Below are 115343 nucleotides of genomic sequence, written 5' to 3' on the forward strand. Positions count from 1 at the left end.
ACTATTAGAACGGAAACGGTTTCGGAAGGAAAAAGCGGTAAAAATTTAACTTTAACAATAGATATGGAATTGCAAAAAAAAGTAGAGGAGAGCATAGAAAAAATATTAAAACAATATAAAGGATCAGAATCAATGTTAGACCGTGCTTTCGTAGTGATGATGAATCCTAAAAATGGCCAAGTATTATCAATGGCTGGGAAAAGGCTTGTAGAAAAAGATGGGAAAATGGAAGTAGAAGATTATGCTTTAGGCACGCTGACAAGTTCATATGAGCTTGGATCAACGGTTAAAGGTGCGACAGTGTTAACAGGGTTTGAAACAAATGCAATAACTCCTGGGACACATTTTTATGATGCACCTATGAAGTTTAAAGGAACTAAGGAAAAGAAGTCTTGGAAAAATTTTGGTGATATAGACGATCTAAGAGCGTTACAAGTTTCTTCAAACGTTTATATGTTTAATATAGCATTAAAAATTGCTGGTGTGGATTATGTGAAAAATAGTTCACTAGATATTAAACAAGAATATTTTGATAAAATGAGATATTATTTCAGGCAATTTGGACTAGGCGTACAAACTGGTATTGATTTACCGAATGAAACTGCAGGACAAATTGGAAGAAAAGATAATCAGCCTGGTTTCTTATTAGATTATTCTATTGGACAATATGATACATATACACCACTTCAGCTTGCACAATATATTTCGACTATCGCAAATGGAGGGTATCGAATGAAACCACAAATTGTTCAAGAGATTAGAGAACAAACCGTTCAAAAAGATGAGGTTGGTAAAGTAGTACAATCAATAGAACCCATTGTTTTAAATAGAATCGATATGAAACAAGAATATATTAATCAAGTAAAAGAAGGATTTAGAAAAGTATTTCAAGAAGGAGATGGAACGGGAGTAAGAGCGTTCCAAAAAGCGCCATATAAACCAGCTGGTAAAACAGGGACCGCACAAACTGTATATGGTGGAGAAAATGATATTGGGCGAAATGCGAAAGGCGACCGTAGAGAATGTTATAACTTAACATTAGCTGGATATGCGCCATATGATGATCCAGAAGTAGCATTTTCTGTTGTAGTACCGTGGGTTGAAAATGATAAATCGGGCATTAACTCCGATATTGGAAAAGAAGTTTTAGATGCTTATTTTGATTTGAAAAATAAGCGATTAACTGGTGAAGCGCCAAAAACAGATAACTCTAAAGAGAATTAAAATGGACGAAACGTCTCTAGCATTCATGTGAACTAGAGGCGTTTTTATCTGGGAATAGATTAGAAATGAGGTATATATGAAGCTGTTTATTCTAAAATATTGGAGGAACATATGTAGCTACATCTTAATTATAATAGGGGTTATTTTTATTAATAAGTCATTTTTATTTTGTATGGTAGAAGGAATTTCGATGCAACCTACTTTAAATGAAAAAGATTATATACTTGTTAATAAGGTAAACGTCTGTTTATCGTCTTTTCAGCATGGGGATGTTGTCATCATAAAAAAAGAAGACGAGCCTACTTACTATGTGAAACGAATTATTGGATTATCGGGGGATAATATACAATTAAAAGAGGATGAGGTATATATTAACGGTAAAAAGCGTGATGAGTCGTATATACATTTAGATATGTTACAAGTATCCAATCGTTTTTCAAATTTTAGAGAAATAAAAGTTCCTACGCATAAATTATTTGTGTTAGGTGATAATCGTAATCATAGTAAAGATAGTAGGAATACACTTGGACTTATTGATGAGTCAAATATAATAGGTAAGGTAGAAATGGTATTTTATCCATTTGATCATATAAAATGGATAAAATAATTCTATTAACGATTCACATTTTATAAAATAAATCATATATTGATAGCATAGGACAAGCAGAAAAGCTTGTTCTAACCTCACAGAACACTCCTTATCACGGTTAGGCATCTACATAGGTAGATGCTTTTTTTATGTTGATGACTGAAAATTATTTATCAACATAATGTAACAAGCATATTAGGGCTATTAGGGGAAGATTACTTGTACAAATAACAGTATGCTTAATTAAAACAATGAAATGTAAGGAGTGAGAAATAAGTGCTAAATATTTTAGTAGTTAATTTTCCAGCAGAGGGGCATGTAAACCCTACATTAAATTTAGTAAAAGCCTTTACTGAACGAGGGGATAATGTACATTATATTACAACGGCAAACTTTAAGGATAGAATTGAAGATTTAGGAGCTACTGTACATACTCATCCGGATCTATTAAAAGAGATTTCTATTGATGCTGAAACCTCATCTGGGTTAAATGCTTTCTTTCATGTGCATGTTCAAACTTCTTTATATATATTAGAAATTACGAAACAATTATGTGAAAGTATAAATTTTGATTTCGTAATTTATGATATATTTGGCGCAGGAGAGTTAGTAAAGGAGTATTTACAAGTTCCAGGTGTAGTGTCCTCACCTATATTTTTAATTCCGCCAGAATTTTTGAAGACATTACCTTTTCATCCAAATGCAGATATGCCATTCCAACCAGAGGAAATCTCTGAAAAATTACTAAATCAGATGGAACATAAATTTGGAGTAAAACCAAAGAATAATCTTCAATTTATGAATAATAAGGGTGATGTTTGTCTCGTATACACAAGTTGTTATTTCCAACCTAATAGCGAATCGTTCGGGGAAAATAACATTTTTATTGGACCGAGTATTTCAAAGCGTAAAACAAATATAAAGTTTCCACTGGAATCACTTAAAGAAAAGAAAGTTATTTATATTTCAATGGGAACACTGCTTGAAGGACTCGAACCATTCTTTAATACTTGTATTGATACTTTTTCAGATTTTGATGGGATAGTTGTAATGGCAATTGGTGATAGAAATGATATTTCTAAAATTAAGAAAGCACCAGATAATTTTATAATTGCTCCATACGTACCTCAATCAGAAATATTAAATGAAGCAGATGTTTTTATTACACATGGCGGTATGAATAGCGTACACGATGCCATTCATTATAATGTCCCATTTGTAATAATACCGCATGATAAAGACCAGCCTATGATAGCGCAAAGACTAACTGAGCTTGAAGCGGCACATAGACTATTGAAAGAACATGTTAATGTGCACACTTTAAAAGAGGCCGTAACAGATGTTCTTTCAAATGAAAAGTATAAACATGGTATAAGAAAACTTAATGATAGCTTTTTAGAATGTGGTGGTTCAAAAGAAGCAATTGCAGTTATTGAATCTCTTTTAAATAAAGTAAAACTTTAATCGGTAGGGATTTTACTACCCATAAATAGCGGGATAAATAGTCGTAACTGTATACAAGCATAGAGGTTCTCACCTTTATGCTTGTATATTCTTATCCAGCAAATTGCACAGCAGTATTTGCATGTAAAAAAGCAGTATCAAAAACGGGAACAGTAAGATCATTTTGGGAGATGAGTAAAGGTATTTCAGTACAGCCTAATAATATACCTTCAGCGCCGTTTTGAATTAATGATTTTGTAATTTGCAATAACTTTTCTTTAGATGTTTCTGAAATGATCCCTCTACTTAATTCATCTAATATGACATGGTGGATAAAGGTTCTTTCCTCTTCATTTGGGATAATTGTCTTAATGTTATATTTCGCTAATCGTGATTTATAGAAATCTTGCTCCATCGTTTGTTTTGTTCCTAATAGTCCGATACGTTTTATATTCTGTTCTACCATTTCTTTAGCACTTACATCACCAATGTGAAGAAGCGGGATAGATATTGCTTGTTCTACCTCCTCGGCAAATAGATGTACAGTATTTGAACACATTAATAAACATTCAGCCCCAGATTTTTCAACTTTCTTTGCAACTGTAACTAGTTCATTTTTCACTTCTTCATATTGATGGTTTTGTAATAAAGTAGTTACTTCACCAAAATCCATACTATATAAAACTAACTTTGCATTTTGATCGTATTGAGAGAGTGTAAGTGTATTAATATGTTTATAGTATAATGATGTAGATTCCCAACTTAATCCTCCAATCAAACCAATAACTTTCATAATGCATTCCTCCCGAAACGATTTTGAATTTATTATTTAATAATTCCGATAAGAATACAATGATTTAAATGATCTATTTAACAAAAAATAAAAATAGTAAGAAAAGTGTTGAAATTTACATTCTTTAGTGCCATAATACGAATTACAAATTAATACTTATCCAGAGAGGTGGAGGGAACGGCCCTAAGAAACCTCAGCAACCCCTATGTAATTTTATAGGAAGGTGCTAATTCCGCAGAGGACACGATGTGTTTTTTGAAAGATAAGAGGATTCTTGAACGTGAAAGAAAATGACCTCTTATGTAAGAGGTCATTTTTTGGTTGTATAGAAAGGGAGTGTCGATGCATAATTCATTTTTAAATTAAATATAGAGTAATAAAAGTTGACTAATATGAGAGGGGAATTGTCATGAACAAATTATCAACAAAGTTAGTAGTAGCAATCGGTATTGGAGCAGCATTATACGGGATATTAGGACTTTGGGGATTTTCTATTGCACCGAATACATTTATTAAACCAGCATTAGCTATATTAACTGTTTTTGGAGCATTATTTGGTCCAGTGGCAGGACTCTTAATCGGACTTATCGGTCATACCGTAACAGATACGATTGCTGGATGGGGGATTTGGTGGGGCTGGGTTATTAGTTCAGGGATTATTGGTTTTTCGATGGGTCTTATTCAAAAAAGAGTTGGTTTTAGTGTGAAAAACGGGTCGTTTAACAAGGGGCATATTTCTTATTTAGCAATTACTGGATTAGTTGGTATTGTCATTGCTATTATATTTGCTGGGGCATTCGATATTATTGTGATGGGAGAACCATTTGACAAAATTGTTATACAAGTATTAGGAGCAACAATTTCCGATGTTATCGTTTTCTTAGTAGTTGGATTGCCACTTACAATTGGCTTGGCAAAATCTAATAAGAAACATACACATTTAAAAATTGAAAAGTAGGGATGTTAACATGAAACCAATTATTTCTTTTGAACAATTCACCTTTCAATATGGGCATGCTGCGCAGCCTACTTTAAGTGATATTACCTTTCATATATACCCTGGGGAAAAGGTGCTAATTGCTGGACGAAGTGGTTCAGGAAAGTCGACATTAGCTCATTGTATCAATGGGCTAATCCCATTTTCTTACGAAGGGACTAGTACAGGTAACGTTTTAATTGCCGGTAAAGACCCGAGGGAAGGAAGTATTTTTGAACAAAGTAAACAGGTAGGAACAATTTTGCAAGATCAAGATGCTCAGTTTATTGGTCTGACAGTAGAAGAAGATGTAGCTTTTTATTTAGAAAATGAATGTGTAAAGCAAGATGACATGAAAAAGATTGTTTCGGACTCATTAAGAAAGGTGAAGATGCATACGTTTCATAAACAAAGTCCACATGAATTATCAGGAGGTCAAAAGCAAACAGTTTCTCTAGCGGGTTTATTAACAACAAATGCGGATATATTATTGTTCGATGAACCGTTAGCTAATTTAGATCCACTAAGTGCCTTACATACGATAAAACTTATGAAAGATATACATGAACAATATAATAAAACGATTGTTATTATTGAACATAGAATAGAAGAAATTTTAAACCTGGATTTAGACAAAGTTATATTAATTGATGAAGGTAAAGTCATTGCGATAGGAACACCAAAAGAAATCTTAGCGTCAAATATATTACCACGTATCGGCTTAAGAGAGCCTATTTACATCGAAGCATTAAAGAGATTACATTTTGATAGTAATAATGACGTAATATATCCAATGGAAAACCTTCAAAAAGAAAAGGTAGGCAACGTTCTAAAAGAGTGGATGGAGAAACAAGTCATATTAAAAGGTAATACTAAAAACAAGGAATTACTTAAAGTGGCGAATTTATCATTTTCATACCCTAATAAACAAAAAGTATTAGAAAATGTAAACCTTTCAATATATGAAGGAGAAATTGTGGCACTGTTAGGGCATAATGGAGCAGGGAAATCAACATTAGCTCATAGTCTTATAGGCATAAACAAAATGAAAAATGGGAAAATCTTGTTAAAAGGTGAAGATATTAGTTCTTGGTCTATTCGTAAACGTGGGGAAATCATATCTTACGTGATGCAAAATCCAAATCATATGATTACACAGCCTACTGTTTTTGAAGAAGTTTCATTTACATTAACATTACATAATTTTTCTAAGGAAGAAATTAAGAATAGAGTAGAAGGAACTTTAAAAATTTGTGGTTTATATCCATTTCGTAATTGGCCAATTCAAGCACTAAGCTATGGGCAAAAAAAGAGATTAACAATCGCATCTGTATTAACAACAAATCCTAAACTTATCATATTAGATGAACCAACAGCGGGACAAGATTATTATCACTATAAACAATTTATGTCTTTTATTAAAAACCTAGCTAAAAAGGGAATTTCATTTGTTTTTATCACTCACGATATGAATCTCGCGCTAGAATATACAGACCGTGCAGTAGTTCTACATGAAGGGAAAATTATTGCGGATAATACAGTGTTTGATGTATTAGGCGATCAAGAAACGTTACAAAGAGCCAACTTAAGAGAGAGTTCTTTAACCAAGCTTGTTAAATTTAGTGGGATTGCATGTCCAGAAAAATTTATGGAGCTTTATTTAGATAGTAATAGGAGGGAGGAAGGTGCATAGTACATATTTTCATCGTATGGATGGGGTAGTGAAATTGTTTTTATTTATTTTTTGTATGACGCTTACTTTTTTGTTTTTTGATTTTCGGGTGTTGCTAATATTATTTATTATTGGGTGTATCGGGCTCAGCATTGCTAAAATTCCATTTCCTAAAATTTTAATTGTTTTTAGTGTCATATTTACATTTAGTTTATTAAACTCTGTCATGATTTTATTGATTACACCAACTCATGGATCTGAATTAACTGAATCATATACCGCGTTTTTACATGTTGGATATGTAACGATTACATATGAAACATTATTTTATGCAGCTACACTTTCATTAAAGTATTTTACGTTGTTACCATTTACACTTCTTTTTATTTACACGACAGATCCAAGTGAATTTGTAAGTAACTTAAGTAAACTTGGTATTCATTATAAGATTACTTATGCAATAAATATTGCACTACGTTATATTCCTGACATCCAGTCTGAGTATAAAATTATTAAACACGCGCAAGAAGCGAGAGGAGTGGCTTTTGAAAAAGGAGAAGCAAGGTTATGGGTTCGTATGAAGAACCGTGTTTTAATTTTCTGGCCGCTAATCATTCATTCTCTAGAAAGAATAGATACGGTTTCAAATGCAATGGATTTAAGAGGATTTGGAAAGAAGGATAAACGTACATGGTTTTATACAAGTAAGGCGAAACGTGAAGATTTCATCGCTTTATTTGCCGGTATTTTCATATTTATTGTTGCGGTATATTTAAAATTAAACGTATTTCAAAACTTTTGGTATCCATTTTAAAGCACTCTTTAAACGAGTGCTTTTACTTATTTTTATGTAGACATGCTCAAAAAAGGGATATACACATAATGTATAATACGAACCAGTTAAAATGATCAACTACCTATTAGTTTTCAAACCAAAAGGAGGAGAAAATATGAGTTACGGTGGTTCTTGTGGTTTTGGTGGAGGTTTCGCTTTATTAGTTGTGTTATTCATTCTATTAATAATTGTAGGATGCAGCTGCTGGGGCGGAGGATACTAATTTTTAATTAGTCTTCACAAATGTAAACTAAAAAAACATTGAAGATACTTATGTATCGAAACAAATAAAAAAGGAGCAACTATGCTCCTTTTTTATTTGTTTAAATGCGTATTCTTACTATATTTCGGGAACGTAATTGTTAAAGTCGTTCCTTTACTAATGATACTTCGGATATTTAAACTTCCATGCATCGTCTCAATAATCTTAACAGCAACCATCGTACCTAAACCAGTTCCTTTTGTTTTTGTACTAAAATACGGTTCACCGAATCGATGTATTTGCTCCTGTGACATTCCAACTCCGCTATCTTCAATTCGTATTTCAACTTTACTATTATTGATAGATGAGGAAATATTTAAGGTACCACCATTAGGCATTGCTTCAATACTGTTTTTTATTAAGTTTAAAAAACATTGTTGAAAGTGCTGTTTATTACCAACAATGGTTGCCTCAGAAAAATCCTGTGTAATATGTATCGTATTCATATTACACAATGGCAATATCATATTAATAACTCGATTTAACTCTTGCTTTACTGAAATTTGATCTAATTTTTCTGGAGCAGGTTTGGCAAACGTTAAGTAATCATCGATAATTTCTTGGGCACGATTTAACTCTTCAAGTATATGTTTAATATATTCGTCTCTTGATTCAGGAGTTAAATTTGGTGTTTTTAAAAGCTGTGTAAATCCTTTTACAACCGTTAAAGGATTCCTTACTTCGTGCGATATACTTGCAGCGAGTTGGCTAACAATCTCCATTTTTTCCATTTTAATTAATTTTGAGCGCATTAATACAGCATCTTTTATAACTTCATTTATATAAACAATAAATAACATTAAAGTAGTCGGTAATACCATGAAATAAATAATATACAAATTATTCACTTCAAAATCTGATAAAGTTAATACAATTACAGTTGTAAATATTGCTAGGAAAAAGGTTAAAAACATGGAAAAAGCTACTTTAAGCTTTCTATTATATGTATTAAATTTTGAAGATGCGAGTGCTGTAACGATGAACATTATTCCGTAAACAACGACTGTCAGCATATTAAAGCCATAAAATATAAATCTTGTAATTAATAAAATTGTAAACAATATGATACCGACAGGGAATCCACCATAAAGCGTACCTATTATGACCGGAATTTGTCTTAAATCATGAATACAACTTTCATCCATATAGATAGGGTATCGCATACATAAAATAAGCGGGATACTAGAACAAAGGGTAATCAGTAATATTTTGTATTTTTTCAAATAATGCCTGCTATCATATATGAAATAAAAAACAAATATGCTACACAAAATGTATAGAAGATTATTTAATACGTTTTGATTAATATAAACAAAGTCCATAATATTTGCCTCGTTATTCTGAATTTACTTAACATATGTATTATACATGATAACATATGTTAAAGTGAATAAACCTTGTTAATACAAGATTTGTTTGGCTTTTTGTTATAAAATACAAACAGTTTGCAAACGTTAACTATCCAATGATACTTTTACCAAAATTTTTTACTCCTTCTTCCTGTATGTTCGGTAAAACATGAGAATAAATACTAAGAGTTAATGAAATGTCAGTATGACCTAATCTCTCACTGATAATTTTAGGGTTAACTCCTTGTTTCAATAGTATAGTTGCGTGTGTATGTCTTAAATTATGAGTTTTAATTTTTTTCACTGCTGCATTTTTTATTTCTTTATAAAAATTTCCCTGAAAGCATTTCTGTATAAACCCCCAACCGATTTATTACAATTAATTAAATTTAAATCTTGATAAGCAGAAACCATTCGTAATTAGAAACGTTTGGATGAGATTCTAAATAAATATAAAAATACTAAAGGAGAGTAAGCTATGAAAAAACAGGTGTTGCAAGAAAAGTGGACGAGCTAGGTCGTGTAGTAATTCCAGTAAGGGTTTATTTGGGAAGTGGCTTTAAAACTGATGTTGTCGAGTACATGCGGTAGTAAAAGGGAGATGGATATTTGAAAAAAGTAGAAATTGATGTTGGTAGCAACAAACTTTTAATAGTGAAGGGCGGAAATGTAACAGTAGTCAATCCACCAATGAGTGGATTTGGTGAGCAAGTCGCGGTTTGGATAAACGGTAAAGTTGATCGTGTAGATGTGAAGTGAAAATCGTAATAAAAAAGAGCCATGAGTGGAAAGGCTCATAGCTCTTTGTATAAGGGTAATGATTTTATAGGTAAATATTATCATGTAATTCCAAAAAAAAATCAATTTCAGTAAATTGATTGGTATTTGATTTGGATTTTATAGAAAGAGAGCAGCTAACAACAGCTAGCGGCTCGCAGGTTCTGTAAGACAAAACAGAAAAGAATATTAACAGAATATAGAGGTTTATCCTGGTTGTTTGAACGTAGTTAAAGAAAGAATATCACATACTATCAATGTTAATAAAAACTATCTGTGGCTTTCATTTCTTTATTTTATTCACAAATAGTTCCAGTAGCTATTCCGGTTGGAGCGACACCTACTGGGATATTAGTGATAACAGTATTCGTAGCAATATCAATAACGGAAACAGTATTACTAGCTTGATTTGTAACATATGCTCGAGTGCCATCAGGTATGATAGTTACTTGATCAGGGGATAAACCAACAGAAATTGTATCAATCACAGTATTTGTCGCCACATTTATTACAGATACATTATTGCTAACTTTATTTACAACGTAAATAAGATTTCCACCCGGTGTAATATCTATACCAACAGGTTCGGTACCTACGTTAATTGTATTAATAACTGCATTGGTAGCGGTGTTAATAACAGAAACAGTATTGCTGTTTTGATTTGTGACATAAGCACGAGTACCATCTAGTGTGAAGACGATTATTCTAGGACGAATACCGACAGGAATGGTAGCGATAACTGCATTGGTAGCAGTATTAATAACAGAAATTGTGTTGCTTAATTCGTTTGCAACATATGCAAAGGTCCCATTTGGTGAAACAGTGATTCCTTGTGGAGCGAGGCCAACAGGAATGGTAGTGATAACTGCATTGGTAGCTGCATTAATAACAGAAACAGTATTATTACCATGATTTCCAACATAAACAGTTGTGTTATCTGGAGAAACAGCTACACCGATTGGATCAGTTCCAACGGGAATGGTAGCGATAACAGTATTCGTAGCAGTATCAATAACGGAAACGGTATCAGAAAAAATATTAGTAACATAGGCACGAGCTCCATTTGGTGAAACCGTTACTTCAAGTGGTGCATTACCTACAGTAATTGTATCAACTACTATATTTGTTCCGGTGTTAATTACAGATACTGTATCATTTGTAGGGTCATCTATGAGTCCTGCATTTGTAGCATATACTAGGAAATTACATGCAGGTCCGGTTGGCCCAGTAGGTCCGGTCGGTCCAGTAGGTCCCGGTGGACAATCACAATCTCCGGTAGGTCCCGGTGGTCCTTCAGGCCCTTGGATTCCTTGCACACCTTGAGGTCCAGTGGCTCCTGGTGGTCCTTCAGGCCCTTGAATTCCTTGCACACCCTGAAGTCCAGTGGCTCCTGGTGGTCCTTCCGGCCCTTGAATTCCTTGTACACCCTGAGGTCCAGTGGGCCCTTCCGGTCCTTCCGGTCCTTGAATCCCTTGGATACCCTGAGGCCCAGTAGGTCCCGGTGGTCCAGGAATTCCCATTCCGGTCCCTGAACCAGTAGGCCCAGGTGGTCCTGGTGGTCCTTGAATCCCTTGTACACCTTGAGGTCCTTCCGGTCCTTCTGGTCCTTCAGGCCCCTGAATTCCTTCTACACCTTGAGGTCCTTGAGGCCCTTCAGGCCCTTCCGGTCCCTGAATCCCTTGCACACCTTGAGGTCCTTCCGGTCCTTCTGGTCCTTCCGGCCCCTGAATTCCTTGCACACCTTGAGAACCCTGAGCGCCTCTAGGTCCAGGAAATCCTCTAGGTCCAGTGGCTCCAGTCGGCCCCGGTGTTCCGATGTTACTTAATAGCGAACTATTTAAGATTCCTTGTAAAATTAAGTTGAATGTTTGCTGTAATAAGGGGTCCGATATATTTGAACAACTTATAAGTGAAGACAAGCTTTGGAATAGAAATTGGAATAATGCTGAGATTTGAGTGAGAGATGCGGTAGGTAAAGAATTAATTAATTGATTTATAGTTCTTATAACTAAATTTCTATTTGGTGTATTTGGTTGTACTGCTATTAATAAATCATTTAATGCCTGTAATGCTGATTGGAGTATTTGTATAGTTGTTGGATTTGGTGTTGTGAAAAAAGAAAGGATGGCTTGATTTAATTGATTTATTATTTGCAATAATTCTTGTTGTTGAGCATTCGAGAAAAAAACAGGTGTACAGCAATTACTTTGATCACAAGGGGATATAGAAACAAAGCAGGGTTGCTGAAATTTATCACACGAATTTGATTTTCGATTATATCTCATAAATACCTCCTTTAAAAAATTAAATGTTAAGTAATTTTTGGTAAATTATTAGCAACTGAATTTGTAGGTATATGTTTAATTGAAATGTTTTTTCCTTCAAAGTATATGCCAATAAAATTGAGGTGTTCATATGGGGGGGATAGCCAATACTTGGTTGCTAGTAGGAAATTGTAATCATAGGAAAGGAAATGAAGGTTACAAAGTTTATAGAAAAACGATTGTATTTTAAAAAAGCGTTATTGTAATAAAAGTTGAAGTTTATTAAAAAGAAGGAATGAAGGAAGATGTAAAAGATTTTAAAAGATCCATAAAAAAAGAATTCAGTGAAACTCTGAATTCTTCTACACGTATTTTTATTTGTTAATCCATTTAGAAATAATAGGATAATGAAAGTCTTTTTCTTGTAGCACATATAAAATTCCTTTTATAGGTCCAAAAATTAACAAGAGAAACAGTATTAGATATAAAGAAGCTACCCCGAAAATAATCAAAGCGTTATTTGAAGCCAAGTCTAAATTAGACCAAAATAGCATTAAGATTCTTATTATGAAAAGATTCCAAATCACTGTAATTATCCAAATGAATAGTTGAAAAAAAACAGCTTCAAGAATATTTTTCCGAATGTTTTGTGATTTATATACAAAATAGAAAACCAAAGGTATATAAAAAATTGTGACACTAAAGAAAATAAGAATAAAAAAGATAATAATGTAAGAAAATGCATAATTAATTTTATGTTCTTTTCTTGAGTTAGGATCATTAAGGTCCTCCTATATTTATGAGATTTGTTGTGCCTATTAAAATATGTACTGTTGGTAATTATAACATGAAAATGAATTGTAATAGAATAATGCATTAAAAAGAACAAGTAATAAATTAAACAAATGCTTTATTTTGTTATAGATAAATAGGTGACTCAGCAATTGTGCTAGCCGAGTCACCTAGTACTATCGAACCAAATAATGTACTTTTTCTATATGTAGTTATGGGGAGTTCTTAGAGGCTAGCCCAATAGACAGTTAAGGGACAAATAAAATCATTTTAGAGAGTTTTACATTTTATTATGTTAATGCTACAACAGCAAGAGTTAAGCCCAACGTATTCAATGTATTAGAATATGGTCCTACATTAACAGTAAGAGTACTTGTTATACCTGGAGGTGTAGTGAAAATTGCGGGTGCTGATACAGAAGTGAATCCTGCAGTATATCCTAGAGAAGTACCTGAGCCAATGATAGGATTATTATTCAGATACATAGTTATACCTGCCGAATTACCTCCTGGTTGAATAATAACTTGCACTTCATAGATTGCCAAATAGGTTCTTCCACCTTCAAGTAAAACAGTTGTTGGTGGTGTGAATGAGATTGCCGTACCATTAGAATTTACCACGGTATCTAGTGGAATCGCAGAGTTTACAGAAACTATTGATGGGGTAGTTTGAACAACATTTAAACTGTTAGCCGTGGGAGATGGACAAGAACAAGGTTTGTGAATGTTAGAGTTGTTATCATTTTGATAATTCACAAATAATCAAGCTCCTTTACTTAAAATAATTTTTTATCCTATATAAAACGTAGCTTTTTTGTATCTAAGTTATTTTTAATAAGTTTTTAAAGATAATTCGAATATTATTGGTCAGTCAACTCTTAAAAGTATTTGATACTCTGGGATTTAAAAGTGCATCTGATAAATATATATGAATGTTTTTTAAGGACATTACTGTAAGTTAGGAAACATAATAAAATCGTTATTTTAATAAAAAACGGGAAAATGAGGGGAGTAAAAGGAAAAGAACCCTTTATATAAAGGGTTTTTCTGGTGATTTAATCTATCAATTACATTCTTGGTAATATTCATCACATGAATCGTTATTATCGTTACAGCATATACAAAATGTTTTTTGAACAAATAAACTAACTACACTAGTAGAGCCTTCCTGCTTTGTAAGAGTAAGACTTTGAAAATCTTCAACTTGAAATATTTTTGTTTGAACAGGTTGTAATGTAGTAGTAATTGGTACGCTAGATCTTCTTGTTAGAATAGTTACTTGAACGGGTGCACTCATACCGACAACGAATAACTGAATTAATGTTTTGTTATGATTGTTTGTAAAATCCTCAAATACAGTTTGTGGAGCGGTGGTTTCAAGAAAAACTGAAACAGGTATATTTCCATTTTCATTTTCTGCAGAACCAGCTATCGTATGAGTTTCAATAAAACAGTTATTTTTTTGATTGTTGGAATGTGATTGGTTTTTATAATATTTTTTACCATCTTTATAAAAGTAATCAGCCATATGAATTTAAAGCTCCCTTCTTTTAAATATCTATATAGTCTATTTAATAAAGTGAAGTAGTGCTTGTACAACATAATAAAATCCGCTCTCGTAATTATCTAAAAATGTTATTTGGAAATTAAAGAGCGCCATTCAAGGCGCTCTCGGATAAACATTAATATTGAAAAAGAATACCACATTATATTTTATGCATGTTCTTAATAAATGTGTAGTTTTTTAGCAAAATCCTTATTTGAAAACAAGAAGCCCTAGAGTTAGGGCTCTAGGGCTTCTTATTTTGGTATTCTCACATGGTTTTTCAAAAAGAATAGAACATATTGAAGATAACATGTGAATGTTTCATAAATGTATCAAAAAAGTGAACAAAATTGCTAGTGGAGAAGAAGCAGAAATGAAGTTTCTAATACGTAAGTACGTGAAAGGTATTATTTCCAGTGGATAAAATGCGCGTGGGACACCTAATCATTATTTTATCGGGGGAAAAGAATATTTTATGAACTTGATTGAATGAAAAAATGAAAATTTTACTTTTAGAGTGAAACTAAACAAAAACGCTATTTTATTAGAAAAGGGGACTTAGAAATGAACTTAAAGGAGTACGTCGTTTATAAACGTGAATCATTGTTATGTATCGGAACTATACAGAAATGCGCTAATTATATGGGCGTACTTCCTGCGACAGTTCGTTTTTATACAAGACCAGCGTATCAAAGGAGAATAGCAAACCGAAAGAATGCTAGAAATTATATAACTGTCACGGTATTGGAGGATGAAGTAGAATGAAACGCTGCAGTAACTGTTTAGAGGAAACGGATTGGATCGATGAAGTTAGTGAGTTATGTATGGCATGTATACATGAATTAGAAGAAACTGAATAAAAATTTCATTTTGTCATAAATAAAAAGGCGGTAGTTTCCGCAACCACCTTTTTATAAAGCAGAGCCACTTTTTCAGATATAACATATGGATGATTCCTGAAAAAAGTTATAGGACATAACCCTACTTTTATAACGAAAGTGACGAGCTCAAATTATAAGAAAGGACTGGATATATTGTATGAAATCTTGTCTAAAGTGTTCGCAAATAAAAGAGCAGCTAGCAAAAGCTAACTACTCAAATAAGGAAATCGGAGAAAGATAATCATGTGTTTGCATTATTGACAGAATATTGGGTTTTATTCAAGGGATAGATATTCATAATTTTAAAATAAACGATAATATCTTTGTAATACACGGAATATTTAAAGTTTATAAGGGCGAAAGGAGGTATAGGTGGTATGAAAAAAAGAATACCAGGGTAGTTAGGGTATTTATAGCAGGTCCATTTTTTAATGATGAACAAATTAACAGGATAAAGAGACTAGAAAATGCGCTTGGTAACAATCCTTTTGTTGCAGATATTTTTTCAGCTAGGTTTTATCAACATGAACATTTAACTTTTGGATCTACGGAGTGGAGAACTGTAGTTTTTCATAATGATTTAAAATATTTAAGAAGAGCGGATGTAGTAGTGGCAATTCATGATTTTGTGAATGGATGTGTAGATAGTGGCACGGCTTTTGAACTTGGTTACGCATATGCATTCCAAAAGCCTATTATTTTGATAAAAGAAAAAGAAAGTATACCTAATCTTATGTTAATTGAAAGCTTACATGCCTATCTGGCAAATATAGAAGATATTGTGACGTATGATTTCATTAATATGCCACGTATTCCATATAAAGGGCCGCTAGTGTGAATTTTTTCAGTTTCTTAGATGTATTAAGAGACTGGTTTATTTAATAAAACCCAAAAAAATAATCCTTTGAATAGAAAGTGAACGCAAGTAGAATACAGTCCGGCTAGAAAACTAGAGGACGCCAATTCATTAAGGCAGCAGTTAAAGTTGTTTTAGGAATAGGTGTCCTTTTTATTTTGAAAAGGGAGATGGGGAAATATGAAGGCACTAAAAGCCCAATTATGCGAATGGAAAAAGCAATCCAAGCAAGGAAAGAAGAAAAATAAAACAAAACCAAAAGAGAAATTAAGTACTCGTGAAATTAAAGAGTTAATGGGAATGCATAGACCTTGTTATGAACGAAGACGCGGAGCGATAAGACAAAAGTAATCTAAAAATAAAAAGGAGTGGTTTTACATGACTAAACAATTATCTTTCTTACCAAAAATTGATAGAACAGCGACACAAGAAGAATTAGAAGGTGTGTTGGAAAGCGTACGTATACAAAGACAATTTGGGACAATACGTAAAGAAATGAAAGTCACTCCTTCTTATGAAATACGTGAGCATGGTCCTACACTTACAGTTGGAAAATCATTAGAAGATGTTGCTATAGCAAATATTCAATAAAACGAACGAGAAGAGTGGCTTGAAAGAATTTTAGTACGTATTGATCAGTTTCTAAATCGATTAGAAAACGGGCGTGCAGGAAGCATTCAAAGAGATATTATTTATAAACGTTATTTAGAAGAAGAGGACGTATGTAATTACATGGTTTATAACGAAATAGGGATGTCAAAGCGCACTTATCGACGCTGGAAGTCTAAAGCGTTTTATAAACTTGCTTTTGCACTTGGATTAGAAGTTTACGAGACAGAAGAAAAGGGAGGCAATGAATAATGAATTTTGTTCAACCAATACGTGATCCAGAGCAAATACAGCAGTTAAAAGAGTATTGTATGTATATTTCTAATGTATGTGAAGTCTTTATATACAATCAAAAAGAGCACGCATATAAGCGTGCTCTTGGACAAGAAAGGTAGATTTCTATGAGTGGATGACTCCATACAATAATATATGCTTGTCCAGTTAAAAGGTGAAATGTTTTAATAAAATAGTTATTTGATAGAATTTTGATAAAAAGCGATGATCATTAACTCACTCCTTGATTAATGACAATCGCTTATGTATTGAAAAGTCATTCAGCTATTTGAAATATAGTTTCATTAGGTCTGGAGAATCCATATAGTTTCCTTGCGAACTTTAAAATACCTTCTTCGCTCTCTGTTAAAGTTTTAACATCGTTTTCAAAATAACGTCCTATTAGTTCTAATTCAGACAATTTTTTCTTTTCTGTATTAAGTGTAATTTGTTTTTCTTGAATCATATCTTCTTGTTTATAAATGTAGATTTGAATGGAAATAACCATAGGTAGCATAAAAGCAAGTGCTAATAACAGACGACGTTTTAGCTTTTTATTCGTTTGTTGATTCTTATTAGGGTCAATTTGTTTTTTTGAGATTGATTGTTGTGGTGTTAAATTTTGGACACTCCCCATTTTAAAGCCTCCATTGTTTATGTATAGAATTTAAATTGTTTAAAAGTATTATATATGCTAAATAGCTAAATTTGAATCTATTTGGATAAAGGGAGGTTTTATTAAATTTAAATAAAAATGTTATTTGAATAGAGAAGCCCTAGATTTAGGGGGGCTAGGGCTTCAAATCTGAGTATATCTCACACGGCATTATAAAGAGAAAAGAACGTACTGAAGATAACATATGAATGTTTCATAAATGTATCAAAAAAGCGAACAAATTCTTTATTTCAAAACTAAAGAGCGCCTTTTAAAGCGCCCTATGACTAAGATGTATATTGAAAAAACGGTTCACATCATATTGTATGTATGTTTTTAATGATGGTGCAATTTTCAAACAAAATCGTTATTTGAATTATCAATGCGAGTTTTATCTTACTAAAGGAGGGAGAAGGGGGGAAATAGAAGTACAATTCTACTTTTCCCTAAGGATAAATAAATTTGATTACGGTTGAGTTATATTCGTTGTGACGCAACTTGCTTCGAAATTATTGTTAAATACAAGTGTACCTTCACCAGTAAATGGCACTCTAATAACTAGATTCTTACTATCATAATCAAATTCTGTTGATAGTGAACATGATCCGTACTCAACGGAGGAGGATACAAGTTTACCGTTAGAAATATTATAAATAAGAGTTAAACAAAGTGGCTGAGTTAACCCTGTGATAATGCAAGACATTCTATTTACACCTCCTATCTTCTTACTTATTAATAGCGTATGCAAATAGTACAAGCTTTGGCGCAGTAGAAGCGGATAGGGAATGATAAAGATAGAAACTTTTAATAAAAGCGCTATTTTAATCAAAAGGGAGAATGAACATTGAACCTAAAGGAGTACGTCGTTTATAAAAGTGAATCATTTCTATGGATTAGAACTATACAGGAGTGCGCTGAGTATATGATCGTACTTCATGCAACAGTTCGTTTTTATACAAGACCAGTGAATCAAAGTAGAATAGCAAGTCGGAAGAATGCTAGGAATTATATAACTGTTACGGAGATGAGGAAGATTAATAAAAATTTCATTTTGTAGAGAAATGGTGTGATTAAGTATGGGCATTGAATACGGAATGTTTGTATTAAAAAAGAGCAGACTTTAACCTACACATAAAAGTGCTGGAATTGTTCTAAAGGAAGGAATATCTGAAATATAAATATAATTGAGGGGAGTGAAATAATAATGGAAACTAGTACTTTTTTAGGGCTGTTCTGGGGATGGATGACGGTTATCGTATCGGGAATACTTTTCGTCCGTCCATCGGTGCTACGTGACTTAAAAAAATTAGTGGTTGAAGACAGAGGGTTTGGTATTATGTATGGTTTTCTATCAATTTTCCTAGGATTAGGTACTGTAATTCTACATAATGTATGGGTATTCAACTGGCAGGGATTCCTAACGGTTATTGCATGGCTTGCATTATTAAAGGGAATTTACATAATTGCATATCCTGAACCCTCCAAGAAAACAGACTTTGAAGTAAGGATACTATCTACACGTATAGTACTCGCTATCATTGGTGCTTTGGCTTTATGGATGCTTATAGTAATCTATATAAAATAATCTTTTTTTAATAAATAAAAGAGCCTAATGTGAGAGAAAAGGCCTTTTCAAAAATTGCATATGAGGAAAATCAATGTCAATAGTTTAATGCCAATAAATTAGAATTAATTCTAGGTATTAAGTATTGAGAAATAAAAAATATTTAAGGCAACAAATTGGTTAACTTTATGAGCTAACCAATTGTTACACAAAAGAAAATTAGGCCCTACAAGTAATAGATGTGTAACTTAAATTTACAGTTATAGTGTAAGCGAGATTGAAAATGTTATACGAAAGTAATTCTGTTTAAAAGTTTTATTTTGTCATAAATAAGAGAGCATTTAGCCCAGCCTAACTGCTCGATACAGAGGTAATAGTCTAGCTACATAGATATTATATGCTGAGTTATTGATTTTATTTGTGTAAAACACAAAAGAGCAGCTAACAAAACCTAGCCGCTCTAAACAGTGATGTGTCTCTAGATGTAGTTGTAGTATAAACAGAACGTTGAGTTTTATTCATGGGGAGATAGAAATGGGCTTGAAAATAGAATATAGTCCGGCTAGAAAACTAGAGGACACCAATTTTTAGAACTGCGATAAAATTGTTTTAAGAAATGGTTAATAAACGCATAGATTGATAAAAAGTAAAGGGCAAATCCCTTATGAGAATAAGGAATATTATCATTTTTGTTACTATTTTCTTCTATCTTTATATATAATTAATTTGTATTTTATATATAAATTAGGAGGGAATTTATGACTACAAATAAGGACTACATTCGTTATATCCGGGGAAAAGTAGGACATGATTTAATATTTCTTAATTTTGCTGGAGGTATTGTTTATAACGAACGAAATGAAATTCTTTTACAAAAACGGGGAGATAGAAATGAATGGGGTCTTCCAGGTGGTGGCTATGGAACTTGGAGAATCTCTTGAAGAAACCGCTAAACGAGAAATATTTGAGGAGACAGGATTAAATGTTGAAGTTGAACATCTTATAGGTGTCTACTCTAAATATTCTGGTGAGTTTCCGAACGGAGATAAAGCTCAGACTATCACTCATTGTTTTCAATGTAAGCCAATTGGTGGAGAACTTACTGTAGATGGTATTGAGACTTTGGATTTAAAATACTTCCCAATAGACCAAATACCAAAATTATTCACAAAACTACACGAAGATGCCTTAGAAGATTGGCCTTCCAAAAGAAAAGGTGTATTTAGATAAAAAACTTTCAAATTAATTATCCATAATCTTTAACTAACAGGTGCTTTAATTGAGCAAGAAAATAAAAACCTTTAACTTCCGCTAAAGATAATTATGTTAATGATCTAGTGATGGCAGTTCTCGTAAGGACAAAAAGAGGAACGTATATAAATAGAGTTGTAGAAATAGAAAGAGTGGATTCCTTGTGAGAGAGTAGGAATCCACTCTTTTCTTACCACTGATAAAGAGACACTATATCTGACTTACATGAATATCCTATTTATTCAAATTTGTCCTTGCTAATGGTACAATTAGATTCATGGAGGGATATTATGGTAAGTTTTTATGTAACACTGTTTCTTATATTTGGTACTGCGATATTTTTATTTTTCTTGTCTGGTTCATCAAAAATTAAGGCTAAAAACCTATCATGGATAATGATCTGTTTAGGGATAAATCTACTCACAAGTCCAATGGCTTTATTTATAGGTGTGATGGCAACAGACTCTCCATATAGCACTACGCTTGATTTTTTTGGAGGATTTCTCTTTATTCAGGGAATACCGCTCCTCCTCCTACTTGCAGCTTTTTTGAAGTTTGCAATAGCAAAGAAAACAAGTATAGTATAAACTCTATATTTCTTTTAATAATTTAGGGTTATATCTTTTCTGCGTTAGCTGCTTTTAACCACGCTTCGTAGAATTCTGTAACTGATGCATACCGTTCTGCGCGATCTTTATTTACAGCACGATACGCTACCTCATATAATTCCTTACTTGCTTCCCATTTTATAAAAGAACGATCTTTTTCACCGCCTAAAAGTGAGAAAGCCATTGCTCCCATATTAAATACATTTGTTCTTTCATCGATTGTTGCGTTTAGTTCAAATTCCTCTGGTGACATAAAACGGGAGGAACCCCATAGCCGGCCCATTTTATTTATGTAAGGTTTCTTACTGTATAAATCTATATCACAAATTTTTGTTTCGTTTGTATTAAAATTATATAAAATACTACCGTCATAAAAATCTATTGCTACATAGTTTTTCTTTTCTACATAAGTATGGAAAGAAAAAATGGAATATAAGGAATGAATTCGTTCTATAGCAGATAAATGCCTAAATTTATAAAATGGTGAGTTTGGATTTTTATATTTTTCAGGAGGTGGGAAACTCCAATGCGAATGAAGACATTCACCATCAAACCAATCGAAAATTAATACATATCCAGATTGGACTGGAAAATGATCAATTAGTCTTATGAGCGATTCATGCTTTAAATCTTCATAGATAGTAACTGAATTTTTTAGCCTTTTAATAGCGTGACCCGTTGTTCCTTCAAATGCAATTGTTTGTGCTCCTGCGTATTTGATAAATTTCTTATGCCCATCTTTTTCTACACCAAAACTTATATTACCTGAGTCTTGCTGGTCAAAAACTGCAAATACGGTCCCTAATTTAATAAGCCAATCAAAATTATGATATTCTTTTAATTGGAATGTTACGTTATTTAACTGAATTTCCACGGAATTATCTTTCATAGATTACCTCACATTTAATATAATTATGTTGTATATTCCACTATTCGACATATTTTATGGAAATCCTATGCTAATAATATAAAATTTTATAAATATAATGATAAACACTTATAAAGAGGTGAATACAATGGATCAACAAATTGTTATTAAAGCATATCAAAAAGACTGGGTTGAAGAGTATATAAAAGAAAAAGAGAAATTCTGTTCCTTGTTAGGACAAGAAATAATTGCTGTTGAACATATAGGAAGCACAGCAGTAGAAGGATTAGGAGCTAAACCTCTTATTGATATGATGATTGGCGTAACAGACTTACAAATTACTGAAAACTGGATTGAAGTTCTATCGGAAATTGGATATGAGTATGTTCCAAAAGATGCAACCAATTGGCGTTTTTTTAGAAAGGGAAAATGGAGAGCGGGTACTCATCATTTGCATATTTATATTTATAATAGTGATGAGTGGAGAAACAATATTTTATTTCGTGACTTTCTAATAAGCCATGAATGGGCACGTAAAGAATATAGAGAATTAAAAGAGAGGCTTGCTATTACATATGCTTTTGATCGTGTTTCATATACAAAGGCAAAAGCGCCATTTATTCGAAAAATATTAGAATTGGCTAGAATTCAATAAATTTATAGATTCTTATCTAACTAGTTTTGAAACCTCTTCCTATACTTTTTATAGGGAGAGGATTTTTTGTTTTTTTCATGACAAAATATATAATTTCTAATTATTGGAGGCAAACTATTTTATTTATTTTGATATTTCTAGTACATTGGAAATATTAAGGGGGAATTAAGCAATGAAAGCTATTGTACATCAATATGAAAAAGGATTAGAGGGGTTAGAATATAAATTTTCACCTGAGATAAGTCCTAATGCAGGTGAAGTGAAAATAAAGTTAAAAGCTGCAGGGTTAAATCATAGGGATTTATTTATTATAAACAATAGAAAAGAAATGAATCTACCATTAGTAATAGGGTCAGATGGCTCAGGAATTGTTACAGAAATAGGAGAAGGAGTTTCAAATATTACACTACATACAGAAGTTATTATTAATCCTAGTATTGGATGGGAACATGCTACTGAAGTACCAGAGTTACCGGAAGTGCTAGGTGGACCGAAAGGTGGAACGTTTGCTGAATATGTAATTGTACCGGCTGAAAATGTAGTAGAAAAGCCGGCATATCTTACTTGGGAAGAATCAGGTGTTTTATCTTTATCCGCATTAACAGCATATAGAGCACTTTTTACAAAGGGTAGATTGAAGTGCGGTGAACATGTTTTAATTCCGGGAATAGGCGGTGGTGTAGCTACATTTGCCATGTTATTCGCGAAAGCAATCGGCGCAAATGTGAGTGTTACTTCAAGGGTAGAGAATAAAAGGGAACTTGCTGAAAAATATGGTGCAGATATTTCTTTTAATAGTACCGGAAATTGGGAAGAGAGCTTACAAGGTGAAAAAGTAGATTTAATAATAGATAGTATAGGCCCGGCAACTTTCTTGAAATATTTTGATGTATTAAAACCAAATGGAAGAATCGTGAATTTTGGTGCAAGCTCAGGAGATAAAATTGAATTACCATTACGCGCATTATTTTATAATCAAATTGATATTATGGGAACATCCATGGGTAGCCGTGAGGAATTTAATGAGATGATAAAGTTTATTGAAAAATATCAAATTAAACCAATTATTGATAAGGTTTACTCGTTAGAAGAAGCAATTCGAGCACTAAGCCGTATGGAACATGGGGAACAATTCGGAAATATTGTACTTCAAATGAATTAAAAAATATGATTTTGCAATTAGTATATTTAAATGAATATGTTATGTATTTCAAACATGAAAAAAATACGAACCGCTTTATTATAAAGGCTTACCGGCTTTATACATAAATAGCGTATAAAATTTGTTTAATAATTGTCACATGAGTAATAGTAAAATGAGAATTAGATGAAAAAAGTTTAAGCCTATTTTCATAATGGTATTGTATACTGTGTAAATCAAGAACACTTGTATGTAAGGAGAGAGTTTAATGAATTACACAGTATTTCAGTGGTTTAATAATTTTGCTGATTCATCCAAACTATTAGATACGTTAATGATTGCTATTACAAATAGCGCTGCATACGTAGCCGTTCTATTTATGTTTATCTTATGGTTTAATAATGGAAAGAAAGAAAAGGCAATTAGAAAACAATATACAGTTTTATATACGACGCTTTCGGTTATTATTGCATTATTAGTAAATGTTCTTATACACGCGGTATATTACCATCCGCGTCCGTTCGTATCACATGATGTACATCAATTAGTACCACATGCAGCAGATTCATCATTCGTTAGTGATCATTCTGTACTTGTATTTTCAATCGCCTTCGTATTTATTCTTAGAGGAGAAAAACTGAAATATATCGCGCTATTATGGGCAGTAATAGTCGGTATATCACGTATGTACGTAGGTGTTCATTATCCTTTAGATATACTTGGTGCAGCATTCTTAACACTTATTACGAGCGCTTTAGTAATGCAAAGTACACGTATGTTTGAACCAATAGCGAAACTTGTATTCAAAATGTATGCATTAGTAGCGAGACGAATTCCTTTCTTAGCGAAATATAACCATATCGCATAATTTTCCTATAAAAATTCCCCTTTGGACATCCAGAGGGGAATTTTTATAGGAAATACGAAAAGAGTTTAGAGTGCTCTGTAATCAAGTTGTACTAATTAATATTCTGAAATTTCACGCACCGTATTTAAAATATATAAAATAATGACACAAAATAACAACAGTTAGTTTTGCATTGTTTTAAAGGAATTAAAAAGAAAACTTCGAAACATATAGTATCGCAAACAAAAACTACAAATTTTAAAACGGATCTTCGTACGAATCCATTCCAAAAGAGAGGAGATAAGTATGCAAAAACTCCAAACGAATAAAGGCGCTCGATATATGATGATTGCTTTTATTGTTTTGTTTCTTATTATGATTTTGCGTATATTCTATATTCAGGCAGTAGGAGTCGTGCATAATGTGAATGTAAAGGATCTCGCGAATGAACAACATAATAAAAAAGGTGTTTTAGAAGCGAATCGTGGCACTATCTATGATCAAAGCGGAAAGGTGTTAGTACAAGATTCTACAACGTATCGAGTTGTTGTGAATTTAAAAGGAAAAGATAAAGTGAAAAATAAAGATGAAACCGCACAACAATTAGCCGATGCGCTTGAAATTGATAAAGAAAAAGTATTAAAAAACTTTCATGAAGGGCGTACGCAAGTTGAAATTGGGAAAATTGGTCGGAACTTATCTAGGGAAAAGAAGGAAAAAATTAATGATTTAAAAATACCAGGTGTATCTTTTATGTCGGAAAAAGCAAGAGTATATCCGAATGAAGACTTTGCATCCTATATACTTGGTTTTGCTAGACCAGATGATAAAGGGAATACGGAAGGGAAGTTTGGGCTTGAAAAGAGTTTGGATAAATATTTGCGCTCTACAAACGGGAATATAGAATATGTGGGTACACGAAGGGGGATTCCGCTTACGAATGATATAGGTAAAGTAGAACCAGCTAAAAATGGGAATAACGTATATTTAACGCTTGATAAACAAATTAATAGCTTTTTAGAAGAAGCGATGAACAAAGCGCAAGAACATTATGATCCTTCTATGTTAATTGGCATTATTGCTGATCCAAAAACAGGAAAGGTTTTAGCAATGTCTAGTAAACCTAGTTACAATCCTAATGTAGGTGATATCGAATACTTTTTAAATGACCCGATTGCAAATGCATATGAACCAGGTTCAACAATGAAAGTTTTTACGTTAGCAGCTGCCATTAATGAAGGTGTATATAACGGAAAAGAATATTTTCAATCTGGAAAATATTCCGTTGGTTCATCTGATATAAAAGACCATAATGGTGGATTTGGATGGGGATCAATTACATTTGATGAAGGATTTGAAAGGTCATCAAACGTAGCTTTTTCTATTTTAGAAGATCAGTTACTGAAACCAAATAAATTTAAGCAATATATGAATAAATTTGGATTCAATCAAAAAACAGGGATAGATTTACCTGGAGAAAGGAAAAATACTTTATTATTAAATACACAAATTCAACAGGTTACAACTTCTTTTGGTCAAGGTTCTACAGTAACTCCGATTCAATTAATCCAAGCGGCTACTGCTATAGCAAATGACGGGAAAATGATGCAACCATATATCGTTGATAAAGTTGTAAATCCAACAAACAAAGAAGTTATTATGGAAAATCAACCGAAAGAAATTGGGAATCCGATAAAAAAAGAAACAGCGGACAAGGTTAGAAGCTTAATGGAGCGTGTTATAACATCTTCAAAAGGAACTGGTACAATGTATAAAGTAGATGGTTATCCAATTGGAGGTAAGACAGGAACAGCACAAATCCCGAATCCTGAAAACGGCCGATATATGGAAGGGAAAGAGAATTACATTTTCTCCTTTTTAGGAATGGCTCCAATTGATGATCCGGAGTTAATCGTATACTTAGCTATTAAGCAGCCAAAGTTAAAAGGAGATGAGTATGGAGCTCAGCCTCTTGCTGAAATATTTAAACCTGTTATAAAAAACAGCCTTGAATATTTAAAGGTGAAACCGTATACAGAAAAACAAATAGCTGATGCAGCAAAACAATCTCAATTAAAAGTACAAAATTATGTAAATCAATCGATGGATACAATAGAGAAAAGTGTAGAAAAAGAGAAGCTACAGCCGGTAATTTTAGGAGAAGGAAAAATAATAAAACAATATCCACAGTCTGGCGAGGTAATGAGTGAAGGTGATCGTATATTTTTATTAGGGAATAACGCACAAATGCCAAATGTAAAAGGGTGGTCCATGCGTGATGTTATGTATTTCTCTAAACTTTTGAAATTAGATTTGAAAACTTCTGGTACGGGTTATGTAACGAGTCAAAGTATTGAAAAAGGACAAGATTTACAAGAAGGAGATACACTAGAACTAGAATTAGAACCGCCGTTACAACCGTTAACAGAGGCGAATACGAATTAATCCAGGCATTTGGAAAGAGCTATATGCAAATAGCTCTTTCGTTAGAGTTGCGAGTAATTTCACGCACCGTAATTTTTAGAAAAAATAATAAATAAAAGAACTAAAAGTGACATGTTGTTAAATATCTGATTATTGTTTATTTACAGTTAAATGAATATGTGATAATATGGAAAAAATAAATGCAGTGAAGAGAAGAGTAAATAAAATGAATTTTTCACAGAGAGCTCCATGTAGCTGAAAAGGAGTAAAAATTCTTTATTGAACCAAGCCTCTGAGCAGCATATCGGAACCTATTATTAGGGGATGGTGTGACGGGAGCTCCCGTTATAGAGCTATGGTATAAGCATGAATTAGAATGCAGTACCTGATAAGGTTAGTATGGTGACATATTAACAAACTAGGGTGGCACCGCGATGATAAATCTCGTCCCTAAGATTAAAAGTCTTGGGGGTGGGATTTTTTTATTGTTGTAAAACAATTTTGAAAGCGGGGGCCAAAAATGAAAAATTTACTTAAAGATTGGAAATATCCTTTGTTACTATTGTCCGGAGTTGGTATTGCGAATTTAGGGGCATGGATTTACTTAATAGCACTGAATGTACTTGTCTATAATATGGGTGGCTCAGCCTTAGCTGTTGCTACTTTATATGTAATAAAACCATTAGCCACTTTATTTACAAACGCTTGGTCTGGGAGTATGATTGATCGTTTAAATAAACGGAAATTAATGATTCACCTCGATATATATCGTGCGTTATTTATCGCTATTTTACCTTTACTTCCGTCACTTTGGATTGTTTATGTATTCGTATTCTTTATAAGTATGGCCAGTGCAATTTATGAGCCAACTGCTATGACGTATATGACGAAATTAATTCCAGTAGAGCAAAGACAACGTTTCAACTCATTACGCAGTTTAATAGGATCTGGTGCATTTTTAATTGGTCCAGCGATAGCAGGGGTTTTATTAATTGCGAGTACACCTGAGTTTGCTATATATATGAATGCTATAGCATTTCTCTTATCAGGATTAATTACATTACTTTTACCTAATCTTGATAAGAAAGAAGCTTCGGATACAACAAGTAATACATTATCTCTTACAGTATTAAAAAAAGATTGGAACACTGTTATAAATTTTAGTAGAAAACATGTGTATGTCGTATGTGTGTATTTCTTATTTCAAAGTATGTTCGTATTAGCAACTGCTACTGATTCACTTGAACTATCGTTTGCGAAAGAGGTATTACTACTAACAGATAGTGAATATGGTTTTCTAGTTAGTATAGCTGGTGCAGGATTTATTTTAGGTGCCATAACAAATACAATTTTGTCAAAGAAATTAGCACATTCATTTCTAATTGGAATAGGATCATTATTCATCGCAATTGGTTATTTAATTTATGCTTTTTCAAATATATTTTTAATAGCTGCTATTGGATTCTTTATTTTATCTTTCTCTATGGCATATGCAAATACAGGATTTTATACGTTTTACCAAAATAACGTTCCCGTTCATATAATGGGACGGATCGGAAGTATATATGGACTTGTTATTGCGTTAGTAACAATCTTTATTACAATATTATCTGGTGTTGCGACTCAGTTCATTTCTATACAACTTGTAGTTATTGTAGGTTCATTGATCATGTTATTTATTACTATCGTCTTGTGTGTGTTTACTTTATTCCCATCACAATCTAAGTTGTATTCTACTGAATCAATAAAGTGAAACTTTAATCAGGGGGCATCCCCCACTGATTATCAGCCCTCACCAATCGGGCTTTTACGGGCAGCAGGGTCCCCACTTAACTTCTTTGCTTTCGCTGAATTTTGAGATGGGGGTCCTACTGCCCACAAATAGCGGAATACATTCGAAATGAACTTTGTGTTCTCATTAACAATTTATCGTATTTAATAAGGGGAAAGAACAATACCGAAAGATAAGGGTGGTTGTTGTGATAAAAACAAAAGATGAAATTAATAAAATTGTAAAAGAAATACAAAAGAAAATAGATTTCTCTGGGGTAGTTTTAGTAAAAAAAGAAAAAGACATAATCTATGAAAAAGCAATGGGTTACGCAAACCAAAGTGAATGTATAAACAATACGATACAAACAAGATTTGGCATTGCCTCAGGATGTAAAATTTTCACTGCAATTGGAATCTGTCAACTTGTTGAAAAAGGTGTTATTTCTTTTCATACAAAATTAAAGGATTGTCTAGAGATAAAACTTCCAAACTTCGATGAAGATATTACAATACATCAACTACTAACGCATAGCTCTGGTATACCAGATTATTTTGATGAAAGTATTATGGATAACTTCGAGGATCTTTGGAAACAAACACCTATGTATCTATTAAAGAGCTTAAAAGACTTTTTACCATTATTCCAAAACAGTAATATGATGTTTGCACCTGGGAGTAAGTTTCACTACAACAACGCAGGTTTTATCATACTTGGATTAATAATAGAAGAACAGACGGGACTTAAATTTACGGAGTATATAGAAACAAACATTTTTAATTCGATTGGCATGAATGATTCTGGCTATTTTTCGTTAGATAAATTACCAAGACATACAGCTCTAGGATATATAAAGGACGAAACCAACCAAAATTGGAGAACAAACGCTTACTCTATACCAATAAAAGGAGGGGCTGATGGAGGTGCATATGTTACTGCACCAGACATGTTGAAATTTTGGGCGGCACTATTTAATAATGAAATTTTAGGAAAGGAATATACAAAGTTACTTTTAACTCCCCACATTCATGTAAATGATAAACAGTCTTACGGATATGGAATATGGATTGAAACACGAGAAAACAAGGTATTCAAATATCATGTAATGGGATATGATCCAGGCGTCAGTTTTCGCTCGGCCATATATCCAGAATTAGGAATCACTTTAGTTATTCCATCGAATAAAGGGGCAGGACCTGAAAAATTAATGACAGAAATAGAAAGAGCTTTTTAATTATATGGATATAAAAGAAGAGATACGAAAATAATTTAAACGGGTTTATGATTGTTTCTGTTCTGAAAAATATTTTAGTTAACGAGGAACCCTTTATTTATTAAATAAGGGGTTTTTGTAATTCTGCACAATTACATATGTTTATATGGATTTTTAAATTAAAAAACATTACTATATAATTGTAAATTTAAATTATTAATTCATATGAAAGGATGTGTTAACAATTTGTATATGATCAACGGTAGTTTGTTTATTATTTTAGGGGTTATTTGTTATTTAATTGTACGTGGAATATTAATTGGTACAAAAAATAAAAAACATATGATTTGGTGGAAAGAAATAATAAGTTTTTTATTCGTGGTCTACATTTGTATGGTTGTTGCAGTAACTTTATTCCCTTTACCAATCGGTTTTCCTTCTAATATTGAAAATCTGAATCGCTCGGTCAATATAATTCCATTTGCATCAATTATTAAAGACATCAATCAAATTGGTAGTGCTTATGATGGGGATGCCCTATTTATGATTGGTCTAATTGTAAGAAATGTAGGCGGGAATATTTTATTATTAATGCCTTTAGGATTTTTAGCACCAATTTTATGGGATAAATATAAAAAGTTCAAAAATACTATTTTATTGGGATTTACTATATCAGTTAGTATTGAATTGCTACAATTAATTCAGTCTTTATTTAGTGGAGTGGGACGTATTACTGATATTGATGATGTGATCTGTAATGTTATAGGTTCTATTATTGGATATTCTATTTATAATATCTTTTTAAAAGCCATTAATAAATTTAACATTCGAGTGTTGGGTAAAACTAATTCTAAAGGTGTGGAATTAGTTGATAAATAGGAGTTTAAACGAGTTATTAAAGGCGTACGAGTAAAAAGTACGTCTTTTTATTTTTATAAATAATGCTTAAGGCTGATGAGAAATCACATTTTCCATCTTACACTTGAAAGTAGCTATCGTATTTCAAGTATGGAATGAAAAGAGGAGAATATAATTTTTAAAGATAAACAAGTTTATAGGAGGATTCTAAATGGATATTTTACTTGTTGTTCTTATTATTGTTTTGATGCAAAGTAAAGAACGAAAAGTGAAAATAAACCGTATTTGGCTCATTCCGGCTTTGTTGTGCTTTGTAACAATCCAGTCCATTATTCATATGGGACAAATAACTTTGCTGCAAGGACTACTGTTTGTTGTAATGCTTGGAATCGGCTTAGGTCTTGGAATTATACGAGGAAGAGCTTTAACATTTCGAGTAGATAGTGAAACAGGTCATGTACTACGAAAAGGAAATTGGGTAAGTACAATAATCCTTCTTATTATTTTAGGAGCAAAAATTATAATTAAACAAAGTATGTTTTCTGGTAGTACACACCAGACATTAATGGTTGTAACAAACGCCTTTTTATGTATTACATTAGGCACCGTGATTAGTAGACGTTATTATATTTGGAAAAAATATAATGAATTAACACAAAAAGCGTAAATACATTCATCCCTTGTTTAACATTGCTAAGAACGGTAATACTAATTAACATTGAACTTTTACAACAAGGGATGATAATATGATATACATTTACACAGACTTCGGCGGTACTCATACAACTTCACTTGCTGCAGCGTATCATTTAAATAAATTACCAACGGATCGTAAGTTAACGAAAGAAGAAATTTTGAATGTAGATTACTTTAATAAATTGAAAACAGAAGATATGGGAAAAATTATTTTTCATGGAATTGATGAACATGGTCATCCTGTATATACGATTGGATGTGGCGCATCAAAAGTTGTTGTACCTGCGATGAAGCATTTAGGAGAAATCTTGCAAAAACATTATCAAAGTCATGAAAAAATTATTTTTTCTAATACATCACCAACTGTACCTTTACCAATGACTTTTGGTGGTCTGTTTTCTAGAAGGTTCCATATCGATTTTATTGGCGTACCGTTACTCGTATGGGGAGCAAAAATTTGCTGTGATAATATACAAAGGCTTGTTAGTTATACAAAAGAAGCTGGAAGATTAACGAATGATTATGTTGTAATTTTAGATAATGAAACTTTTAAATAGTATATGATAAGAAGAAAATCGAGCAAATTCCTTGATTTTCTTTTTTATTTGTGAAATAGACAAGAAATAGTCACATTTAATATACATCTACTATAGCCAAAACAATAAAGTCCTGTTACTATTACAGGGATATTCTCTTTTTATAACATAAATATATAGAAAAATTAGAAAAGAGGAATTGAATTAAGGGAGGAACAACATGAAGCGTGTTGCTTGGATTACTGATAGTACAACTGCGAGTTTTAAAACAGAAGGAGATAACTTTGTTATCCCAATTGAAGTTATTATTGATGGTGTGTCGTACAAAGATTGTGAAGAAGGTGTGCGTGAGCGCGTTTATAATGCTTTGAATGAAGGTAAAACTGTCACTACATCACAGCCTAACATAGGGGAAATGGTAGATTTATTTTCGAAATGCAAAGAAGAATATGAAGAGGGATTTGCAGTTGCTATTAGCGGAAAAGTAAGTGGAACTTATCAAAACATGAAGTTAGCTGCAGAAATGGCAGGTTTCCCATTAACGGTATTGGATAGTGAAACAACAAGTTATCCAATGGATGAACTAATTAGAAAAGCGAAATCGTTATACAATGATGGTATGACGTTACAAGATATACACAAAACATTAGTAGATGAAAAAAGAAAACCTTTCCACGTATTCCCGAAAAGTTTAAAAGGCCTTTACGCAAGTGGGCGTGTAAAAGGAGTTCAATTTTTACTTGGAAGTTTATTAAGTGTTAACTTAATATTAGAAGTAAAAGGTGGAGAGCTTTTACTTGAAAAGAAAGTTCGTAAAATCCAAAAATGTCGAGAATATATTAAAAATGAACTTGAAAAAGAATTACCAAAAGTACTTCATATGTTCCATGCTAATGATAAAGATGGAGCCGAAGAATGGATTGCAGATATTAGACAAGCATTCCCTGAAATGGATTTCAAATTATATCCATTACCAATTTCATTTGCGGTTCATGCAGGTGAAGGTACAATAGCAATTAGTTATTAAAGTAAAACCCGTGAATTATTCACGGGTTTTTTATTTAATTAAAATGAAATGTGATCTCGACATATCTCCATCGAGGTTAGAAATCGATGGTCGAGTTACCTTCTCATATATAACTGTGGAATGCCTTTTTTATGACTTATCCAATTATTTCTTACAAGATTTAAGGAGGATTGAGTTGAAAATGAATTGATTAAAGTGTAAAATTACACTAAATAACACATTAGTTACTTTTGAGGGGGAAGTAAAGTGAATAAGGAGCATGCAATTGAACTTATTTCAATGAAAATAAAGTTAATACGCACTGAAAAAAGATATACACAAGATAAAATGGCTGAAGTTCTCGGCATATCAAAAAAAACGCTTGTTCAAATTGAGAAAGGGAGAACGAATGCAGGTTGGACCAACACTGTTGCTATTTGTGCATTGTTTAGAGATAGTGAAGTTTTACAGAATACTCTTGGGGATGATCCATTAGTAGTAATCGAAACAATGGCCCACAATAGCACTAACAACTTCAAAGAAAAAACATTGGGAGGAAAAGTCTGGTGGAAGCAGATTCAAGAAAAAGGGAACTTTCGCTTACAACAAAATCTAATTAGTCAGCATTATCGTATTCTAGACAGACAGGATTACCGCTGGTTTAATTCGTTTGATTTAGAAGAAACGCTAAATCAACTTAATAAATTAGCAACGAATTCAGAACATCAAATAACCAGAACTACAATGAGCGAAAATAAATAGGAGGAAATTACATATGATCATCTTGCATTTTCTTTGGATTTACTTTATGCCAATTTACTGGTTATGTGGATTTATAGGTGGAATCTATTTAATTATTGCAGGTATCAAATATCTTAAATTACTTGTAAGTGTAATGGGATTACTTTGTCTTACCCTTGTCGTGTTACCTATTGTTTGTTGGGGGACAGGGATTAATGCGGAATTTCTTCTTACACCCGTTTCCAACTTTTCACTATTCTCTTTAAGTGGGTTAATAGCAGGATTTATTGGATTGTGGTCAAAAATTAAAGGCATAAGAAATATGGGATTTACTATTTTTACTTGTGGAGTAATAGGTGCCCTATTCTATTATTTAATGTCTATACCCGATTCATACTATATAGGATAGTTTTTCAAAACTCAGTTCATTTACAAACAAAAGGATAGTGAAACAGGAAAAACATTATTTCTATTCTTTCTGTCTAACTTATTAAATAAAAAGGAGGTGCTATAGAACTGGTAGCGTTTCCTTTTTCACATGAATCATTCACCTATCAGATAGGTTGCGCTCCAGTACGTAGTAGGTAGCATATCAATAGCTAGCTATAATTTCTACATTCTCTGACTTTAAATGATAAAGGAGATGTTATCACAGTTGTTCCTGCAAAGAAAAAATGAATAGTTGTAGTAAAAACATTCTAGAATACAGAAGCTTAGGAATATTGGATATAAAATATGATAAATACGAGGCATAAGCCAGTTTACAATTTTTATGTCAACACTACAAACTTGACATGTGTGTATTTCGTTTTGCACTGTAAATCATTCATATTGAGTAATAGAATTGTAGAAATATATAATAGAATATTCGCACTAATATTTATACAGCTACAATCTATTTACATATAAGGTTATTAGGATTATATTGAAAATGAAAGAGAAAACAATAGATGGAAGGGGATGTTTTTTATGTTTAAAAAAGCAGCACTAGGGATTTCATCGTTAGCAATTACAGCGTTCGTCGGATTAGGAATGGCAACAGAAGCTTCAGCTGGACCAGCAGCACCACTTACTTCACTAAACGTCGTACAAGTAGAGTCTGAGCTAGGCGGGGTAGAAACAATTAATCAGAACAGCTTCAGCACATCGCGTAACCACGGGGGAAAATATTTATATATTACAACGAAAGAAATGGGCTATGGCCAAAACCCATTTGCTAAAATGAATGGTTCTAATGTAAAAAGTATTGATTCCACTATAATTGGCGGAAGACCAATCGTTGGCTGGTATTATAAATGGGATGCTTCTGGACACCAACAAGGAACGTTTGAGTACCAAAAGACATCTATAAATTCACCATTTAATACAATGCGTACATCAATTTATATCCAATAATCTTGAAAGCGTTCGCACATATAGAATAGTAAAAAAGGTACTTCTAGGAGTACCTTTTTTTGATTTGAATCACGTTCATCTATATTTACAATCCTGATTTCACAGCAAAAATACTTACCATAAAACAAAATCCTTAAACGTCTATAAAATTAATATGAACGCGTAGTACAAGTCCGCTACAGTTAAAGTACGTAACTTTACATATTTCAACTCTATGAAGAAGGAAGAAACTGTAGTACTTACGCCGCAGTTTTTAATTTATCCATGAACTCATAGTTTAATTTTAAGTTTTTTAGATATATAGACATAACCGTACTACCTGCTACTCTTTTTTAAAATTCAAGATTAAAAAGAGTAGCTAAACTTAAATAAGCTTAGCTTGATGGATATGTGGCGGAACTCTAAAATTAATTACATCTTTTTCATAATATAAACAATTTTATATAGGGAGATGAAAGGATTTTTTAAAATAATAAAGAAGTATGTATAAACAAATATATAAATGGTAGTGATTAGGATGAAAATCAGTAAGTTTGCAGAAGTAAATAATGTAAGTGTAGATACGATTAGACATTATATGGATCTCGGACTCGTTATTCCTGAGAAAAAAGGAAGTCACTATTTTTTGACGAGTATTGTCAAAAGGATATAGAACTTATATTAGAGTACAAATGGATAGGGTTTAGCTTGAATGAAATTAAAGAACTGTTTCTTTATAAAAATTTAGGGAAATCCTTAGACTATGAAAAGGATATTTTTTATCAATCTTTATTTAAAGTAAAATATGAAAAGATTGAACAAGAGATAAAAACCTTAAAGGAACGAAAAGATAAATTAAAGAAAACGTTAAATAATTTATCTATAGAAACTGAAATTTCGAGTTCAATTTTAGGGGTAGATTTAAAAGTACTTCATTTATTTAAATGTGTTAAGTGTAACGGAAATTTAATTCTTGAAGATGGCATTATTAATAAAAATCAAATTGTTGAGGGGAAATTAATTTGTAATTGTGGTGAAGAATACGCGATTACTTCCGGAGTTTTAACAGCTGGAAAATTATTTGAGGTGTATAAGAGGAAATCACTTGAAGATTCTATTTCAGATTATATCCATGAAACGGATACTGCTTTTTTGGAAAATGTTCAAAGAGGAGGAGAATGGGCGAAAAAGAAACTAATGCAATTAGATTTAAATGAAAAAATACTACTTGATTTAGGGTCTGGTATTGGGTTCTTTTTACGAAATATTTATGAAGAACTACCGGAAGAGTGTTTATATATTGCTGTTGATCGAGATTTGAATAAACTTTTACTTTTAAAAGATGTAATTGAGAGAAGAAATGTGAAAAGAAATATTGTATTTATCTGTGCCGACTTTCTAAACATACCTATTCAGAATAATTCTGTTGATATTGTAATCGATCAATCAGGTACAAGTAATTATAGTTTTGAATATGAGGAGTTCTTATTGTGTGAATTAAATTCCCTTTTTAAACACAATTGTTATTTATTAAGTTCATTTATTTTATTTAATAAATTCAGCATAAATAGCCAAATTGCACCTAGACTCAGAGAGAATTTTACATCTGCAAAAGTAACAAAAGAAATCGAAAATTTACAGTTTCAATCTATTGATGAAAGTACTTCAAATTATTTGATACGAGGGGGAAGGTACGAGGATTTCTTTGTTCAAGGAGAAGAAATTTATACATATTCATTTTTCGGAAAAAGATGGGGTTAACCCCATCTTTTATTTATTTCCCATTAAAACTTTTCAAATAGTACATATTGCTATTGGGTTGACCCAAGAACTTACAATGTACGTAACACAAAGTTAGGTAGGGGGAAAGTGATGGGAAGTTTACGATTACATATAGAAAATAAAAAAAGAAACCAAGAACTAAGAAATATGTGTCTCTATTCATTCGGGAAAACAGTATCAATATTTGGTAGCTCTATTTATAGTTTTGCATTAGGATTATATGTTTTACATATAACCGGATCAGCATTAAATTTTGCCATTACGCTTATTTTAGGAACTATTCCGATGATTGTTATGAATCCATTTGCTGGTGTAATTGCAGATAAAGTTGATAAAAAGAAATTGGTCATTTGTATGGATTTACTAAGTGGAAGCTTATTAATTACTGTTTATATATTTAGCAGTAATTATGGATTAGACTTATTCACCATTTATGCTACTACCTTTCTTATAACGGTATTTACAACATTTTTTGGAATAGGATTAGAAGCTGCAAAACCAAATATCGTCTCCAAAGAGAGGCTAATGAGTATTAACTCTATAAGTAAAATTATCGATTCTATATCTTTAATTCTAGGTCCTATGTTAGGTGGTATTGTTTTTGCAGTCTTTGATATTAAAATTTTTATAATTATAAACGGTATTTCATTTATCCTTTCGGCTATTTCCATATTATTTATTAACTTTAAATTGTTTGAGCAAAACATAAATGAGGAATGTTCAATTAGAAAAATTAATTTTATTGAAGTTATAAAGGAGGGATACTCTTACTTAATGGAGCGGAAAAGCTTAAAAAATACGTTCAGTATTTTAATTTCACTTAATTTCTTCTTAGGGTTTGCTGTAACTGTTCCATTGCCATACATTATTAATACAGTTCTCGATCTTGGTTCTAAACAATTTGGTATGATTCAAGGGACTTTTCCAGTAGGCATGATAATTGGTGCGATTTTAGTAAAAAAGATAACCGATCGTTTTTCTTACGCTTATCTTTTGAAAAAGTTAAGCTTTATGTTGGCGGTTTTTATGATTATTTCAGGAATTCCAGTTTTATTCAAAAGTTTTGAGGTAAATGATTTTGTATACGTTATTACCTATTGTGTTGTTATGTTTTTTTTAGGACTAATTATAGTGCTTATTGATATACCTATAGCTTATTTCATGCAAAAAGAGATTCCTGATGAATATAGAGGGAGGGTTCTCAGCATTGGATTAAGTATAAGTAAAATGATGCTTCCTATAGCAATGGCGCTATCCGGTCTATTATTAAATTATATTCCAGCCTACATGATTACAATTGTAGGGGGAATCTTATATTTAATAGTAATTAAAGTTTCATCGAATTGTTTCATATTAGAAGTTCATTCGAAAGATTATAGCGCTTAGTAGATCTTAGATTATTTATATAATGGATACTGCTACATTTTTCAAGATAAGAAATGCAAATACTATAAAATGAAAAATCGGCTGATTTCCCATGAACAATTTTGAAAAGATTACATATTCGTTTTGGAGACTACTTTAAAATTGTAGGTTGAGGGGGATGAATATCGTTCTAAATACAATAAGAAAATTTAACTTTGTTGATTGACCTTCCCCTTACAGGAAGCAGTATATTTAAAATAATTAATTACAGGAGGTGAGTGTTATGCTTTCAATTGGAGAGTTTTCAAAAATATCTCATCTTACAATGAAGACGCTGCGCTATTATGATGAAATTGGGCTTTTAAAACCAGCTTTCATAGACCCTAAGAATGGATATCGCTACTATGATATTTTCCAATTAGAAATAGCTTTATTGATTACACGATTAAAAACTTATTTATTTTCGCTGGAAGAAATTAAGGATATTTTAGAAAATCGGGAGAAAACTGAATTGCTTAACTCTAAAATGAAAACCAAACAAGAAAATCTAACACAGCAGATAACATATTATTCTTCTTTATTAAAAAAATTAAAGCGTGATATTCAACAATTAGATGAAGAGGAAAGTATCATAGGTTACTTAAATCATATTGAGATTAATCTTGTAAATCACTTAACCTATAATATATCATCTCAGCGAAAACAAATTAATACCGTTGATTTCCTAACACACTTTAATGAGTTGTTTAGTAAAATTTCATTTGAAAATTTATTACCTATTGCAAAACCACTTGCTATTTTCCATAGTTCAGAATATGTACCTGAAAATTATGATGTGGAAATTGCGATTCCCCTTGCAGAAGCCACAAATAAAACAAAGGTGTTTAATCCCGGTCTTTGCGCAATGGCTAAGCTTATTGGTTCTTACGAAGAATTACCTTTTATTCATACAAAGCTACACGTTTGGATTGAAGAAAATAACTATAAACTGAATGGAGCTCCGTTTGAAGTTTATAAAACGAATCCTTATAGCACACAGGAGGAGAATAATATCATAGAAGTTTATTTTCCTATAAAATGAATAAAGGAAGGAGCGTATCACAATGTATGGTATAAACCGGCCAACAATAAAAGAAAAAATATTAATTTTAGTTACTGAGATTATCTATCTAATCATTGCGTATTACTTACTTTTCATTACTTATTTCAAACCAGGCATTTCAATAGGGCTGTTTATAGCTTTAATTATCACCGCTTTACGATTAACGGCTATGATGTTTATATGGTTGTCTAGAGGGATTTCATGGCAAGAAGCCATTATGAACAGTATTGCTTTTGGAATTTATTATTTAGGTTTTCCAATCTTAATGATTACTAGTAATCAGGATCCTAATTTAATATTACTTACAATAGGTTGGATATTGTTTTTAGGAGGAAGTATGTTAAACACAGTTTCAGAGCTACTTAGAAAATCCTTTAAAGACAATCCTGTAAATCAAGGTAAGCTATATACAGGTGGTTTATTTAAATATGCGATTCATATTAATTATCTGGGGGATTGCCTTTGGGTGTTAGGTTTAGCATTTATCGCTAGCAATATTTATAGTTTATTTATACCTCTAGGCCTGTTCTTTGTATTCGTTTTTGAATATATTCCAAAATCTGATGGTTACTTACAGAAAAAGTATGAAGAACAATTTACAGTCTATAAACAGAAAACAAAAAAATTAATACCGTTTATTTGGTAAATCAGTTTCATAAATTATAAAAAGCGCAGGATCAGCATCCTGCGCTTTTCTATCGTAATTCAGCGGTTTTTCTAATGACAATCTTATCAATATCATCTTCTTCATCACCAATAAATAATCCGCGTTCTTTTAAATATGCTTCAAAATATAAATCTGCTTCAGCGCGTTCGTCATATGGCTTTACAGAGAGAACGAAACCTAATTTGTTTTGTTCTTCTAAGTGAGAAGTGGAGATGTAAGCCGGTACATTATGGCGTAAAAAGAGTTCTTTAACCGGAATAATCATATCTTTCATTAATTTCGTTAGCATACCCATTTCAAACTCGAAATTAAAGCGATCTATACTAGATAAATCAGCGAATACTACACCGATAAAACCTGTATTAAATACTTCTTGATATTCTACATCTTCATCATGGCCGCCATAAAAATTCTTTTCGATTAAATAATTTACAAAATAAGCAACGCCATCACTTTGTTCAAATGGTTTCGTTGAAAGAACAAAACCAATTTTCTTTTGTTTATGTAAATACACACATGACATGTATGCTGAAATGTTATGTTCTTTAAATAAAGCACTTGTTGCTCCAGAGAGACCATCTAGTACGTGATGAACAATTTGAAGTTTTTTACGAGCGAAATAATAGGATTTCTTTTGTAACTCCAATGTATCAATAAAGACAGAGCCGATAAAGCCTGTATTTGAAATAATAGGTGCTTGCTTTTTTCTTCCTCTGCGCTTTAATGGAGCCATTGTTAAAATCATCCCTTCATGTACGTTTAAAATAAAAAGAACGTTTGTTCGTATATTTACATTTTACTATTAAAACGCTATAAAGTAAAGGGTTTTTGATGAAAATATAACAAAAAAGACACCTTATAAAAGGTGCCTTAAACGCTGTAAGGGATAGGGTTTACCCTAACTATTTATATTATGATACAGAAACAATCTCTTCTGTATCTTCTACATCTAAATGACAGTCCATAGTACGAACATCTTGATCTTCATGACTTCCGAAATAAATAGTAATTTTCATATGTATCGCTCCTTTATTCTAGGAATACCTAAAATAATTACTAGTAATGTTAATATTTATTATATACCACTTTTTTCATTCCGACAACGTTATATCATTTTTAATTATTTTAAACTATAGAGCACAATTTAAAGAGATACTTTTTATAGAAAATGGTAAATTTCTAATATGTTATATTTAATATAGAAAAATTCGAGTGTTACTTTTTATGAAAAGGAGAACTATTGATGAATTATAAACAACTACTACTAGAAAACTTTGCATTTAAAACTTCATATGTTGCACAATTTGTGCCCGGAATGAGTATAAAAAAAACGAAAGATTATATTGCTGTTGATTGTGGATTACCTGCCGATACATTTAATATCATCACTCTACTAAACAATAATTTAACGGAAGGGATCGAGAAATTATATAAAGAGGTAGAATACTATTATCAAAGAAATTTTCCAATGAGTGTTTGGTTATGGGATGAGGAGCAAGAGCGGGATATAAAAAGTGAGTTAATTAAAATCGGTTTAAAAGAAGTAGAACAGAATATTGCGATGGTAGCAGACTTAAAAACAATTTCCCCAACAATAAACATGCCAGTAAGTTTTACTATTCAACAAGCATCTTCACCTGGACAAATAAATAAATTTGGAGAAACGTTAGCTGATCTATTCGGTACATCAGAAGAAGGTATACATGTACAAGCATTCTATAATCAAATTTCTAATCTTGATATATGTAACAGTGAGAATCTGAAATTATTTTTAGGGTTATATGAAGGTGAAGTCGTAACTGTTGGTTCATTGATATGTTCAAAAGATAGTATTGGTATTTATGACATAGCAACGAAAGAAGGAATGAGAGGACGAGGGTTCGGATCTGCTATGTTCAATTTCCTGCTGCAAGAAGCACATAAATTTAAAAATACGTATTGTGTATTACAAGCTTCACCCGATGGAATCAATATTTATAAAAAATCGGGATTTCAAGCTATCGGCAAAATGACTGTATTGGAAAATCGACATTTAATTGAGTAAATCATTCAAGTTAAATCGTCTTTATATAGGAGCTTATAAATCGTTATGAAAAAGATATATCTCGTTACAATAATTTGTGCATTTATAGTAATAAGTATCTTTGTTTTTCAGAAAATAAATGAACATAAGTATACTAAAGCTATTAATCAATCAAATCATATAAAAAATATCGCACATAGAGGTGCTTCTGCATATGCGCCTGAACATACAATAGCAGCATATAAATTAGGACAAAAAATGAATGGAGATTATATAGAAATTGATCTCCAAATGACAAAAGATGGGCATTTAGTGGCAATGCATGACGAAACCTTAAACCGTACAACAAATGGTACTGGGCTAGTGAAAGAGCATACATTAGAAGAAATAAAGCAACTAAATGCAGATTCTTTTTTCAACGAAAAATATCCGAACTTAGCAAAGAAAGAATTTGAAAATGCTAAAGTCCCAACATTAACAGAAATTATTGAAACGTTTGGGCATAACGCAAACTATTATATTGAAACAAAATCACCTAATGAATATCCAGGAATGGAAGAAAAATCATTAGAAATTATTAATCACTATGAAATACAGGATAAAGTTATTATTCAATCGTTTAGTGAAGAAAGTCTGCAAAAGATTCATAGCTTAAATAGTAATATATCTTTAGTACAATTATTACCTAATAAAAAAGCAGTTCAATTAACAGAATTAGAGATAGAAAAGTATAAAACGTACTGCATAGGTCTTGGTATGAATTACAAATATATTGATTCAGATTATGTAAATAAAATAAAGAAAAACGGATTAGAAGTTCATCCATTTACAGTAGATAATGAAAAAGATATGAAAAAGTTACTTTCATGGGGAGTCGACGGGATGTTTACTAATTATCCGGATCGTTTACATTCAATATTGGATTTGAAAAGTCATGAATAAGAAGTGTTATTCATAAAGGGAAAATTTACACAACCTATATATTAGGATTAATAATGCAAGGTGGCATGTTGCATATAAAAAGAAAATACCAAAAACCGCAACTTGAAGACTTAGGTTGTGGTTTTTTTATTGCTTCGATTTCAACTTACAAAGTTTGAAGCTAGAAGTGAAAACCTTTTTAGCTGAATTGGCTTCCTATGTATTTGTACTTCGTATCGTTCTAGGTATATGTACAACCCGTGAGACGAGTTTTGCATAGGATAATAGAAAAGGAGATGTTGCATATTGAAATACCACAATAGAAATGTAAGTAATCTGAATAAATTAGCGGATAATACGAAAGCTGCAGCTTTTAAGTGGTATCAGTACTGTATCGACAATGGAATTGAAGTATTAATTTATGAAACAATCCGTACGGTTGAGCAACAACGTGAATATGTTCGTAAAGGAGCATCACAAACGATGCGCTCATATCACTTAGTAGGACAGGCATTAGATTTTGTTCCAATCCAGTCGAATGGTACAGAAGATTGGATTGGCTATAATAAAGAACCGTGGGCATCAGCAATTCGTTATGCTAAACAAATTGGCTTTGAATGGGGCGGCGACTGGAAAGGATTTGTGGATAGCCCGCATTTGCAATATAACTACAAAGGATATGGAACGGATACTTTTGGAAAAGGTGCTCAAAACGTAGTGACTCCTCCCCCGTCGAATGATAGTGTAGGGATTGCTTATATTAACGGTAGTAATGTAAATTTACGAAAAGGACCTGGTACTGGATATGGCGTTATTCGTCAATTAGGGAAAGGAGAGTCCTACAAAGTATTTGGACAATCAAATGGTTGGTTAAATCTCGGTGGCGATCAGTGGATTTATAACGATCCATCATATATTCGTTATACGGGAGGAAATGTACCAACACCTTCACAATCATCAAACGAGGGTGTTGGTGTAGTTACTATAATCGCTGATGTATTGCGTGTTCGTACCGGCCCAGGAACAAATTACGGCATTGTGAAAAACGTGTATCAAGGTGAAAAATATCAATCATTTGGATATAAAGATGGTTGGTATAATGTTGGTGGAAATCAATGGGTTTCTGGTGAATATGTTACGTTTGTAAAGTAAAAATAAGAGCCGTCCTGTTGGGCGGCATTTTATTTTAAATATTCATAGGACGAGCATTCATAATATTATTTGTAATACATAGAGTATAATTTTTCATTCTAATAATCAGAAAGTAATCAAAATGTAATTAATTTCAACTACGCTTTTTATATTTTTTTGATACACTGGCTACGAGGGGGATACCAATTAAGGTGGGTAAAAACCAAAACCATATTGGCGGAAGTAAATTTAAAATGGGAATATGGATGCCGATATTTACTAAAAGTGCGGTGACTGCACCAATATAAGAACCTAGCATACCTCTAATGTGGTGATGGAGCCAATTTTTCCAACGTTTTTTTCGTGCAAGGTATCCATAAATCGCAAATGAATAAGAGAAGATTGCTACATAAAATAAATATGCGATTTTATCCCAGTTGATAATGGATAATATTATTGCCGTAAGGGTAATGACAACATAGGATGCATGATATATTTCGCCCCATTCGGTATGTTTTCCTTTCTTCTTTTGGGCAACCATCGCTACAATACCAGTGATTAAGCATATTGTTCCAAATAGGATGTGTATGGTTAAAAGAATGTTAAAAATGCTCATAATAATTCCTCCTTTTTTATTTTTATAGTATTGCAGTATAGGAGAAAAGTTGAAAAATATAGTTAGTTCGGCTTAATATATTGAAATAAAGGTACTCCTAGAACAAAACCCAATGATTTAAATATTTAGTGAGATGATTATTATGTTAAATGAAGGAGAGACTTCTATGTTTACATCTATTACATATTTACAATCGGGCAATGAGAAACAACAAAAAATATATGATGTTTTGAATAGCCTAAACATAATGGAGGATTTAGCTTTATATAATCCCGTTCTTTGCGGGACAATCCCTATAAGAATTGATACTCCTCAATCTGACTTAGATATTGTAATGGAAGTATATAACTTTGATGTTTTTGAGCAGGAAATGAGATCTTTATATGGTTCTTATGGAGGGTTCAACATAAAAAAGAAAAAAATTAAAGGTACTGAATCGATAAAGGTGAATTTTGAATTCGAAGGTTTTGAATTTGAATTATTTGCTCAACCGAAGCCAGTGCGTAATCAAAATGCATATAGACACATGATAGTGGAACACATGCTATTAATGCAGCATCCCCATATAAGGGAAGAAGTTATTCGCTTAAAGGAACAAGGTTTAAAAACAGAACCTGCTTTTGCTCAAGTATTAAATATTGACGGAGATCCTTATGAAGAACTTATTTTATTAGGGCAGGAAATGAAATTGTGGTAAATAAGATACATAAAAAAAATCCTCCAAAAACAAAAGAGGATTTTTTTTATGCCGTTAACTTCCGAATTAATTCACTGAGCAATTTAATTCCGTTAGTCATTTGTTCTGGAGTAGCATATCCATATGATAAACGAATGTACTGATCTGATTCTTCTTCATAAATACGTCCCGGATTTAAAAGAATTCCTTTTGATAGTGCCTCTGAAAATAGTTTTTTCATCGGAATGTTATGTACAACCTTTAGCCATATAAAAAATCCACCACTAGGAATATCCCATGATGCAATATCTGCACAATATTTATTTAAAGCTCGTATCATTATTTGTCTTCGTTCTTTCAGGTGCTTTCTTACGTTTGCTACATGTTCTTCATAAAAACCTTCATTTATCCATTCAGCAGCTACTCTTTGAGATAAAGAGCTGGATCCATAGTCTGTTTGCATTTTTATATCTGACAATCTATCAATAACAGGTTCTGGTCCGATTATCCATCCAATTCTAAGTCCTGGGCTAAGTGTTTTAGAGAGACTACCAATATATAATACATGTCCATGTTTATCCATCGACTTTAAAGGAGCTGGAGGTGATTCATCAAGCCATAACTCTCGGTAAATATCATCCTCGATGATAGGCAATTGCTCTTTTTCACATATTTTTAATATTTCTTTTCTTCGCTCTTTGGACATCAATATCCCCGTTGGATTTTGAAAACAAGGGATTGAATATAAAATATTATTCTTTTGACTATATTTAATTCGTTTTAATAAGTCGTTAGGTAAAATACCGTGATGATCCATTGATATACCGGATAAATTTATATTTGCTGATTGAAAAACATGAAGTGAATATAAGTAAGAAGGTTGTTCAAGTAAAACAGTTGATTTTCTATGTAAAAGACCAATCGATATTAATTGTAATGCTTGGAGTGCACCAGAGACTATTAATATAGAATCCGGTGATGCATGTATTCCAAATGATTTTACATATTTGCTTATTGCTTCACGTAACGGATAAAAACCTTTTTGTTCTTCGTATCCGAAATAATCTAATTCCTCACTGACGTTTTTTATTATAGATTGCATAGTTTCGAGCGGGAAAAGATGAGGTGCAAGTTCACCTTTACTAAGATGGATAAGCGTTTTATTTGCTTCTGCTTCATTTATTTCTCGCACCATTAACTTACTTGGTTTATGAATACCGGCCTTTACATATTCACTCCAATCGGGCGGGGGATTAGTTGCTAATAATGACCATGTATTATTTGTTACAATTGTTCCTGCTCCGATTTGTCCTTGAATTAAACCATCTGCCATAAGTTCATCTAGCGCATTTATTACAGTACTTCGATTTACATGAAATAATTGTGCTAACTGCCGCTGACTAGGGATTTTACTTCCAATTGGCCATTCTCCGTTTTCAATTTTTTCTTTCATATAGTCTATTATCTGCCGATATTTGGGCACTTTTTTATCGGTTGTCATATAAAAAACTCCTTCGTTAATTTAAAAGATTCAAAGTGGTTGGTTTTTCCGATAAATAACTGGTTGAAGACATTGTATCAACTATTAAATATGATGAAAAGAAATAATTGGTAATTTAAAAATGGTTGGTTTATTAAGGAGGGAGAGAAAACATGCATAATAAAAAATGGGATTTACGCATTATATGTGCTCATGCTTTTACAATTCTTATATGGGGAACTGCTTTTCCAGCAATTCGTCTGGGGCTTGAATCTTATACGCCTGAACACCTTACTTTACTACGCTTATTAATCGCCTCATTTATACTTTTGTTATTTTCATTTATATACAAACTACGACTACCGGATTTAAAGGATATCCCAGCAATTTTTATATTTGGTGCTTTAGGGTTTACTATTTATCACATCGCATTAAATTACGGCGAAAAAACAGTAAATGCTGGATCTGCAAGTTTAATTATTTCAGTCACCCCAATAGTGACGGCAATTCTTGCTTCTGTTTTTTTGAATGACAAAATGAAATTAAATGGTTGGCTTGGTGGTGTAATTAGTTTTGCAGGAATTGCCTTAATTTCATTTAGCCAGGGCGATGCTATTCAATTGAATAGCGGGGGATTATTTATATTATTAGCGGCGATTTCAGAAAGTCTATTTTTCGTTTTCCAAACATCTTACTTAAAAAAATACGGCTTCTTACCATTTACCATATATACAATTTTGTCTAGTACTGTATGTATGCTTATTTTCTTACCCGGAGTTTATCAAGAAATACTAGCAGCTCCTCTTGAAGTTAACTTGAGCGTTATATATTTAGGTGTCTTTCCAACAGTACTCCCGTATATTGCATTGGCCTATATTATATCTCGTGCTGGTGCTTCTGAAGCAACAAGTTCTCTATATTTAACGCCAATAACTGCGTGTTTCATTGCTTGGATATGGTTAGGAGAAGTGCCAACTTTAGTTTCGATAATTGGCGGAGGAATTACTATACTTGGAATTGTGATTGCTCATATACCGGTATTAAGAAAAGAAAAACATAGGAATTTAGCAAATAATCAATCCGTATAATGTAATTCAATAATAATTTTATGATACTTTTTTATATAGTTTCTTTCTTATGTTGATAAATATAATATTTTGTATTTCAGTTAAATATTGTATGTTACATTTTATGTAGTAAGCATTTTAAAAGGAGCTGACAACATAATGAATGGAAAAAGAAAAATTTTCACATGTATTTCTATTGTAGGAATCGGACTAGCTAGTTTTTCTAATTCTAGTTTCGCAGCAAGTGTAACGGACAATTCAATACAAAATTCTATTCCCGTAGTTAATCAACAAGTAGCTGCTGCAAAGGAAATGAAACCATTTCCCCAGCAAGTTAATTATGCAGGTGTTATAAAACCGAATCATGTTACACAGGAAAGTTTAAATGCTTCTGTAAGAAGTTACTACGATAATTGGAAAAAGAAATATTTGAAAAATGATTTATCTTCTTTACCTGGTGGTTATTACGTAAAAGGAGAGATTACAGGTGATGCGGATGGGTTTAAGCCACTTGGAACTTCAGAAGGTCAAGGGTATGGGATGATAATTACAGTATTAATGGCTGGTTATGATTCGAATGCTCAAAAAATCTATGACGGTTTATTTAAAACAGCAAGAACTTTTAAAAGCTCTCAAAATCCTAATTTAATGGGATGGGTTGTCGCAGATAGTAAAAAAGCACAAGGTCATTTTGATTCTGCTACTGATGGGGATTTAGATATTGCGTATTCTCTTCTTCTTGCTCATAAGCAGTGGGGATCTAATGGAACAGTTAATTATTTGAAAGAAGCACAAGACATGATTACAAAAGGTATTAAAGCTAGTAATGTTACAAATAATAACCGACTAAATTTAGGAGATTGGGATTCTAAAAGTTCACTTGATACGAGACCATCTGATTGGATGATGTCACACCTTAGAGCATTTTATGAATTTACAGGTGATAAAACTTGGCTTACTGTTATTAATAATTTGTACGATGTTTATACGCAATTTAGTAATAAGTACTCTCCAAATACAGGACTTATTTCAGATTTCGTTGTAAAAAACCCACCACAACCCGCACCTAAAGACTTCTTAGATGAGTCAGAATATACAAATGCATATTATTATAATGCTAGTCGAGTACCTTTAAGAATTGTAATGGACTATGCGATGTACGGCGAGAAGCGAAGTAAAGTTATTTCTGATAAAGTCTCTTCATGGATTCAAAATAAAACGAATGGAAATCCTTCTAAAATTGTGGATGGTTATCAATTAAATGGATCCAATATTGGTAGTTATCCAACTGCTGTATTTGTTTCACCGTTTATTGCTGCAAGTATAACGAGTAGCAATAATCAAAAGTGGGTAAATAGTGGTTGGGATTGGATGAAGAATAAGAGAGAAAGTTATTTTAGTGATAGTTATAATTTATTAACTATGTTATTTATTACAGGAAATTGGTGGAAGCCTGTACCTGATGATAAAAAAACACAAAATCTAATAAATGATGCAATTTATGAAGGATACGATAATTAATTAAATTTGAGAATGGTTACTGAAGAAAGGAATTAGCATTCGCTAGTTCCTTTTTAATGTTTTGTAAAACATTATCCATTCTAAAATTCGCATAGATTATACTTGCTTTTTTCATATACATAGTTATTGATGACTCTATGTTTTTATGAAGGGAGAGTATTTCTTGGAAAAAGTATTATTTTTCGGAGACCCAGGTATTGATGACTCATTTGCCATTATGTATGGTTTACTGCATCCCGAAATTGAAATTGTCGGTATTGTAACCGGATACGGAAATGTTGAGCATATACATGCTGCACATAATGCAGCGTATATTTTACAGTTAGCAAATAGACAAGACATTCCTGTCATTAGTGGTGCAACAAAACCACTTACAGAAGAAATCACTACGTACTATCCTGAAATTCACGGAGCAGAAGGATTAGGGCCCATCCATGTTCCAGAAAATATATTATCTATTCCAATATATAATTTCGGCAGTATTGCTGCGATTCTTATAAAGTACGGAAAAGATTTAACGATTGTTGATGTAGGAAGATCTACCTCGTTAGCAATTGCTTTTAATTTATGGAGTGACTTAATGCTGAATGTAAAAGGAATCTATTTCATGGGTGGTGTCTTTTTAGAAGTAGGAAACGTTACGCCATTAGCGGAGGCAAACGTGTATGGAGATCCTATAGCAAGTAAAATTGTTTTCCATCAAGCAAAGAATTTATTAATATTCCCTTTAAATGTAACAAACAAAGCTGTGTTAACACCAAATGTATTTAACTATATTCAAGCTAATACAAAGAATCCATTTCATATGATAATGAAACCCATGTATGATTACTATCTATCCGCATACCAAAAGCTTAATCCATCTATCGAAGGACCTTTGCTACATGATGTGGTTGCAATAAGTGGATTAGTAAATCCAAGTTTTTTTGAATTTGTGCATCGTACAGTAAATGTAGATACATACGGAGATACGAAAGGACAAACATTTGCTGATTTTCGCCCTAGCTCTATATCTGATGGAGCACATATAGCACTAGAAATAGATGAACAAAAATTCATTCAAGATTTTATAAAAATCATGTTATAAGTTGCTGTCGAAAAAGGGAATTATTTCACTACGTTGAATATAAACATACATCCTCTATATAAGGGAGCTTACAATATTGAATGTCCAGTTAAAGGTTGTTACGAGAGAAAATTGGGAAGAGGCATTAAAGCTACAAGTTAAAGGAAATCAGTTGAAATTTGTTCCATCCGTAGCAGTTTCGCTTGCTAAAGTATATATAAAACCAGATGGTGACAATGTAGAGTACATACCATTCGCTATATACGATGGTGACCTTATGGTTGGTTTTGTTATGCATGCTGTTGTAATAGAGACATCGGATATGTATTGGATTAACGGATTTATTATTGATCAATCGCAGCAAGGTAATGGTTATGGAAAAGCAGCATTACAAGAAAGTATTGATATAATAAAAAATACTTTTAAATCGTGTAAAGAAATAAGATTAACCGTACATAAAGATAATATCTCTGCAAAGAAATTATATGAACGATATGGTTTCATATCATTAGGGCAGGAGTATGATGGTGAGCAAGTATATCGTTTATTTGTTTAACTATTAGGAAGTAAAGGTGTGAAATGAACACTTCAATTTACTGAAGCGAAAATTGAAGTGTTCATTCCTAAAGAATATATTGAAACATTAAGGGATGAATTAAATAAAATTGGAGCATGTAAAACGGGCGAATATGACCATTGTCTTTCCTATAGTTCAGTGAAAGGATATTGGAGACCTTTAGAAGAGGCATCTCCTTTTAATGGAGAAATTGGTCAAATATGCGAAGGACAAGAATGTAAAGTTGAAATAAAGTGTAAACGAGAACTTGTAAAAGATGCTCTTGAAGTTATTAATGATATTCATCCGTATGAAACACCTATGATTTATATTATACCAATACTAAATGACTATTTTGAGAAACTATACATTAAATAACTAGGAGGAATATCAATTGAAAAGTAAATTTCATCATATTGTACGAGCAGTCATGATAAAAGATGAAAAATTATTAGTTGCTGAATATATCGGCCATCATTATTTTTTACCTGGTGGCCATGTTGAAATTGGAGAATCAGCAGAGAATGCATTAAAAAGAGAGTTAAGAGAAGAACTTGGAGTAAACTGTAGTATACAACAATTTTTAGGCGTCATAGAAAATCAATGGCAAGATAAAGAAGTTCTTCATCATGAAATTAACCACATTTTTGAAGTAGAGTCACAAGATTTACATACGGATTTAACACCGAAATCTAGCGAGTCTCATTTAGCATTTCACTGGATAGCTTATAATAAAGAAGCCTTAAATCATTATGAAATCATGCCAATGCCTTTAGTAAAGGAATTACTAGAAAGTAAGTTAAATGATGAACTCCTAAATTGTTGGATTAGTAATTTTTAAATCACTTTATTTATAGTAAATACGTCCATCGAATGAATATAAAGAAAATAGGCTAAAAAACAAGGTACATCACCTAGTGTAAGTTCATATTTTGTTGATGTACGCATTTAGTCTATAGTCTTGTTTCTACTTTGTTTACAAGAATTTATTAACTTTAATATTTGGACGGAATTTACATTTATAAATGGAGGGGTTCGTAATGAATCAGTTTCAACATGAACTACAAACATTAAACCTTAATGATTATCAAACTGGTAATGTTGTGTATTGGGATCAACACCAAAGTCAATATCCATACTACTACATTCAAGACGATGCACGTCGTTGCGGCGGATGCGGCGGTTGTGGTGGACGCTGTGGTGGTTGTGGCGGCGGTAGATGTGGTGGTTGTGGTGGACGTTGCGTAGGTTGCGCTGGCTGTTTTAGTTGCTTTAATTGCTGGAACTGGTGGATTATTTAAGTATAGAAAATCCAAGTTATTTTATATGAAAGAAAGGTGTAAAAACTATTTTGCACTTTTCTTTCATGCTGTAATTTTGATGTGTATTAAGGGGGATTTATTTGTATACATATGATAAGTTGATTTCTTGGGTAGAGGATATAAAAGAAAAAAATCATAGTTCTGCTACAGCACTTTGTATTATAAAAGATAATAAAATCATACTAGAGCATTATAGTGGTTATCACTCAAATACATCTACAAGCAAGAAAGTAACAGCATCTTCACAATTTAACGTTGCTTCTGCTAGAAAAAGTTATTTAGGATTAATGATAGCGTATGCGCTTTACGAGGGGAAAATAAAGTCTATCGATGATGAAGCGATAAAATATTTTAAAGACTTTGATCCTGTATTGCTTGGTAAAACGACGATAAGACATTTAGTAACACATTCGCACGGATTAGAAGAAACGAATGACAGGACAATTTTTCGTGAATTTGAACCGGGACAATCATGGGCGTATAGAGATGTTAATGTAAGAATGATGACACGTCTTATTTATCAGCTATATAACAAAAGTTTTCCTGAATTGTTAAAGGAGCGTGTGTTTAAACCTGCTAATTTTCAAGAAACAGGTTGGAGAGTTCAGCGAGATGAAAATTTAGTTGACGTTGTTAATAATCCAAATGAAGACGCAATTAGTGAAATTGGTACGGTAGATGACGGTACTGAAAAAAATTTATTTGTCTCAGCTAGAGAATTTGCGCAGTGGGGTAATCTTCATTTAAATCAAGGTATGATAGATGATAAACAAATTGTTCCAAAAGAAGTTATAAAAATCGCTACGAGTTTGCAGAGCCCAACATTTATAAACAAAGAGCTACCACAAAATGGGGTGTTTTGGTTCATCCAAAATGAACCTGCACAATTAAGCGAACTTGGTGAACGTATTCCAAAAGGGTCGTATCAAATATTAGGGATTACTGGACCGACTATTTTAGTAATACCTGAATATAATGTAGTTGTTGCAAAAATGTATAATAAAAGATATAACTACGGTGGTGATAATTACTTATATTATTTACGTGAATTTAGTAATTTAGTCGCTGATACATTTAGTAACGGTAATAGGGCATAATTACTCCTATAACAAAAAGGAGTGATTGAAAATGAAAGATAAAGTGAACAAAAATAAAAAGCAAAATATAAAAGATGTAAATACAGAGCAAAATGCAATTTATAGCGATCCTAAAGATGCAGCTAATATGCAAACTGTACCGCAGCCGAAAGATTTTGATGAAATCGAATATTAATTTTTCATCCGACTATATGATGAATGAAAAATACGTCTTAAGTCTCATAACATTTAAGAAATTATTTGATAACATATATACATAAGCATTTGAAAATGTCTTATCTTAACAAAGCTTTCTTTAGAAACATCTGATATTACCTGCAAAAGACACTTCTTTATGAAGTGTCTTTTTGTGTATATGAACTTAATTACCATTTTCCGTACAGTATCTTGCAATTTATGATGGATATACTAACTGTGAAAATTCATGTCAAGATAAAAGAAGGGGACAGTTAGTATGAAACAAACTTCTATAAATCCGTTACTAATTGTTCTAGGTACAATCATTGTTCAAATTGGCCTTGGAACAATTTATACATGGAGTTTATTTAATCAACCCCTTGTAAGTAAGTTTGGATGGAATCTTAATTCAGTAGCGATAACTTTCTCCATAACTAGTTTTTCTTTATCATTCTCAACTTTATTTGCAGCCAAGTTGCAGAAAAAATTAGGACTTCGAAAACTTATTGCTACTGCAGGAATTGTTTTAGGACTCGGCTTAATACTTAGTTCACAAGTTTCTTCCTTACCACTATTATATTTATTAGCTGGTGTCGTTGTTGGTTATGCGGATGGAACAGCTTATATTACATCACTATCTAATTTAATTAAATGGTTTCCAAATCGGAAAGGGCTTATTTCAGGTATATCTGTATCAGCGTATGGAATGGGCAGCTTAATCTTTAGATATATAAACGGAAATCTTATCGATAACCTTGGTGTATCACAAGCATTCTTATATTGGGGTATTATCGTGTTACTTTTAGTGTTAATCGGATCGTTCTTCTTACGTGAGGCAATTGTAAGTAATGCTGTAACTGAAACATTACACAATGACTATACTCCGCGTGAAATGATGCGAACGAAACAAGTATATCTGCTATTTTTTATGTTATTCACCTCGTGTATGGGTGGTTTGTATTTAATCAGTATGGTAAAAGATATCGGCGTACAACTTGTTGGACTTAGCGCAGCAACCGCTGCAAACGCCGTTGCTATGATTGCAATCTTTAATACAGTAGGTAGAATCATTCTTGGGACGTTATCAGATAAAATCGGGCGAATCAAAATTGTCTCTGCAACGTTTATTATTATAGGATTGTCAGTCTTTACTTTAAGTTTTATTCCGCTAAATTACGGAATCTATTTTGCTTGTGTAGCAAGTGTCGCCTTTTGTTTCGGCGGTAATATAACTATATTCCCAGCTATTGTCGGAGATTTCTTTGGATTAAAAAACCATAGTACAAATTATGGGATTGTCTACCAAGGTTTCGGATTTGGTGCGCTTGCAGGATCATTCATTGGAGCGATACTTGGAGGATTTCAACCAACTTTCATTATAATTGGTGTTTTAAGTTTTATTTCCTTCATTATTTCAATATTAATCCGTCCACCAACTGCAGAGAAGACAAAGGAACTAAAACATCTACATCGGAAAGTGGCGTAATACTAAAAAGAGTCCTAATATAGGGCTCTTTTTAGTACAAAACATTTTTTGTGTAGAGAGAATAGAGTTATTTAATTTAAAATGAAATGAGTAGCAGATACTTAGAATATTCATATTGTTTTACGAAGGAACTAACATGTTGCTAAAAACATTTAGAAAATTACAGTTAACCAACTTTGTGATGGAACGTGCACTTCATTCATAGACCATTATTTTCTTATAAGTTTACAATGAAAGTAGTTGGCTTTTATTGATTACAACCATAATTTCTTCTGTTGTGGCATTCGCTACAACAAATATTGATGACATTTTTATACTACTTGTTTTATTTTCACAAGTAAGAACAGAAGTAATTAGGAAAGAAGGAAGAGCTGTCCGCGAAAAAGCTACGAGAAAAAAACTTTATATTGTTATTGGACAATATTTAGGATTTAGTATGATTATTTTTCTAAGTATCATTGGGTCTTTAAGCTCTTTTTTCATTCCTGTTTCGTGGATTGGGTTATTAGGATTAGTGCCAATTTATATGGGGGTTAAAGGACTATTGTCACTTCGTTCTTATAAGAGTAATGAAGTTATCGATAACGTTACTGTTTCATTATTTAAAGTAGCTTCAATTACATTAGCTAATGGAGCTGACAATATTTCGATTTATATACCAATGTTTGCTAGTCAAACTCTTGAAACAAATATCGTTACATTAGTTATCTTTTTTTCCATGATAGCGATATGGTGTTTTATTAGCTACAAATTGATAAAAGCTCCTATACTAGCTAAAGTACTTGAGGAAAACTGTCATATTATTGTTCCAATTGTTCTAATTGGTTTAGGAATGTTCATTCTTTTTCGTAGTGGTACAATTGGACTATTCTCCTAAGGTGTTGAAATAACGGAAGTTTTCATAAAAAAGAATTGAACAATTTTAATATTTTTTGAGCAATTATATTCATTGAGATTAATTAGATTCTACACAACGTATATAAGTCTTATTACAGATGAAATGTAGTAGGGCTTTTTTTATTTTAGTGAAATGAAACAATTGTATTAGTCATCTACGACTATTATTTAGACAGGAGATTAGAATTATGAAGTTGAATAGCTATCGAAAAGGAGTGTGACACTTAAAATGAAAATAGTACAGCAGTGGGTACAAGAAGATAGTGATTACATAAGAGAGAGTGTGATTGAATACAATCAAAAATATCTTGCAGATGAAGAAAAAACCCCTTCAGAGAAGGTTAGTTTCATAGTAAGAAATGAAAAAGAAGAAATAGTAGGTGGGGTAACAGCAATAACTTTTTGGCACCATGTCCACGTTGACTTTCTATGGGTTTCTGAAGAATATAGGCATGAAGGTTACGGAAGCAAGTTAATAAAGCTTATTGAAGAATTTGCAATTGAAAAAGGGTGTAGGTTAATTAATTTAGATACTTTTAGTTTCCAAGCTCCTGATTTTTATAAGAAACATGGATATAAAGTAATTGGAGTAAGTGAAGATCATCCGAAAGGACACAATCGATACTATTTAGAAAAAAGGTTATAAAGTATATAGAATTCAAAAATGAATCAATTAGAGCATAAAGAGCGTACATTGAATAATCAATGCACGCTCTGTTTTATTTTGTAATGAAGGACTATCGATTAATTAACTTTGCTAAGAGCAGATAAATGAAATACTCAATTAACTTTTTTATATTTTAAAACGAATAAATGGTAGAATGTAACAAAGATAGAAAATTCCCATTATTAGAGGTGGACTTAGATGAAAAAAGTAAATGTTACATATGCACTTTTATACGATAAAACAAACGAAAAGATCTTAATGGTAAAAAACAAAGGGGAAAATGGTTCTTATTATACATTACCAGGTGGCGCAGTTAAATTAGGAGAAACGTTAGAAGAAGCAGTAATTCGAGAAGTAAAAGAAGAAACAGGGTTACATATAAATGTAAACGGGATTTGTTCTATCAGCGAAGCCTTTTTTGAGGAAAGAGATCATCATGCAATTTTCTTTAATTTTCTAGGCGAAATAATCGGCGGGGAGACATATATATCAAGGCCAAAAGAAATCGAAGAGATTACTTGGATGGAATTACATATAGCAGCACCGTATTTACGCATACCAGAACATTTACTAGATTTATTACAAAAGAAAGAAACAGTACCTTATTTTTTTAACGGAACAATCGTTCATCAATCTTCATAAAAATATTATCTCATGTAAGGCGGGGAAAACATGGAGTTTATCGTTAATCACAAACAATTCACTCAAGCACTTTCAGAAGTAAGTAAAGCAATATCAACAAAATCTTTAATTCCTATATTATCTGGTATAAAAATAACTGCAGATCAATCTGGAATTACTTTAATCGCAAGTAACTCGAATATTTTTATCGAAAAATTCATTCCTGTTTCAATTGAAGACGAAAAGATTGCAACTATTTTAAAGGCAGGAACTATTGTTGTACCTGCAAAGTATTTCATTGAAATAATAAAGAAAATGCCAAGTGATATAGCAATAAAAAGTAAGAATGAGCAATTAATTACGATACAATCAGAAGAAATCACATTAAGTTTAAATGGATTTCCTGCAGATGAGTTTCCGAATGTACCGCTTATAGACAACCATGCAGAAATCAAAGTAGAGACAGAGCAATTGATTGAAGTATTTAAACAAACAGTCTTTGCGGTAGCGAAAAATGAATCTAGACCTGTTCTTACTGGGGTGCATATAGAGTTATCTAATAATAAGTTAATTTGTGCTGCAACTGACTCACATAGACTAGCGATACGTGAAACATTGCTTTCCTCAGATGTAAAAGCAAATTGTATTGTACCAAGCGCAACCATTAGTGAACTTCTAAAATTAATGAACAGCAATTCGGAATTCGTATATATCTACCTTTCAGAGAGTCATATTATATTTACGTTTGGAACAACTACATTATATTCAAGACTAATTGAAGGGAAATATCCTAATATTTCTAACCTTATTCCAAATGACTTTAAAACGATTATTAACATAGATAGAAAAAAGATATTACAAGGTGTAGACCGATCAAGTTTATTAGCAAGTGAATGGGCCAATAACAATGTTAACTTAGAAATCATAAACGAATCTACAATTAAAATTTCTTCAAACGCTTCTCAAATTGGGCAAATATCCGAAACGCAACAAATAGATGCGATTCAAGGTGAAAAACAATTAAATATATCTTTCGATGGGCGTTTTATGGTTGATGCTTTAAGAGCAATAAAAGAAGAAACGATTACTTTAAGCTTTGGCGGTTCTATGAGACCGATATTGATTGAAGCAGGAGAGCAATCTGCAGCAGTACATCTTATATCACCAGTAAGAGCTTATTAGGGATAGAGGAAGGGATTACATTATGTACAAGCAGACTTTTGTTTTATGAAATCATAAATTAATACATTATAAGAAGGATGTATTAGTAAAGCAAACAGTTTACTAAATCCTACATAATATAATTCAATCATAGACAAAGCAGCAATGGTAATCTGAAATACAAAGCAAAATAATAATAACCTAAATATAAAAGCATAGATTAATCGATATGGGGTGAGTACGATGAAGAAAGTAATTGTTTTACTCATTGGTATAGTTTTAATTATTTTTGCTTTTTATCAATACAACAAAAAAGACTATGCAGCTAAAAGTACTAACTTGTATGTAGAAGACTTTAAAGGGGCAAATGATTCAATAAAAATACAATCTGCTATTAATAAAGCAGCGTCTAGTAAAATAAAAACCGTATTGCTTGATGATAAAAAGTATAAAATCACGTCACCAATCACTGTTAAAAAAGGTGTGAAATTATTATTTGGTTATGGATCACAATTTGTGGTTGAGGGAAACTTTAGAGTTCTAGAACTAGAGAAAAACGCATCCATTGAAGGAGCGTATATAGCTATTGACGATCCTAAATTTAACTCTGAAGTTATTTATTTAGACGGTAAAAATAAATATTATAACACTTGGAACAAAACACAAATAAAAGATATAAATATTATTAATTGGACGGAAACGAATAAAGGTACCGGAATTTCTTTATACTCTGCTGGAAAAGAAAATGAAATTTCGTTTGTTAACTTCGAAAACATTAAAATTGTAGGAATGGAAACCGGACTAAAATTAGTAGCAAAAAAACCGAGCACCGGACAAGCTTGGATAAATGCCAATCGTTTTATGAACTTTTCTTTAGAAGACTGTGTAAATATGATTTATATGGATAGTCAAGTAACTACGCCAAATGAAATTAGTGGGAATCAATTTACAAATCTTCAAATACAGCCTTCAAATAAAACAAAAAGCATTATACAGGTAAGTGGTCAGCATAATGAATTTCATGGGATGGTGTGGGATTTAAATAAAATAAAACATGAAAACGAACTCATTGAACTGACTGATAAGAGTATGAATACAGTGGTTGAAATGTCCAGTGTACCAGCAAATAGAGTTTTAGATAGTGGGAAATCCAATATTGTGAAATAAGTTTAAATACAGAAAAAAGAGCGAATTCTTTATAAGAGAATTCGCTCTTTTTATATTTTAAAATTAAATTTCCTTCCACCAAGCTGACGAAGGATAATTTGTAGATTTCAACGTAATAGATTCGCCAATTTGAGGCGTTGTAATTTTAACACCTAAACGGTTGGCTTCTTTCGTAACACGTTCTATCGGGTCACTCCATTCGTGTAATGCTAACGTAAAAGCACCCCAGTGAATTGGAAGAAGTAATCCTCCTTTAACATCAATATGAGCTTGTACAGTTTCTTCAGGCAACATATGAATAGCAGACCACCTCGAATCATATTGCCCGCATTCCATTAATGTAAGATCGAATGGACCGTATTTATCACCAATTTCCTTAAAGTGAGGGGCATAACCGCTATCACCACTAAAGAAAATTTTAGTCTCTTGACCAAGAATAAGCCATGAACACCATAATGAACGATCTCTATCTGTCATACCACGTCCCGAGAAATGCTTTGCAGGCGCACATACTAACTTAATATTATCAAACGTAATTTCTTCCCACCAATTATGCTCACTAATTTTACTAGGCGAAACACCCCATTTAATAAGATATTGTGCAACTCCAGTTGGAACATAAAAGTGCTTTGCGCGATCTTTTAATTGCATAATACTTTTGTAATTCAAATGATCATAGTGATTATGAGAAATGATAATCGCATCAATTTCTTGAAGGTCATCACGTTCTAAAGAAAAAGCGCCACTATAGCGTTTACTATTAAACAAAGGAAATGGGGAAGAGGCATCTCCAAACATAGGGTCTAATAACAGTTTTTTACCTTCTATTTTCAAAAGAGAAGCAGAATGGCCAAACCATGTAACACTCTCTAACGGTTCATTATCTTTATTTGATAAAACGATAGGCAAACCCTTTATAGGACGCAGATTTGATTTTATTTTAAAGTAATCCGTCATTAAACTTATAATATCTTTCGGTTTAAAACTCATATCAGTATGAATTTGATTTGTATATTTCTTATTCATTCGTTCTCCTTTTTACGATTAACAATTTACGCATGTTGTTATTGTAGCTATTTGTAGTTTAAACTATATTATTTTACCTTTCATCTAAAATGCCTTGTATTTCATAAATCCGTCAAATTCATTATTTGTATCTATAAAGTACAAATCGCATAGCAGCAGCTAAGACAAATATTAAGTACATGTAAATTGTTTTTATTTAGTAAATTCCTTCTTATACGCAACAAAGAACATATGTTTCGTTGTATGTTATAGAAGAAAATATGTCTCTAATAAAAGAAAGGAAGGAGAGGATGTAAGTGCACATAGAGCGAAAAAAGAAATCAAAATGTAAACTATCAAAATCTGAAATCATGCATTTGTATACTGAAGGGAAGAGCACCTCAGAAATCGCTATGCTTGCTAATGTGTCTGCAAGGTATATTCGTATGGTTTTATCAGACAATAACGTACCAAGGCGCGCTATAGGGAGTTGGAAGAGAAAGTATGACATAACAGAAGATTATTTTAAAACGTGGTCAAATAACATGGCTTATATTTTAGGGTTTATAGCGGCAGATGGTGTTATACAGAAAGAAAATCAATGTGTCAGTATATCTCAAAAAGAAAGTTATATTTTAGAAGATATAAAAAAAGAACTAAAAACAAACCAGCCACTTTATCAAAACAAAAAAACAGGCGTATATATGCTAAATATTAATAGCAAAACAATAAAAGACGACCTTATGAACATACACGGAATTATGCCATGTAAATCATTTAACATTGAATTTCCTATAGTACAAGAAGAATATTTACATCATTTTGTTCGTGGATATTTTGATGGGGATGGTTACGTCAAGTATGAAACTTATACAGTTAATTTCGTAGGTGGATCATATAACTTTATGAATTCTTCACATCAAATTCTTCAAAATCGCAATTTACGAGCCGATTTACTAAATCAAAACAAACATTATCGCGTTATTTTAGCTGGAAGAAAATCAATACAACTATTTTCAAATTGGATTTATAAAGACAAAGATATTTATTTGCATAGAAAATATGAAGTGTTTCAGAAAGAAAGTCTGAGTTTAGATCAATTACAAGATCGAAAATTAAAACAAACTCAAACTGCCGTTAAACAAAGAAAACAAAATTTCCTTGAAGAATATATGAAAAATAAATGTAATACTACAACTTGTTCAAATTTAGAAATAAGCGAATCGGCTTTCAAACGTTGGCTAAAAAATGATAATCAATTTAAAAGAGATTATGAAAAGATTAATTTAACAATGTCCACTAGCGATAACTAAATATAAAATCTTAAAAAACCTTAGAATAGGTATGAAGATAGCTATTCTAAGGTTTTTTATTTTTAAATCATAAAGGATTCTTAATTTTATTGATTGAATATAGTAAATACATAGATTTTACAATTGTCTTGATAAAAAAGGAGAGATACACCTTGCAAAAGAAATTTATCAATCCAGAAACGATGCCACCAACTTTTGGATATTCACATGTAGTGGAAGTTAGTAACGCTAAACGAACAATTTACATATCTGGACAAGTAGCGATTAACACTGATGGTCAAATAGTTGGCATTGGTGATTTAGCTACACAAACGCGACAAGTTTTCGAAAATATTAAAAGTGCATTAGAAACTTCGGAATTAAGATTTAATGATGTAGTAAAATTAACATTTTTCCTAACAGATATTTCTCAAATGGCCACTGTTAGAGATATACGAGATCAATACATTGATACTAAAAATCCACCAGCAAGTTCAGCTGTAGAAGTTAGAAAGTTAATTAACGATAACTTTTTAATTGAAATCGAAGCAATTGCTGTAGCAAACTAATTTTAAAAACTTATTATGAATCATATCCATGCAATTCGGTTAATGCGTTCAGTTAAAACGAATTGCATTTTTTATTGTCTTAAATATAATTTATATCTGGAGACATTTTCATCAACAACTTATAAAACAAACAACTAAACAATCCATCACACAGAATGATTAAAAAGAACGAGGGGAGGCTAATCACAAAATAAACTTACATATAATAAGTTTATTATTTAAAGTTAGTTAACATAATATATATTATAGGCAGTTATAGAAACAAAGTAATATCAGGTATCAAAACCCAAGTAAACTATACTTAATGAGACGAAACAGAGATTTTTAGTGAGAGTCACATGAAATCTTATCTAAACAAATTTCTTCAGTTTTTATCGTTTTTATTTGTTATAAATTCATCACAGCAAATCTTAATCAATAATCGCTTAAGATTTAACGAATTAAAAACATTTTTGATTGGCAAGAAATTTTTATACAGAAAAATTATTTCTATACAAAATATAAATTAGTAATTTTATTTTATGTTTTACTTAATGAATTTATTGCTATTTGCACATGTTTTACAACTTTACATTATTTGTTGTTATTTCTGTTATTTAGACTTGACTTTCATTACAATCATTGTTTTTTTATCCTAGTTAACATAACGCTTATTTTTAACATAAAAAAATCCTCCTCACCTTCAGGAAGATTTTTTGTTTGCTATTATTTTATTTATATCTTCTAGTAACAATCCCAATTGTAAATGACATTGGAAAAATCTAGATTTAACAAATCTTCCTTACGTATAAAGAAATTAGCAACCCCAGAATCGCCCCACATAATATTTAATGAATCGTCTGTATCGATTTGCAGCAATAATATGTCATGTTGCTGGTATTTTTCTTCCCATTCTCTCGGATCTGTCTGTGTGAAAAATGGATATCCACCAATTTTATGTCCTTGATCTTTACATAAATCATCATACAGTTCGCCTAATTCTGTATTATTTTCTTCATCAACAATTTCTTCCCAATCAATGTTATCACTTAAAATCATTTCAAATCGATAATCTCTTGGTGTTACTGGTTGATATGCCAACTCAAACTTTAGTTTTGCTGCTTCGGGTATGATAAAATTCTCTAAATCTAAAGTGTTTAAATAACTAAAATCAGAAATCACCTTAGTTAAATCCGCTGTGATTGTAGAATGATAAACAATTCGAAAGTCTTTTTGGCTTGTGGGATGATCAAAATCTGCTCCAAAAAGATCTTCTTCAGCACTTATGAAAAACTGTAACATTCCATGTTGAGGCATATGTTCAATGTTTGGTATTTCTTCAAGGTTTAACTGCGCAAGTAGCATCATAGGTTGTCCGTTTGAGTCTTTAGGATGCTCTTGATCTATAGGTAAATACGGATATCCACCAAACTTACTTTCAAAAAGCGTTGTCTCTGCTTGCGTTCCAGACACTTTAACATACGGTTTCACACTTTCTTCTAAAATACTACGATACTGTTCTAGTTCTTTCGGAATTTGAAGTTGATACGTATTCTTCACTACATTTGCCTCCCTTTAGTAATGAATTGAAAATGCCTAACTTAATTATATAGCAAGCGATAGCTTAATTGAAAATCGTTAAAAATCCATTTTCACCCTCATTTTTTGCGCGCTTGGTGGACAAAGTAAATTATGTTCTAAAACCTTTTTATTAATAGTTCGAATTAAGTCCGCTGCTTCTGCAGTATTTGTATTTTCTTTTAGTTTTTCTTTTAAATCATCAATTTCTTTTGAAAGCTCAATCCACCTAGGTAAAACATGATTATTTGCTAAAGTTCTATAAAGTTGCTTTTCAGGATTGTAAGAAAGATCTTTATCAAGATTAAGAGGTTTCCCTTTACCAGGTAAATTATCAAAAGCTCCTTTCTGTTCTGCTTGTTTAACGATAGAACTAATATGATCCTCATACGTATAAGACCAAACTTTCTCATCTTTTACTAAAATCTCTTGTTTTTTTAGTTTTTTATCTAGTTCTTCTTGATTCATAGATTCTCTCTCCTTTTTATTTTCTAATGTCGTTTTTGTAAATTCTAATGCCCTTAATCCATCGAATAGCTTTTCTCGCCACCATACGCTATCATGTCCGCCTTGAAACTCTTCGTAAGTGGTTTGGCGTTTCATTTCTTCTAAAGCTTTATATAGCCGTCTATTAGCCGTTAAAAGAGGTTCGTTTTCGAGTTCACCTACTGCTATGTAAGAATGTAGATGAGTCGCATTAGAATATATTAATGAAATTTGATTTTCAATCCAAGGAATTGTATTTTCATAATTATCCTTTTTCCAATGTACGGATCCAGACAGTGACAACACATTTCCGAAAATATGTGGATTTTGAAGTGCTGCATAAAAAGCTGCTAAGCCACCAAGACTGAAACCAGCAATTGTTGTATGATTCTTTTCTTGATAAACGTGATACTTAGCTTGAATCCACGGAAGTAATTCCTTCGTTAAAAATGCATTCATTTTATCGTTATAAGTTAGCTCTTCTAATCGATCGACAGGATCTATAGCAACAGCAATACACAATGGGATTTCTTTTTCGTAAATTAAATAATTAAGTGTTTTTGTGATTGAAAGGTCATTAATGAATGAATTCCCATCAAATACAATGAGAAGTTCTTGAAGATGTGAAGTGTGAGAATAATCATGAGGCGTATAAATATGAATTTTGCGTGTGTTATTTAAAATCGAACTATAAAAAGAATATGTTTCAATCTTTCCGGATGGATAATCATTTGAAGGAAAACGACTGCTATATTGCACCTCCATTCCTATGTTTAACACAGACGCTTTATTGGTACCTTCTCCAAATGTATTTCGATTAAATTGGTCTATTTCGTACTGTTCACTACGCTTTATCCAATCATTTTCGAAAACATCGTTTACTGAAAAATAGTACGTTGAAATAAAACTCTTATCCGTCCTAAACGTTACATACCAAATATCTGTCTGTAACAATCGTTGTAATTGATTTACAGACAAATCCCAACCAGGAAAACTACCGAATACATAAACGTTTTCAGTGTTTTGATCCCCTAACCATATATACGTTATAAGCTTATACTGATTATCTGCAGGGCATTGTTCTATTAGTGGCGTGTGATTTGACTTTATTTCATGCAAAAAAGTATAAAGAGCTTTTTTGTTTCCATTCTTTAATTGATTTTTAAGCTTCTCTAACTAAGGACTGATTATTGTAGTCACCTCTCTTCCTCCTTTGTAGTATTCTATATGTAGTTTTTTTCATTAGAATCCCTATATAAAAGTAGTCGTAAGTTATTTGTTTAGCGAAGTTATTTATTAGAAAAGTAATCAATTGCCTGAATAGAAAGTTCTAATGATTTTATTCTTCTTTCTAAAAGCGTTCTTTGAGGACTCCCAAGCTTTGACTTAACGTAAATCTTTTCAATTGATGGAAGCAAACCAATTAGAACATTACGAGCTTCTGCTAAATCTTCCTGAGTATAATGATGAGTTTCTTGCTTCCAAACACTTTCTAACATAGCTAAGCCGATACTAGCTGCTTTGAGTCTTTTTTTCACTAAAGTAGTATTTGATCCTTTTTGAGTCATCTGTGATAAGGCATTTTCAAGTTTACTAATTGTTGACTGTAAAGATTTTATTGATTCTACTTTATCTATATTTGATACGTTTTTCATGTTAATGTTATCCCTTCTATGTTGCTAACTTGTTTTGTTTAATGTTTAATGAAATCCTTAAAAGCTTGATTTCACTCGAAATATTTTAACATAAATAACTAACTGTATTCGAGTTGGACAATAACTTAAAGTAAAACAGCTATTCCTCTCTCCTCCCCTGCATCATTCTATTCTATGTACTTCTTTCTTCTCATTAGAATTCCTATATAAACTAGTTGTTAATATTGAATGTTTTATGAACAAAAAAACGTACAAGTAATGTAACCTGTACGTTTTCGCTTTTATTCAGTAAGGTAATAAAGTAATAGCTTTCTGGTCTTCTCATAACTTATGAAATCTCTATACAAAATGGGATAATTCACAATTTCTGTTTCTAGAAAACGATATTGCGGAAACCACTCGAAAAACGATTTTCTTAACCACTTTATTTGTTGAAACGTAATGTTCTGTTCGTTTCCATTTAGTACAGAATTTAAAGTAGCTGCTGTATGCATCCAATAATGATTAAAATCAGCGTTTATACAGTCATCTTCGGTAAATTTACTTTTTAAATCTCGCTGCAATTTTGCTGTAGCACGATAAGGAAACGGTTTATGAAGTGGACTATGCATTTTCTGCAATTCCTTAAAAATAATTCGTTTTCCTAACTTCAACTTTCCACCCCTTTATTTCTCTATCCAATTTAATAAGTTTTCATAATGATATTGAGCATCGATATACCCAAGATTATATAGATTAACGAGCTTTTCCTTATTTCTTTCTATTCCGCTTATAGGAAGCTGTACACTTGGTTGAATTACATAAAAATTATCTTTTTGTTCTTCTCGATTCATATAAGATATCGTCTCATTATAAAAACGATAATGGTCTACTAAATTCTCTGCGATTTTCGGATATTTTCTATATAAAATTTTAGCCAGGCCTGAAAATTTATTTCGCTGCTTCTCATATCCTTCTGGCTTTGTCATAATGACAACGTTCTTTTCATAACCATCCTTTTGGGCTTTCAAAACTGGTATAGGGTCTATAATCCCTCCATCTAATAATTTTCGATTATTATATTCTACAGCAGGTGCTATAAACGGCACAGAGCTAGATGCACGAATGATTTTTAAAATATCATTTCCGTGTTCTGCTTTATTATAATAAATGGCTTGTCCTGATTCGCAATCAGTCGTCCCTATAACAAACTGTTCATTACAGTTTAAGAAAGTTTGAAAATCAAATGGTACAATTTTATTAGGTACTTCATCAAATAAAAAATCCATTCCGAATAATTCACGTTTTCGAATTAAGTTTCGATAAGATATATACCTGTAATCTGATACTAGCTCTGTATTTACTTTCTTATTTCTACCTTTTTGACGTGACAAATAGGTTGCTCCCATACAGGCTCCAGCTGATACGCCGACTACATACGGAAAGAATAAGTTCTTTTCCATGAAATATTCGAGTACACCTGCAGTATATAAACCTTTCATTCCTCCACCCTCTAATACTAAACCAATATTCTTCATGCTATATCCCTCTGCTTCTTTTTTCTTAATTTCATATTAGCATAAGATTTTAAGATGAGGTTTTATAAACTAATTACAACAATAACCAGAAACTACTAAAGTAATGTCATAATATCTTTGTGAGTAACATGTTACAATATAAGTAATTCATTCCACATATATTAAAGGAGGAATTTAATATGGGTTTATTTAGCGGTATTTTAGGAAATGCATCAAATACGAGTTCTGAAAGTGTAGAACGTGATTTAGAGAAGATTATGCTAGACGATGAAAAAGTAGAGCATGCTTATAAATTAATTCGTGATCTAATCGTATTTACAAATCGTCGTCTTATTTTAGTAGATAAACAAGGAGTAACTGGCAAAAAAACAGAATACCATTCTATTCCTTATAAAAGTATTACACAATATAGCATCGAAACGGCTGGGCATTTTGATTTAGATGCAGAACTTAAAATTTGGGTGTCTAGTATGGAGGATCCAATTACGAAAGAATTTAAAGGTGACGATAGTATTTTAAGCATTCAAAAAGCGTTAGTAACCTTTACGACCAAGTAGTGGTTTTTTGTATTTTTATTCATTTTTAAAATTACTAACCCGAGTATTTTGGAAGAACATACATTATTTTTGTATATTTAATCTAAAATAACATAAAAAGGTAAAGCGTATTTTATATGCTTTACCTTTCTTTTTTGTAATAAATAAGTGTAGTTTCATCATTTAATTTCTTTATAACTTCTGTTCTTTTATACTCCATCTTTTCATACAAAAAACAATTTTTCTCTTCTTCTAAAATAGTAGCAAGTTCCCAGCTCGTTGCTTCAGGAAACATTTCCTCAATTAATGTAAGTACCTTTTGGGCAATTCCTTTTCCTTGATAACTCGGGTGAATAAACATTGGACTGATCCAAAATTTAGAGGGTGTTTCTTTTTGTGAAATGCATATCGCTCCAACAAGATTCATTGCCACTATTATTTTATAGAAGCCACCGTCTACATGATTTATTCTACAAATAGTTTTTTCGATAGTTTCATTTGCTGGATTTGTTTCATAGTCTTTATATTTATGTAATAAAGGGCTAAATGAGTCTATTTGCATTTGAAATATAACTTCTGCATCACTTTCTGTCGCCTTCTCTAATGTAATTACCAATTAAGTCGCTTTCTTAACGAGGTAATATGAGCGGTATGATGACGACCATGCCATGCGTATAGTCCTATTGCAACAGCAAGTTTTGTTTCACCAGTTTCAGGATGGTTAAATGTCTTTTCTAAATCTTCAATTTCTAGAGAATATAAAAGGTTAACCCATCTTTTATGTAATGAATCTAGCATTACTAGTGAAACATCTACCGGTAATTTTGAATCGGGTAACTCTGCCCACTTCTCTTCTTTATACGGTTTAATAGTTGGATTCTTTTCTGTCAGTGCTAATTTAAAGCGTATGTAGCTATTCATATGGCTATCAACAACGTGATGAACAACTTGACGGACAGTCCACCCTCCAACGCGATATGGTGTATCTAACTGCTTCTGATCTAAATCTTTAATTGCCTTTGTTAGTTCATGAGGTAAATCTTCAATTTCTTGAATCCATGTATCAATCATTTCTTCAGTTATAGGACGTTTGTATGTAAATTGGCCAATTGGATAACGTAAATCATTCATGAATAAGTCCTCCTTATTATAAGCGCGAAGTATTTCTCCAAATATAGTGTACAAACTTCACATGTTCTCCATTTAATTCTACAGATGTTATATCTGATTCGTTTTGATAAGAAGAAAATCTGCTTTTTTCTAGTACAATTTGTGATGCGAGATTATTAGTAGTTGTTTTAGCATGAACTTCAGTAATTTCATTATTTTTCGCTACATCTAAAATTAATTTTACGGCTGCTGTAGCAACTCCTTTTTTAGTAAATTTTTCTCCGACCCGATACCCTAGAGAACTAATTCGAGTTTCCGTATCTATATCTACTAAATTAATTCGCCCTACAATTTCTTTTTCTTCATTACGAATTAAATAAAAATAAGAATCTCCATCTGCTTGTTCTATTAATAAATCGTCTAGTAGTTTTTGGAAATATTCAAATTCAAAATATTTTGAGCCACGATTTGGTACCATTGTTTCAAAAAAAGATTTATTCGTAAGTTCAAACGTAAATAAATCCTTAGCATCTTGTTTCTTTAGTTGCTCTATGTATATTTCCATCCCGTATTCTCCTTCTAGATTTACTAACTGTTATACATTCTTTTTTAATCAATTATATTCCTGCTATTACTTTCGATTAAGTAATACAGATAGTAGCACTTTCGGATGAAAAAGATGAAATGGACTACGAATTAAATTCATCACTCGTACTAACCGAATATAAACATCAGAATTACTTGCGGATAGTCGATATATTTGTTTCGTATACCATAGCTGAAATTTTTGTTTTGTAGTTAATTCTCTCTTTAGTTGCGGATGACGTGATATTTCCGTTGTTGTCATATCCCATGGGGTTTCTATTATATTAGCTGCCTTTTTATAAAATTGTTGTGTAAATGTTTTATCAAGTTGTTTTCTACCTTGCAGAAGTAATTGCAACTGGTGAGCCTCCATAGCAGCAACTGATACACCTTGGCCGAAAACGGGATCAAAACGACATTGCGCATCTCCAACAACTAATAAGCCTTCTGGTACATTATTCACTAAATCAAATCGCCGGCGTACTTGATAGGGAATTTTGTATGTCTTTATATCAGTAATTCCCTCAGCCTTGTTTAGGAAGTCTGTAACATTAGAAATTGATAGGTTTTCAGCAAAATCATAAAACTCATCATCTGTTTGTGGTGCTTTCTCGTTTGCGTATCCACTGAAAGTAACAAAATAACGATTATCTTCTATCGTTTGAATAAGAACGCCATAAGGGTTATCAGGGAAACTCGGAGACATTAGCACATTGCAACAGTCTAATTTCTCATTTTCTTTAAGTTTGAACATTTTCGTTGCGTAAAATAAATCAATACGAACTTTCTCTTCTTGTACTTCAATTTCGTATTCTCGTAACCACTCTATACTTTTTGAGCCAAATCCACTCGCATCAACTACAAGGTCTGCATGAACTTCTTCTTGTATGTCTGTCTCTAAATATTTAACTTTTACTCCACACACTTTGTTAAGCTTTTCATCTACCAATAACCCTTTAACCAATGTTTCATATTTAATAGTAATATTTGAAATCTGATGTATTCGTTTTTGAATATGCCATTCTAGTAAAGGACGACTTTGTTGAATCATATGTACTTCCCCTATGAACGGTTGTTTCCATAGACCGAATTGATGCCATTTCAAATCACGTGTAAAGTTGTTTATAATACTACCCGCTTCTATTAATTCATTCGTAATAGTAGGAAACAATTCTTCAATTGCTTTTTCTCCACCTTTTAATAACACGTGAGGATGATTACTTTGTGGAACTCTTTTTCTTGAAGCTTTTCCATCCCATTTTTCACCGACTTCTAAAATGATTACTTCTTTAAAAAAAGTTGATAATGCTTTTGCTGCAAACTTTCCTGCCATACTTCCACCAATAACGATAGCCTTATTAAACATATTTTCCCCCTTAATAAAAAGAGATCCTGCCTTGTATGAATGAAACAGGATCTTAAACTAATTAACTTCTTTATCATTATACTTAAAATACATCAGTAAATTGCAAAGTTAAAATTAAAATACCTAATCCCCATACGTAATACGCGAATACTTTTAAGGAGTGACGTTTTAAATATTGAATCATCCATGAAACGGCTATGTATCCAAAAAACGCTGCTGATAACGTTCCGACAATTAAAGATGTACTAGAAATAGATTCTGCTTTCCCTTGAAAAACGTCTACAAATTGCAAAATGATAGCTCCAACAATGGCTGGTGTCGAAAGTAAAAAAGAAAAGTAAGCAGCAGTTTCACGGTCTAATTTTCTCCATAATGCAGCGACAATTGTCATTCCAGAACGAGAAATGGCTGGAAAAATAGCAGCCGCTTGAAATGACCCGATAATTAGTGCGTCTTTATATGTTATGTCATCCATTTTTTTACGACCATTTTTTTGTTTATCTGCCATGTAGAGAAAGAATCCAGTCACTAAAAACTCCCAACCGATCGTGATTCCTGTTTTTGAAATATCTTCAAAGAAGTCTTTAAACAATAAACCAATAACAACTGCAGGTATCGTCCCAACAATAAGTAATAACATGAGCTTTGAAAATGGGTTTTTAATTAAATATATAAATTCTTTTTTGTAATAAATAAGCACTGCAAGTAAAGTCCCAATATGCAACATCGTATCTAAAAATAAGCCTGCTTCATCTAATTGAAATAAATGCCTTCCTAAATAAAGATGTCCGGTACTACTGATTGGTAAAAATTCTGTTAAACCTTGAATTATACCTAATATGAAAGCTTCTAACCAATTCATGATGGTCTCCTTTCTCTTTTGCTTGTACCAATATATGAGGGTTAAATTTTCGATATGAAAAAAACTATATTTCTCTATGAATTTACTTTTCTTTTATGGATATATATGTAAAGAGAATTAAGGAGGGTTATTATGTGGAAGCACACAAAATTCGGTAATGTATTACTTTGGATGGGCCCTATCCTTGTATTTTTAGGACTATGTATGACAAATGTTATTTCAGATATTCCTTTCTTTGAGGGAAAACATAAAACGCTTGGTATTGTACTTATATTTATAGGGATATTCTGTTTTATTGTGGCTAATCATTTGAAAAAAGGAGAAAGATATGAAGAATAAATCTAAATAAAAAACAATCCTGGCATATTAGCTAGGATTGTTTTTTATTAATGTTGATTATTTGTAGAATACTTTATCAACGTTATATTTCGCTTTGTATTCATTAATGATATATGTTTCGTAAATTTCTCTTTCTGTTGGATCTTCTACGATACATGCATCAATGCGGTATACTTCATCACGGTGATTTTTAATTGGTGAAACATTATCTTCAAAATGCTTCTTAATACGTTGTCTAATTTTACGAGCTTTACCTACGAAAAGTAGTTCGTCATTAATATTGTACAACATAAAAATGCCGCCTTTATCTCTAGGGAACAAGTGGAAATCAATAAATCCATTAATTGGAGTAATGATTGGCTCGTCTCCTTTAATAACTTGTTTACGTTCAGTAATTGTAACATCAACTTCAGGGATACTAATTTTAATCAAGTTCATTCACGTCCTCTTTTATTATAAAGATAAATAATAGCATACATATGTAAGAAAAGCTACGTTCATAGGTATATTTCATTTTATAATTCAAATATTATAGGTGTATCATGTAAACTCTTCTTCCAAATCATATGATCACTTGATTCTCCCCAATAATCTTTCAGTACATAACTAGGCTCTCCAAACTTCTTTGTCCATATACTTTGCGCTTTTCTGTATCCACTATCTAAACAGAATTCTGTTATTCCTCTGCTAAGTAACGTAAGAAACATTGTATGTAGCAGTAAACTCCCGATACCCTTTCTTTGATACTCTGGAAGTATAAATACAGTTCCTATTTCATACAAATCCTTAAGTACACCACCTGTACAACTATTAATCAATGTACTCGCTGGACCAACTTCAATTGTTCCAATGATTTTATTGTTATTTGTATCAATTGCTAATAAAAAGTAACGTTTTTCTCCATTACTATCAAAATCTGTTTTCAAATATTGCTTTTTCATGTTAATTTCATTTTCTATGTCATCCAATAGTTGTGATAATCCTTCATTTTTGTATGTATTCGTAATAACGATACGGAAAAATAAATATAGTTCATCTACATCATTCAAATTCGGTCTTCTAACTGCAACGTTAGTCATGAATACATTCTCCAATCTTCATTATGCCATTGTCAATACAACACTTTACATAATCTATTCATCATTATTCTGCAAAAACCTGCATAAATCCAGCAATATAGAAAGCTCAGTATAAATATTAATAAAATAATTTTTATGTCCATAGTTGTATGAACAGTAGGACCAAGTACCGGAAAACGGAAAACATCGAGAACGATCATAATCCCTATAAGTAGACAAGTCGCAGAAAAGGAAACAATCCAAATTCTCCTCTTAAATTTTAAAAAGGCTAGTCCTAAGGCTAGACCTAATAAGCCTGTAGTAAAAGGAAAGATAATTAGTTCACTTGGCTCAATAATAAATAATAGAAAAATAGTAAGAATATAAGAAAGTATTCCCTCACGAATAGAATAGAAAATAGCAAAAAAAATCGGTAATGTCGAAAATGGACTAATGAGCAAACCTATACCAGGAACTAAGTTACCCGCTGCTTGAAACATGGTGGCTAATGCACTCATCAAAGCTGTAAGTACTAACTTATTCGCAAGGGACAATTTTCTTTTATGAACAAAGCTTATATCATGCTCTATCATCAGTTGATACCAATAACGTACAAACCGATTCATTAAAATCCCCCCTAAAGACACCTCATTCATTACTTTCTATATTATTCGTACACATACGGTTTATGAGTTACTTTCTGCAAGTTAATAGATGCTCATACATTGAAGATTTTTAAGGGGAGAAGTTAAGTCGTGCGTTTTGTGGACAGAATGAATTCCTTATATTATATTTTTAGACTGATAATTTGTATCGTATTAAGGGATAATTTCAAAAATGGTACCTTTATTAAAATCAGTTACTTTCATAGAACCGTAAACTCCTAAATATAATTTAGTTTGATTCAAATTTGTTCCTAAACTCATATAATAAGCTGCTTGCGTACCAAAATCATAATTGGTTTCAATAGCATGAAAGTCAGCATGTTTACCGTCTGTACCTGCTCTAGTATAGGCTAAAACACCTTTAACTGGCGGTCGAGAATCTTCTTTCTTAGCAAGGTCAGTAAACACTACGCTACCTGTTAAATTTGGAATTGCATTTCCCATATATGGCTGAACTCCTGTAAGGGAAGTTCCTCCAAACTTATCGGGTCTGGAATCTTGATGAAAATAACTAAGTAGAGGCAGAATACGCCTCGCTGAAGTTTGTATTGTTTCATCATAATAAGTCATTGTTCTTTCATCCAAAGTCTGATTTTCGGAACAATGCCGTATAAAAGAAGTAGGTAAATCCCCTTCCCATCCTCTCCAACCAAAATTGATAAACCCATCTTGATTGGGAGTGAGCCTCATAAAATGCATTTGAACAAGTTCTGTAACCGGTATAGGTTTATATTGAACAAATGAAAAAATAGACTCTACAATATCTTGTCCGACATTTCCGGCGTATTTGATATATTGATTATAAAACCTTTGAAATGAAATGCCAGTTATATTACGTACTCCTTTTGCAATTACTGTAAGTGTTTCTTGTATAGATAAAGGAAGTTCATCGAAGCGTGTAACTACAGGAGGGTTATTTATAAATGTATTTTTACTTACATCGATTTCAATTATTTTACCTGCTATTTCTAAATCATCTTGGCTTAAGTTAAATGGATCATAACCTGATCCGCCATCTCCATTTGTAAAAACAAGTTTTCCAGTCTCAGGTGAAAAGTTTAAACTATTGACTCCGTTATGATTAAAAAATGGTCTTCTTACATTCAGTAATGTTCGTCGCTTTTGAGCTTGACCATTAGGTTGTAAAGTCCATTCTTCCACAGTATCAATGTGATCATATTGCGTATTTCTATTAACCCACTTTAAATTTAATGTTTTAGGGTCACAAGGATTAGGTTTAAATTGTTCAGAAAGTGCACCTGGCCCTTGAGTTCCGGCTACTGAATAATGTAGATAAAATAACCTATTTTGATAAAATTGTGGATGGAACGCAAGTCCTAGCAATCCGCGTTCATCATAACCGCTACTAGAAACACCTTCTTCAAATGTACCTAATTTAATAATTAGGTGACGAATATCTAAAAATATCTTTATAACTCCATTCCCTATGTAAAAAATCTCTCCTAATTGGGTTGCGATAAATAGTCTTTCGGTCGATTCGCCTGGAAGTATTGTTGTTTTCAATACGGTTGGTAAATTTATATTATGAACAATGGGTCGTAAACTAACTTTAACTTTTGTCAATTAACTGTACACCCCTTTTTCTTCTTTTTATAGAAGAATATGATTAGAGTAGTTCTGTTAGTATCAAATAAGTCGTATTCCTTTTTATTACAATTTTGTATATAATATAATTATAAATAATATGGAGGACGAACTATGATAATCGTACTACAAATCATCTTACCACTAATTTTCGCAGTCTATTTATTTACCCTCTATCATAACGGGACGTATGGATCAGCTTCATTCATTTTAGCAGTCATGATAGGAATTTTCGGTTTAGAGAATATTTTTCAATATGCTAGTCTAACAGATCATGCTATTTATCCATATTGGGGAAGTTTGAAGGCTGTTGTTATCGTTTTATCAGTCGTATTTCTATTTAAAAAAGGTGGTTTAACAGGAAAATATTGATTTGTAATGCGTTACATATTTTCTTGTTAAATTGCTTTTATTTTACAAAAGAAGAAATATTTATGTGAAAACAAGAAGGGATGTGTTACATATGTCTATAAATATTATTTCAATAATCTCTATCATAATATGGATTGTGTTAATTACAGAACTTATAAAACCTTCAAAAGAACAGAATGGACGAAAAATAGTAACTTTAGTAACTGCTGGTTCCGTATCAACACTTATTTTGACGGTTTCATTTATTCAAAATATCCCGTTTTGGAATTGATAGTGATATTCATAACAAAAATATGTATAAATAAAAAGATTAGGATTCACTCCTAATCTTTTTATATTTTGAGGTAGCACCATATGCCCAGCAAGCTAAGGTCTTGAAGTAGCCCCTAAACAAAATTTTAAATTTTTCTAAAGTTATTTATGTGAATTCAAATCGTTTTCAGGAACATATGTGATCCTTTTATAATTTGAAGTTCTTTTTAAGCTTCTTATATTTTCTGTACGAACGTCTAACAATGTTTAACATAAAATACGGTATTTTAACGGGGAAAGGCAATTTATAAATGAAAGGAAAATAAAAGGTGAAATATGCCTTTTCTAGGTCTCTCCACTTACTATCTTCTTTTGTTTTTAAGAAATCAGATACATCGACTACATATCCCCTTCCTTTTTCCATCATCACATTTTTCCCGTGAACATCACAAGGAGTTAACCCTTGTTCCCTCGCATACTCTAAAGCCTCATTAATATCAAGTATTACTTGCTTAGGAATTTTAATTCCCTTATGAATAGCATCGTATAAGGTAATTTCTTTTAAACGTTTCAATACTATGAAATTTTCTCCTTTATATATAAGCTTTGAATAAGAAGGATGATCTCCAATTCTTCGGTATACTTCTGACTCTTTTTCAATTCCTTCTCCTTCTCGCACGTAAACTTTCACTACCCAATCTTTGTATTCTTTGTGCATGAATACTGCGGCATAATTACCTGTTCCTAAACACTTCCAAAGTCTAGGAATATCTTTAACTACTACAGGCTCGAATTCATTCTCACTTCTTATACTTACCTCTTTTAATAATTCGTCCTTTATCAATCCCACAAAACTATTTATACTCATCATTCCCACTCCGGTTTTGCTAAAAGGGGGCCCACCCACATTTTAACGAAAATATACACTAAGCGAATTTTAGCATAAAACGAGTCATCTTTCTTCTTAAAATAAAAAGCTAACTCGTTTTATTTAAACTGTTGAATACTTAATATCTATTCCGTTATTCATAGCCAAAAACCGTACGATATAAAAATATTTCTAACTATTTTCATTTTTTCAGAGTCAACTGTATAGGGCTTTTCTTAGTACAAGTTCTCTTAGTAAATTACCTATACAAAATCTATATTACTCTATTTTATAATCTAAAACATTGTTTAGAAGTGTAGCAAAGGTTTGTTAATGGTTCCATTCTTGTTCCAATACTATCTTTGTTAGCTAAAACTTTTATTGTTTTAATAGTCTTTTGTTTAATTCCCACAATGCTGTTTTGTTGCTATCCCATTTCAAAAACGTTACTGCTTCCTCAAAGCATAACCATTTATAATTGAAGTGTTCTTTAGATAATGATATGTTTTTTGTAGGGACTTTAACTCCAAAAGAAAATTCTTTTATTACATAAACCTCTTCTCCCCAAAGGAATCCTCCAACTACATCTTCTACTGATAGTGAAGACACAGAATCTAATTGTATATATGGACATTCTCTTGTAATACCAGCCTCTTCAAATGCTTCCCGTTTTGCTGATTCAATAGGAATCTCACCGTCTTCTCCGCCACCAGCTATTCCTTGCCAATAACCATAATCACTTCGGTTAAAAATGGCATATTGAATAGAATCGACAGTTTTTATATAAGGAAATATCAATACTTGATATGGCGCTCTCATTACTTAACCTCCTCTCGAAAATAAGTTTTAAAGCAATATGAATAAAGAGCCGACATCACAATTCTACATTATTAATGCAGGTTTATAATGTCGGCCCTCTATTTTTAAATAATTTTATTTTTCATAAACAGGCTTACTCTTAACAGAGGAAAAACTACTTATTCCTTGTCGAATTTGTTTAGCATGGTTTTTCATAAATGTTAGCAGTACTCCATATTATTCAATTGCGCCAGCAACGTCATAATCATTTAAATCTAATTCAATCGGTTGTCCGAGCGCTAGTTTAGCAAGTTCCGCTCCTAAGTATGGACCAGCTGTTAAACCCGAAGCCCCTAATCCATTCGCAACGAGAATTCCTTCAAAGTTAGGTAGTGGCCCGATAACAGGTAAGAATCCTGGTGTGAATGGTCTGAATCCAACTCTCGTTTCAAGCATTGTAGCATTTTCTAAGCCAGGTGCAACTGCTAATGCCTTATGGAATACTTCATGTAAACCACCTGCTGTTACACGATGATCGAAACCAGTATCATTCTCATGTGTTGCACCAATTACGACATGACCATTGTCAAACGTTAAAATATATTGATCGTTCGGTGGCATAACAACTGGCATATTTTCTGTTGCTGTATTTTCAATTTGCAGATGAACAATTTGTCCTTTTTGGAATGTAACTAAGAAATTAATTCCTAATGGGTTCAAGATTTCATTCGCCCATGCGCCTGCAGTTACAATAACCTTTTCTGCTAAAATTGTTTCATCGTTTACTGTAACTCCAGTAATATGATTTCCTTCACGGACTAATATGGCATCGCCTTTTATAAAAGTTGCACCATGTTTTTTCGCAGCACTTATTAATGCATTGCGTAATAATCTTCCATTCACTCGTGCAGCACCACTAATATGAACAGAACTATATTCGTCTGATAATGCTGGGAATAATTTTTTTGTTTCTTCAGCTGATAAGCGAGTTATTTCACCAATCTCTGGGGCATCTTCACGTCGTTTATAAGCTCGCTCTTCCATTTGATCTAACTTTTTCTCGTCAGTATGTAAACTAATTGCACCTACACGATTATATCCTGTGTCAGTTTCACCGTCTTCTTCTAATTGCTGAATTAACGAAGAATAGTAACGTGCACCGCCTTTAACGATTTTATACCATGCTTTATTACGACGCTGTGATAGCCATGGACATACAATACCTGCTCCTGCATCAGTTGCTTGCCCTAATTGTTGGCGATCCACGATAGTAACATTCGCACCTGCCTTAGCAAGATGATAAGCAGTAGACGCTCCTAAAATTCCAGATCCAACTACAATATACGATTTCATTTCAAACACCTTTTCTCTTTTGCTAATTATATAAATATAAGAACATTCCTTAGTATAATGGAAGGAATGCTTTTTTCAATGCACTCATCACAATTAATTGTGATGAGTGCATTGTGACTTTCTTAATCATTATTTTTTCTTCTTACGGAATAATTCAATTGTTTTATAGCCTTGTGAAAGGATCTCTATCATTTTCTCTAGACGTTTTTCACGTGTTTTTTCTTGTTTTACAGAAAAAAGATTACGTGCCCAATCTTTCTGATATCCAGGCGTTAAACTTTGATAAAACTTAAGTTCATTCGGATGATTAGCTAATAATGCTTCAACATCTTTAATTCGATCTGCATAATCGGCAACACATTGACTCATAGCAGATGTTTTTGTTGTTTTTTTCTTTTCACGTTTTAAACCAACAACAGTAAAGACTTCATCCATACTTACCATTCGTGCAAATTTAATATCGCTTTCTCCCACATAACCATCTTCTCCAACGTTTAATGCCGGAAACATCTCATCACGGTGAATAAACGTACTATAACGAGCATTACCTTTTTTCGGATATGCGAAGAATACGTAACCTTTTTCAATTAGTAATTCTTCATTACTAATAATAAAATTCGTTTGTTTCACCATTTCATCAAGCGTTTCTACAAATATAAAGATAGCATCGTGTTCTTTTGAGAATGCAGTTTCTTTACCTGTAAAAATGTCATAATCACTTGGTTCGTTAATAACGACCATATTTGTATACTTATTAAGTTTCAATTTATCAATAACTGACATAATAATCTTCCTTTACATTCAAAATTCATTGTACATACTTTTTCGTACTGTTCTAGTGTATTCTATGTATTAAGAAAATCAAACTTTAAATCATATTATTCTGCTGCAAAAGAACATAATTCTTTACTAGATGGGGTGGTTTTATGCCATATGTAATCCGAGATGAAGGGCTAGTTTTACAAGGGGATGATGGAAAAGAACCAATTTTTCATACATATGAAGAAGCTGAGGAAACATTAAAAACATTAACTATACCGCAGTTTCCGAAACATATTAGAAGAAAACCATTTACACCAAAAATAATAAAGATAGCCGCTTCTGAATAAGAACCGGCTATCTTTATTATTCATAACTTAATAGCAAATAAAGTATATAAAAACTCTTTATATTGATCTTCTGTAATTTCACGCTTAGTTTTTTCCCCATGAATAATTTCGGTTAAACTTGTATTCGTTAATGAAATATGGCCAGAGTTCGTCAACTTTACTGCAATTGGTCCTTTATTAAAAATAGACTTCTCATCTTCTATCACTCTTCTTTGAACATCATTTACTACTATCTCATCAATATTATGTTTATAAAAAGCATGACAAACTTTCCATTCTCCATCAGCATCTATTCTTTCTAAAACATAATTTCCTTTACTCGTATCTTTTCGTCTCACCCGGTACGAACCATTTTTTGAAGAAACAGATTCACCAGTAAAAGGTACAGGAACAAGAGGTACTAACGAAGCTATACCTACATCAATTAAATACTGTACATTATCATAAGTTAAAATAATTGTTATATGGCCATCCTCAAGTGCCCATGCATTTATATCGTTTTTATAAACCGTACCTAATGCCAGTTGTACATCATAGCCACAGTCTCTTAAAAAATAGTAAAAAAGAGTATTTAATTCGTAGCAAAGTCCACCACGGGAACTAGTTAAAATTTTCTCTCGTAAGTTTTCCAGAGAGATTTGATTCGTATTTCGTGCTATAACATCTAAATTCTCAAATGGTATAGTATGCGCAAACGAAAAGAGTATGGTAGGTAATTCTTCAAACGTTACATCATTACGTTTTTTAAGATTTAATCTTGTGAAAAGCTGATCTTGTAAACTTGTCATATTTAGCACCCCTTAAAAATTTATAAGTTTAAATAATATATGCTGATTGTAAATTTTAAGGGGCACTGTAACAATGTACATTTCATTTAACTGTACCGGTACAAAAATTACGATTCACGAGGTAAATTAATAGAAGGCGTCATTACAAATGTCTTTTCTGTAATTACTTCTTTTTGGGGCAAATCAAAAGCTACGAATATAAATTTAATAGTTTATCTATAGGCAAATTATTAATATCACTTAAATCAACAAAATATTGAAGTTGCCACGTTTGGCTCTTTTTAGCTTGATTGCTAACAGTGGTATCCCAAACAGGATAAATTCTCATTGCCATTTTCCCTGTTTGACTTGGTGTTCTCAATATTTTTTCTTTAAGAAGAATCTCTTTAGGAAAAATAAATTGCCCTAGTTTATTATCAGCAATACAAGTGATTACTAATAAATCAGGAGCAGCTTCATAAGAGAAAGCTCTATTTCGCATATTTTCATCTTTCTCCCAAAAAGAAACAAATTGCCCAATTTTATTAGGAGTAACTTTTGATTTTCTAAAACGAATGGTTTTGTTATTTAAGTGAAATAAACATCCGGCATATTCTGCGTTTTGCTTTTCTTCTTTTAGATTCGTAATAATTAAGTTGTTAGGTTTGTAAACTATATTATTTAAATTTTGGATTATATTATTAAAATTGTTCAAAAAAACTCCCCCTTTATTCATCTCTTAGTTTACCACAAACATCAGTTCTTCTATATCGTATATAATTATGAACTAAGAGCAATGGGGGAATTTAGCAGGATATAATTATTACTTTAATGTACTTAGTTTTTCAATTGCTTGTTGTTCAGTTGCTAAGTAAAAAATGTCATTCCCTTTATTACATTCATAAATAAAATCCTTTAAGCTTTTACTAGTATACATAGAGAAATCTCCAACAATAGCAATCTTTACCTTGTAGTTTATAAACTTTTGAAGGATATCACCCGCAAGCCGTGTTTTTAGGTCAAAGAAATCTTCACTTATTAAAGATTTATGGATAATAATATGTTTCGCATCTACCTCATATTGAACTGTTGCCATAGTATCTAATGCAGACTGAACATCCGATATTAATACCTTATCGTTTCTAATGACCGCAATATTGATTCCATCGATTACTACTTTCTTTATTTCCATAGTCCCACCCCTTTATAATTTACACAGTATGAGTAAAATTGTTTTACAAAACTTTGTATTAATCATAGATTAAATTAGCCAAAGCTATTAAAATCGCTCCTATTTTTTATTGCTAATACGGTCAATGAAATTAATGATAGTTTCTCTTTTTTATATTTTTGAATATATATGAGATTACTTTTACTTGTTATAAAAATATTGTGGAGTAACATAACTTAACAAACTATCCAAAGTGTTAATCTCGGCATACGGTTGTATTTTGGTAGTATTCTTGATCTTCTGAGGGTTAAACCACACACCTTTTATATTTACATTTTGAGGACCAGCAATATCCTTTTCTAAGTCATCTCCAACAAATAAAGTATTTTCCGGTTGTAAATTTAACTTATTTAATGCTAGTTCGAATATACGTTTATCAGGTTTACTAAATCCCACTTCTTCAGAAATAATGATTGTTTCAAAATACTTATTTAAATTCGTGTTAAATATTTTAGCTTTTTGCCTCTGAGTTGAGCCATTTGTTATAATTCCAACTTTAAAGTGCTTCTTTATTTGATTTAAGAAATGAATAGTATTTTGGTCTATTGAAAAACATCTAGGGAAATTATTATTCCAAAAATCTTGGATGTAATTGCGTGGCAATCTATACTTCGGCGTGAATTCATCAAACAATGATTCTAAAACTGTCGTTTTATTACTTATGCCATATTCTCTTTTATCGTGTTTTTTGAATTTCTGTAACATGTTGCTTTTAGCCGCACCATCTACATTTTCATAACACTTTTCTAAAACAATTAAAAATAATGACTCTACTGCTTTATCCCTATCAAGTAATGTATCATCTAAATCAAACAGCATCGCTTTATAACCCATCAAATCATTTCACAACCTTTCTAGCATTATATAAATCTCTCCAAGTTTGTACCTTTAAACTTTTGGTTTAGCAAGAACATTGTTATGTAGTGATTAACGATTAAATAAAAACTAGATGAAAGAAATTCATAGTTCTTGGCACACACTCTAGTATTACAGTAGCTTCTTCTATATTGAAATTCCTTTTCCTCTTTTGGTAAAGAAGCAAAAGTATATTTTCGAGAATTTTAAGAAACTACATACAATTCACGTTATTATACATTAGTTTTTCGTAAATATTAATCGTACATCAATTCATACGATAAGTTTTTTTAAGCAATTATTTCTCCATAAAAAAGGAATATAGCTAATAATACTTTTTGGTAGTAAACGTCCTATGAAGTTTACTACTGTATCTCCACATAAACTCCAGATTGTACGGCTATAATGACTACCAGAGGTGATATTATGAAAAATTATCATATCCTCGTGGTTGAGGACGATCGAGAAATTCAGGAATTAATTAAACAATTTTTAATGACACAGCATTATACAGTGGTAGTCGCTTCAGATGGACTAGAGGGTATGACACAATTTAATAAGCAATCATTTGATTTAATTCTTCTAGATGTCATGATGCCCAATCTTAATGGATTTGAAGTTTCTAAAATGATTCGAAGTCAGTCAAACGTACCAATTATTATGCTAACTGCGTTGGAAGAAGAGGAAGATCAAATGAAAGGATTCGACCTTGGGATCGATGACTATATAACAAAGCCCTTTTCATTTCATGTTTTGATTAGACGAGTCGAAGCTGTACTAAGAAGAAGTTATGATAAAAATGTAAATAATCATTTGATATTTAAAGAAGTGCGTATTGATGTGGATGCATATAGAGTATATGTAAATGACGTTGAAATTATATTAACGACAAAAGAGTTTGAAATTCTACAACTACTATTTCAAAATGAGAGAAAAGTACTCCCAAGAGAAAATATCGTTGAAAAGGTTTGGGGTTACGATTATTTTGGAGAAACACGAATAATTGATACACATATTAAAAACCTACGCAAAAAATTAGCTATCCCTTATATTAAAACAATAAAGGGTATTGGATATAAAATTGATGAATAGTATTGTGAAACTCATGAAAATGAAGCAAATTACTTATAAACTCTTTATGACTACATCTCTCATTTTATTATCCTTTGCAGTATTGATTTATTTAACTTTATACTTCTTTCTTCCGACGTTTTATGAGCAATATAAAACAGATCAACTTCAAACAGGGATAAACGAAATCATTGATAAATCTAAAAATCTTACGTTTCAAGATGCGATACCACTTTTTGATGAATACGCCAAAAAAAATAATGCGATGCTTTATCTCCAAAATAAAGAAGGAGTAATTATTTACTCTCCTTCATTTTCTTTTATTCAAAGTGGTACGCAAAAAACAGTAGTTACTAAAGCAACACGATTCGAGAATGCAAGTACCCTTAGCAATTCATATAACGTTACGAAACCAATTCAATTTCAAGATGGTAGTTTAACGCTTATAGTGTTTGCTACATTTCAACCGATTGATGAAGCTTCACAGGTTTTAGTACGCTTTCTCCCCTATATTAGTATCATTGTGCTCGTTATTGGTATAGGAAGTGCTTATTTTTATTCCAGGTTTATTACAAAGCCACTTATTTATATTAATGAAGGTGCACAAAAGATGGCAAATTTAGATTTCTCCGAAAAAATTGAGGTTCGCTCTACAGATGAGCTAGGAGAATTATCTAATAGTTTAAATGACATGTCTATTAACTTGCAACAAGCTATGTTTGATTTGAAAAAAGCAAATGAACAATTAAAAAATGATATTGAAAAAGAAAGAGAAATAGAAACAAAACGCAGAGAGTTTTTTGCGATTGTAGCACATGAATTAAAGTCCCCTCTTACTGTAATGAAAGGATACTTAGAAGGAATGATATACAATATTGGCCCTTATCAAAATCGCGATCAATATTTAAAGAAAAATCATCAAATTATTGAAAGTATGGAACAATTAGTTCGTGAAATTTTAAGCGTATCGAAATTAGAACAACACACCTTCAAACTAAAAGTAGAGGAAGTTAATCCTTCAAAGTTAATAGGTGCAATCACAAAAGATCTCGAATTTTTTGCTTCTCAAAAAAGCATCGAAATAATAAAAGAAATTGATTCTGACCTTTCTATTTATACCGATTGTGCCCTTTTAGAAAAAGCATGTAAAAATATTATTCACAATGCGGTTATGTATTCACCACATAATGAAAAAGTCTATATAAAGTTAAGTGAGGATTCGAAACAAGGTCAAATCGAAATGCAAATTATAAATACAGGTGTCAATATTAAAGATGAAGATTTACAACAAATTTTCAAACCATTTTATCGAATTGAAAAATCAAGAAATCGAAATACTGGAGGAAATGGTTTAGGGCTATATATTGTTAAGCAAATTCTTGAAACGCTAGATATAAAGTATTCAATAAAAAATATGGAACATAGTGTGCAATTTTACATGAGTATTCCATTATCTAAACATAAAAACAAACAAACTCTCCTTTAAATAGGACGAGTTTGTTTGTTTTTGTAGTAAGTATAAACTTATTAACAGGTTTTTCATTTGATGATATGTATGTTCTTAGAGCTGCTTTTGATAAGCAATCTATGCAAGATCTTCTTGAGAATTTAATAGTTGTTCGCCAATCTACCCTGTATTTACTTAGAAGCTTAGATAAAGAAGCTTGGTCACAAAGAGGAAATGCGAATAATTCTGAAGTTACAGTTCGTGCATTAGCATACATCATTGCTGGTCATGAGCTTCATCATCTTCAAATTATAAAAGAACATTACCTTGGTTCTGATTTATATCCAGCAACTTAACATTTGAAGAAAATGAGTCCTATTTATATAGTGCTCTTTTTCAGTATTTATAACGGATTAGTGCTTAGAACTATGGCAATTAAATGCATTTATTTATAAAGTCCACCACATAATATATATGCTATCCCCTCTTATTCTGTACATAATTTTCTTTAGGTTGATATACTACAAACTCAATATATCTGGAAAGGTGATGATATTATGTATGAACAACAAAATAATAGAGATAGAGATCAAAAAATGATGTTTTTTATGCAGGGAGTTCCCTCAAATAAAATTAACATGAATCAATTACCTAAATGGATTAGAATTTTTGGCTATTGTACGTTTGGTTGGATAATAGTATTTAGTTTAATTATGATTGTAGGTTTAATTCTGCAATAACTATGTGTGATTATCCCATGATATAGGTAACCAATTATAATAAAAAGAACTTGTAGAATATACTACAAGTTCTTTTTAAAATATTATTAAAACGGGAACAACAAACTATTTTAACATTCAGTACAGGGAGACCATTTTGATTATGGCTTGATTTTATTATAAATCAAATATAAGCTTTTGAAAGGTCTAGATTTTGAAAATTATGTGAATTGAAAAGCTACGATGTTTATATTAGATTTCATTTATGATTAACTTCTTCTTACTTAAATACACTGCACGATCTGATTTTTTAGCAACCTCCTGTGAGTGCGTCACAACAATAATGCATTTATTCTCTTTATGTGCAAGTTCTTGAAACAGTTCTATTATATCCATTGCGGTTTCCTCGTCGAGGTTTCCTGTCGGCTCATCTGCAATTAGTAAATCAACATTACAAGATAGTGCTCGAGCGATTGCTACACGCTGTTGTTGCCCGCCACTTAGTTGCAGGACGTTTCGTTTCGCTTCAGCTTCTGAGAGTCCTACCCTCTCTAATAATTCTAATGCTCTTGCTGTTTTATTTTGCACTTTAACACCGGTAATTTCCATTGCTGTTAAGACGTTTTGAAGAGCGGTCATATAGGTAATTAAGTTATAAGATTGGAAAATTACAGATACATTTTGATTACGGTATCGATCCAAGCCAATTTTTCTAATATCTTTGCCATTATACAGTACATAACCATTTTTAGGGACATCTAGTCCACAACCTAAGCTTAGAGTTGTAGTTTTACCAGATCCAGATGGTCCTAAAATCGTGTAGAAATGTCCTTTTTGAAAAGAAAAGTTAACATTATCTAGTATCGCTACATTTTTTCCGTTACTTTCATAATAATAATCCAAATTTTTAAACTGTAAAATCGTCTCCATATCGAGCCTCCTCATTCATCTTTTAAAAGAATTTGTTTTGGGTTTAAACGTAGAATAGATAATGCTGGAAGAAGCGTTGCTATTATAGCAATAGCTAGTCCAATTCCACCCATTTTTCCTACATCTTCTCCTGTTACACTTACATCAATTTTATCAATTGGATCTTCTTTTTGATTTTGTAGAGTACCACCGGGTCCAGCCATCATTACAGTACCATGTTGCGAGGTATCTGTTTCTTCGCTTGCAGTAGCAATTTCATTCGAAAGTAAATTATCCCCGATATATTGAGAAACTTTAGCTCCTGTTGTTATGGATAATCCAAATGCTAAAATAGCGACACACACTACTTCTACTACGAATTGCGCCATCAGTTTCCACTTTTTCTCTCCAATAGACAATAGAATTCCCATTTCTTTACGACGCCCTTTAATTGATAGCATAATGATTAATCCTAAAATAATCGCACCTGCAATCGATACAATATAAATAATCATTTGAGAAGTCGAAGAGATATTTTCGATAGGACCAATCATTTGCTTGTACAATGAATCATGCGCATCTAATTTATAATAATTAAAATCAATATTAGATTTTTTTGCTTCTTTTTTAAATGCATCAATATATTGTGGATCATTCAAGAAATACACGACTTGAACACTACTTATACCTTGGTCTACTTCTAATTTTTTCATAGTTGAATGCGGCATATATAGTTTATTAGCTGGATCCATAATAGGAGGAGCCTGTTGACCCATTGCTTGCTCATTTGTTTCGTAAATACCGATAATTTCAACCTCAAGGGTTTCCTTCTTATCCCCTGATTGTACTTTAACTTTGTCTCCTACTTTCAAATTGTTTAATTCCGCTAATCGTTTTTCCATTAAAGCTACATTCTGATCCTTCATTTGCTCTGTTATTGGTTTTCCATCAATGATTTTACTTTTTCCGTTTTTAAAGCTTTCTTGTAATGCAGTCTTGCGAACTCCCTCAATCATAAAAGAAGCATTCATATCTATTTCTGTACCAGAGCTTGAACCGCCTCGCGCAGCCGCCATTCCCACTTTACCTTTTCCTTCTTCTTCTCCTTCTGAAGCTCCTACTTGTTTAAGCCCTTCAGAAATACCGAAAGTGTTAGCTATGTAATTATAATCTTTTACATACTTGGACTTCGCTAATTGATCTGTTTCTTTTGCATCGAGCTGCGGCGGATTTGGCATTTCTCCAGTTTCCTTAGCTTTTTGACCTAACTTGTCGAAATCAAGACCTAAAGTAACATCTGCACCAAGTTTTTTCTTGCAGCATCCGCTGCTTTTTTTGACGCATTTTGGATTGTGAAACCTGAAAGAACCAAATTTGTAACAATCAGAAAAACTGCCATCAAAATTAATGATGTTCCTATTCTTTTTTTCATACTGAGAATTGCTCGTTTCATAAAATTCATTTTTTCTTACCTCCTTGATAACTTGTATTCTATATAGGTTATCTAGAGTTTATATGGAGCTAATCGGTAGTTTAACTAGAGATATAAGGAGTTTATGTGTAGTTATTCATTTACCTGTTCAAGAAAAACTAGAACACAAATTCAAAAATGCAGTCGTTTTTGAATATTGGTAAGGAGTTAGTCAATTTAAGAGACTTATAGAAAAGAAAGGTTAAGCTTAATTTAATGTATGTAACATAAAAAATATATTTATTGTATAATTTCTATACAATAAATATAGAAAACCAATTTGTGAATATCTATATGGGAATTGTAAGTTGTTCCTCATAGAAATTACATCTTTTAATAACAAAAGAAGCAAGTTAATATTCTTTTATATGGATAAGAATATTAACTTGCTTCTTAAATTTTAGTATAAATTATTTATTGTAAGCTTTATAATATAATATGCAAATTTATCACCTATTTTTATAATTCAAGCACCTATTATTAGGAAAAGAGAATATTTTATAATTAATTTACAACATAAATTTTGTCCATGTTTTAAACAATATGTATTTTGGAGGAGGTTAATTTGATTTTTTCAAAACTCATTGATCGGTACGCCTTATATGATTTACATAAAAAAAGAAGTGTAGCGTTTCAGTATACTTCCCTTTCTAACACTTCATTAAATATAAAGAACATAGAATCTTTTTATAAAGTAAAACCATCCTATATTCATTTTGACATTAAGCATTCAAAGCAGAAAAATGAATACATGGTTGGGCAATTCAAATATAAAAGCTCGGTTCAATCCGGTGATTCACGCAACGACTCTGTAACTGGGGAATTATTCTTACATAAAACTGAAGATGCACCTCATGTTATCTTTGTTCACGGTTGGAGAATGGATTCTAACGAACGTGTAAAAAAAATATTCCACGACCATATGACCAGCCTGAAGTGGAATATGTATTATTTCACTCTACCCTATCATTTTGAAAGAAAACCCGATCAATCCTTATTCAGTGGAGAGTACATGGTAAGTGCAAATATTGAACGAACAGTACAAGCAACTAGACAAGCGGTAGCTGATTTACGAGCTTTGATTAAATGGATTAAAGCAAATAAAAATGGGCCCCTGATTCTAATAGGAATTAGTTTAGGCGGATTTATTACTAACTTAACCTCTCTTGTTGAAGAAGAAATTGATGTGTTAGCATCCATTTTCTATGCAAATCGACTTTCTTATTCTATTTGGAATACAACTCCAGGTAAATTTATTAGAGAAGACTTGGAACATCATGGTGTTACGTATGATGATTTAATAGATTATTGGAAAATCACTGAACCGAGTCAAGCATTGCCAAAAGTAAAAAAAGAAAATATTTTATTAATTTCAGGTAAGCACGATCTATATGTGCATTCTGAGGATACAGATTACTTGTGAGAATCTTGGGAAAGACCTCCACGATATATTTATAAATGTGGGCATGCCGGGATCGTTCTTAAACGTAAAAAAATTGCAACTGATACTATTGATTTTATTCAAAATCGATTGAACTCCCCACACTTATCCAATGTCATGCCTTAAATCGCGAGATTACTAAGTACAAAATCTTATACTTATATTGTTATATTTTTTACTAGTCACCTTTGTAAATCTTCGCCCCTAGCCTTACACGATTGAAAATGAAATAAAATAAATAACTAAGGAACTAATTTACCATATGGAAAAACATTGCTCAACATTTTCACTAGTAGTCCCTGTATATGCAATATTACATATAAAAATCTTTATGTATTCCGTTATTAATTTAAAAGGAAATTATTCATCCATTAATCTATACCATCCGTATTTGCAGTTAAGGATACCCTAATTACATATGAAAAAGAGAGAAGAACATTGGTTAGTTCTTCTCTCTTTGTTTATTTTTAAGATAACTATCTATAAAATTTTGCTTTTCATAATTCTTCATGAGTCTAGAAAAGAATCTAATCCTTTTCTAGACTCAAAAAGAAATTTTTCTAATGTACATAATTACAACGACATTAAACCACTTTGCTCTTAAATCCACTACTTGTATTATTGATTGCATGAAACTCCTTCTTGAGAAAGGTTTTAATTTCCGAATATTCTGTTGACGGTTATAACATATCCAATTTACAATTTAATTGTGGTGTTCTTTCACAATTAAACTACTTAGAATACACTTCATTTATTTGAAAACAATTACAAATAGAGGTGCTAAAATGAAAACTAGAGTAAATCCAGAATTATTACAAGGGTTAGAGATGTTTCCGGATCTCGATTTACGCCCAGAAAATTTGCAATCAATCAGAGAAGGAATAGCTCAAATGAGACCACCTACCGTTGTTGATGACTCTCTTTCTTTAACAGATAAAGTCATTGTTGGGCCTGATGATAATCCGTTACCATTACGAATTTATCGTCCAAAATCAAATCATGAATCTTTACCTGTCTTATTATGGATACATGGTGGAGGTTATATCTTAGGGTCGATAGATGATAACGATGATACTTGTATGAGGTTTGCAAAAGAAGCTAGCTGTGTGGTCGTGTCTGTAGACTACCGCTTAGCACCTGAACACCCTTACCCAGCACCAATTGAGGATTGTTATTCAGCTTTAAAATGGATTGCTGATAATGCAAAGTCATTAAACATTGATTCGAATCGAATTGGGGTTGCAGGAGTAAGCGCTGGCGGTGGACTAACAGCAGCATTATCATTATTAGCCCGAGATCGAAAATATCCTTCAATTTGTTTACAAATGCCACTATATCCAATGATTGATGACAGAAATGATACACCTTCAGCGAATGAAATTAAAGAGGGATTTGTTTGGAACCAAAAGGCAAATGAAGCTGGCTGGAAAATGTATTTAGGAGAAATGTATGGAACGGATCAAATCCCTGTCTATGCAGCACCTTCTCGAGCTGAGGATTATAGTGACTTACCGTATACTTACACATTTGTTGGTCAATTAGATCCATTCCGCAGCGAAACATTAACCTATGTAAGCAAACTAGCACAAGCTGGTGTTGATGTGGAGTTTCATTTATATCCAAATGCCTATCACTGGTTTGAAGGGTTAAATCCAAATGCCGATGTATCTATTTATGCTGTGAACGAAATAGTACAAGCAATAAAGACTGGTTTCAAACGAGTATCCAAGGTTGAGGCTTAATCCCATTACAAGAGAAACACTTATAAATAGTATATATGTATTTATCATTTAAATATAATAGCCGATTCTAAATAAGAATCGGCTATTAATATGTAAAATCCGCCTAATATATTAAGGTTGAGAAACAGATATAAGATGTTTAGGCGATGTGTTTATTTCCTCTGCTAACGCTTTTATGTTCATCATGATTTGAAGTATTTCTTCTTTTGTGGTTCTTGGGTTGATAGAGCAAAGTCGAATTACTACTTTTTCTTTTAATTTAGTCGTACTTAGCATAGCAAATCCTCTTTGATTAATTTCTTCCACCAATTTTTTGTTTATTTCATGAATTGTATCTGTAGATGTTAGCTCACATGGAATATAACGAAAAGTAACAATTCCTAATTGGGCAGGTGTTACTACTTCCCAATCTTTTTCTTTCCTTAAAAACTCTTCAACTTGTTCAGCTAGCATAATGCCATGATCAATTGCCTCACGAAAAGCTGTAACTCCGAATGCTTTAAAAGAAAGCCATACCTTTAATGCTCTAAATCTACGAGAAAGTTCAATTCCACGCTCCCCAAAATTCACTTTTTCTTCTATATTAGTTTCTGTATCCTTAATATACTCTGGGATCATACGGAATGTTTCACTTAAATATTGGCTATTTCGAATAAGTACACAACCAACATCATAAGGCTGAAAAAGCCATTTATGCGGGTCTAACGTTAAAGAATCGGCACGATGAATTCCACTTAATAACTCCCTTCCTTTTTCACTGAGAATTGCTGCAGCCCCATAAGCCCCATCCACGTGTAGCCATATATCTTCATCACCACATACATCAGCCAATTCATCGAGGGAGTCCACCGCTCCGCAATTCGTTGTCCCTGCATTAGCAATAACACAGAATGGTTTTTTCCCTTTTAATCGATCTTCTTTTATTTGTTTTCTTAAAGTACTAACTGAAATTTTTAAGTCTTCATCTGTCTCAATTCGGCAAATTTGATGCTGTTTAAAACCTAATACTTTAAGTGCTCGATCTACAGAAAAATGAGTTTGGTTAGAAAAATAAACAATCGTATTTTCTATGTCATTATTCAGCTTGACCTGTCTCGCTACAGTAAGTGCAGTCAAATTAGCCATGGAACCACCACTGACAAATAGTCCTTCAGCTGAATCAGGGAATCCTAGCATTGATTTTAACCAGTTAATTGTCGTTAATTCAATTTGTTCGGCACCTGCACCTACTATCCAAGCTGTAGGAAATACATTAAACCCACTTGCTAAAAAATCTGCTAATACACCAACATAATTATTAGGACCTGGCACAAAAGCCATAAAATGAGGATGATCCACATGAGTAATTTGATTAAACACATTGTTATTAAGAAAATGAAGTAATTCCTTTGGATTAGATCCGTTTTCCGGAATCGTTTCAATTAGCTTGTCTCTAAAAATATTACTATCAATCGTTTCTGAAACTGGTTTACTTTTTAAATGATTCATATGATCAACAATCAAGTCAACCGCTTGATATCCTAACTGACGCATCTCTTCGGCTGATAACTGCAAGTTTTTTGTCATTTGATTTACTCCTATTCTATTTAAAAAGGCGAGTTCTTGCTCGCCTTTTTATTTTTTATAATTTGTAATCACCAATTGCTTGTATTGGATTTTGAAGAATCATGTTGATTAATCCATGGATCTGATTTAATATTTCCTGTATTTTCTCTGCTTCATATACGGTTTGATCAAATCCAAACTTTATTGTAAGTTTTTCTTCAGGGAAGCACATAATTCCATACTTTACATGTGGCTCATCAACAACTTCGTAATCCGTGATAGCAAAATGTCTGTTTTCATTTGAAGAAAAGATTGCTGGATTAGTTGGATAGTTTTCAAAAACCCAAAGATGGTCAGTCAACTCAGTTTTTAATTCACTTTGCTTTTGTATATCAACAAATGAATAGTATGCATACTCATTACATTTCAATGTCTCTAGTTGTACCTTTTGCAGAAAATCCACAAAAGATTGCGTTTCTGTCCATGCTAATCGGATAGGCAAAATATTTGTGAACAGACCGAACATATTTTCAATTCCTTCTACTTCGGGAGGTCTGACTGATACTAGATTAGGCAATACCACTTCTCTCGTTCCGTTAAATTTGCCAAGCAATATTCCCCATACAGCTAGTAATGCTGTATTCATAGTTATATTATTTTTAGTTACAAATGTCTGTAACTGATCAGTCAAATCCTTGTCTAATGTTAAATCCATAAAAGTGAAGTTTAACCCTTCACTTTTAGATGGGACTTTCTTTTTAGGAATACTAATTTTCTGATTGTATCCTGATAAATAATCTCGCCAAAAATGACGTGCTTTCTCATGATCTTGTGCCAAAGTCCAATCTATAAATGTTTCAAAAGGTTTTACCATAGGTAACTCCGCCGTATTTCCCGCATTTGTAGTTTCGTAGAGCTGGAATAATTCGTCTATCAAAATGCTGACGCTCCAACCATCACATAATAGATGATGGGAACTCCAAATTACCTTATACTCGTTATTACCTAGTTGGAATATACAGAGACGGGTCATAAGTTCACCATTTTTAAATCCTTGACTTAAATTTTCATTCATCCACTGATCTAGGAATTCTTGCTGTTCTTGTTTCGTCATCTCAATCAAGTTTTTTATTTCTGAATTTATTTGAACATCATATAGAACAGCTTGCCAAGGTTTTGCTTGTTCATCTTGCACAATTATTGTTCTTAAAGAATCATGACGATCAACTAATTGTTGGAAACACTGAATAAAGAGTTTAATATCCAGCTCCCCCTCAAGTGCCCAAATTGTTTGTTCAAAATATGCATTTGTATCAGGTTCATTCGTAGCATGCTCATAAATAACTTCCTGGAAAGGTGCTAGCGGGTAAATACGTTCTATTTTTATATCCGGCATTTTTTCTTGTATTTTGGTAAGTGTATGTTGATTAAGTTGTTTATCTTTAACATTTAGTAATGTAGCTTTATTATCGTTCATTATATTTACATCATTTGTTTGTGAACTTGAAAACTGGTCTAGCTTTTTAACAAATTGAACCATATCTCTTAATATAGGAAATGAAAATAGATTTTTTGGTTCAAGCTCGAATCCTTGTCGATACAGTCTAACGGACACTTGAATCGCTTTTATCGAATCTCCACCTAAGGCGAAGAAATGATCATTTACTCCAACTTGATCTATTTTGAGTACTTCTTGCCAAATACTAGTTAATATTTTTTCCATTTCAGTTTTTGGGGCAATAAATACTTCATTTTTTTGTTTCTCCGGAGTAGGGAGCGCTTTTCTATCTAATTTCCCGTTTGGAGTCAGGGGTAATTGGTCCAAATAAACAAAATAAGAAGGAATCATATAATCTGGCAAGTGATCTCGCAAATGCTTTCGTAGTTCTGTTGTACTAATATTTTGCTCAGTTACCACATATGCAACTAAAAATTTTATCCCGTTCTCATCTGTTTGATCAATTACGACAGCATGTTCGACTTGTTTATAAGTTAGAAGACAATGAGAGATTTCTTCTAACTCTACTCGATATCCCTGAATTTTCACTTGGTAATCTTGGCGGCCTAAAAATTCAATATATCCCTCAGAATGCATTTTTCCACAATCTCCTGTTTTATATATAAGACCAAAATCAGGATGTGAAACAAACGCTTCATTTGTTTTCTTTTCATCATTTAAATATCCTTTAGCAAGGCCCACTCCCCCAATATATAAATCTCCAATTACACCAACAGGGCACATTTTCTTTTCATAGTTCAACACATAATACGTTTGGTTTGCCAAGGGCATCCCGTATGGAATACTATTCCAATGTGATTCCACCTGTTTGACCGGATAATAAATTGACCAAATCGATGCTTCTGTTGCCCCTCCTAGTGAAACTACTTCTGCAATCGGAAAATGTCTTTTTATTTTTTCTGGTAAAGAAAGCGGAATCCAATCTCCACTATGTAAAACTAAACGTAAAGAAGGATATTCAAAATGAGAACCTACTTGATCCAATGCCAAATCCATGATTGCAGGCACTGTATTCCAAATTGTAATCCCTCTACGTTCGACAGTGCGGATTAATTCTTGCATGTCTCTCGGATCACGAATCATTACTAACATTGCACCTGTGCTTAAAGCTCCGAAAATATCGTATACAGATAGGTCAAAACACATGGAAGAGATACCAATAATACGATCATCTTCATTCACCTCATATTTTTGATTTATGTCTTGAATAGTATTTGTAACCGCTTGGTGAGTAATAATTACTCCTTTTGGTTTTCCTGTACTTCCTGAAGTGTATATAATATAGGCAATATCTTCTGGACCAGCAATAGCGGGCATATCTTCTGTTGTATAAAATGACAAATGATTTTCTTCATAAAGACTAGGTTCTAATAAAAGCTTGCATGAGCTATTTTTTAAAATATATGTTTGGCGATCTAAAGGATGATCGGGATCAATCGGAACATAAGCGGCACCTGATTTTAAAATACCTAACATATTAACAATTGTGTCAACTCGCCTTTTTGCTAAAAGACCCACTTTGTCACCTAGACCAATACCTTGCTCTTTTAAGAAGTGGGCAATTTGATTAGAACGTTTATGAAGTTCCGAGTATGTTAACCATTCTTGTTCAAATACCACTGCTACTTCATCCGGTGTACGTTTTACTTGGTCTGTAAATAATTGATACAAAGTAGTTGAAGGTATTTTTTCTGTTGTTTCATTGTATTGCTTAATTAAAGTTTGATCCGATTCTTTCATCTGCAAAGATGTGATATCGCTTTGTTTCACCAATTGTTCCAATAAATCAACAAATTGGGAAAACATTGCTTCTATTACATCAACATCAAACAACTCTTCAACATAGTTCCAGCTAATTAGTAACTCTCCATTTTTTTCAATTACTACATTATCCAAATACACTTGTGGAGTCCGAGCATGAATATAGCGAAGAGAACCAAGTTGTTCCCAAGAGAAAGCACCTGCACCTGCTAACATCGAGGTGAAAACGATTGGCATAACTGCTTTTGGCGTCATTTGATGATATCGAGTAAAATCTCGAATAAAGTTAACTCCATCGTAATGACGATGTTCAAGGCCATCTAATAAAGTAGCTTGCGCTTCTTTTACTCTAGTAAAGAAAGTTTGCTCTGGTTTTACATCAACATCCAATAAAATAAGCGATGTGAAATCTCCAACAATCTGTTCTACTTCATCATGAACAGGATAACGGTTAAATACAGTCAAGTTAATTGCTAATCGACGTTGATTACTCCAATATGCCAACACATCACCATATATTGTACAAAGTAGAGCGGAAGGAGTTACCTCTTTCTCTTGTGCTAACTTTCGTAGCTTTGTCCATTTTTTATTATCCAGGATTTTTGTAAGTGATTGGAATTTAGGAGTAGCAATCTCTGCTGGATCCTTTTTTAACAGCAAAGAAGGTGCAAACGGAAAGTCAGGAAGCTTACTTGTCCAATAATCTTTTGCTGTTTTATATTCTTCGCTTTGTTCCATTTCATCATAGATAAACATATAATCTTGAAAATCAAAAGATAAAGATTCTAATTTTTGAGTTGGTTTATAATAATAATGCAACAAATCCTGTCCAACAATGTTCATGCTTGCTCCGTCCATTAACAAAGCATCGTATCGAAAACATAATAAATACGTGTCTTCTTTTAAAAGAAAAGCTTTCAATTCAAACAAAGGCCATTGCCCCAAAGGGAATACATGGTTAGTCATTCGAGAACGCTCTTCTTGTAAGCGAGCATGTTGATTCCTATCATCTAAATCTATGAGACTCTCTATTTCAATCTCGTAATCAGGAACGCTTTGTAATATTTGCTGTTTTCCCTCTGGTAAAATTACAGCTCGCAACATTGGATGACGATGGATCACCTTTTGAAAACTTTTTGAAAGACGATTGATATCCAATGCTGTTTCATATTCAAAATATGTTTGAGGGGAAATACCACTTAATTCAAACTGTGAATTCCTTCCTAACATATACGCTGTCTGAACTTCTGTTAAGGAGAATGGATTAGACAAATCTTTAACATGAGTTGGTTTACTTTCAAAGTTTTCTTCTTTATGCTCTAACTTTACACAAGAACTCAGTTGAGCGATTGTAGGGTGCTTAAAAAAATCTGTTGTACTTATTTTTAAGCAGTCTTTTCTTAATAAATTAATTACCTGAAGTGCTTTAATGGATTCTCCTTTTAATGCAAAAAAATTATCATGAATACCGATTCCCTCAATCTCCATAACTTTTTCCCACGCACGCACCAATTTTTGTTCAATTTCATTGCGCGGAGCAACGTATGGAATTGATACATAATCCGTTTGGGTTATATCCAATAACCTTTTTCTATCCACTTTTCCATTTGGATTCAATGGAATCTCTTCTACCTGAATCATTTTTTCAGGAATCATAAACTCAGGTAATTTATCACTTAAATATTTTCTGATTTCACCAAAAGACACCTTGTTATCCGATACATAGTAGGCAGCTAATAATTTCCTATTTCCATACACTTGATCAACAACGATAGCCTGGTTTATTTCTGGATATTCCCTTAATTGAGTTTCGATTTCTCTTAATTCAATCCGATACCCTCGAATTTTCACTTGATGATCCATTCGACCTAAATACTCAAGTTCTCCATTAGGCAACCAACGAACGAGATCACCTGTATGATACATCATTTCCCCTGCCGCAAAAGGACTCTGTACAAATTTTTCATCTGTCAGTTTACTTTTACCAAGATACCCTCGTGCTACCGCTACTCCAGCAATGCAGAGTTCACCGGGAATTCCAAATGGTTTTAATTGGCCATACTTATTCAATATATAGGAATGATAATTCGGGTTAGGTTTGCCAATCGTAACTTCTTTGGAAGTGCTCAAGTCTTTTACTGTTGCGCAAATGGTTGTTTCTGTGGGACCATAAATATTTAAAATTGTTGCTTCACTGATACAACGAATTTTTTCAACCAAATCAATGGAAAATGCTTCTCCTGCTAATAAAATAGATTTTAAATCTTTTAGAAAATTTGCCCCTTCTGGATCACTCAAAATCACTTCCATTCGCGATGGCGTTGATTCCCATAAATCCACCTTATGTTTTTTGACCAAATGAGCCAATTCTTTTGTTGCAAACTGTTCCTCTGTAGCAATTACTACTTTTGAACCTTGCGTTAAAGGAAGACATATTTCTAACAAGGAAATATCAAAAGATACACTAGCAAGAAACAAGAATGATTGATTAGCTTTTACTTTTTCTCTCATTACATTTAAAAAATGAACTAGCGATTTTTGTTCTATCATTACCCCTTTTGGATTTCCTGTCGATCCTGATGTGTAAATAACATAAGCCAAATCATTAGGATTATGTTCTCGTACTAAATTACTTTCTTCACCTTGGAAAAGATATTCTTTATCAAGATACAGTACTTCACCCGCAAATTGCGGCAATACTTCCTCTGTTCGCTTACTAAGTAAATATTTTGCTTGACTATCTTGTAACATATATTCAATTCGTTCAGTTGGGTAGTTAGGGTCGATTGGTAAATACGCTGCTCCTGCTTTTAAAATCCCCATCATACCAATAATCATTTCTAATGACCGATCTACCATAACGCCAATAATACTTTCTTTTGAAACACCTTTACTTTGAAGAATAGAAGCCAATTGATTCGCTTTCTTATTCAATTCTCTATATGTCAAAGATTGATCATTACAAACAACAGCAATTTGATCTGGAGTTTTTAATACTTGCGCTTCAAACAAATCTTGAAATGATTGAAACAAGTCTATGCCCGTTTGAAAAGTATTCAATCCTTTTAACAACTCTTTTTCTTCTTCTGCAATAATACAAATATCTTTCAATGCCAAATTCGGATTTTGTGAAACTTGCTTTAAAACATAACAATACGAATTGGCAAACTGTTGCAAAGAAGAGAATGAACGGGACTTACAAGAAATTTGAAATTCAAATTCATTATGTATTTCATTCCATTTTCTTCGTATCCATAGGGCTAAATTATTCTCTGCGTATTCTTCTAGCGAATTTTCATTATGTAATCCTTCCATCCCGATTACAATTTGAAAAGGAGTTAAATTGTGTTTAACTAATAATTCAGAGAGCGGATACTCCTGATTTTCATACCCGAATAAAGTCGTTTGTTCAATCTCATTTACTAATTGTTTAAAGGTGTGATGCGGATGGATTTCACTTCCTAAAGGAATCAACTTATTAAGATTCTCACTTTGTTCAAGATTCTTTTCAATTATAGGAATACCAATAGTAATTCTTTCTTGATCTGTATAATGTGCCAAACAAACCCTTAAAGCGGCTTGAAACCAGCTAAATAATAATAAATCTTGAGACTTACTTATTTTTTGTATACTTTTACTAAATTCTACATTTACTATGACTTGAACGTACTCACAAGGTGTTTCTTTATTTAGTTGGTAATCGCTATTAAATTTAAATACAGAAAAATCGAGAATCTCGGAAGATAATTGCTCCTTCCAAAACGCTTCTACTTCTTTATTTTCAATTGAACTTCGATCTTTAATGTGCATTTTTATCTTTATCCCCCTAATATTCATTTCTTCTACTCGTTAATTTTTAAGCCAACTTCAAGCCCATGGAGAAACACTTGATGATTATCCAAACATAAAAATTGCTGAATATCTTCAAATTTCATATGACCAACTGAACAAACCCCTAAATTTAATGCTTCAGCAACCATATTTAAGGTAGCAGTGATAATGCCTGACTCAATACAAGCAAATAAATATCCATCTGAACCGTATTTCGGGATGGAAGCGTTCGCATTATAAACCAAATAAACTGAGAAGGCAGATTGAGTAAATAAATCCTGATTAATTAACTCATGATCACTTTTGATTACTTGATCAATGCTGTTTACAATCACAAGACTATTTTTTGATGGGTTATAATAATAAAATCCAGCTTTCATACCCTCTATACGTTTTGGTTTTACATAAACAAAGATATCAATGGGATAGAGCCCGCCTGCACTTGCGTAATGATAGTATATTTTTTCTTCCCTAACCTGTTTTAGAGTTGATAAGAATCGAGAAAATTCCGAAAAACTAATATGTTTTCCCATATCAAATTGACGACAAGATCTACGTTCCTTAATTATAGTAGGTAGCTCATTTGTTGTTTCAAGTTGAATTTCGGTCGACCGTGCAGCAACGTGCATGCGATTTAATTGTTCACTCATATACTTATCTAACTTTTCTTTAGAAAAGCGAATCTGGTTGCTATATGGATTTGAAAAAATCTTTTCTTGTGAAGAAAATACTTCTCTTGGGTGTAATATGTTACTTACTAACACACGATTTTTTATCATGAGCTCTATGTTTTTTTGTGTCTCTTCTACATTTCCTAATGAAAAGCGCTCTACTAGTTCACTGATTTTCACACCTTTTTGAGCCATAAAATAAAGATCAGGAAACCACTCAGACAGAATACCTGTAAATCTCATTTCCCCTATCAAAACTTCATTATGCAACTTCTCCCAATGCTTAATCGGAGACCAGTAATAAATTTTCTCGCTCATATAACCCTCCATAAACGTTTAACTTATTTTTGAAATGCAATTTTCTAATCTTCAAAAATTTTTTTAAAATTCTGTTCCTTGTCTCATAGTGATTATAAATACATGCACTTTAACGAAACTTGAAAATAATGAAATAACTTTTTCTTCATTAAAATTTTTTATTTCATCATAAAAAATGATTTTTTTTTGGATATTTCACATCCTTTCCCATAGTAATCCTATAAGGTATAAACCATTTATAACATTGAGAATATTCATGTATTTCCAATGTGAAATTATTGTAATGGATTGGAGAGCGGTTGAATATAGTTATTAAATCAAATAATGTTGAGAAAGTTTTATTTATTATATTGATAAAATTTTATGATGTAATTTATTACAAATAGATTAAGAAAAGAGTTTTAAATTTTTCTTAATCAGTTAGTGTGAAAATATCACATACTATTACATAGAATCGAGTTACTTACATTTCATATTCAAAATAGAGAAAAGACACCTTGAATGGTGTCTTTTCTCTATTTTAATTCCATATACTTTTTACGCCTTTGTTATTTTTAAACGATTTGTAGGAATTAATACAACTCGAACATCTAGTTCGTTATATGTTCGAATATATAATAAACATTATCTGAATTACGAATGTATTTTAGATAATTTTATAAATAAACTCAAAGATATCTTCTTCTCCTACTGCCACAAAAGAAATAATCTATTGCTTATTTCTTTTATTAAATTGTAATATAATTACAGTATGTGAAATTATATTACATTAACTTTAAAAACGAAGTGAGAATAATCTTCACTTCGCTTTTTTCATTTGCAATCCTTATTAAATTTGCTCAATGCAGTATTTATTTCCACATTCTTCGCTTTTATTTAATCGGTTTCTCTGTTTTTAAGACAAATGAACTTAATGCAGGAACTTTAATTTTATTGTCATGGACAACATAAAGTGGTTTACTTCCCGCCTGCTTGCTGTCTACTAGTACTTTCCAAGGCCCTTTCGATGGAAGTGTTATTTCAACAGCTTCTCTATTTGCATTGTGAGCCACTGTAAAGTATTCATTTTTATTCCCCTCTATTGTATAAGCTACAGTATTTTTCGGAGCATCAATAAATGATACGTGTGTTTTTATTTGCTCTGCAGATGTCATTCGAAAAGCTGAGTACTTTTTGCGTAATTCTATTAAACCCTTCATATAATCTACTTCATTATTAAACGTTGCACGGCGCAGCCAATCCATCTGGTTAATTGAATCTGGAGATTTGTAACTATTATGATCACCGTATTTCGTCCGCATAAACTCTTGCCCTGCATGTAAAAATGGAATTCCTTGTGATGTTAATAAAATTGAAGAAGACAATTTGTGCATTTGTTTTCGCACTTCTTCACTGTCACCTGAATTAGTTAACTCAAGTTTATCCCATAATGTATGATTGTCATGTGCTTCCACATAAGTTAATACCTGTTCCGGATCTTGATAGGTAGACGAATTTGTATCGTAGTCAATACCTGCCGTAATACCTTTTTTAATACGATCTTCCATGTTTTCCTTTCCATTTATAAAACCATTTTCCTTTTCCTCAAATACACTACCTTTCAACCCATCACGTATATTATCGTTAAAATGAGCAATCCCTTTCATTTTCTCTGCATTTTTTTGATTTGCTTTCAGCTCAGCTGCAAGAGGTGTATTTAAATCCCATCCTTCTCCGTGTAGTATAATAGAAGGGTCAATTTGATTAACAGCTTTACGTATTTCATTCATCGTTTCATAATCATGAATACCCATTAAATCAAAACGGAATCCATCTAAATTGTATTCTTTTGCCCAATATGTGACGGAATCTATCATAAATTTCCTCATCATTTTTCTTTCTGAAGCAGTATCATTTCCTACTCCAGTTCCATTTGCAAATGTTCCATCTTCATTGTAACGATAATAATAACCTGGAACTAACTTATGGAAATTAGATTCAGCAGCGTTATACATATGGTTATATACTACATCCATTACCACACGAAGATTATTATCATGTAGTATTTGAACCATTTGCTTTAATTCAGTTATTCGAACAGTTGGCTCATAAGGATTTGTAGAATAGGAGCCTTCTGGAACGTTGAAATTTTTAGGGTCATATCCCCAGTTATATTGCGGTTCATTTAAAGTCTCTTCATTTACTGAAGCATAATCAAATATCGGTAAAAACTGAACGTGAGTAACACCTAGATCCTTTATATGATCAAGTCCTGTTTTTACACCTTCTGGCCCTTTTGTTCCTTTTTCTGTTACACCTAAATACTTCCCTTTCTGTTTAATACCACTTTCAGGTTGGATGGAAAAATCACGTACATGTAACTCATAAATAATAGCATCTTCCGGATTTTTAAATTTTGGCTTTTTGTTTGCTTTCCATTTTTTCGGATTTGTTTCTTCTAAATCAACAACCGCACCTTTATCTCCATTTACAGAAGCAGCACGTGCATACGGATCAACTGCTTCAGTCCACTTATCACCAATTTTGACCTTATACGTATAAAAGAGCCCTTTTTGGTTCCCTTTTAGTTCTGCTGTCCAAGTTCCCTTTTCACCTTGTTGCATGTTTATTTCAGTACCTATTTTATCGTTCCATTTTTTATATGTAACTAACTTCGCTTCACTTGCAGTAGGAGCCCATACACGGAACTTTGTATGTTGCGCGGTATATGTATTCCCTAAATCGTTACCACTATAATAAAATAAATTATCAAATTCCTCGCTACGAATGACTTTACCAATTTCAGTATTCGTATCAGCTAAGTTTTCTATTTTAAGTTTGTATGTTTGTTTTAAATCAATTTTCTGTTCCGTAATTATTTTAACCTTATTAGTAATATCTCCACTGTTTGTATCATAAGGAGTAATATTTTTAATTTTAATGCCTTCAATTTCAATTTTCTTTTCCTTAATATTAAACGGGACATTAGTCGTTACAGTAATTTCATTGAAACTATCAATAGTTGCTTTTTGAATTGAGAGATCCGATGAAGGCTTAGAGTTATATACTTTTTCATCACCCGAAAGAATCCATACTTCAGCACGACCGTCCTTTATATTTTCAATCCAACGATCCCCACCATCTTTTTCCCATTCATTTGTTCGAACTATAAATCCTACACGATTATAGTCACCGTCTATTTTTATCTTAGCGTATTTTCCAAATTCATCTTCACCAGTAAATTCATAAGATGTACCATTTGCATTTTCTCCCCATAACCAAAGATTCCAGTCTTTTGTATTTCCAAGCTTTTCTTTGTAATGAATGATAATTTCAGTTGTTTTCGAATTTGAAACTGCCTTCACACTCTGAAAGGAGAAAACAGATGATAACATAATGATTAAAGTAAGTAATAAAACTGTTTTATTAATTAATCTTTTTGTAATTTGCACCACATACACCCTTTCTTCAAATATTACTAACGATTTATTATGCTTACACTGAATAATACTGCTTAAATTAATCTAGAAATCTCTTTTACTTCACCTCCATATTGGCTATTTTCACGTATGTATTTCAATGACCTTTTAATACGAAAGCGTTTGCATTAATGCTTAAAAAAATAGATTTGTTTATGCCTTCATATATTTGTAAATACTAAAAGATCAGGGAAATCATTTTAAAGCAATCGTTTGTTATCGCTTTCATTTTATAGACTTTCTATCAAGAGGTCAATATATTATTAATTTTCTGTTTTTATACACTTTAAACCTTATTTATTTGTCGCTACTTCTTAAAGAGAAAGCGCCTCATTATTGCTTAGTCAGTTTATTTTCAATAATACATTGCTACGTAAAAAAACAGCTAATATCCTTAAAATGATATTAGCTGTTTTTTTCATAATGTATTAATATATGAATGAAAACTATATTTCTAAATTACTTAATTTTTGCTGCATCAAATGCTTTTTGAACTGCTTGAACTTCAGCTGTATTCGCACCATATTTATTAGTTGCCACTCGAATACATGCTGATTTCAATTCTTTGAAATTAGAAGTCATGTTTAACTCATCTGTATTTGCATAATAGAAAATATCAAACATTTTATCTTCACCAATTCCTTTAACAGTTACTCCGTTATGAGTTCCGCCTTTCGCAATGAGATACGCAACTTTATTAATAATACTTGAATTAAAATGAACACCGCCTTGATCCCATCCATTAAAATCGTTAAATTCACTGTAATCATCTGGATAAGGTACTCCTAGTGAAGATGGAACAGAAGCTGGGTTTTCCATATCACGGAAAACAGATCCCGTTTGTTCTCCCATTGTCCAGTTAAATTTTCCATTATTTACGTATTTCTCAATAGATGTTCCCATAATATCAGATAGCGCCTCATTAATCGCACCAGATTCCCCGAAATATTCAAGGTTAGATTCGCTAGAAGTAACAGCGTGTGTAAATTCATGTCCAGCTACGTCATATGCTTTAACAATAGGATCCCCATATACAAGCATACTTCCATTATTAGCACTTAATGCATTCTGCCAATTTTTCGGATCATTCGTCTCTTCAGAATCCCAAGCGTGTACAACTGAAACTACCTTTTGTCCCTTATTATCAAAGCTATTACGCTTGTATTTATCTTTATAAAAATCAAATACTTTTGTTGCTAAGTAATGAGCACTTACTGCTTTTGGATCGTTAAATGTTGCCGAAGTACTAGTCGCTAATGTACCAGGATAATAGCTTTCTTCTTTAGTAATATCTCTGTAATTCACATCATATGTTTCAATTCCTTGCCCTCTTGTATAATCAGCAAGAGCATATTTACCATTACTTTGTTTAGAGATACCAAATGAACGAGAAATACCTAAATCATCTTTTCCTGTTCCGGTTAATGATGTAAGACTGCTTTGTTTACTTTTCTTTAAAGCTCCAACTAGTTTGTCACTGGCTTTTAAGTTAGATTCTTGTACCATATTTTTTAACATATCACCATTTTGTGCATTTACTAAATAAGTACCAGAAACATAGTTTGGTGTTGCAGCTTCAAAGGTAACTTGGTATGCATTTTTTGCTTGTCCATTATTTTCATCAACAAAAATAACCTCTTTAACTTCTGGCTCAGTAATAAACTTGATATCGTTCCCGTACTTCGTATAAATAAATTGTTTTGCTTCATCTTTTGATAGATTAATAGGTTTTTTCAATTCTTCTTGTTTTAAATTTTGCGCGCTATCACCTGAAACACTTTTAATAACACCATTATTATCTACGTGTGCAGTTAATTGATGACCATATACTTCTTTTCCTTCGTATGTTTGCTGCATACGTACAAGTGTAGTTCCATCATACGAACCACGTTTTTGAAGGACTTTATAATCTACTCCTGCTTCTCCATTGACTTGTTTTTGGGAGAGAGCTTGCTCTGTTTTCTCCTTAAGTGCATCCTTTACTACATTTTCTGGTGTCTTTTGTGACGGTTGTGTCAGTTCACCCGAACGGAACGATTCTTCCTGAATTTGAACTTGTAGTTGATCTGTTTCCTCTGCATGACCTACCCCATATGGTGCCACAGCTGTTAAAGCTAATCCTGTTGTTAATGCTACCTTAGTTAATGTCTTTTTGTTTTTCATTATTTCACCTCGTATAATTTTTGAAATAGAAAGCTTGTACAAAGTATACTGTCTATTTCTGTCGGAAAAAAGAGAAAATACACAATTTATGTAACATTATGCAAAATTACATAAATTGTGGTCAATATTATAAATAATGAACGGAACACATATGTACATTAATTTGAATAAAAGAGAGTCCTTATAGGCGCTCATCCAATTGGTTAGTTATTAATTATCTATATTCATTGTAATAAAAGTATACTTACCTCTAAATAACAACATAAAAACCCACTCTTTACTATTTTAAGAGTGGGTTTAATGTTATTAAAATAACAATTACTATAAGAAACCTTATAATTTATATTTTTTTAGTAATCCTACTAAGTTTTTTGTAAAATTCACCTTTTGTTTTTATATGCTTAAACTGATTTGGATTAATATTTGCTTTTTGTGAGAGTGCTACAATCTCTTCTTTTGTAATTGAATCTTTCGTATTTATAGATACTATATTTGTGTATTTTCCGTCTTCTGTTTTTGGAATTTCTAAAATCCCATTATTCACAAGATCAACTACAGCCTTATGCTCTGAAGAATGTAAATCTACACCAGTAATTTTCCAATTATGCATAACTTTCGGTGTGTATACACCGTTCTTTACCTCTTTTAAATATGTAATAGCAAGGTTACGAATGGTTCCACCTGTTTCTCCAAATGCATTCTCTTGTTTAGATGACCAAATTTGTTCAAACTTACGCCCCTCTAAAGCTCCCCCTTTTGCCTGAAGAGCCTCCATTCTATATGCATTCATTCCCAGCGTCATAACATCGCTCATTTTGATTGGTTTGTTTGTACGAATAGAGCGTAAATTTGTAATTCTGCTTCCGTATGGTTTTGTTAAGTCAATTTCGTATTTTACGCCTCCAAAGAAATCGTTCGTACTGTATTTAGATGCACGGCGGGTTTTATCAAAGCTAACGGTTACATCTCCGGCACGAGATGAGTTAAAATATCCTGCTGCCCATTCCATATAGTCTTTTAAATCTTTTCCAGAAATCTTATATACTGTAATTTCTCCCAAGGCATATTGGTAATTGTACGCAATATCTTTTTTCTTAATAGGACCTGTATCCAAACGGGCATAATCATTATCAATTTGATGGGCTACTACATCTGCTTTACTGTAGTAGAGCATGACTTCATGAAAGAAATCTGATAAAGGTGTTTCTTGAATCTGAACACTTGGAATACCCTTTATTTCATTTTCAGGAACAAGATTTCTATCCTTTAATTGAGCGACTACAACATTTGCATCTCCTCTCGCATATTCGTGAAAAGGTGTTAGTGTTTCTTCAAGTGTAGGATCAGATAATATCGTTGTTCCATCAGCATTTTTTACAGGTATAGCGGTAGCAGTTTTATCTTTTAAAACCAACTTCCCATCTTGCTTTGTAAAAGTAAGGTCAATACGTGAAATATGTGTTCCATATTTATCTGGCTCTGTAATAATTACGCCATTTACAACTTCTTTTTTTACAAGTTTATGCATGTGAGCCGCAAAAATAGCGCTTAGTTCCGGACAAGCATTTGCAATATCTTGAACACCAGTACCAGGGATACCATTCTCATTTTCTAATCCCATATGCATAACTCCTACCATTACATCTACTTTACCTTCTAATTCCTTAATTGCCTTTTTCGTCTCTTCTACCGGATTTTTCACCACTAAACCATCTAAGTGATCTGTCCCTTTTTCAAAATCACTAATCATTGGTGTATTCATACCAATAATCCCAACTCTAATTCCATCTTTTTCTACAATTGTATATGCAGGAAGAAAGCGCTCTCCATTTTTCTTGTAAATATTTCCTGCTAACGTTTTTCCCTTATATTGCTCACTAACTTTTTTCAATGTATCTAATCCAAAGTTGAATTCATGATTTCCAAATGCCCAGGCATCATACCCCATTGTATTCATCGCTACCATCATTGGCGATTGTGGCTTATCGTTGAATAATTCTACTGAGTTTCCTTGAATTGTATCCCCGGCATCTACTAATATGGTATTTGGATTTTCTTGACGGACCTTCTTTATAACCGTATAAAGCTGCGTCAAACTTCCACTCATATTTGCTCCATCAAGCGCATAATCCCAAGGCATAAATCTACCATGAATATCTGCAGTACCTAACAATGTAATATTAACTTCAGATTCCTCAGCCTTAGAGATAGATGGTTTGACTATTACTGCCGTTCCAAGCAGTAATAGAATTACAAAGTAACATACATAGTTCTTCCATTTCATTTTTTGCATAATAATAATATTTCTCCCCTTTTTGTACTTTCATAAAGTTGCTTGAACTTTAAAAATGTAACTTATTATTCAGGAAACTTCAACTACAAAAGATAATTTTGAAGGTGGTTCTGTTGCAAAAATAAAGAGAATAAATTGCATACATCCCCTAACAGAATTGTATTTTATCGTTTTCTGACAGAATACTCCTTCCTTAAGCGTGTGAAGTGTACTTTCAAAATAAGAACATATCTTTTATCATTATTTCAATTTATTAAAACGGGCATATACAATATGTTATGATGATTAATTTTTTGAATTTCGTTGCTGATTTATTTCCTTCTAAATAAAACACTTTCAAAAAAAATAACCCCGCTCTTCATTTAAGACGGGGTTACACTTATACAGAAAATCGGATAGTTTCATATTTTCTTAAGCTTATTGGTCACTTTCAACTAATTTCATTCTATTTTTGTTTTCTTCTGAATCAATATGAATCAACCATTTTCCTTGTTTATAATACGTATCAATAACTAGGGAATAATTTTTACTTTTCAATTTCACAAAGCAATTTTATCTCTTTGATTTGTAACATATGACGCTGTTCATGCAAATAGATCAGTTCTATCCACTGATCAAGGGGCAATTCTCCAAGAGCTGGATGCATCACTGATTTTTTCGCTAATACAGACTCATCTTCTATTGTACTCAGGAAACGCATCAATTCTTTTCTTGATTCGTTTAGCATATTGAGCATTTGCTCCACTTCAAATGGTTCTATACTTGGTTCAATCATTTCTGGAGCTATAAACTTTTTCGTTCTATCTAATAAAATAGTATGAATTTCTTTACGCACATTTTGGGTACTATCTAACTTTTTTAACCCTGAGGAAATAACTGTTATCACTCTCTCATCTAATAAAACTAAATGATGACAAACTTGTGCAATACTCCATTTATCCTTATCTGGTTTCCTATTAAATTGAGCATCACTCAACAAAGAAATTTCCTCAACTAATTGATTTCTCGTTTCATAAAACTTTTCATTTACAAATGTGTCCATGCGGATTCTCCTTTCATTGCAACCTACATACTTAAATTTCTACGCTAAAAATATTATCTTCGAAAACAGATTTTCTTTCACTACTATTCCAATTTCATTTTAAAGCCACAAATGAAGTTATTTGTTTTTTTGTATGTTTTTAATTGGCACAAATAAATCAACCTTTAACTTTCCTTCTAGATCTTCAGCAACATTATTTAAGCAAAACTCTAAGTTATCTCTATCATAATCTGCACCATACTCACTATTTAGTAGCCACTCTGCATACATGTATTGATACGCTTCACTTAATTTATGAGGTTCATCATAGAACTGGTATAGACCATATGTACCTCCATCTAATCTTTTAAATTGCACGTCATGATACTTTTCTTTATCGAAGTTTTCAGGAATCGTAACACATGCATCATGCCGGCACTTATGACTTGCAACAAGTTCAGGATTATCTAATGATATTCCGATAAATGATTGCTCTGGTGGATACAGTTTATTTTCAATTGACCAGTTCAGTAACTTCCCCCAGTGATCTTGCGGTTCAAAGTAGCTACCAGTTCGTCTTATATACGCTACTTCTAATGGTGGTAATTTTTTTATAACAACTTTCATTTATATCTTCTCCCCTATAAATATGTACACTGTTTAATTAGCTTTTTTTTACATTTATTCCTTCTTAAATTAAAAGAATTCTCTAATCATATAAAGTGAAACTTTAATCAGCGGGAGATGAATTTTAATTGAAATATAATTGATTACTATTACTACTACTAAAGTAGTATGTACTTTCATACTTTTATTTGATTTTACATTCTTTTTAAATCGATATATTAATTGTAAGAAAATAAAAAGGTGGAGGATTTTAATTGATTAAAGGAATATACGAAGCGCATTTACCAGTGAGTAATTTACAACAATCTATCGGATTTTATGAAAAACTAGGGTTGAAGTTAGCCTGGAGCGATGAATCAACAGCATTCTTTTGGATTGAGGATGGGAAAAGTTGGCTAGGATTATGGGCGGGCTCTGAATACGAAACAAAATATCATCCTTCTTTACGTCATATTGCATTTAGAGTTTCATATGAGGATTTAAAAGAATCATTATATTGGTTACACTCACTTCAAATTAAAGCTGTTCCGTTTGGGAGTAATGAATCTATTGAACCATTTGTCCGTCCACATCAAGGTAATGCATCTGTTTATTTTATTGATCCAGATGGTAATAGCTTAGAACTTATTTGTCATATTTTTGTACCTAACGCACTAAAACATATAAATGATAAATTATCCTTTAAAGATTGGGAGACACTATTAGCTGACACATTTGAATGAATATTAGTTATAAATCATAATGGCTCACCTTTATTTTTATAACATGTATAACAATCTTGAATAATAATCTCCTATCAATTTATCATTAAATAAATGTAAAAAATGGCCCTATTTATTCATTTTTAATGCGTATGTATGTACATTTGTTAATTTATTCGATATATTATGGGTATTGAATGATTACGTAAAGTGTAAAGGTCGCTTATATAACACCTTATATTTTTATATCCGTGAAAACTACAAAGTGTATGAAAATCCATTTGTCAAATGAATTTAGTGCGGAAGGAGGTTTGTGGTTACTTCATAGGGTATAATAATCAGTTTTTACTGATAAAAATATAGGAGGCGACATAATGTTTCGTACGATTTCAAATTTCATGAGAGTAGCTGAGATAAGAAGGAAAATCCTTTTTACACTAGCGATGTTAATCGTTTTTCGAATTGGCACGTTTATTCCAGTTCCTCATACTAACGCAGAGGTATTAAAAGTACAAGATCAAGCTAACGTTCTAGGTATGTTAAACGTATTTGGTGGAGGAGCATTGCAACATTTCTCAATCTTTGCTGTAGGTATTACACCATATATTACAGCTTCCATCATAGTACAATTACTACAAATGGATGTTATACCTAAGTTTTCGGAATGGGCAAAGCAAGGAGAAATGGGCCGTAAGAAATCAGCTCAATTCACTCGATACTTTACAATCATTCTCGCATTCATACAGGCCATCGGAATGTCTTATGGCTTTAATAATATAGCAGGTGGACAATTAATAACAGATCAAAGCTGGACTACATACTTATTTATTGCGACAGTTTTAACTGCAGGTACTGCATTTTTACTTTGGTTAGGCGAACAAATTACCGCTAACGGAGTTGGTAATGGTATTTCGATGATTATCTTCGCAGGTCTCGTTGCCGCGATTCCAAATGTTGCAAATCAAATTTATTTACAACAATTCCAAAATGCTGGCGATCAGCTATTTATGCACATAATAAAAATTGTTTTAATTGGACTCGTAATTTTAGCGATAGTTGTTGGTGTTATTTACATTCAACAAGCTGTACGTAAAATACCGATCCAATATGCAAAAGCTGTTTCAGGAAACAATCAATATCAAGGAGCAAAAAACACTCATTTACCGCTTAAAGTAAATAGTGCTGGTGTTATACCAGTTATCTTTGCTTCTGCATTTTTAATGACGCCGCGTACAATTGCGCAGCTCTTCCCTGATTCAAGCGTATCAAAATGGTTAGTTGCAAATCTTGATTTCGCACATCCAATTGGAATGACACTTTATGTCGGTCTTATCGTTGCTTTCACATACTTCTACGCATTTATTCAAGTAAATCCTGAACAAATGGCTGAGAATTTGAAAAAGCAAAATGGATATGTTCCTGGTATTCGTCCTGGTAAAGCAACTGAACAATATGTAACTAAAATTTTATACCGTTTAACATTTATTGGTGCAATTTTCTTAGGTGCAATTTCTATATTACCGCTCGTATTCACGAAAATTGCTACGTTACCACCTTCTGCTCAAATTGGTGGTACAAGCTTACTTATCATTGTCGGTGTAGCACTAGAAACTATGAAGACGTTAGAAAGCCAGCTTGTAAAACGTCATTATAAAGGCTTTATTAAAAAAGTGAATTAATTATCAAAAACACAGTTGGTTATTTTTCCAACTGTGTTTTTGATTTTATCAGTCCTGTAATATACAGGGCTGTTGCTTTATTAAACTACATCTCCTTCTCTAATAACCGCCCTTTTTTGAAATAAGTCCGTAGTGTTGAACGATTGGCCAAAAATACACCAATCAATATAAGACAAGCTCCCATTCCCATTGTAGGATTTAAGGGTTCTCCTAATACGATATAACCTACGATAATTGCTATTAATGGTGATACATATAACCACGTCGATGGAAATACTGGGTTTGTTTTTGATAAGAGCCAGTAATATAATCCGTGTCCACCGATCGATCCGATAAATATGAGATATAAAATAGGCCATTGTACACTCCATGAAGTTAATACAGTTACATTTGGTTGTTCTACAATAATAGATGCGATTAATAGTAAAATCCCTCCATAAAACATTTGAATTCCGTTAATAAGAAATGGTGATACATTTGATAAATCTGAAAGTATTTCTTTCGAACGAATAGAGCCTATTCCGTAAAATAACTCTCCTATAACTAAAACAATACAAGCAATACTCCATATGAAACTTACTTGTTGATGCATTCCTGGTAAAGAAACAAATATAACACCTATTAGTGCAATAACTAAGGCAACGAGTTGTTCCTTTTGTAATTTCTCCCTATTCCTCTTTGCTTGTATTAATAAAATCATCATTGGTCCCGTAGCAGAAAGAACAGCAGCTAATCCCGAAGAAATATATTGTTCTGACCAATATAAACTTGCGAATGTCATAAATGTTAAACAAAATCCAGTATACATAATACGTTTTGAAAATATATGTGGCATAATTTCTTTTCGCTTTAATTTAAAAATAATCATAAGGATTATACCCGCTAAAAAGAAGCGAATTCCTGCTGAAAACAACGGTGGCGCCCCTGCTTCAATTCCAATTTTAATCGTTAAAAATGTTGTCCCGAAAATAATACATACTAAAATGTAATTAAAAATGACCATTTTACTTCCTCCTTTTTACTCTTAAAATGAGTATAGAGGCTATGGTGTATAACAGTGTATCGGTACATATAACAGTTACTTCAAGTTGTAGTTGATTCCCTATATATTTTTCGCTTTAATTAAATTAAAAAGAAAAATAGGTGAACCTATGAAGATTGTATTGCGTAAAGAATCAAACATACCGTATTACAAGCAAATATATATGCAAATTGTTGAAAGAGTACA

107 protein-coding genes, 9 pseudogenes, 1 riboswitch and 1 other annotated feature (2 of these 118 cut by a window edge) are annotated in these 115343 nt (G+C 32.2%); of the genes and pseudogenes, 69 read left to right on the forward strand and 47 right to left on the reverse strand.

Annotated elements, in window-relative coordinates:
* The 3 genes from BUA87_RS04685 to BUA87_RS04695 all read left to right on the forward strand — a co-directional run.
* A protein-coding gene (locus BUA87_RS04685) for a peptidoglycan D,D-transpeptidase FtsI family protein (protein ID WP_000743770.1) crosses the window boundary here: on the forward strand, positions 1-1224 show its 3' portion. Its footprint begins 903 nt before the window's first position; 1224 of the gene's 2127 nt are visible here — the last part of the coding sequence; its start codon lies beyond the left edge, outside the window; the stop codon is at positions 1222-1224.
* 76 nt (positions 1225-1300) lie between these two features.
* Positions 1301-1831, forward strand: a complete 531-nt coding sequence (gene lepB, locus BUA87_RS04690) for a signal peptidase I (RefSeq protein WP_002094036.1) — start codon at positions 1301-1303, stop codon at positions 1829-1831.
* A 258-nt stretch (positions 1832-2089) separates the two neighbouring features.
* Positions 2090-3277, forward strand: a complete 1188-nt coding sequence (locus BUA87_RS04695; RefSeq protein WP_000932146.1) for a macrolide family glycosyltransferase — start codon at positions 2090-2092, stop codon at positions 3275-3277.
* A gap of 91 nt (positions 3278-3368) precedes the next feature.
* Here BUA87_RS04695 and BUA87_RS04700 read toward each other — a convergent pair whose 3' ends face one another.
* Positions 3369-4049, reverse strand: a complete 681-nt coding sequence (locus tag BUA87_RS04700) for an aspartate/glutamate racemase family protein (protein ID WP_000864396.1) — start codon at positions 4047-4049, stop codon at positions 3369-3371.
* A 153-nt stretch (positions 4050-4202) separates the two neighbouring features.
* Positions 4203-4318, forward strand: a riboswitch (SAM riboswitch).
* A gap of 140 nt (positions 4319-4458) precedes the next feature.
* Between BUA87_RS04700 and BUA87_RS04705 the strand changes: the two genes are divergently transcribed.
* From BUA87_RS04705 to BUA87_RS04720, 4 genes are all read left to right on the forward strand, one after another.
* The gene (locus BUA87_RS04705) at positions 4459-5007 is read left to right on the forward strand and encodes an ECF-type riboflavin transporter substrate-binding protein (protein ID WP_001038211.1); all 549 of its coding nucleotides are present in this window, start codon (positions 4459-4461) and stop codon (positions 5005-5007) included.
* A 10-nt stretch (positions 5008-5017) separates the two neighbouring features.
* The gene (locus BUA87_RS04710) at positions 5018-6718 is read left to right on the forward strand and encodes an ABC transporter ATP-binding protein (protein WP_000802560.1); all 1701 of its coding nucleotides are present in this window, start codon (positions 5018-5020) and stop codon (positions 6716-6718) included.
* Positions 6711-7511, forward strand: coding sequence for an energy-coupling factor transporter transmembrane component T family protein (locus tag BUA87_RS04715; RefSeq protein WP_072938570.1), 801 nt, complete (start codon positions 6711-6713; stop codon positions 7509-7511). The genes BUA87_RS04710 and BUA87_RS04715 overlap by 8 nt, the downstream gene beginning before the upstream one ends.
* A gap of 136 nt (positions 7512-7647) precedes the next feature.
* Entirely contained in the window at positions 7648-7755 is a 108-nt protein-coding gene (locus tag BUA87_RS04720; protein ID WP_000120182.1) for a YjcZ family sporulation protein, read from the forward strand.
* Positions 7756-7847: 92 nt separating this feature from the next.
* On the opposite strand, the gene BUA87_RS04725 is transcribed toward BUA87_RS04720, so the two are convergent.
* Both BUA87_RS04725 and BUA87_RS32105 read right to left on the reverse strand, forming a co-directional pair.
* A complete protein-coding gene (locus BUA87_RS04725; RefSeq protein ID WP_072938573.1) occupies positions 7848-9116 on the reverse strand; it encodes a sensor histidine kinase in 1269 nt (422 codons plus the stop codon).
* 136 nt (positions 9117-9252) lie between these two features.
* A pseudogene (locus BUA87_RS32105) lies at positions 9253-9584 on the reverse strand (tyrosine-type recombinase/integrase); the annotation flags it as partial.
* A gap of 168 nt (positions 9585-9752) precedes the next feature.
* On the opposite strand from BUA87_RS32105, the gene BUA87_RS04735 reads away from it, so the two are divergent.
* Positions 9753-9902 carry a DUF3954 domain-containing protein gene (locus BUA87_RS04735; RefSeq protein ID WP_000754941.1) on the forward strand — a complete coding sequence of 50 codons (150 nt, stop codon included), beginning with the start codon at positions 9753-9755 and terminating at the stop codon, positions 9900-9902.
* A 314-nt stretch (positions 9903-10216) separates the two neighbouring features.
* On the opposite strand, the gene BUA87_RS04740 is transcribed toward BUA87_RS04735, so the two are convergent.
* From BUA87_RS04740 to BUA87_RS04755, 4 genes and pseudogenes are all read right to left on the reverse strand, one after another.
* Positions 10217-12205, reverse strand: coding sequence for a YVTN family beta-propeller repeat protein (locus tag BUA87_RS04740; RefSeq protein WP_072938575.1), 1989 nt, complete (start codon positions 12203-12205; stop codon positions 10217-10219).
* Between the two features lie 353 nt (positions 12206-12558).
* Positions 12559-12965 (reverse strand): annotated as a pseudogene (locus BUA87_RS31655) (DUF4870 domain-containing protein).
* Positions 12966-13266: 301 nt separating this feature from the next.
* A complete protein-coding gene (locus tag BUA87_RS04750; RefSeq protein ID WP_001109242.1) occupies positions 13267-13731 on the reverse strand; it encodes a hypothetical protein in 465 nt (154 codons plus the stop codon).
* 307 nt (positions 13732-14038) lie between these two features.
* Entirely contained in the window at positions 14039-14503 is a 465-nt protein-coding gene (locus tag BUA87_RS04755; RefSeq protein WP_000796393.1) for a hypothetical protein, read from the reverse strand.
* Between the two features lie 582 nt (positions 14504-15085).
* On the opposite strand from BUA87_RS04755, the gene BUA87_RS04760 reads away from it, so the two are divergent.
* From BUA87_RS04760 to BUA87_RS31205, 5 genes and pseudogenes are all read left to right on the forward strand, one after another.
* The gene (locus tag BUA87_RS04760; protein ID WP_001049408.1) at positions 15086-15286 is read left to right on the forward strand and encodes a hypothetical protein; all 201 of its coding nucleotides are present in this window, start codon (positions 15086-15088) and stop codon (positions 15284-15286) included.
* A 453-nt stretch (positions 15287-15739) separates the two neighbouring features.
* A complete protein-coding gene (locus BUA87_RS04765; protein ID WP_097946260.1) occupies positions 15740-16240 on the forward strand; it encodes a nucleoside 2-deoxyribosyltransferase in 501 nt (166 codons plus the stop codon).
* Positions 16241-16438: 198 nt separating this feature from the next.
* Positions 16439-16609, forward strand: coding sequence for a hypothetical protein (locus tag BUA87_RS31200; protein ID WP_000645522.1), 171 nt, complete (start codon positions 16439-16441; stop codon positions 16607-16609).
* 27 nt (positions 16610-16636) lie between these two features.
* Positions 16637-17144, forward strand: a pseudogene (locus BUA87_RS04770) (ArpU family phage packaging/lysis transcriptional regulator).
* Positions 17119-17262, forward strand: coding sequence for a hypothetical protein (locus BUA87_RS31205; protein WP_002094038.1), 144 nt, complete (start codon positions 17119-17121; stop codon positions 17260-17262). Before BUA87_RS04770 ends, BUA87_RS31205 begins: the two are co-directional and overlap by 26 nt.
* A gap of 155 nt (positions 17263-17417) precedes the next feature.
* Here the strand turns inward: BUA87_RS31205 and BUA87_RS04775 are convergent, their stop codons facing one another.
* Complete coding sequence (locus BUA87_RS04775) at positions 17418-17777, reverse strand: septum formation initiator family protein (RefSeq protein WP_072938578.1); 360 nt, start codon at positions 17775-17777, stop codon at positions 17418-17420.
* A gap of 484 nt (positions 17778-18261) precedes the next feature.
* Positions 18262-18498, reverse strand: coding sequence for a hypothetical protein (locus BUA87_RS04780; protein WP_001277643.1), 237 nt, complete (start codon positions 18496-18498; stop codon positions 18262-18264).
* A 141-nt stretch (positions 18499-18639) separates the two neighbouring features.
* Between BUA87_RS04780 and BUA87_RS31660 the strand changes: the two genes are divergently transcribed.
* From BUA87_RS31660 to BUA87_RS04800, 4 genes and pseudogenes are all read left to right on the forward strand, one after another.
* Positions 18640-18852 (forward strand): hypothetical protein, encoded by a 213-nt coding sequence (locus BUA87_RS31660; protein ID WP_001049409.1) that lies wholly within the window; start codon positions 18640-18642, stop codon positions 18850-18852.
* 147 nt (positions 18853-18999) lie between these two features.
* On the forward strand, positions 19000-19380 hold the full coding sequence (locus BUA87_RS04790) for a hypothetical protein (RefSeq protein ID WP_000450247.1): 381 nt from the start codon (positions 19000-19002) through the stop codon (positions 19378-19380).
* A 737-nt stretch (positions 19381-20117) separates the two neighbouring features.
* Positions 20118-20589 (forward strand): annotated as a pseudogene (locus tag BUA87_RS04795) (NUDIX hydrolase).
* Positions 20590-20900: 311 nt separating this feature from the next.
* Entirely contained in the window at positions 20901-21197 is a 297-nt protein-coding gene (locus tag BUA87_RS04800; protein WP_072938581.1) for a hypothetical protein, read from the forward strand.
* Between the two features lie 28 nt (positions 21198-21225).
* Here the strand turns inward: BUA87_RS04800 and BUA87_RS04805 are convergent, their stop codons facing one another.
* Positions 21226-22107: a protein kinase domain-containing protein gene (locus BUA87_RS04805; protein WP_072938584.1), complete on the reverse strand. Its 882-nt coding sequence runs from the start codon at positions 22105-22107 to the stop codon at positions 21226-21228.
* 127 nt (positions 22108-22234) lie between these two features.
* Between BUA87_RS04805 and BUA87_RS04810 the strand changes: the two genes are divergently transcribed.
* The 17 genes and pseudogenes from BUA87_RS04810 (at position 22235) to BUA87_RS04890 (ending at position 40243) form a co-directional block, all read left to right on the forward strand.
* Entirely contained in the window at positions 22235-22741 is a 507-nt protein-coding gene (locus BUA87_RS04810) for a GrpB family protein (protein WP_000372679.1), read from the forward strand.
* 172 nt (positions 22742-22913) lie between these two features.
* Complete coding sequence (locus BUA87_RS04815) at positions 22914-23903, forward strand: zinc-binding dehydrogenase (protein WP_072938587.1); 990 nt, start codon at positions 22914-22916, stop codon at positions 23901-23903.
* 247 nt (positions 23904-24150) lie between these two features.
* Positions 24151-24750: an undecaprenyl-diphosphatase gene (locus BUA87_RS04820; protein WP_001110122.1), complete on the forward strand. Its 600-nt coding sequence runs from the start codon at positions 24151-24153 to the stop codon at positions 24748-24750.
* 285 nt (positions 24751-25035) lie between these two features.
* Complete coding sequence (locus BUA87_RS04825) at positions 25036-27174, forward strand: penicillin-binding protein (RefSeq protein WP_072938590.1); 2139 nt, start codon at positions 25036-25038, stop codon at positions 27172-27174.
* A gap of 175 nt (positions 27175-27349) precedes the next feature.
* Positions 27350-27608 (forward strand) — a binding site (T-box leader).
* Between the two features lie 65 nt (positions 27609-27673).
* The gene (locus BUA87_RS04830; protein WP_072938593.1) at positions 27674-28906 is read left to right on the forward strand and encodes an MFS transporter; all 1233 of its coding nucleotides are present in this window, start codon (positions 27674-27676) and stop codon (positions 28904-28906) included.
* A gap of 226 nt (positions 28907-29132) precedes the next feature.
* Complete coding sequence (locus BUA87_RS04835) at positions 29133-30158, forward strand: serine hydrolase domain-containing protein (protein ID WP_072938596.1); 1026 nt, start codon at positions 29133-29135, stop codon at positions 30156-30158.
* Positions 30159-30383: 225 nt separating this feature from the next.
* Positions 30384-31016, forward strand: coding sequence for a VanZ family protein (locus BUA87_RS04840; protein ID WP_061660852.1), 633 nt, complete (start codon positions 30384-30386; stop codon positions 31014-31016).
* Positions 31017-31206: 190 nt separating this feature from the next.
* Positions 31207-31662 (forward strand): CcdC protein domain-containing protein, encoded by a 456-nt coding sequence (locus BUA87_RS04845; protein WP_061660853.1) that lies wholly within the window; start codon positions 31207-31209, stop codon positions 31660-31662.
* Between the two features lie 79 nt (positions 31663-31741).
* Entirely contained in the window at positions 31742-32248 is a 507-nt protein-coding gene (locus BUA87_RS04850; RefSeq protein ID WP_000639421.1) for a DUF3189 family protein, read from the forward strand.
* Between the two features lie 199 nt (positions 32249-32447).
* Positions 32448-33254 carry a DegV family protein gene (locus BUA87_RS04855; RefSeq protein WP_061660854.1) on the forward strand — a complete coding sequence of 269 codons (807 nt, stop codon included), beginning with the start codon at positions 32448-32450 and terminating at the stop codon, positions 33252-33254.
* Positions 33255-33500: 246 nt separating this feature from the next.
* A complete protein-coding gene (locus BUA87_RS04860) occupies positions 33501-33995 on the forward strand; it encodes a helix-turn-helix transcriptional regulator (protein ID WP_001031006.1) in 495 nt (164 codons plus the stop codon).
* 13 nt (positions 33996-34008) lie between these two features.
* Entirely contained in the window at positions 34009-34383 is a 375-nt protein-coding gene (locus tag BUA87_RS04865) for a hypothetical protein (RefSeq protein WP_000584709.1), read from the forward strand.
* Positions 34384-34943: 560 nt separating this feature from the next.
* Positions 34944-35369 (forward strand): DUF4879 domain-containing protein, encoded by a 426-nt coding sequence (locus BUA87_RS04870; RefSeq protein WP_000472917.1) that lies wholly within the window; start codon positions 34944-34946, stop codon positions 35367-35369.
* Positions 35370-35886: 517 nt separating this feature from the next.
* Positions 35887-37109: pseudogene (locus tag BUA87_RS04875) on the forward strand (MerR family transcriptional regulator).
* A gap of 111 nt (positions 37110-37220) precedes the next feature.
* Positions 37221-38516, forward strand: coding sequence for an MFS transporter (locus tag BUA87_RS04880; RefSeq protein WP_072938599.1), 1296 nt, complete (start codon positions 37221-37223; stop codon positions 38514-38516).
* Between the two features lie 262 nt (positions 38517-38778).
* Positions 38779-39576 carry a MerR family transcriptional regulator gene (locus tag BUA87_RS04885; protein ID WP_072938604.1) on the forward strand — a complete coding sequence of 266 codons (798 nt, stop codon included), beginning with the start codon at positions 38779-38781 and terminating at the stop codon, positions 39574-39576.
* A 22-nt stretch (positions 39577-39598) separates the two neighbouring features.
* A complete protein-coding gene (locus BUA87_RS04890) occupies positions 39599-40243 on the forward strand; it encodes a methyltransferase family protein (RefSeq protein WP_072938607.1) in 645 nt (214 codons plus the stop codon).
* Between the two features lie 49 nt (positions 40244-40292).
* On the opposite strand, the gene BUA87_RS04895 is transcribed toward BUA87_RS04890, so the two are convergent.
* Positions 40293-40997, reverse strand: coding sequence for a hypothetical protein (locus BUA87_RS04895; RefSeq protein WP_000035355.1), 705 nt, complete (start codon positions 40995-40997; stop codon positions 40293-40295).
* 510 nt (positions 40998-41507) lie between these two features.
* Here BUA87_RS04895 and BUA87_RS04900 point away from each other — a divergent pair.
* The 3 genes from BUA87_RS04900 to BUA87_RS04910 all read left to right on the forward strand — a co-directional run bounded on the left by BUA87_RS04900 (position 41508) and on the right by BUA87_RS04910 (position 44360).
* Complete coding sequence (locus tag BUA87_RS04900) at positions 41508-42308, forward strand: GNAT family N-acetyltransferase (protein WP_072938610.1); 801 nt, start codon at positions 41508-41510, stop codon at positions 42306-42308.
* A 45-nt stretch (positions 42309-42353) separates the two neighbouring features.
* Entirely contained in the window at positions 42354-43229 is an 876-nt protein-coding gene (locus tag BUA87_RS04905) for a glycerophosphodiester phosphodiesterase (protein ID WP_072938612.1), read from the forward strand.
* 285 nt (positions 43230-43514) lie between these two features.
* Positions 43515-44360, forward strand: a complete 846-nt coding sequence (locus BUA87_RS04910) for a M15 family metallopeptidase (protein WP_072938615.1) — start codon at positions 43515-43517, stop codon at positions 44358-44360.
* Positions 44361-44493: 133 nt separating this feature from the next.
* Here BUA87_RS04910 and BUA87_RS04915 read toward each other — a convergent pair whose 3' ends face one another.
* Positions 44494-44955 (reverse strand): DUF2306 domain-containing protein, encoded by a 462-nt coding sequence (locus BUA87_RS04915; RefSeq protein WP_053564312.1) that lies wholly within the window; start codon positions 44953-44955, stop codon positions 44494-44496.
* A gap of 166 nt (positions 44956-45121) precedes the next feature.
* Between BUA87_RS04915 and BUA87_RS04920 the strand changes: the two genes are divergently transcribed.
* Complete coding sequence (locus BUA87_RS04920; protein WP_000495197.1) at positions 45122-45652, forward strand: DUF4269 domain-containing protein; 531 nt, start codon at positions 45122-45124, stop codon at positions 45650-45652.
* 46 nt (positions 45653-45698) lie between these two features.
* Here BUA87_RS04920 and BUA87_RS04925 read toward each other — a convergent pair whose 3' ends face one another.
* Positions 45699-47132, reverse strand: a complete 1434-nt coding sequence (locus tag BUA87_RS04925; protein ID WP_000205601.1) for an efflux pump transcription regulator NorG — start codon at positions 47130-47132, stop codon at positions 45699-45701.
* Positions 47133-47284: 152 nt separating this feature from the next.
* On the opposite strand from BUA87_RS04925, the gene BUA87_RS04930 reads away from it, so the two are divergent.
* The 15 genes from BUA87_RS04930 to BUA87_RS04995 all read left to right on the forward strand — a co-directional run bounded on the left by BUA87_RS04930 (position 47285) and on the right by BUA87_RS04995 (position 59916).
* Positions 47285-48199 (forward strand): DMT family transporter, encoded by a 915-nt coding sequence (locus BUA87_RS04930; RefSeq protein WP_072938617.1) that lies wholly within the window; start codon positions 47285-47287, stop codon positions 48197-48199.
* A gap of 138 nt (positions 48200-48337) precedes the next feature.
* Complete coding sequence (locus BUA87_RS04935) at positions 48338-49699, forward strand: family 8 glycosyl hydrolase (protein ID WP_016122599.1); 1362 nt, start codon at positions 48338-48340, stop codon at positions 49697-49699.
* 163 nt (positions 49700-49862) lie between these two features.
* Complete coding sequence (locus BUA87_RS04940) at positions 49863-50786, forward strand: nucleoside hydrolase (protein WP_000416776.1); 924 nt, start codon at positions 49863-49865, stop codon at positions 50784-50786.
* Positions 50787-50862: 76 nt separating this feature from the next.
* Positions 50863-51321 (forward strand): GNAT family N-acetyltransferase, encoded by a 459-nt coding sequence (locus BUA87_RS04945; RefSeq protein ID WP_001102684.1) that lies wholly within the window; start codon positions 50863-50865, stop codon positions 51319-51321.
* Positions 51322-51378: 57 nt separating this feature from the next.
* Entirely contained in the window at positions 51379-51699 is a 321-nt protein-coding gene (gene cutA, locus BUA87_RS04950; protein ID WP_000470501.1) for a divalent cation tolerance protein CutA, read from the forward strand.
* A 16-nt stretch (positions 51700-51715) separates the two neighbouring features.
* Positions 51716-52162 (forward strand): NUDIX domain-containing protein, encoded by a 447-nt coding sequence (locus BUA87_RS04955; protein WP_000836831.1) that lies wholly within the window; start codon positions 51716-51718, stop codon positions 52160-52162.
* A 199-nt stretch (positions 52163-52361) separates the two neighbouring features.
* On the forward strand, positions 52362-52622 hold the full coding sequence (locus BUA87_RS04960) for a heterocycloanthracin/sonorensin family bacteriocin (RefSeq protein WP_001071340.1): 261 nt from the start codon (positions 52362-52364) through the stop codon (positions 52620-52622).
* A 101-nt stretch (positions 52623-52723) separates the two neighbouring features.
* Positions 52724-53740: a serine hydrolase domain-containing protein gene (locus BUA87_RS04965; protein ID WP_072938620.1), complete on the forward strand. Its 1017-nt coding sequence runs from the start codon at positions 52724-52726 to the stop codon at positions 53738-53740.
* 31 nt (positions 53741-53771) lie between these two features.
* A complete protein-coding gene (locus BUA87_RS31210) occupies positions 53772-53915 on the forward strand; it encodes a hypothetical protein (RefSeq protein WP_000653680.1) in 144 nt (47 codons plus the stop codon).
* A 279-nt stretch (positions 53916-54194) separates the two neighbouring features.
* Positions 54195-55403, forward strand: a complete 1209-nt coding sequence (locus tag BUA87_RS04970) for an L-lactate MFS transporter (RefSeq protein WP_072938623.1) — start codon at positions 54195-54197, stop codon at positions 55401-55403.
* Between the two features lie 250 nt (positions 55404-55653).
* Complete coding sequence (locus tag BUA87_RS04975) at positions 55654-56280, forward strand: cadmium resistance transporter (protein WP_000633410.1); 627 nt, start codon at positions 55654-55656, stop codon at positions 56278-56280.
* 249 nt (positions 56281-56529) lie between these two features.
* Positions 56530-56946, forward strand: coding sequence for a GNAT family N-acetyltransferase (locus BUA87_RS04980; RefSeq protein ID WP_072938626.1), 417 nt, complete (start codon positions 56530-56532; stop codon positions 56944-56946).
* 219 nt (positions 56947-57165) lie between these two features.
* A complete protein-coding gene (locus BUA87_RS04985; RefSeq protein WP_000757628.1) occupies positions 57166-57609 on the forward strand; it encodes an NUDIX hydrolase in 444 nt (147 codons plus the stop codon).
* A 30-nt stretch (positions 57610-57639) separates the two neighbouring features.
* Positions 57640-58770, forward strand: a complete 1131-nt coding sequence (dnaN, locus tag BUA87_RS04990; RefSeq protein WP_072938628.1) for a DNA polymerase III subunit beta — start codon at positions 57640-57642, stop codon at positions 58768-58770.
* 222 nt (positions 58771-58992) lie between these two features.
* Positions 58993-59916, forward strand: a complete 924-nt coding sequence (locus tag BUA87_RS04995) for a hypothetical protein (protein ID WP_053564299.1) — start codon at positions 58993-58995, stop codon at positions 59914-59916.
* Positions 59917-59979: 63 nt separating this feature from the next.
* Here BUA87_RS04995 and BUA87_RS05000 read toward each other — a convergent pair whose 3' ends face one another.
* Positions 59980-60942, reverse strand: coding sequence for an MBL fold metallo-hydrolase (locus BUA87_RS05000; RefSeq protein WP_072938630.1), 963 nt, complete (start codon positions 60940-60942; stop codon positions 59980-59982).
* Between the two features lie 296 nt (positions 60943-61238).
* Between BUA87_RS05000 and BUA87_RS05005 the strand changes: the two genes are divergently transcribed.
* Positions 61239-62234, forward strand: a complete 996-nt coding sequence (locus tag BUA87_RS05005; protein ID WP_072938632.1) for an LAGLIDADG family homing endonuclease — start codon at positions 61239-61241, stop codon at positions 62232-62234.
* A 152-nt stretch (positions 62235-62386) separates the two neighbouring features.
* Positions 62387-62782 (forward strand): RidA family protein, encoded by a 396-nt coding sequence (locus BUA87_RS05010; protein ID WP_001169707.1) that lies wholly within the window; start codon positions 62387-62389, stop codon positions 62780-62782.
* 723 nt (positions 62783-63505) lie between these two features.
* On the opposite strand, the gene BUA87_RS05015 is transcribed toward BUA87_RS05010, so the two are convergent.
* The 5 genes and pseudogenes from BUA87_RS05015 to BUA87_RS05035 all read right to left on the reverse strand — a co-directional run bounded on the left by BUA87_RS05015 (position 63506) and on the right by BUA87_RS05035 (position 67997).
* Positions 63506-64321 (reverse strand): YwqG family protein, encoded by an 816-nt coding sequence (locus BUA87_RS05015; protein ID WP_072938634.1) that lies wholly within the window; start codon positions 64319-64321, stop codon positions 63506-63508.
* Positions 64322-64399: 78 nt separating this feature from the next.
* Positions 64400-66025, reverse strand: a pseudogene (locus BUA87_RS05020) (DnaJ family domain-containing protein).
* Positions 66026-66114: 89 nt separating this feature from the next.
* Positions 66115-66480: a hypothetical protein gene (locus tag BUA87_RS05025; protein ID WP_000800305.1), complete on the reverse strand. Its 366-nt coding sequence runs from the start codon at positions 66478-66480 to the stop codon at positions 66115-66117.
* A gap of 281 nt (positions 66481-66761) precedes the next feature.
* Positions 66762-67133 (reverse strand): YxiJ-like family protein, encoded by a 372-nt coding sequence (locus tag BUA87_RS05030; RefSeq protein WP_000765936.1) that lies wholly within the window; start codon positions 67131-67133, stop codon positions 66762-66764.
* Positions 67134-67145: 12 nt separating this feature from the next.
* Positions 67146-67997 carry a patatin-like phospholipase family protein gene (locus BUA87_RS05035; protein ID WP_016122609.1) on the reverse strand — a complete coding sequence of 284 codons (852 nt, stop codon included), beginning with the start codon at positions 67995-67997 and terminating at the stop codon, positions 67146-67148.
* 179 nt (positions 67998-68176) lie between these two features.
* Here BUA87_RS05035 and BUA87_RS05040 point away from each other — a divergent pair, with 179 nt between their 5' ends.
* Entirely contained in the window at positions 68177-68554 is a 378-nt protein-coding gene (locus BUA87_RS05040; RefSeq protein WP_000522472.1) for a PH domain-containing protein, read from the forward strand.
* Between the two features lie 121 nt (positions 68555-68675).
* Here the strand turns inward: BUA87_RS05040 and BUA87_RS05045 are convergent, their stop codons facing one another.
* The 5 genes from BUA87_RS05045 to BUA87_RS05065 all read right to left on the reverse strand — a co-directional run bounded on the left by BUA87_RS05045 (position 68676) and on the right by BUA87_RS05065 (position 72456).
* On the reverse strand, positions 68676-69149 hold the full coding sequence (locus BUA87_RS05045; protein WP_065228931.1) for a GNAT family N-acetyltransferase: 474 nt from the start codon (positions 69147-69149) through the stop codon (positions 68676-68678).
* Positions 69143-69664: a YfiT family bacillithiol transferase gene (locus BUA87_RS05050; protein ID WP_000999062.1), complete on the reverse strand. Its 522-nt coding sequence runs from the start codon at positions 69662-69664 to the stop codon at positions 69143-69145. The genes BUA87_RS05045 and BUA87_RS05050 overlap by 7 nt, the downstream gene beginning before the upstream one ends.
* A gap of 16 nt (positions 69665-69680) precedes the next feature.
* Positions 69681-70208 carry a GNAT family N-acetyltransferase gene (locus tag BUA87_RS05055; RefSeq protein ID WP_016512718.1) on the reverse strand — a complete coding sequence of 176 codons (528 nt, stop codon included), beginning with the start codon at positions 70206-70208 and terminating at the stop codon, positions 69681-69683.
* Between the two features lie 66 nt (positions 70209-70274).
* A complete protein-coding gene (locus tag BUA87_RS05060) occupies positions 70275-71594 on the reverse strand; it encodes an FAD-dependent monooxygenase (RefSeq protein WP_000482039.1) in 1320 nt (439 codons plus the stop codon).
* Positions 71595-71676: 82 nt separating this feature from the next.
* Positions 71677-72456, reverse strand: coding sequence for an undecaprenyl-diphosphate phosphatase (locus BUA87_RS05065; protein WP_072938636.1), 780 nt, complete (start codon positions 72454-72456; stop codon positions 71677-71679).
* Positions 72457-72588: 132 nt separating this feature from the next.
* On the opposite strand from BUA87_RS05065, the gene BUA87_RS05070 reads away from it, so the two are divergent.
* Positions 72589-72795: a hypothetical protein gene (locus tag BUA87_RS05070; RefSeq protein WP_000265470.1), complete on the forward strand. Its 207-nt coding sequence runs from the start codon at positions 72589-72591 to the stop codon at positions 72793-72795.
* A gap of 57 nt (positions 72796-72852) precedes the next feature.
* Here BUA87_RS05070 and BUA87_RS05075 read toward each other — a convergent pair whose 3' ends face one another.
* From BUA87_RS05075 to BUA87_RS05090, 4 genes are all read right to left on the reverse strand, one after another.
* Complete coding sequence (locus BUA87_RS05075; RefSeq protein WP_072938639.1) at positions 72853-73233, reverse strand: nucleotide excision repair endonuclease; 381 nt, start codon at positions 73231-73233, stop codon at positions 72853-72855.
* A gap of 77 nt (positions 73234-73310) precedes the next feature.
* Complete coding sequence (locus tag BUA87_RS05080) at positions 73311-73874, reverse strand: GNAT family N-acetyltransferase (protein ID WP_000185959.1); 564 nt, start codon at positions 73872-73874, stop codon at positions 73311-73313.
* 32 nt (positions 73875-73906) lie between these two features.
* The gene (locus tag BUA87_RS05085; protein ID WP_001079228.1) at positions 73907-74479 is read right to left on the reverse strand and encodes a hypothetical protein; all 573 of its coding nucleotides are present in this window, start codon (positions 74477-74479) and stop codon (positions 73907-73909) included.
* A gap of 192 nt (positions 74480-74671) precedes the next feature.
* On the reverse strand, positions 74672-76102 hold the full coding sequence (locus tag BUA87_RS05090; protein ID WP_000169996.1) for a PQQ-dependent sugar dehydrogenase: 1431 nt from the start codon (positions 76100-76102) through the stop codon (positions 74672-74674).
* 135 nt (positions 76103-76237) lie between these two features.
* Here BUA87_RS05090 and BUA87_RS05095 point away from each other — a divergent pair, with 135 nt between their 5' ends.
* Positions 76238-76495, forward strand: coding sequence for a hypothetical protein (locus BUA87_RS05095; RefSeq protein ID WP_000587696.1), 258 nt, complete (start codon positions 76238-76240; stop codon positions 76493-76495).
* Positions 76496-76586: 91 nt separating this feature from the next.
* Positions 76587-76766: a hypothetical protein gene (locus BUA87_RS05100; protein ID WP_000026312.1), complete on the forward strand. Its 180-nt coding sequence runs from the start codon at positions 76587-76589 to the stop codon at positions 76764-76766.
* Positions 76767-76955: 189 nt separating this feature from the next.
* Here BUA87_RS05100 and BUA87_RS05105 read toward each other — a convergent pair whose 3' ends face one another.
* The 4 genes from BUA87_RS05105 to BUA87_RS05120 form a co-directional block, all read right to left on the reverse strand.
* Positions 76956-77615 carry a protein kinase family protein gene (locus tag BUA87_RS05105; protein ID WP_061660939.1) on the reverse strand — a complete coding sequence of 220 codons (660 nt, stop codon included), beginning with the start codon at positions 77613-77615 and terminating at the stop codon, positions 76956-76958.
* Between the two features lie 378 nt (positions 77616-77993).
* Positions 77994-78434, reverse strand: coding sequence for an NUDIX hydrolase (locus tag BUA87_RS05110; RefSeq protein ID WP_001202619.1), 441 nt, complete (start codon positions 78432-78434; stop codon positions 77994-77996).
* A 216-nt stretch (positions 78435-78650) separates the two neighbouring features.
* A complete protein-coding gene (locus tag BUA87_RS05115) occupies positions 78651-79766 on the reverse strand; it encodes an NAD(P)/FAD-dependent oxidoreductase (protein WP_000844382.1) in 1116 nt (371 codons plus the stop codon).
* Between the two features lie 129 nt (positions 79767-79895).
* Positions 79896-80549, reverse strand: coding sequence for a YdeI/OmpD-associated family protein (locus BUA87_RS05120; RefSeq protein WP_000110844.1), 654 nt, complete (start codon positions 80547-80549; stop codon positions 79896-79898).
* Positions 80550-80692: 143 nt separating this feature from the next.
* Between BUA87_RS05120 and BUA87_RS05125 the strand changes: the two genes are divergently transcribed.
* Positions 80693-80875, forward strand: a complete 183-nt coding sequence (locus BUA87_RS05125; RefSeq protein WP_001147158.1) for a hypothetical protein — start codon at positions 80693-80695, stop codon at positions 80873-80875.
* 20 nt (positions 80876-80895) lie between these two features.
* On the opposite strand, the gene BUA87_RS05130 is transcribed toward BUA87_RS05125, so the two are convergent.
* The 4 genes from BUA87_RS05130 to BUA87_RS05145 form a co-directional block, all read right to left on the reverse strand.
* On the reverse strand, positions 80896-81663 hold the full coding sequence (locus BUA87_RS05130; protein WP_000202750.1) for an arylamine N-acetyltransferase family protein: 768 nt from the start codon (positions 81661-81663) through the stop codon (positions 80896-80898).
* Between the two features lie 190 nt (positions 81664-81853).
* Positions 81854-82378 (reverse strand): MepB family protein, encoded by a 525-nt coding sequence (locus BUA87_RS05135; protein WP_072938641.1) that lies wholly within the window; start codon positions 82376-82378, stop codon positions 81854-81856.
* 87 nt (positions 82379-82465) lie between these two features.
* Positions 82466-82834 carry a DUF4180 domain-containing protein gene (locus BUA87_RS05140; protein ID WP_000403464.1) on the reverse strand — a complete coding sequence of 123 codons (369 nt, stop codon included), beginning with the start codon at positions 82832-82834 and terminating at the stop codon, positions 82466-82468.
* Positions 82835-83014: 180 nt separating this feature from the next.
* Complete coding sequence (locus BUA87_RS05145; RefSeq protein WP_072938645.1) at positions 83015-83707, reverse strand: HAD family hydrolase; 693 nt, start codon at positions 83705-83707, stop codon at positions 83015-83017.
* A 447-nt stretch (positions 83708-84154) separates the two neighbouring features.
* On the opposite strand from BUA87_RS05145, the gene BUA87_RS05150 reads away from it, so the two are divergent.
* From BUA87_RS05150 to BUA87_RS05165, 4 genes and pseudogenes are all read left to right on the forward strand, one after another.
* Positions 84155-84820: a response regulator transcription factor gene (locus BUA87_RS05150; protein ID WP_072938647.1), complete on the forward strand. Its 666-nt coding sequence runs from the start codon at positions 84155-84157 to the stop codon at positions 84818-84820.
* Complete coding sequence (locus BUA87_RS05155; RefSeq protein WP_240523006.1) at positions 84813-86285, forward strand: sensor histidine kinase; 1473 nt, start codon at positions 84813-84815, stop codon at positions 86283-86285. The genes BUA87_RS05150 and BUA87_RS05155 overlap by 8 nt, the downstream gene beginning before the upstream one ends.
* A gap of 47 nt (positions 86286-86332) precedes the next feature.
* Positions 86333-86602: pseudogene (locus tag BUA87_RS05160) on the forward strand (DinB family protein); the annotation flags it as partial.
* A 201-nt stretch (positions 86603-86803) separates the two neighbouring features.
* Positions 86804-86986 carry a hypothetical protein gene (locus BUA87_RS05165; RefSeq protein WP_072938655.1) on the forward strand — a complete coding sequence of 61 codons (183 nt, stop codon included), beginning with the start codon at positions 86804-86806 and terminating at the stop codon, positions 86984-86986.
* Between the two features lie 231 nt (positions 86987-87217).
* Here the strand turns inward: BUA87_RS05165 and BUA87_RS05170 are convergent, their stop codons facing one another.
* Together BUA87_RS05170 and BUA87_RS05175 are read right to left on the reverse strand one after the other, a co-directional pair.
* Positions 87218-87895, reverse strand: coding sequence for an ABC transporter ATP-binding protein (locus tag BUA87_RS05170; RefSeq protein ID WP_072938658.1), 678 nt, complete (start codon positions 87893-87895; stop codon positions 87218-87220).
* 11 nt (positions 87896-87906) lie between these two features.
* Positions 87907-89336 (reverse strand): annotated as a pseudogene (locus BUA87_RS05175) (ABC transporter permease).
* Between the two features lie 574 nt (positions 89337-89910).
* Here BUA87_RS05175 and BUA87_RS05180 point away from each other — a divergent pair.
* A pseudogene (locus tag BUA87_RS05180) lies at positions 89911-90912 on the forward strand (alpha/beta hydrolase).
* Between the two features lie 659 nt (positions 90913-91571).
* Complete coding sequence (locus BUA87_RS05185; protein ID WP_000857944.1) at positions 91572-92528, forward strand: alpha/beta hydrolase; 957 nt, start codon at positions 91572-91574, stop codon at positions 92526-92528.
* A 111-nt stretch (positions 92529-92639) separates the two neighbouring features.
* Here the strand turns inward: BUA87_RS05185 and BUA87_RS05190 are convergent, their stop codons facing one another.
* From BUA87_RS05190 to BUA87_RS05225, 8 genes are all read right to left on the reverse strand, one after another.
* Positions 92640-94094 carry a pyridoxal phosphate-dependent decarboxylase family protein gene (locus tag BUA87_RS05190; protein ID WP_000164811.1) on the reverse strand — a complete coding sequence of 485 codons (1455 nt, stop codon included), beginning with the start codon at positions 94092-94094 and terminating at the stop codon, positions 92640-92642.
* Between the two features lie 55 nt (positions 94095-94149).
* On the reverse strand, positions 94150-101163 hold the full coding sequence (locus tag BUA87_RS05195; protein ID WP_072938661.1) for a non-ribosomal peptide synthetase: 7014 nt from the start codon (positions 101161-101163) through the stop codon (positions 94150-94152).
* A 32-nt stretch (positions 101164-101195) separates the two neighbouring features.
* Positions 101196-102173 (reverse strand): SagB/ThcOx family dehydrogenase, encoded by a 978-nt coding sequence (locus tag BUA87_RS05200; protein WP_072938665.1) that lies wholly within the window; start codon positions 102171-102173, stop codon positions 101196-101198.
* Between the two features lie 872 nt (positions 102174-103045).
* The gene (pulA, locus tag BUA87_RS05205) at positions 103046-105604 is read right to left on the reverse strand and encodes a type I pullulanase (RefSeq protein ID WP_072938668.1); all 2559 of its coding nucleotides are present in this window, start codon (positions 105602-105604) and stop codon (positions 103046-103048) included.
* Positions 105605-106090: 486 nt separating this feature from the next.
* Positions 106091-107794, reverse strand: coding sequence for a M4 family metallopeptidase (locus BUA87_RS05210; protein ID WP_000791461.1), 1704 nt, complete (start codon positions 107792-107794; stop codon positions 106091-106093).
* 340 nt (positions 107795-108134) lie between these two features.
* Positions 108135-110087 carry a bifunctional metallophosphatase/5'-nucleotidase gene (locus tag BUA87_RS05215; protein ID WP_072938672.1) on the reverse strand — a complete coding sequence of 651 codons (1953 nt, stop codon included), beginning with the start codon at positions 110085-110087 and terminating at the stop codon, positions 108135-108137.
* A gap of 526 nt (positions 110088-110613) precedes the next feature.
* On the reverse strand, positions 110614-111129 hold the full coding sequence (locus BUA87_RS05220) for a DinB family protein (RefSeq protein ID WP_000379380.1): 516 nt from the start codon (positions 111127-111129) through the stop codon (positions 110614-110616).
* Between the two features lie 117 nt (positions 111130-111246).
* Positions 111247-111735 (reverse strand): AraC family transcriptional regulator, encoded by a 489-nt coding sequence (locus BUA87_RS05225; protein ID WP_000869614.1) that lies wholly within the window; start codon positions 111733-111735, stop codon positions 111247-111249.
* 254 nt (positions 111736-111989) lie between these two features.
* Between BUA87_RS05225 and BUA87_RS05235 the strand changes: the two genes are divergently transcribed.
* Both BUA87_RS05235 and secY read left to right on the forward strand, forming a co-directional pair.
* Positions 111990-112457: a VOC family protein gene (locus BUA87_RS05235; protein ID WP_000589642.1), complete on the forward strand. Its 468-nt coding sequence runs from the start codon at positions 111990-111992 to the stop codon at positions 112455-112457.
* Positions 112458-112810: 353 nt separating this feature from the next.
* Entirely contained in the window at positions 112811-114115 is a 1305-nt protein-coding gene (gene secY / locus BUA87_RS05240) for a preprotein translocase subunit SecY (RefSeq protein ID WP_000490135.1), read from the forward strand.
* Positions 114116-114200: 85 nt separating this feature from the next.
* Here the strand turns inward: secY and BUA87_RS05245 are convergent, their stop codons facing one another.
* Positions 114201-115118, reverse strand: a complete 918-nt coding sequence (locus BUA87_RS05245; RefSeq protein ID WP_072938675.1) for a DMT family transporter — start codon at positions 115116-115118, stop codon at positions 114201-114203.
* A gap of 148 nt (positions 115119-115266) precedes the next feature.
* On the opposite strand from BUA87_RS05245, the gene BUA87_RS05250 reads away from it, so the two are divergent.
* Positions 115267-115343, forward strand: partial view of a MocR-like pyridoxine biosynthesis transcription factor PdxR gene (locus tag BUA87_RS05250; protein WP_072938679.1) — the start only. It continues 1357 nt past the right edge of the window; 77 of the gene's 1434 nt are visible here — the first part of the coding sequence; it begins with the start codon at positions 115267-115269; its stop codon lies off the right edge, out of view.

Source organism: Bacillus sp. bc15, from assembly GCF_900142585.1.
GTDB lineage: Bacteria > Bacillota > Bacilli > Bacillales > Bacillaceae_G > Bacillus_A > Bacillus_A cereus.

Coding starts and splice junctions, on each gene's coding strand:
- lepB (WP_002094036.1), top strand. CDS start 1,301: ATGAAGCTGTTTATTCTAAAATATTGGAGGAACATATGTAGCTACATC.
- BUA87_RS04700 (WP_000864396.1), bottom strand. CDS start 4,049: ATGAAAGTTATTGGTTTGATTGGAGGATTAAGTTGGGAATCTACATCA.
- BUA87_RS04705 (WP_001038211.1), top strand. CDS start 4,459: ATGAACAAATTATCAACAAAGTTAGTAGTAGCAATCGGTATTGGAGCA.
- BUA87_RS04710 (WP_000802560.1), top strand. CDS start 5,018: ATGAAACCAATTATTTCTTTTGAACAATTCACCTTTCAATATGGGCAT.
- BUA87_RS04720 (WP_000120182.1), top strand. CDS start 7,648: ATGAGTTACGGTGGTTCTTGTGGTTTTGGTGGAGGTTTCGCTTTATTA.
- BUA87_RS04725 (WP_072938573.1), bottom strand. CDS start 9,116: ATGGACTTTGTTTATATTAATCAAAACGTATTAAATAATCTTCTATAC.
- BUA87_RS04740 (WP_072938575.1), bottom strand. CDS start 12,205: ATGAGATATAATCGAAAATCAAATTCGTGTGATAAATTTCAGCAACCC.
- BUA87_RS04755 (WP_000796393.1), bottom strand. CDS start 14,503: ATGGCTGATTACTTTTATAAAGATGGTAAAAAATATTATAAAAACCAA.
- BUA87_RS04760 (WP_001049408.1), top strand. CDS start 15,086: ATGAACTTAAAGGAGTACGTCGTTTATAAACGTGAATCATTGTTATGT.
- BUA87_RS31200 (WP_000645522.1), top strand. CDS start 16,439: ATGAAGGCACTAAAAGCCCAATTATGCGAATGGAAAAAGCAATCCAAG.
- BUA87_RS31205 (WP_002094038.1), top strand. CDS start 17,119: ATGAATTTTGTTCAACCAATACGTGATCCAGAGCAAATACAGCAGTTA.
- BUA87_RS04775 (WP_072938578.1), bottom strand. CDS start 17,777: ATGGGGAGTGTCCAAAATTTAACACCACAACAATCAATCTCAAAAAAA.
- BUA87_RS04780 (WP_001277643.1), bottom strand. CDS start 18,498: ATGTCTTGCATTATCACAGGGTTAACTCAGCCACTTTGTTTAACTCTT.
- BUA87_RS04790 (WP_000450247.1), top strand. CDS start 19,000: ATGGAAACTAGTACTTTTTTAGGGCTGTTCTGGGGATGGATGACGGTT.
- BUA87_RS04800 (WP_072938581.1), top strand. CDS start 20,901: ATGGTAAGTTTTTATGTAACACTGTTTCTTATATTTGGTACTGCGATA.
- BUA87_RS04805 (WP_072938584.1), bottom strand. CDS start 22,107: ATGAAAGATAATTCCGTGGAAATTCAGTTAAATAACGTAACATTCCAA.
- BUA87_RS04810 (WP_000372679.1), top strand. CDS start 22,235: ATGGATCAACAAATTGTTATTAAAGCATATCAAAAAGACTGGGTTGAA.
- BUA87_RS04815 (WP_072938587.1), top strand. CDS start 22,914: ATGAAAGCTATTGTACATCAATATGAAAAAGGATTAGAGGGGTTAGAA.
- BUA87_RS04820 (WP_001110122.1), top strand. CDS start 24,151: ATGAATTACACAGTATTTCAGTGGTTTAATAATTTTGCTGATTCATCC.
- BUA87_RS04825 (WP_072938590.1), top strand. CDS start 25,036: ATGCAAAAACTCCAAACGAATAAAGGCGCTCGATATATGATGATTGCT.
- BUA87_RS04830 (WP_072938593.1), top strand. CDS start 27,674: ATGAAAAATTTACTTAAAGATTGGAAATATCCTTTGTTACTATTGTCC.
- BUA87_RS04845 (WP_061660853.1), top strand. CDS start 31,207: ATGGATATTTTACTTGTTGTTCTTATTATTGTTTTGATGCAAAGTAAA.
- BUA87_RS04850 (WP_000639421.1), top strand. CDS start 31,742: ATGATATACATTTACACAGACTTCGGCGGTACTCATACAACTTCACTT.
- BUA87_RS04855 (WP_061660854.1), top strand. CDS start 32,448: ATGAAGCGTGTTGCTTGGATTACTGATAGTACAACTGCGAGTTTTAAA.
- BUA87_RS04865 (WP_000584709.1), top strand. CDS start 34,009: ATGATCATCTTGCATTTTCTTTGGATTTACTTTATGCCAATTTACTGG.
- BUA87_RS04870 (WP_000472917.1), top strand. CDS start 34,944: ATGTTTAAAAAAGCAGCACTAGGGATTTCATCGTTAGCAATTACAGCG.
- BUA87_RS04880 (WP_072938599.1), top strand. CDS start 37,221: ATGGGAAGTTTACGATTACATATAGAAAATAAAAAAAGAAACCAAGAA.
- BUA87_RS04885 (WP_072938604.1), top strand. CDS start 38,779: ATGCTTTCAATTGGAGAGTTTTCAAAAATATCTCATCTTACAATGAAG.
- BUA87_RS04890 (WP_072938607.1), top strand. CDS start 39,599: ATGTATGGTATAAACCGGCCAACAATAAAAGAAAAAATATTAATTTTA.
- BUA87_RS04895 (WP_000035355.1), bottom strand. CDS start 40,997: ATGGCTCCATTAAAGCGCAGAGGAAGAAAAAAGCAAGCACCTATTATT.
- BUA87_RS04900 (WP_072938610.1), top strand. CDS start 41,508: ATGAATTATAAACAACTACTACTAGAAAACTTTGCATTTAAAACTTCA.
- BUA87_RS04905 (WP_072938612.1), top strand. CDS start 42,354: ATGAAAAAGATATATCTCGTTACAATAATTTGTGCATTTATAGTAATA.
- BUA87_RS04915 (WP_053564312.1), bottom strand. CDS start 44,955: ATGAGCATTTTTAACATTCTTTTAACCATACACATCCTATTTGGAACA.
- BUA87_RS04920 (WP_000495197.1), top strand. CDS start 45,122: ATGTTTACATCTATTACATATTTACAATCGGGCAATGAGAAACAACAA.
- BUA87_RS04925 (WP_000205601.1), bottom strand. CDS start 47,132: ATGACAACCGATAAAAAAGTGCCCAAATATCGGCAGATAATAGACTAT.
- BUA87_RS04930 (WP_072938617.1), top strand. CDS start 47,285: ATGCATAATAAAAAATGGGATTTACGCATTATATGTGCTCATGCTTTT.
- BUA87_RS04935 (WP_016122599.1), top strand. CDS start 48,338: ATGAATGGAAAAAGAAAAATTTTCACATGTATTTCTATTGTAGGAATC.
- BUA87_RS04960 (WP_001071340.1), top strand. CDS start 52,362: ATGAATCAGTTTCAACATGAACTACAAACATTAAACCTTAATGATTAT.
- BUA87_RS31210 (WP_000653680.1), top strand. CDS start 53,772: ATGAAAGATAAAGTGAACAAAAATAAAAAGCAAAATATAAAAGATGTA.
- BUA87_RS04970 (WP_072938623.1), top strand. CDS start 54,195: ATGAAACAAACTTCTATAAATCCGTTACTAATTGTTCTAGGTACAATC.
- BUA87_RS04980 (WP_072938626.1), top strand. CDS start 56,530: ATGAAAATAGTACAGCAGTGGGTACAAGAAGATAGTGATTACATAAGA.
- BUA87_RS04985 (WP_000757628.1), top strand. CDS start 57,166: ATGAAAAAAGTAAATGTTACATATGCACTTTTATACGATAAAACAAAC.
- dnaN (WP_072938628.1), top strand. CDS start 57,640: ATGGAGTTTATCGTTAATCACAAACAATTCACTCAAGCACTTTCAGAA.
- BUA87_RS04995 (WP_053564299.1), top strand. CDS start 58,993: ATGAAGAAAGTAATTGTTTTACTCATTGGTATAGTTTTAATTATTTTT.
- BUA87_RS05000 (WP_072938630.1), bottom strand. CDS start 60,942: ATGAATAAGAAATATACAAATCAAATTCATACTGATATGAGTTTTAAA.
- BUA87_RS05025 (WP_000800305.1), bottom strand. CDS start 66,480: ATGAAAAACGTATCAAATATAGATAAAGTAGAATCAATAAAATCTTTA.
- BUA87_RS05035 (WP_016122609.1), bottom strand. CDS start 67,997: ATGAAGAATATTGGTTTAGTATTAGAGGGTGGAGGAATGAAAGGTTTA.
- BUA87_RS05040 (WP_000522472.1), top strand. CDS start 68,177: ATGGGTTTATTTAGCGGTATTTTAGGAAATGCATCAAATACGAGTTCT.
- BUA87_RS05050 (WP_000999062.1), bottom strand. CDS start 69,664: ATGAATGATTTACGTTATCCAATTGGCCAATTTACATACAAACGTCCT.
- BUA87_RS05055 (WP_016512718.1), bottom strand. CDS start 70,208: ATGGAAATATACATAGAGCAACTAAAGAAACAAGATGCTAAGGATTTA.
- BUA87_RS05060 (WP_000482039.1), bottom strand. CDS start 71,594: ATGTTTAATAAGGCTATCGTTATTGGTGGAAGTATGGCAGGAAAGTTT.
- BUA87_RS05065 (WP_072938636.1), bottom strand. CDS start 72,456: ATGAATTGGTTAGAAGCTTTCATATTAGGTATAATTCAAGGTTTAACA.
- BUA87_RS05070 (WP_000265470.1), top strand. CDS start 72,589: ATGTGGAAGCACACAAAATTCGGTAATGTATTACTTTGGATGGGCCCT.
- BUA87_RS05075 (WP_072938639.1), bottom strand. CDS start 73,233: ATGAACTTGATTAAAATTAGTATCCCTGAAGTTGATGTTACAATTACT.
- BUA87_RS05080 (WP_000185959.1), bottom strand. CDS start 73,874: ATGACTAACGTTGCAGTTAGAAGACCGAATTTGAATGATGTAGATGAA.
- BUA87_RS05085 (WP_001079228.1), bottom strand. CDS start 74,479: ATGAATCGGTTTGTACGTTATTGGTATCAACTGATGATAGAGCATGAT.
- BUA87_RS05095 (WP_000587696.1), top strand. CDS start 76,238: ATGATAATCGTACTACAAATCATCTTACCACTAATTTTCGCAGTCTAT.
- BUA87_RS05100 (WP_000026312.1), top strand. CDS start 76,587: ATGTCTATAAATATTATTTCAATAATCTCTATCATAATATGGATTGTG.
- BUA87_RS05105 (WP_061660939.1), bottom strand. CDS start 77,615: ATGAGTATAAATAGTTTTGTGGGATTGATAAAGGACGAATTATTAAAA.
- BUA87_RS05110 (WP_001202619.1), bottom strand. CDS start 78,434: ATGAGAGCGCCATATCAAGTATTGATATTTCCTTATATAAAAACTGTC.
- BUA87_RS05115 (WP_000844382.1), bottom strand. CDS start 79,766: ATGAAATCGTATATTGTAGTTGGATCTGGAATTTTAGGAGCGTCTACT.
- BUA87_RS05120 (WP_000110844.1), bottom strand. CDS start 80,549: ATGTCAGTTATTGATAAATTGAAACTTAATAAGTATACAAATATGGTC.
- BUA87_RS05125 (WP_001147158.1), top strand. CDS start 80,693: ATGCCATATGTAATCCGAGATGAAGGGCTAGTTTTACAAGGGGATGAT.
- BUA87_RS05130 (WP_000202750.1), bottom strand. CDS start 81,663: ATGACAAGTTTACAAGATCAGCTTTTCACAAGATTAAATCTTAAAAAA.
- BUA87_RS05135 (WP_072938641.1), bottom strand. CDS start 82,378: ATGAATAAAGGGGGAGTTTTTTTGAACAATTTTAATAATATAATCCAA.
- BUA87_RS05140 (WP_000403464.1), bottom strand. CDS start 82,834: ATGGAAATAAAGAAAGTAGTAATCGATGGAATCAATATTGCGGTCATT.
- BUA87_RS05145 (WP_072938645.1), bottom strand. CDS start 83,707: ATGGGTTATAAAGCGATGCTGTTTGATTTAGATGATACATTACTTGAT.
- BUA87_RS05150 (WP_072938647.1), top strand. CDS start 84,155: ATGAAAAATTATCATATCCTCGTGGTTGAGGACGATCGAGAAATTCAG.
- BUA87_RS05155 (WP_240523006.1), top strand. CDS start 84,813: ATGAATAGTATTGTGAAACTCATGAAAATGAAGCAAATTACTTATAAA.
- BUA87_RS05165 (WP_072938655.1), top strand. CDS start 86,804: ATGTATGAACAACAAAATAATAGAGATAGAGATCAAAAAATGATGTTT.
- BUA87_RS05170 (WP_072938658.1), bottom strand. CDS start 87,895: ATGGAGACGATTTTACAGTTTAAAAATTTGGATTATTATTATGAAAGT.
- BUA87_RS05185 (WP_000857944.1), top strand. CDS start 91,572: ATGAAAACTAGAGTAAATCCAGAATTATTACAAGGGTTAGAGATGTTT.
- BUA87_RS05190 (WP_000164811.1), bottom strand. CDS start 94,094: ATGACAAAAAACTTGCAGTTATCAGCCGAAGAGATGCGTCAGTTAGGA.
- BUA87_RS05195 (WP_072938661.1), bottom strand. CDS start 101,163: ATGCACATTAAAGATCGAAGTTCAATTGAAAATAAAGAAGTAGAAGCG.
- BUA87_RS05200 (WP_072938665.1), bottom strand. CDS start 102,173: ATGAGCGAGAAAATTTATTACTGGTCTCCGATTAAGCATTGGGAGAAG.
- BUA87_RS05210 (WP_000791461.1), bottom strand. CDS start 107,794: ATGAAAAACAAAAAGACATTAACTAAGGTAGCATTAACAACAGGATTA.
- BUA87_RS05215 (WP_072938672.1), bottom strand. CDS start 110,087: ATGCAAAAAATGAAATGGAAGAACTATGTATGTTACTTTGTAATTCTA.
- BUA87_RS05220 (WP_000379380.1), bottom strand. CDS start 111,129: ATGGACACATTTGTAAATGAAAAGTTTTATGAAACGAGAAATCAATTA.
- BUA87_RS05225 (WP_000869614.1), bottom strand. CDS start 111,735: ATGAAAGTTGTTATAAAAAAATTACCACCATTAGAAGTAGCGTATATA.
- secY (WP_000490135.1), top strand. CDS start 112,811: ATGTTTCGTACGATTTCAAATTTCATGAGAGTAGCTGAGATAAGAAGG.
- BUA87_RS05245 (WP_072938675.1), bottom strand. CDS start 115,118: ATGGTCATTTTTAATTACATTTTAGTATGTATTATTTTCGGGACAACA.